The following is a 115,343-nucleotide window of genomic DNA, read 5'->3' on the forward strand; positions in this document are numbered from 1 at the left end:
GGAACGCGGACACTGTGGGAGGGGGCTTGCCCCCGATGACGGAGTGTCAGCAGCAGATGCACCGGCTGACCCACCGCCATCGGGGGCAAGCCCCCTCCCACATTACACAGTGCTGCCTTTTCCACCAGCGGTCGCCGACAGCCGTGCCTCTCAACCGCCACCGCCGAATCCAGGCCTTGAAACGCGGACACTGTGGGAGGGGGCTTGCCCCCGATGACGGAGTGTCAGCAGCAGCTGCATCAGCTGACACCGTCATCGGGGGCAAGCCCCTCCCACATTTTTGCAGTGCCGGCATTCTCAATGCCCTTGCGGAATAAACGCCACGCTCCCCCCCGACCGCCGCTGAAACAACCGCTCGCCATTGTCCGGCTGCGTCGTAACCACTTGATGATCAACCCCCAAAAATGCCAACGGCTGGGGATCTTCCCTGGAGTACTGCGCGACGATAATCGTGTGCTGCGGATCGAACCCCTGGCCGCTGGTTTTTTCCAGCCAGGCCATGAACGCGGCGCTGTCGCCCTGGCGCGGGAAGTCTTGGTTTTCGCTGACGTAGTAGAACGGCTTGCCGCCGTTTTGCAGGTACATCGGCAGCTTGTTGTCCACTTCCACCAGCACCAGTTGCCATTGGTTCCACGGTGCGCTTTTCACCGCTTGGGCTTTCACATCGTCGGCAAAGCGGGTGACGCCGCCGTTGCCGGTGGTCCAGGGGTAGATCACGCCCAGCACCAACAGCATCAAGGCTGCGGCAATACCGAAGCTTTTTTGCCAGCGCGGCCAGCGGTCCGGTTGTTGGCGCAGGCGTTCGCTCAGCCACCAGGCGCCGAGCAGTTGGGCAAATGGCACCAGGGGCAGTACGTAGTAGCTGCGTCGGCTGCCGCTGGCGGTGAAGAATACGAACAACAGGCCCAGGCTCCACACCAGCCAGCGCACGTTGGGCGGTGTACGGCGCCAATGACGGATGGCGAGCCACGCGCCGAGCATCCAGCACGGCGCCCACGGCAGGGTGTAGGCCGGTAGGTAGATCAGATAGGTGTAGATCGGGCCCATATGGTCGAAGGGGTCGAAAAAGCGCACCACGTTTTCGCGAAACACCAGTTGCAGGCCGCTCTCGCCGTAGGTGGGAGCGCCGTAGAGGTGGGACAGCAAGAAAGGAATCGCGTAGAAGCCGCCGGCGATCAGCAGCGCCAGCACCAGCCGCGCATTGAGATGGCGTTTGTAGCGCTGCTGGCTGAGCAGATGCGGCAGCAGCACCAACCCTGGCAGCACGAACCCGATCAAGCCCTTGAACAGCGACGTTGCCGCCAGCAACAGGAAGAAGACGCTATAGCGCCCCAGTCGGGTATCGTCCGGCCCGCGCCAATACCACCAGACCGCCGCCAGCACGCCGCACACGGTCAGCACATCGGCGGTGGCCACGCGGGCCCAGAACAGGAAGTAGAACGTGGTGGCGAGCATCCAGCCGGCGATCAGCCCGGTGCCTTTGCGAAACAGTTGCTCGCCGATCAGGTACACCAGCCAGATGCTCAGCCAGGCCGCGATCACCAATGACAGGCGCAGCGACCACGGGCCCAGACCTCCCATGAGGTTGGCCAGGCCGGTGATCAGCCAGTAGGAGGGCAGGGGTTTGTCGTAATAGGGTGCGCCCTTCAGATACGGATCGAAGTAGTCACCGCTTTGCAGCATCTGCAGGGCGATGTTCGCCCAGCGCGTTTCCGGCCCCCACAGGTCGCGACTGCCCAGGCCCAGCAGCAGGAGCAAGGCCGAGACACCGAGCAATAAAGCGAGGGCGCCGCGTTCGGTTTTGCACACGCGCATGGGGTGTTCCTGTGAGGGTGATCAAGGTTGTTGGGGATAAATCGTCAGTACCAGGTTGCCCTTGCGGTAGCGCTTGCCACCGGGCGGCAGTTGGCCCTCCTCAAGGTGTTCGCTGGTGCTTTTGACGCGCATCAGCACGCCGACCGAACCCTGGGTTCGTGCTTCGCTCAACCAGGACTGAACGTTGTCCAGGGTGACCTTGCGCGGTTGCGTATCCGGATAATCCAGGCCGTAGCGCAGCTCTCCCGCCGTGTTGTAGAACGCCACCTGCGGCCGGCGCAGGCGCCAGGCCAGGGCGGACGCCGAGCCCAGTTCGTTGCTCAGCAAAGCATGGGTGTGTTGCAGTTCATCCAGATGTTCAAGCACGAACTGGTCGGGCATTTCGTTATCGGCAATGATCTGCGGCATGCTCGCCGGCAGCAGCGCCACCAGCAGGCCGATACCCAGGGCCGGCGTTGCCCATAACGTCAGAGGCCGCATCGCTTGCAGCAGGTTGGCCAGGATCCAGCCGAGCAGCACGATAAAGGCCAGGGACAGGCTGAACATCTCGGCGTGGCTGTTGCTGTAGATCGGGCTGGCGATCTGCAGGTAAATCAGCGTCACCATGGCCGTCATGCCGAGGATGAAATTGAGCGCACCGTTGATGAAGATCGCACGGGTTTTGTGCTGGTTGAGCAGGTCGATCAAGGCATGGCCCATCAGCAACGCCAGGGGTAACAGGCACGGCATGATGTAGGTCGGCAGCTTGCCGCTGCTCAGGCTGAAAAAGCCCAGGGGCAGCAACAGCCACAGGGCCAGAAAGACAATGGCCGGCTCGCGTCTGTCTTTCCAGGCCCTGATCAGGGTGGCGGGCAACAGGGCAGACCAGGGCAGGCACGCCACCACCATGATCGGCAGGAAAAACCACCATGGCCGCGCATGCTGTGCAGTGTCCGAGGCGAAGCGGCGGATGTGTTCATGCCAGAAGAAGAAACGCCAGTAATCCGGCTCGCGCCCATGGATCGCCAGCGCCCACGGCAGGCAGACCAGCACCGCGACCAGGATCGCCAACGGGCCGTAGCGCAGCAACTCGCCGACGCGGCGCTGCCAGATCATGTAAGGCATGGCGATCAGCACCGGCAGCAGCCACGCCAGAAAGCCCTTGGTCATGAAGCCCACGCCGCAGGCCAGCCCCAGTAGGGCCCAGGCCCCCAGACGCGCGCGTGGCGTGGCGCTGCCGAGCGCAAACCAGAGGGCGACCAGGCTCAGGTTGACCCAGAACGTGAATTGCGGATCGAGGTTGGAATACCCGGCTTGCCCGGCCACCAGGCCGAAGCTCATGTAGAGCAATGCGCAGGCGCAGCTTTTACGCGGGTCGCTCCACAGACGGCGGGCAATCAGATAGGCCAGCAGCACGCTCAACGCCGAGGTCAGGACGGAGGCGATACGCACGCCGAACAGGTTTTCGCCAAACACTGCCTGGCCCAGGGCAATCAGCCAATAACCCGCGGCCGGTTTCTCGAAATAACGCACCCCCATGAAGTGCGGCGCTACCCAGTTGCCGCTCATCAGCATTTCCTGGCTGACCTGGGCGTAGCGGGTTTCATCCGGGGTCCACAGACCGTGCAGGCCCAATGGCAGCACCAGGAAAATGACCAGGCCAAGTACCAGCACTGGCAAGGGCTTCAATCGGCTCATGAAAAATTCGCTCCTTGACGTTCAGCCGCAGGCGCGAAGTTTGAATAATTAAAGGCGTCGAGCATTAAGAGAGTCACTGCTTCATCAGAAAGTTAGGGCGTCCTGAACTAACAGGCGCGCTTAAAATGGCAGACGCGGGCTGTCGTTTTGCTGAACGCGCTACGCGGCAATATGTAAAAGAGTGTATTTAAAGTTGCTTCAGTGCGGCTGCCCATTCCTGACGTTTCATAGTGCCCAAGGCTTTGAGTTTGCCGTCGGGCAATACCTGTACGAACAGGGCGCTGCCGTACTCGGCCGCCTGCGCGTGGGGGTAGCCGAGTGCCTCCTGGAAGTCACTCATGCAGGCGCTATGGGTGATCAGCATCAGGTTGCGATCCGCCTGTTTATGGCTGAGGATTTCTTCGCCCATGGCATCACCGCAGATGGCGAGGGGACCGGGGGAAAGTTCAGTCTTGCCGAACATGAACAGCGACGTCTGCGCGGTGCGCGTGGTGGGGCTGCTGAGCACGTCGGTGCGCTCCATGCCCAGGCTTTCAAAGGCGCTGCCCAGGTCGGCCGCGCGTTGTGTGCCATTGACCGTCAGGCCGTCAGCCGGCCCGTAGCAGGGGTTGCCAGAGCGATCACAACGCTCTTCATGCCGTACCAGCACGATCAGGTCGCCGTTGCGCCAACTGGCCAGTACCCCGGAAGTGACCAGGCGGTTGCCGATGCCCAGGTCCTGCGGTGACCTTGGCCAGAATATAAAAACGTTCAACAGCAGGGCGATTACGATGATGCCCGCCACCGGCACGCGGAATTTTCTCAGGCGCTTCAACCTGGCCCTACGGGGTTTGGTCAGGGTAATGTCTGCCACGTTGTTCACCATGGGCACAAGTGATTATTTGTTGTTAAAAGACCGGCGCAACTCATACGGCAGATGTTCCTGGTGGAGCAAAAGCCTGTCACAAGGCTGCTGTCTTTGAGCTGAACATGTGGATATTAAGAAACACCGTTTGGGGCAACTTAAAAGTTGTCGGTTAATGCTGCCTGGGTGGGGAATTTAAAGTGTTCCGGGTGGGCACGCGGTGAAATCAATGTGAAAAAATTGCGTGGGAACGTCCGGCAGCCGTTATTCTCGTTTGCAGTCCTTAACCCGAGCGTTCGTATGTTGCAGGTAGAAGGTGTTGTAAAAAACTACGCCACCCCCCAAGGCCCGCTGACCGTTCTGGCGGGTGTCGACCTGCACCTGGCGGCGCGCAGCAGCCTGGCATTGATGGGCGAGTCGGGCAGCGGCAAAAGCACGTTACTGCACCTGGTGGCGGGGCTCGACCGCATGGATGGCGGCAGTATTCTGATCGGTGACCAGCGCCTGGATCGCCTCAACGAAGGGCAACTGGCCCAGTGGCGGCGCACCGAAATCGGCCTGGTGTTCCAGCAGTTCAACCTGATTGGCAGTTTGCGTGTGGAGGACAACCTGGCGTTCCAGGCGCGCCTGGCCGGGCGGTTCGATGCGCAGTGGCAGGCGCAGTTGGTGGAGCGCCTGGGCCTGGGCGATTTGCTCAAGCGTTACCCGGAGCAGCTCTCCGGCGGCCAGCAACAGCGGGTGGCGGTGGGGCGTGCACTGGCGTCCCGCCCCGGCTTGCTGTTGGCCGATGAGCCCACCGGTAATCTTGACGAAACCACCAGCGATGAGGTGCTGCAACTGCTGCTCGACCTGTTGCGCGACAGTCCCACCAGCCTGTTGATGGTCACGCACAGCCCGCGCCTGGCCGCACGCCTGGATCAGCAGGTCGTGCTGCACCACGGCCGCGTCGTGCCGATGGAGCCGCGCTGAGATGGCGGTGTTCTATTGGGCGCTGCGTGCGCTGTTGAGCCATTGGCGGCGCCACCCGGTGCAGTTTTTCAGTGTGCTGACCGGCCTGTGGCTGGCCACCGCGTTATTGACCGGGGTGCAGGCCCTCAACAGCCAGGCGCGGGATGGCTACGCGCGTGCCAGCCAATTGATCGGCGGCGAACCGCAAGCCAGCCTGAGTGCGCCCGACGGTGCCGGATTCGCGCAAGCCGTGTTCGCCGAACTGCGCCGTGCCGGGTGGCCGGTGTCACCGGTGGTGCAGGGGCGGGTGGTGCTCAAGGGGCATGAAGAGCAGCGTCTGCAATTGATGGGCATCGAGCCGGTGTCGTTGCCCGGCAGCGGCAGCGTGGCGGGGCAACGCTTGAGCCAGGCGCAGGTACTGGCGTTTTTCGACGCGCCGGGGCGCACCTGGATAGCCGCGCAAACCTTGCAGGCGCTCGGCCTGCATGAAGGCGAGCAACCGCTGACGGCCAATGGGCAACCCTTGCCGCCGCTGCAGGTGCAGCCTGACATGGCCCCCGGCATGCTGCTCACCGATATCGGTTTCGCCCAACCGCTGCTCGACATGCAGGGCCGGCTGTCGCGCCTGCTGCTGGACAACACCTTCGCCGCCCGTCATCCGACGCCGCCTGCCGGGCTGCAACTCAAGCAGGGTGACGACAACACCCTTTCGCGCCTGACCGAAAGCTTCCACCTGAACCTCGACGCCCTGGGCTTTCTGTCCTTTGTGGTGGGGCTGTTTATCGTGCATGCGGCCATCGGCCTGGCCCTGGAGCAGCGCCGGGGCCTGCTGCGCACCTTGCGTGCCTGCGGGGTCAGCGCACGCCTGCTGATCCTGAGCCTGGGCGTAGAGCTGGGATTCCTCGCGCTGCTGGGCGGCGTGCTCGGCGTTGCCAGCGGTTACCTGCTCGCCAGCCTGTTGCTGCCGGATGTGGCGGCCAGCCTGCGCGGCCTCTACGGTGCTGAAGTCGCAGGCCAACTGAGCTTGAGCCCCTGGTGGTGGTTGGCGGGCCTGGGCTTGAGCTTGCTGGGTGCGTTGCTCGCCGGGGCCAGCAGCCTGTGGCGCGCGGCACGCCTGCCGTTGCTGGCGCTGGCCAACGCCCAGGCCTGGCACGAAGCCCACGGGCGTTGGCTGCGACGCCAGGGCTGGGTGGCGGGTGTGGCGCTGGTCGTTGCGCTGCTGGCACTGGTCTGGGGCAACAGCCTGGCCGCCGGGTTCGTACTGATGGCGAGCTTGCTGCTGGGCGCCGCACTCGGCTTGCCGGTGCTGCTCAATGGGATGTTGAAGGGCGTGCTGGGACGCAGCCGTTCGGTGCTGGGCCAATGGTTCCTTGCCGACTGCCGCCAGCAATTGCCGGCCTTGAGCCTGGCCCTGATGGCGCTGCTGTTGGCGCTGGCGGCGAATATCGGCGCGGGCTCCATGACCTCGGGGTTTCGCAGCACCTTCAATAACTGGCTGGAGCAGCGCCTCACCGCCGAGCTGTACCTCAATCCGCAAAATCCGGCCCAGGCACAGCACTTGCAGGCCTGGCTGGCGCAACAACCACGGGTGCGGGCGGTGCTGCCCGGCTGGCAAGTTGCGGTGCAATTGCAGGGCTGGCCGGCGGAGGTGTTCGGCGTGGTTGACGACCCCACCTATCGCCAGCACTGGCCGTTGCTGGAAGCGGCGAGCACGCCCTGGGACCGCCTGCTGCAGGACGATAGCGTGATGCTCAGCGAGCAATTGGCGCGACGCTTGAACGTGCGCCTGGGTGACACCGTTCAAGTCCCCACGCCCCAGGGCCCATGGGCACCGACAATCGTCGGTATCTATGCCGATTACGGCAACCCCAAGGGCCATCTGCTGGTCAACGCCAAGCACTTGCTGGCGCATTGGCCAACGTTGTCACCGGTGCGTTTCAACCTGCGTGTGGCAACCCAGGATGTGCCGCCGCTGGTGCGTGACGTGCAGCGTGAGTTCGACCTGGAAGACAGCCGCATCATCGATCAACAGCAACTCAAGGGCTGGTCCAGCCAGGTCTTCGAACGCACCTTCGCCGCTACCGCCGCGTTGAACAGCCTGACCCTTGGCGTAGCGGGTGTGGCGCTGTTCATCAGCCTGCTGACCCAGAGCCAGAGTCGCCTCGGCCAACTGGCGCCGTTGTGGGCACTGGGGGTCACGCGCCGCCAACTGATGCTGCTCAACCTGGGCCAGACCTGGCTGCTGGCGGTGCTCACCCTGGTGCTGGCGTTGCCCCTGGGGCTGCTGCTGGCGTGGTGCCTGGATGCGGTGATCAACGTGCAAGCCTTTGGCTGGCGCCTGCCGTTGCACGTGTTCCCCTGGCAGCTGGCGCAACTGATGGGGCTGGCGATGCTTGCCACGCTGCTGGCGTCGGCCTGGCCATTGTGGCAGCTGTACCGCAGCCGCCCGGCGGATTTGTTGAGGACGTTTGCCCATGAAGATTAAGGCGTTGGCGTGGGTAGTTCTGCTGCTGCTGAGCGCATGCGATAAAGCCCCCGCACCCCAGGAAAGTTTCGCCGGCCTTGGCAGCGATGCCGCCGACTTCGTCCAGGTGGTGCCCGGCAAAGTGTTCACCTTCCCCGAGGATCACGGCCCGCATCCAGGCTTTCGCATTGAATGGTGGTACGTCACCGCCAACCTCAAGGACGCTCAGGGCAATGTCTTCGGCGTGCAGTGGACCTTGTTTCGCAATGCCGTGAAAGCCGGACCGCCACAACCGGGCTGGCGCGATTCCACGATTTGGCTCGGCCATGCCGCCGTCACCTCCGCCACCCGCCATTACGCCGCCGAGCGCTTCGCCCGGGGCGGCGTCGGCCAGGCCGGGGCGCAGGCGCTGCCGTTCAATGCCTGGATCGATGACTGGAACTTCGCCACCCGCACTGGCGCCGCCCACACTCTGGCCGACATGCAACTCAAGGCCAGTGGCGCGCAATTCGCCTATGATCTGCAACTGACCTCCAGTCGCCCACTGGTGCTGCAGGGCGACAACGGCTACAGCCGCAAATCCGACCAGGGCCAGGCGTCCTACTACTACAGCCAGCCGTTCTTCAGCGCCAACGGCAGCGTCACTGTCGACGGTCAGACCTACCAGGTCAGCGGCAACGCCTGGCTCGACCGTGAATGGAGCAGCCAGCCCCTGGCCGCCAACCAGACCGGTTGGGACTGGTTCTCCCTGCACCTGGACCGAGGCGAACAACTGATGCTGTTTCGCGTGCGGCAAAAGGACGGCGGCGGCTATCTCACCGGCACCTGGATCGACGCCCAGGGACGCACCGAGACCCTGCACAACGCGGATATCCAACTGGCGCCGCTGACCACCACCGAGATTGACGGACGCAGCATTCCCACGCGCTGGTCGCTGAAGATCCCCGGCAAACACCTGGACATCACCCCCGAGGCCGTCAATTCGAAGGCGTGGATGAACCTGGGGATTCCCTATTGGGAAGGGCCGGTGAAGTTCGACGGTGGGGTGGGGTATCTGGAGATGACCGGGTATTAGGTGATTTGAAGCCCCCGTGGAGGTCGACAAAATCTCAAAAAAATCACTGTACATAAAAACAGTATTATCCTACAGTCCATCCCAGGTGACCGGATGTCGCCGATCACCTGAACTTCTATTTTTTAACTATGGATGGATAAAAAATGAAATCGAAAAAAGCCCTTATGCTAGGCGCGGCCATCATGGCCTCCTGCTTCGTCTCGGCCTGCGCCCTGGCTCAGCAAGCGCCTCAGAAACTCAGTGCCGACGCGGTCAAGCAGGCCGTGAACAAGGCGCTCAAGTCCGGCGGCAAGCTGGACGCGTCGAAGGTGTCGGCCGAGCTCAAGCAAAAACTCTCGGCGGCCAAGTCCGGCCAGTCCAAGGCGGTGACCAAGGCCCTCAAGTCCGCGCCGTTCGACAGCGTGGTCGGTGAGCTGAAGAAACCGGCGCAAAGCGCACTGAAAAGCGCGGCGGTTGCAGCGTTTGAACCACTGTTCCCCACCCTGGATATCAACACGCTCTACACCGTCGATGAGGTGCAGGCCGGTAACGAGTTTGCCTACCACTTCAACCTGCCTCAAAACGCGCGAGTGCAGGTGCAACTGGTCAACCAGAGTGCAGGCGCGGACATGTCGCTGACTCTGTTCCAGGATGATGGCCAGGGCAACCTGAGTGTGGTGGGTACGTCGGATGCCGCAGGCAATGCCGATGAATACCTCAACGGTGTGCTGCCGGCCGGTGACTACTACTGGTACATGGTGGCCAAGGCCGCCGATAACGCGCAGTTCAGTTTCGGCGTGGCGGTGGACAGCAACATCGACGCGTTCGAGCCCAACGACAGCGCGCAAACCGCGTTCGTGTTGCCCGACTCGATGAACAAGGTCAGCGGTAATCTCGACAATGCCGGCGATGTCGATTACTTCGACTTCCAGGCGGTACGTGGCCAAAGTGTGAGCATGTACCTGGCGGGCGACGAGAACGGCAGCCGTAACCAGTGGATCTTCGACCGCTTCGATGGCACCAACTGGGTCACCGTGCCGGCCGGTTCCACCTCGACCTATCCGAGCGTAACGCCGGGTACCACCGTGAAGGTGCGCGTGCGCGCCAACCCGGCGGTGGCGCAGGACCCGAGCAAGTATTACCAACTGAGCCTGGGCTCCACGCCGCGCCTGAACGCCAACAGTGTGAAAGGTGACAACATCGTGCGGGTGACCGAAGTGTGGTTGGCCACGCAAACCGCGCGGCTGTTGAATTGGTCGACCCAATGGTCGGACTCCACTGGCGCGCCGCTGCTGGGCGTCACCCCGGTGTTGCGCGTGGATAACCACTTCGTCGACTTGAACTACCGCTGGGTCGACTACAAGGCGACCACCAACAGCGCGGGTGTCTCCGAGGCCACGGCCAATATCGGTACCTGCTTCGGTGACTACACCACAGTGATCAACGACAGCAGCACCGGTGTGCCGTACAAGTGGAGAACCACCTACAACGAGGGCGGCTGGCGCATCGAGCTGGCCGAATTCCCCGGTGTGGGCGTCGGCGGTGACAACGTGCAATACGTCAGCCTGGGGCATATCTGCACCCAGGACATCATCCACTGACACAGTGATGTGAAACAGAAGGGGCAGCCTCCAAGGGGCTGCCCCTTTTTTGCTCCGTGTGCCGCAAATTTTTGCAGGCTGCAACCAATCGAATGTGGGAGGGGGCTTGCTCCCGATAACGGTAGATCAGTCAATGAATTTACTGACTGACCCGCCGCCATCGGGGGCAAGCCCCCTCACACATTTGGATCGAGTCTGACCAATGACCCCTTGCGCACCTCGCATTTCCTTGTTAGCTTCTGCCAAAATGTTAACGATAACATTTGCTCTAAAAATAAAAACAAAACAGAGACCCACGCCATGAAAATGCTCCCGAAAACCCTGTGTTTATTGGCTGCCAGTATCACTCTGGGCAGCGTTTCCCCTGTGTTTGCCGAAGCCGCCAAGCCGATCCGCATCGGCGCCTCGTTCCAGGAAATCAACAACCCCTATTTCGTCACCATGAAAAACGCCCTGGAAGAAGCCGGCGCGAGCATCGGGGCGACACTGATCATCACCGACGCCCGCCATGATGTGTCCAAGCAGGTCAGTGATGTCGAAGACATGCTGCAAAAAGGCATCGATATCCTGCTGATCAACCCGACCGACTCGGTCGGTGTGCAATCGGCGGTCAAGTCCGCCCATGCTGCCGGTGTGGTCGTAGTGGCGGTGGACGCCCAGGCGGAGGGCCCGCTGGATTCTTTCGTCGGCTCGAAAAACTTCGATGCCGGTTTCCAGGCCTGTGAGTACCTGGCCAAACACATCGGCGACAAAGGCAATATCGCCATCCTCGACGGCATTGCCGTGGTGCCGATCCTGGAGCGTGTGCGCGGTTGCAAGGAGGCGGTGGCCAAGCACCCGGACATCAAGATTGTCAGCATCCAGAACGGCAAGCAGGAACGTGACCAGGCGCTGACCGTCACCGAAAACATGTTGCAGGCCCAGCCCACCCTCAAGGGCATTTTCAGCGTGAACGACAACGGCTCCCTCGGCGCGCTGTCGGCCATCGAAGCCAGCGGCATGGACGTGAAGCTGGTCAGCGTCGACGGTGCGCCGGAAGCGATCAAGGCGATCCAGAAACCCGGCAGCAAGTTCATCGCCACCTCGGCCCAATACCCCCGTGACCAGATCCGCCTGGCCCTGGGCATAGCCCTGGCCAAAAAGTGGGGCTCGCAAGTGCCCGCCACGGTTCCGGTGGACATCACCCTGATCGACCAGGCCAAGGCCGGGGACTTCAGCTGGTAAACCCCGGCGCCCCACGTCCGCCGTGGGGCCCTGGTCTTCCTCCCGAGTGCGAGGCCTTCGGTATGAGCAGTCTTCTGAAGCTGGAAAATATCTGTAAGTGTTACCCGGGGGTGCAGGCCCTCAAGTCCATCAACCTGCAAGTGGAGCGCGGCGAAATACACGCGTTGCTCGGGGAGAATGGCGCGGGCAAATCCACCCTGATGAAGATCCTTGGCGGCGTCGAGCATCAGGATGAGGGGCAGATCCTGATCGACGGCCAGCCCCGGCAATTTGCGACTTACCGTGATGCGATCGCGGCCGGTATCGGCATCGTGTTCCAGGAATTCAGCCTGATTCCCTACCTCACGGCGGTGGACAATATCTTCCTCGGCCATGAGCTGAGCAACCGCTTCGGCCTGTTGCGCAAACGTCAAATGTTCGAGGCCTGCGAGGCCTTGTTCAAGCGTCTGGGCGTGTCGATCAACCTGGAATGCGCAGTCAGGCATCTGAGCGTGGCGGAGCAGCAGTTTGTCGAGATCGCCAAGGCCCTGGCCCTGGATGCGCGTTTGCTGGTGCTCGATGAACCCACCGCAACCCTTACGCCCAGCGAAGCCGAGCTGCTGTTCGAGATCATGCGCGAACTCAAGCGTCAGGGCGTGGCAGTGATTTTTATCTCGCACCATCTGGAGGAGATTTTCCAGGTGTGCGACCGCATCAGTGTGTTGCGCGATGGCGGCAATGCAGGCGTCACTGCTGTGGCCGACAGCGATATCGACCGTCTGGTCGAGATGATGGTCGGCCGCCGCCTGGAATGCAGTTTCCCGCCCAAGCCCACCACAGCACGCGGGCCTTTGCTGCTGGAGGTCAAGGACATCCAGCTGGTGCGCAACGGCCCGCATAACCGCTTCGACTTGCACAAGGGTGAAATCCTCGGCTTTGCCGGCCTGGTCGGTTCCGGTCGCACCGAACTGGCCCTGGGCATGCTGGGCGCGCTGCCCTCGGTGAGCAAAGACGTGTGGCTGCGCGGCGAAAAGGTCAGCCTCGACGACCCGGCCCAGGCCTTGGCGCACGGCATCGGCCTGTTGCCGGAGAGCCGCAAGAGCGAAGGGCTGATCACCGATTTCAGCATTCGCGAAAATATCTCGTTGAACAACCTGCCCAAATACCAGAACGCCACGGGCCTGATCGACAAGGCCAGAGAGTGCGCCAGCGTCGAAGCGCTGATGCGCCAGCTGTCGATCAAGGCGCCCAGCGCGGAAAGCCGGGTGTTCAACCTCAGCGGCGGCAACCAGCAAAAGGTCGTGATTGCCCGCTGGATCAACCACCACTGCGACGTGCTGGTGTTCGACGAACCCACCCGTGGCATCGATGTGGGCGCCAAGGCGCAGATCTACGCGCTGATGCGCAGTCTCACTGAGCAGGGCTACGCGATCATCATGATTTCCTCCGAACTGCCGGAAGTCATCGGCATGTGCGACCGCGTCGCGGTGTTCCACAAAGGCGCGATCGTCAAGGTACTGGAAGCGTCCGCCGTCAATCCTCAAGAGGTCATGCGCCATGCAACAGGGGGTTCAAGTGAATACGTCCATTAACACCGCAGGTACCGGCCGGTTACGCCTGAACCTGGCGCGGTTGCTGCGCTCGCCGGCGTTTTATCCCTTTGTCGGACTGGTGGTGGTGACCCTGGTGATGATCCTCGCCAGCGACACCTTCCTCACCGCCAGCAACCTGTCGAACATTGCGCGCCAGGTGTCGATCAACGCGATTATCGCGGTGGGCATGACGTGCGTGATTCTGACCGGCGGCATCGATCTGTCGGTGGGCCCGGTGATGGCACTGTCCGGCACGCTCACGGCCGGCTTGATGGTCGCGGGGCTGCCGCCAGGCCTGGCCATCGGCGCCGGGATGCTGGTGGGTGTGGCGTTCGGCATCGGCAACGGCCTGTTCGTGGCCTACCTGCATATGCCGCCGATCATCGTGACCCTGGCGACCATGGGCATCGCCCGGGGGTTGGGGCTGATGTACACCGACGGCTATCCGATTTCCGGGCTGCCGGAGTGGTTTGCGGTGTTCGGCCGCGCCAGCGTATTGGGCATCCAGGTGCCGATTCTGATCATGCTGCTCACTTACCTGGCGGCCTACGTGCTGCTGCAACACACGCGCATCGGCCGCTACATCTACGCCATCGGCGGCAATGAAGAAGCGGTGCGTTTGTCCGGTGTGCGCGCCGCGCGCTTCAAGTTGCTGGTGTACGGCATCAGCGGCTTCACCGCAGCGATTGCCGGGCTGGTGCTGACCTCACGCTTGATGAGCGGCCAGCCGAATGCCGGTGTGTCGTTCGAACTGGATGCGATTGCCGCCGTGGTACTGGGCGGTGCGTCGATTGCCGGCGGGCGCGGCGTGATCGTCGGCACCTTGCTCGGTGCCATGTTGCTCGGCGTCTTGAACAACGGCTTGAACATGCTCGGCGTATCGCCTTACGTGCAGAGCGTGATCAAGGGCGCAATCATTTTGCTGGCGATCTTTATCAGCCGTCAGCGCCATCGCTGAACCCCTATCCACACAGGAACGAACACCATGGACAAGCACACTGATATGCAAGCCGTCGTCTGCCACGGCCCCAAAGACTACCGCCTGGAACGCATCGGCAAACCCCAGGCGCGGCCCAATGAATTGGTGATCCGCATTGCCGCCTGCGGCATCTGCGCCAGCGACTGCAAGTGCCATTCCGGCGCGGCGATGTTCTGGGGCGGCGACAATCCCTGGGTCAAGGCGCCTGTCGTGCCGGGCCACGAGTTTTTCGGCTATGTGGTGGAGGCGGGCGAGGGCGCCGAGGAGCACTTCGACGTGGCGGTGGGCGACAAGGTGATCGCCGAGCAGATCGTGCCGTGCGGCAAGTGCCGATTCTGCAAGTCCGGCAAATACTGGATGTGCGAAGTGCACAACATCTTCGGTTTTCAGCGTGAGGTCGCCGAGGGTGGTATGGCCCAGTACATGCGCATTCCCAAGACCGCCATCGTGCACAGGATTCCCGAGTCGGTGTCCCTGGAAGACTCGGCGCTGGTGGAGCCCATGGCCTGTTCGATCCATACGGTCAACCGTGGCGATATCCAGCTTGACGATGTGGTGGTGATTGCCGGCGCCGGTACCCTGGGCCTGTGCATGGTGCAGGTGGCGGCGCTGAAGACGCCGAAGAAACTGGTGGTGATCGACATGGTCGACGAGCGTCTGGAGCTGGCGAAAAAGTTCGGCGCCGACGTGGTGATCAACCCGTCGCGCGACAACGCTCGCGCACTCATCAACGGCCTTACCGACCATTACGGCTGCGACGTGTACATCGAGACCACCGGCGTACCGGCCGGCGTCACCCAGGGCCTGGACCTGATCCGCAAGCTCGGGCGTTTTGTCGAATTCAGCGTGTTCGGCGCCGAGACCAGCGTGGACTGGTCGATCATCGGCGACCGCAAGGAGCTGGACGTGCGCGGCGCCCACCTCGGCCCCTATTGCTACCCGATTGCCATCGACCTGTTCGAGCGCGGCCTGGTCACGTCAAAAGGCATCGTCACCCATGACTTCCCCCTGGATGACTACGCCGAGGCCTTCGAACTGGCCAACTCGACCAAGTCGATCAAGGTGCTGTTGAAGCCGGTGCTCTGACGATGAACTACGTGATGGGTGTAGACATAGGGACCCAGAGCACCAAGGCGCTGCTGGTGGATGCCCACGGCACGATCATCGCCCAGCACAGCCAGGGCTATCGCGTGGATACGCCGAAAGTGCGCTGGGCCGAGCAATGGCCGCAGGTGTGGCTTGATGCGGTCGAGGCCTGTGTGGCGCAGTGCATGGCCAAGTCCGGCGTCGCGGCGCAACAGGTCAAGGCGTTGTGCATCAGCAGCCTGTATGGCGGCTCGGGGATCGCGGTGGATGCGCAGATCACACCGTTGCACCCGTGCCTTATCTGGATGGATCGGCGCGCCGGTGAACAGGTGCAGTGGGTACGTGAGCATGTGGACCTGGACCGGCTGTTCGCCGTCACCGGCAACTCGCTGGACAGCTACTACGGCTTCACCAAGATGCTCTGGCTCAAGCAGCATCGGCCCCAGGTGTGGGCCGACACGCGCTACCTGCTGCCGCCCAACAGCTATATCAACTGGTGCCTGACGGGCGAGCTGGCGGTGGACCACAGCAGCGCCGGCAATATCGGCGGTGTCTACGATGTGGCTGCGCGCGGCTGGTCGGGCGAGATGCTCGATGCACTGGGCATCCCGCCGGCGATGATGCCGCAGCGGTTGCTGTATTCCGGTGAGGTGGTGGGCGGTTTGCTCCAGGGCTGGGCCGCCCGCCTGGGCTTGCCGGCGGGCACGCCGGTGCTCGCCGGTGGCGTGGATGCGGCCATGGCGACCCTGGCTGCGGGCGTCACCCAACCGGGCAACCATGTGGCGATGATCGGTACCAGCATGTGTTGGGGCTACCTCAACCAGCGGGTGGACGCGCGGCACGGGTTGGTCAGCATGCCTCACGTCTATAACGGTCATCGCGACCTGTACATCTTTGGTGGCGCGATCACCGCCGGGGCGTCGGTCAGCTGGTTCCGCGAGCAGTTCTGCCAGGCCGAGGAGCAACAGGCCCAGGCCAGCGGCCAGGACAGCCTGGTGTTGCTGGAGCGCAGCGCGATGAATATCCCGGCGGGCAGCGAAGGCCTGTTGTTCCTGCCATACCTGATGGGCGAGCGCAGCCCGGTGTGGGACGACCGCGCCAGCGGCAGTTTTGTCGGGCTGAACCTGTATCACAGTCGCATCCATCTGTACCGCGCCGTGCTCGAAGGGGTGAGTTTTGCCCTGCGCCACAATATCGAAGCCGGCACCCGGGGCGCGCATTCCCTTGACCCGCGTTTGATCGTGGTAGGCGGTGCGAGCCATTCGGATGTGTGGATGCAGATCATCGCGGATGTGACGCGCTACCCGGTGTACACGATCGTCCAGGAAGTCGAAGCGGCGCTGGGGGCGGCGTTGCTGGCGGCGCACACGGTAGGGTTGGTCAGTGATGAGGCGATGGACAAGGGCTGGGTGCAGTTGGCGTTGCGGGCGCAGCCCAAGCGGGAGAATGTCGCGGTCTACGATCACGCGTTTGCCGAGTACCTGAAGCTGTATCCCGCGCTGAAGCCGATCATGCACACCCTGCAGGCCAACTGACCCAACAGGGTCAAAAATGTGGGAGGGGGCTTGCTCCCGATGGCGGTGTAACAGTCGCCGCCTGTGTTGAATGACACACCGCTATCGGGGGCAAGCCCCCTCCCACAGTGGATCTTCATTGTTCTTGAGATTTTGATCTATGAACGCAATTTTTGACTTCACTCACCACCGCATCCTCGTCACCGGCGCCAGCAGCGGGATTGGCCGCGAAATCGCACAGCAGCTCATTGCCAGTGGCGCCGAGGTCTTCGCCCTGGGCCGTGACGCCCGGGCACTGGCCGAACTGGGCTGCCACACCCTGAGCGTGGATATCGCCGACAGCGCCGCGCTCGACCACGCCTTGAATGAGCTGCCGGCGCTGCACGGTCTGGTCAACTGCGCCGGCATTTCACGCCTGGAGCCCGCCGCCGCCATCAGCGCCGAGGCGTTTGATCAGGTGATGAGCGTCAACGCTCGCGCTGCGGCGCACGTGGCCAGCCGCGTGGCGGCGAAAATGATCGAAGAGAACATCGCCGGTAGCATCGTCAACGTCTCCAGTCAGGCCTCGCTGGTGGCGCTGGATGATCATCTGAGCTACTGCGCCTCCAAGGCCGCCCTCGATGCGATCACCCGCGTGCAGTGCGCTGAATGGGGCCGCTTCGGCATTCGCGTCAACAGCGTCAACCCCACTGTCACGCTCACGCCGATGGCGACCATGGCCTGGTCCGATCCGGTCAAGCGCGACCCGGCGCTGGCCGCCATTCCCCTGGGCCGTTTTGCGCACACCGTGGAAGTCGCGTTGCCGGTGTTGTTCCTGCTCAGCGATGCGGCCAGCATGATCAGTGGCGTGAGCCTGCCCATCGATGGCGGCTATACCAGCCGTTAGCCGTTCTCCAACTGCCCGGCGATGACCACCTTGTCCCGTGGCTTGTACGGGTCTTGCAGGCGATCGAGCAGCAGGCGCACCGCGCTGCTGCCGGCCAGCGAGGCATCGTGGGCCACGCAGGCGATGGGCACGCCGAAAATATCGGCGAACGGCAGGCGGTCGATGCCGCAGATGGTCAGGCTGTCGTGGGCGATGTTGTGCATGCGTAACGCGCGCAGGGCGCCGAGGGTGATCAATTGGTTGAAGCCCATGATCGCGTCCGGCGCCGAGTGGGCGGCGAGGTAGTCGAGGGTGTGCAGGTAGGACGGCATCAGCGTGTAGTCCCCGGCCTGCACCTCGACCTGCACCTGAGGATGTTCGGCCAGCACTTCGCGCAGGCCCTTGAGGCGTTCGACGGTGATGCGCGAGTGCTCGGGGCCGGTCAGCACCAGCAGGCGCTTGAGGTCCGGGGTCTGGCGCAACAGGTAGTGCGCGGCCTGGATGCCGCTGTGGTAGTTGTCGAGCACCACGCGGCTGAACGGGCTGTCGTGGAGCGTGCGGTCAAGCAGCACCACCGGGGTCTTGCCGTTGCCCAGGCGCTCGAGATAGTCAGGCTGGTAGCTTGGCTCATCGGAGACCGGCGACAGGATGATCCCCGCCACGCGATAACCCAGCAGGGTATCGACGGCCTTGCTTTCCAGTTCTTCCAGCTCATCGGTGTCCACCAGCATGATGGTGTAGCCGTGCTTTTTTGCTTCGCGGGAGATCGCCTTGATCATCTCGCTGTAGAACGGGTTGTCCACCGACGCGGTGATCACACCGATGATCAGGCTTTCACTGCGCTTGAGCCCGCGCGCGAAGGCATTGGGCACGTAGTCGAGCTCGCGCGCCACTTCCAGAATGCGCGCCAGGGTGGCGGGTTTGACCAGATCAGGTTTGCTCAACGCCCGGGACACGGTAATGGTGGTCATGCCCACCCGTTTGGCGATGTCGCTGATGGTGACAGACTTTTTCTTGTTCATCGGTAAGGCTGCAAGAGGACACTCCCGCAGGCTAGCATGCGCGCAGGCCCAGGGTGACTCAAATCAGCGGGTCCCAGCGTTGCGACCAGTCACCTTCGGTCTTGACCACTTCACGCAACAGGGTCAACGCCTGCTGCAACACCGCAGAATCTCGTGCCCGCGAATACACCAGGTACGTCGGGAAACTGAATTCCGGCGCCTTGGCCACCCGCTGCATCACGCCGCTGTCCAGGTAGCTCTGCACCACGCGCGTGCGGAAATACCCGGCGCCGCCGTTCACCAGGATGTACTGCAGCGCCAGCGGCCCCAGATTGAAACCCACGGCGGCGCGCGCGCGGTCGGGCAAGGCGGCGTCGTGCTGTTGGCGAAAACCCTGGCCCCAGTCGATATACACATAGGGCTCGGGTTTGCTCGCCAGTTGCACCAGGATCAGTTTTTCTTCCAGGACTTGCTCGACCTGCAAGCCCGGCCAGTACTGCGGCTGGAACACCAGCGCGGCGTCAAGCACGCCCAACTCCAACTGACGCAACAGGTACTCGCCCTCGCGAATTTCGGTGCGCAGGGCATGCCCGGGGATATGCTCGCGCAGCGCCTTGGCCCAACCGAGCATCAGCGGATTGCACAGGCTGACCTCTGCGCCGATATGCAGCACATTGCGATAGCCATCGGGCAAGGGCAGGTCGCGGCGCGCCGCTTCCCAGGTTTGCAGCAACTGGTTGGCGTACACCACAAAGGCCTCGCCGTCGGCGGTCAGGCGTGCACCAGCGCGATTGCGCACGAACAGCGTACTGCCCAACTGGTTTTCCAGGTTCTTCACCCGTGCGGTGATGGCGGTCTGGGTGACGTGCAGTTTCTCCGCCGCTGCGGCGAGGCTGCCGCAGCGGGTGATTTCCAGAAAGGTGCGTGCCAGTTCGATGTCCATGAAGCCCCCGGGAGATGAGTGGAGGGCATTGTAGTGGAACGCGGTGAGCACTGTGGGAGGAGGCTTGCCCCGATAGCGGTGTGTCAGTCACAGAGGCATTCACTGACACTCAGTAATCGGGGGCAAACCCCCTCCCACATTTCAATTGAATTTCAGCTCGGGTTGTGTGGTGCTTGCAAGTGCTTGGTAGGGGATGCCTTTGCATAAGCGTGACTTGCGCACCTTCGTCCATGCCCGAACCCTGCGGTACGTTGTGACCCGCTTCGAGGGCAGGCATTTTTCAGTGATTGGAATGCAGTGCAAATGTGGGAGGGGGCTTGCCCCCGATAGCGGTAGATCAGTCACAGATGCAGTGACTGACACTCGGCAATCGGGTTGTGCGGTGAATCAAGAGTGATCGAACGCCAGTGGATCCAGTTTCAAAGGGTCGTAGACCTGCGGCTCACTCCCAGCCGCCACGGTCGAGACACCGGGTGCTCGTCGGTGGCTGTTTGCCGTAGGCCAGAAACTCCCCGAGCCAGCGGCTGACACAGCCGTCGGCAGTTGTCTGGGCGGGTTCCTTGAGCAGAAGCGACTCGACGCCGGATGCGCCCGGTTCGCCGTGCCCTGCGTTGACCAGCACCATGCGTGCGACGCGTTCGGGAAACCGCGTCGCGTAGCGGTTGCCCAGGCGCGCCGCGTCGGCATTGCCGACGTAGTTGAGCCGGGACTCGCCCAGTTGCCCGCGCACATACTCCATATCCTGTGCCGCCTGTTCGAGGGCGTCGCCCCCTGTGAGGTCGCGGCTGCTCAGTTCGATCATGTCGTAGCGGTCGACCAGCTTACGGTAAGCCGGGTTGGCGTAAGACTCCCAAAGGCTGGCCAGATGCAGGGCAAAGGTGGCGTTTTTAGCTGTATGCGGCTCGCCGGACTGGATAAACACCACGCCCTCGCGGTTGAGCGGGTCGCGCGCGCCGACGCGTGTCACGCTCAGGCGTATGCGGCCGCGTCCAGGAGCGGCATGGTCGCGGGGCACCGTCACCAGGCCACATTGGGTACGGTCGAGTACGTCGGGGGCGAGCCGCTCAAGCACCGGGAAAGGGCAATCGAGTAACCAATCAATGGCGGTGGGCGCGATCAGGGGGTCGGCCAGGGCCAGGTGTGCGATCAACCAGCCGCCGAGGCAGACCAGGCATTTTCCAACAACGCTGGGTTTCATTAAAAGGTCCCGGGAAGCCGTATGAAGTCGGCTTTTTTACCAAGGACCTTGGGTCTAATAATGTAAGGCGATTAAACGGATCGTGTACGAAACTGGAGTTTCGTTTATCAGGTGTCGCTATTCCAGCCACCGCCCAATGCTTTGTACAACGCGATGCTGGCTTGCAGGCGCGACAGCCGCAGCTGCACGTCCAAGTCCTGGGCCGCGTACAGGGTGCGTTGGGTCTCCAGCACTGTGAGCAGATCTTCGGCACCGGCCTGGTAGCGGCTTTCGGCGATCCGGAACGCGGTTTGGGCCTGTTGCAGTTCTTCAACTTGCCATTGGCGTTGCTGGTCGAGGCGGCTGATGCTGCTGAGGGCTTTTTCCACATCGGCAAAGCCGTTGATGATCGCCCCACGGTAGATTTGCAGAAGCTCATCCTGGCGCGCGCGGGCCTTGTCGCGTTCGGCGCTTAAACGACCGTTGTTGAAGATCGGCGCCACCAGGCCCGAGGTCAGGGTGTAGAACGGGCTGCGCAGGATATCGTCGGCCTTGTATGCGCCCGAGCCCAGGGTCGCGCCCAGGGTCACTGCAGGCAGCATCGCTGCGCGGGCTACGGTGACGTCTGCACTTGCCGCCGCCAGCTGTGCCTCGGCCTGGGCGAGGTCGGGGCGCCGGCTCAATAACTGGCTTGGCACGCCGGGCCCGATGGTTGGCCAGGTCAGTGCCGGGAACGCCTCGGTGCCCAGTTCCAGCGCCTGCACGGGCTGGCCGAGCAACGCGGCCAGGGTGATGCGCGCCTCTTCGGCCAGTTGCTCGACCAGCGGCAGTTGCCGCTGCTGGCTGGCCACCAGGCTTTTCTGTTGCGCCAGTTCCAGAGCCGTGGCGGAACCGGCGTCGTAGCGGGTTTGCACCAGGTTCAGCACCGCGCGCGCATTCGCCAGGTTCAGCTCGGCGATCTGCACGCGTTGGCGCGCCGCCAGGGTTTGCGCGTAACGATCGGCGACGTTACTGAGCAGGGTCAGTTCCACGTTGGCCTGGTCGAACTGGCTGGCCTGCAGGCTATGCAGCGCGCTGTCCCGCGCAGCGGCACGACCGCCCCAGAAGTCGAGTTCGTAGCTGGCCGTGAGGTTGGCGTCATAGCGGGTGACGGTTTTATTGCTCTCGGTGGCGTCCAGGTCCGAGTTGCCGCTGCCGCGCAACAGCTTTTCGCGGGTGGTGGTGAGGTTGAAGTTGATCTCGGGCAGCAGCGGCGCCCCGGCAATCACCGCCGTTGCCTGCGCCTGGCGCACGCGCGCCATGGCGGCGGCCACGTCGAAACTGTCACGCCGGGCCTGGTCGATCAGGCGGTTGAGCGATGGGCTGCCAAAGTGCGTCCACCAGCGCTGGTCGGTGGCTTGGCTGGCCGCGCGTTGGCCATAATGCCAGGCGGCGGGTGGCGCGATGCCGCTGTCGACGGCGGCGGGGTTGCCGGCGCAGGCGCTGAGCAGCAGGCACAGGCTTAGCACTGACAGTTGTGGTGCGATGGATCGTTTATTCACTGGTCAACGCCTTAACCGGATCGAGCCGGGCAGCTTTACGGGCCGGCATAAAGCCGAATACGACGCCGGTGACCAGCGCGCAGCCAAAGGCGCCGAGCATCGCCACCAGGGAAAACTGCACCGCCACGTCGGCCAGCACCAGCACGCCGCCCACCAGCAGCGCCAGGGCGATACCGAACAGCCCGCCGACCACCGAGAGCATCACCGCCTCAGTCAGGAATTGGCGCAGGATGTCGCGCTGGCGTGCGCCGGTGGCCATGCGGATGCCGATTTCACGGGTGCGTTCGCGCACGGTCATCAACATGATGTTCATCACGCCGATACCGCCCACCAGCAGGGAAATCGCGGCAATCGAGCCGAGCATCAGCGACAGGGTGTTTTGCGTGCGCGCTTCGGCCTGAATCATCGCTGCGTCGTTGGTCAGGTGGAAGTCGCGTTTGCCGCCGTGCAACTTTTGCATAAGCTGACCGATGGCTTGCTCGGCCTCTTGCACCTTGCGCGCATCGGCGGCGGCAATGACCACGTATTCGGGGTTATAGGTGCCGAACAGGCGCACGCTGGCGGCGGTGTAGGGAATGGCGACACGGTCGTCGCTGTCTTGCATGCCGGAGCTGGAGCCTTTTTCCGCCAACACGCCAATCACCTGGAAGGGCACGTTTTCGATCAGGATGTATTGGCCGATGGGGTCTAGCTGGCCTTTGAACAGTTTTTCGCGCACGCGATGACCGATCACCGCCACCGTGGCCCCGGCGCGCTCGTCGGCTTCGGTAAAGTAGCTACCTTCGGCCACCGGCCAGTTGAAGATGTCCGGGAAATTGGTGTCGTTACCGCCCACATAGGCCGTGTAGTCGACGTTGCCGAAGCGCACGCCGGCGTAGGTGCCGTTCACCGGCATGATGCGCTTGACCTGGGGCAATGTAGCCAATGCCGCCACATCATTGAGGGTCACGATACCTGGCGGCGTGCGCGGGTTAGGCGAAAAGCCACTCAGGTAGATGATGTTGGAGCCGAAGGCCGCCATCTGCGCCATGACCTGGCGCTTGCTGCCTTCGCCCACTGCCAGCATCACCACCACCGACGCCACGCCGATGATGATCCCCAGCAGCGTCAGCGCGGTGCGGAAGCGGTTGATCCACATCACCCGCCAGGCCGCCTGCACCGCGTCCAGCAGCTCGGCTTTCCAGGCACCATTGTGTTCGGCGCCGTCGGCCAGGCGCTGGCGCAGGTCCACGGCTTGCAATGCATTGCTGCCGGCCGTGATGGGCACGTGGATGTTACTCAACGCCGAATCGCTGATGATCAGGCCGTCGCTGATCTCGATGATGCGGTTGGCGTGCGCCGCGACTTCGCGGTCGTGGGTGATCAGGATCACCACGTGGCCCTGGCTCGCCAACTCATCCAGCAGCAGCATCACCTCGGCGCCGCTGTGGCTGTCGAGGGCTCCGGTGGGTTCGTCCGCAAGGATGATATGCCCGCCGTTCATCAACGCACGGGCAATCGAGACGCGTTGTTGCTGGCCACCGGAGAGCTGGTGCGGGCGGTTGTTGGTGCGGTCGGCCAGGCCCAGGCGGGTCAGCAGAGCCTTGGCGCGGGCATGGCGTTCGGCAGCGCTGATGCCGGCATAGATCGCCGGCATCTCGACGTTTTCCTGGGCCGAGCCGGACGGGATCAGGTGGTAGCCCTGGAACACGAAACCAAAGGCTTCGCGGCGCAGCCAGGCCAGTGCATCGCTGTCCAGGTGCGCGACGTTTTCCCCGGCGAACAGGTAGTCGCCCACGGTGGGGCGGTCGAGGCAGCCGAGGATGTTCATCAGTGTGGATTTTCCGGAGCCCGAGGCGCCGACGATGGCAACGAACTCTCCCGCATGGATAGACAGGTCGATCCCGCGCAATACGTCGACCTGCGGGCTGTCGCCGCCGCCGTAGGACTTGCGGATGTTCTTGAGTTCGATCAATGGCGTGGTCACATCAACCCCCGCCGCCGCTGGCTGGGCCGATCAACAGGTGATCGCCTTCGTTGAGGCCATCCAACACTTCAACGCGCAGGCGGTCACTGATACCCAGGTGTACTTCGCGCTCCTCGATGGCGCCATTTTCGGTGACGACCCGGGCGATCTGCTTGTCGGTGCCTTGGCCGCCGAGCAGCGCCGCGACCGGGACGGTGAGAGCGTCCTTGACCTGGCTGGCGACGAAAAACACCTGGGTGGTCATTTCGGCCATCAGCGCATTGTCAGTGTTGTCCACATCCAGCAGTACGGTGTACAGCACTACGCGGCCACTGCCGGTTTTGCTCGTGCTGGTGGGGCTGCCACTGCCCTGGCTGGTTTCATTCAGCGGCTTGGGCGGGATCGGCAGGATCTGGCGTACGGTGCTGGTCCAGCGCCGGTTGCCGCCGGCGAGGGTAGTGAAATAGGCGCTCATGCCCGGTTTGACGTGGCTGATATCGGCTTCGGACACTTCGGCCCATACGGTCATCGGCGACAATTTGGCGATGCGCAGGATCAACGGCGTTTGTTGCTGGGCGTTGAGGGTCTGGCCGACCCGTGCATCTACCGCCACTACGGTGCCGCTCATGGGCGCGTAAATCCGCGTATAGCCCAGTTCGGCCTCGTCACTGCGCAGGCTGGCCTGGGCCTGGCGGATCTGCGCCTGGAACATATCGACACGGGCTTGGGTGGCGCTCAGTTCGGCTTTGGCGGTTTGCACATCTTCTTCACGGGTGGCGTTGCCTGCAACCAAGCGTTGCTGGCGCTGGTATTTCTGGCGTGCGAGTTCGTGCTGGGCTTTCTGTTCCTGCAACTGCGCCTTGAGGTTTTCAATGGAGTAGCGACTGGCGTCGAGCTTGGCCTGTTGCGTGGCAGGGTCGATTTCCACCAGCAGCTCGCCTTCCTTGACTTGATCACCGGCCTCCACATGGATCTTGCGAATCTGTCCGGATGCCTGGGCACCCACGTCGACATACCGGCGCGGCTGCAGGGTGCCAAGTGAGGTGACGCTGTTTTCAATGTTGCCGCGGGTTACGGCGACCGTGGGCAGGCTGTCGCGGCCCGACGGCAGCACTTGCCAGGCAACCACTGCGAGGATGCAGAGCAGGCACGCCATCACCAGCAGGGCGCGTCGGGCAGGTCGAGGGCGTTTCATGTCTTGGTTCCAGCCGGGAGGTATTGACCGCAGGAGCGGGGAGTTGACAGTTATACGAGAAAATTGCCCGGAGATTTAGGCCCTTACACACGTGGTAACAGCTCGCCCGACGAAAAAAAAAGCACCGGTGATGCAAGACTTCTTTAAAAGTAGATGAGAATTACTATAAATTGCACACACTCAAACTGCCATCATCGATGGACGTGTTCCTAAAAAGGTTGGCATCGTCAGCACCACGGCCATGGGGCCAGGAGTCATGTTGGAAAACTACTATCGCGAGCTGGTGTGTTTCCTCAACGCCAAGCTGGGCAACCGTCAGGTGGCCGAGGATGTGGTGCATGACGCGTATGTGCGGGTGCTGGAGCGCTCCAGTGACACGCCGATCGAACAGCCGCGCGCGTTCCTGTACCGCACCGCGTTGAACCTGGTGATCGACGGCCATCGGCGCAACGCCCTGCGCCAGTTGGAACCGCTGGAGGTGCTGGACGCTGAAGAACGCTTCGCCCCCTGTTCACCGCACACCAGTCACGACCAGGGCCAGCGTCTGGAGATGCTCGAGCGCGCCCTGGCCGAGCTGCCGGCGGCCTGCCGCGACAGTTTCCTGTTGCGCAAGCTCGACGGCCTGTCCCACCTGCAAATCGCCGAGCGCCTGTGCATTTCCCGCGCGCTGGTGGAAAAGCACATCGTCAATGCCATGAAGCACTGCCGGTTGCGCATGCGTGAGTGGGAAGTGCACTGAAGCGCTGTTAGTTAAATTTTATTTCACTGTCCTCGTTTCCTATCAACACACGGCCTGTTGTTCAGGCCATGAAGGTATTCCCGCCCCAACCGCCAAGGGGCTTATCCAGAGGACACTGGAATGACACAGGCAATTGCTTCGCCCGCGGTTCACGACCTGATCGGCATCGGCTTCGGCCCTTCGAACCTGGCGCTGGCCATCGCCCTGCAGGAGCGTGAGAAGGCGCAGGGCAAACTGGACGTGCTGTTCCTCGACAAACAAGCCGACTACCGCTGGCACGGCAATACCCTGGTGACCCAGAGCGAATTGCAGATTTCGTTCCTCAAGGACCTGGTGACCCTGCGCAACCCCACCAGCCCGTATTCCTTCGTCAATTACCTCAAGGCCCACGACCGCCTGGTGGACTTCATCAACCTGGGCACCTTCTACCCGTGCCGCATGGAGTACAACGACTACCTGCGCTGGGTTGCCGGGCAATTCCAGGCCCAGGCCCGCTACGGCGAGGAAGTGCTGGCCATCGAGCCGATCCTGCACCAGCAACAGGTTGAAGCGCTGCGCGTGATTTCCCGCGATGCGCTGGGCGAACAGCATGTGCGCACCACACGCTCGGTGGTGGTCAGCGCCGGCGGCACGCCGCGTATTCCCGAAGCCTTCAAGGCGCTCAAGGGCGACAGCCGGGTGTTTCACCATTCCCAGTACCTGGACCGCATGGCCAGCCAGCCGTGTGTGGACGGCAAGCCCATGCGCATTGCGGTGATCGGCGGTGGTCAAAGCGCCGCCGAAGCCTTTATCGACCTCAACGACAGCTTTGCATCGGTGCAGGTCGACCTGATTCTGCGCGGTTCGGCGCTCAAACCGGCGGATGACAGCCCGTTCGTCAATGAAGTGTTCTCGCCGGCCTTTACCGACCTGGTGTTCCAGCAAGTCGGCGCCGAACGTGAGCGCCTGGTCGCCGAGTACCAGAACACCAACTACTCGGTGGTGGACCTGGACCTGATCGAGCGCATCTACGGCATCTTCTATCGGCAGAAAGTTTCCGGCATCGCGCGTCAGGCCTTCCGCACCATGACCGTGGTCGAAAAGGCCACCCCCGGCCCGCTGGGCATTGAACTGACGCTGCGCAACAACGCCACCGGCGAAACCAGTGTGAATCACTACGACGCGGTGATCCTCGCCACCGGTTACGAACGCCAGATGCACCGCGAACTGCTCGCGCCGCTCGAAGCCTACATGGGCGATTTCGAAGTGGCCCGCGACTACCGCATCGTCACCGACGAGCGCTGCAAGGCCGGTATTTACATCCAGGGGTTCAGCCAGGCCAGCCATGGTTTGAGCGATACGTTGCTGTCGGTGCTGCCGATTCGTGCCGATGAAATTGCCGCGTCGTTGTATGCCAATGACCGTAGCCGTGGCAGCGCGCGCTCGGTGCAGGACCTGCTGCTCGCCACTGCAAGCTGATCGGATTGTGTAGGAGCGAGGCGGGCGGCTAGCCCTTGCTCGCGAAAAACGTCAACGATAACGCGCCTGTTCTGAATCAACGCGGCGCTCTCGCGTTCTTCGCGAGCAAGGGCTAGCCGGCCGCCTCGCTCCTACAGGCGGTACTTGTGACATGGGGTTGCTGCTGATACTGTACAAAAAACCAGTATCGGTAGCTCTCCATGCAGTTGATCGAAAAGCTCAGCATTCTCGCCGACGCCGCCAAGTACGACGCTTCGTGCGCCAGCAGTGGCGCACCCAAGCGCAGCTCCGAAGGCAAGGCCGGGCTGGGTTCCACCGATGGCATGGGCATTTGCCACAGCTATACGCCCGACGGCCGTTGCGTGTCGCTGCTCAAGGTTTTGCTCACCAACTTCTGTCTCTACGACTGCCAGTATTGTGTCAACCGCCGTTCCAGCGATGTGCCGCGTGCGCGATTCAGCCCGGAAGAAGTGGTCACCCTGACCCTGGACTTCTACAAGCGCAATTGCGTCAGCGGGCTGTTTCTCAGTTCCGGCATCATCCGTTCAGCCGACTACACCATGGAGCAGTTGGTGCGGGTCGCCAAATTGCTGCGTGAAGAGCACGATTTTCGCGGCTATATCCACCTCAAGACCATTCCTGAAGCTGACCCTGCGTTGATCGCCGAGGCCGGGCGCTATGCCGACCGCCTGAGCGTGAATATTGAACTGCCCACCGATACCAGCCTGCAAACCCTGGCGCCCGAAAAGCAGATCGTCTCGATCAAACAGGCCATGCAGACCATCTACACCGGTGAACAGACGGTGCTCAACGAACCCCGTGCACCGCGCTTCGCCCCGGCCGGGCAGAGTACCCAGATGATCGTCGGCGCCGATGACACCGACGACAGCACCATCCTGCACGGTGCCGAAGCCTTGTATGGCAATTACAAGCTGCGCCGCGTGTATTATTCCGCGTTCAGCCCGATTCCCAACAGTCCGAAGAGCGTGCCCCTGGCCGCACCGCCGCTGATGCGCGAGCATCGTCTGTACCAGGCCGACTTTCTGTTGCGCAGCTACGGCTTCAGCGCCAATGAACTGTTCGAAGGCCCCGGCCACCTGGCCCTGGATATCGACCCCAAGCTGGCGTGGGCCCTGGAGCATCGCGAGGTGTTCCCCCTGGACCTGAACCGCGCCGAACCGACCTTGATCGCGCGCATCCCCGGCATTGGCCTGCGCACCACCCAGCGCCTGGTAGATCTGCGCCGCGAACGCAAGATCCGCTTTGAAGACCTGGCCCGCATGCGCTGCGTGCTGGCCAAGGCCAAGCCGTTTTTCATCACCAGCGATTACCACCCACAGCAGGCCGATAGCACCAGTGTGTTGCTGCGCGAACAGCTGCGTGATCGCCCGCAACCGCAACAGATGGGGTTGTGGGGATGATCAGCCTGGAATGCGACAACCTGTTCAGCACCTGGCGCGAACAGGCGCGCTGGCTGCTCAGCCATCAGGTCGACCCCAGCCAGGTGAGCTGGGGCGAAGCCGAGGTGGCGGATTTGTTTGCCACCGACGAACCCATTCCGTCCGGGCCGGGGCCTTTCCAGGCGCGCATTCCCAAGGCCTTGTTGCAACTGTTGGAGTCGGCCGCCTGCTACCAGGGCGATCAGCGTTGGAGTTTGCTGTACGAAGTGTTGTGGCGGGTCAGCCATGGCGATCGCACGGCAATGCTGGCAGGTGACAAGTTGGGCAGCGAGTTGCAGCGCCGCATCAAGCAGGTCAGCCGTGAAGCCCACCACTTGCATGCGTTTGTGCGGTTTATTGCATTGCCGGCCGAAGCCGGGCCCGAGCTGCCGGAGTACGTGGCCTGGCACGAGCCGGCCCACGATATTTTGCACAGTGCCAGCCAGCATTTCGTCGGGCGCATGGGCCGCCATCGCTGGATGATCGCGACGCCGCTGGATGGGGTGTATTACGACGGCGAGCAATTGATTCACCAACGCCAGTGCCCCGAGGCGTGGCAGCAGCTGGCGCAAAATGTCGAAGACCCGCACAGCGCCATGTGGTTGACCTATTACAGCCACATCTTCAACCCGGCGCGCTTGAACCCCAAGGTGATGGAAGGGCATCTGCCGAGCCGGTTCTGGAAGAACCTGCCGGAGGGCAAGTTGATTCCGGGGCTGATCAGCGAGGCGCGCACGGGCAAACAGAAGGATGGGCAGGCCAGGCTGGTGGGCACCAAACCCGGCAAACGCATTTCAAGCGGGCATAATTAGAAAATGTGGGAGGGGGCTTGGTATTGTGGTGTTTGTCAGAGCGTCCTCAGCCAGGAGCAATCATGTCTACCGCTGTTCGTCTTGCCCAAACCGCCGATGCCGAAGGGATCAGCCAGGTCATCCTGGCGGCTTTGCACAGCAGTAACGCACAGGATTACCCGGCCGATGTGATTGCCCGAGTGGCAAGTCATTTCACCCCCGATGCCGTGCTGGCGCTGCTCAAGCGCCGTGTCGTGCTGGTGGCCACCCAGGAGCAGGTGATCGTTGCCACCGCCGCCCTTGACGCCAACGTGGTGCGCTCGGTGTTCGTCAACCCGGCGCTGCAAGGGCAGGGCATTGGTCGCCTGTTGATGATCGAGATCGAACTGCGCGCCCGCGAAGCCGGGGTGACGGTGTTGAGCGTGCCATCCTCGCTGACCGCCGAGGCGTTCTACAGCAAGCTGGGGTTTCACACCGTGCGTGATGTCTATCATGGCAATGAGCGCACGCTGGTCATGGAAAAGGCCCTGCTGTCCCGGCATCCCATCGGCCCGTATCGCGACCGTCAGCACCGTGCACAAGTGGTTGAGTTGTGGCAGGAGGCGTTCGGCTATGACACCGCGCATAACCTGCCGAGCCTCGCGATCGATAAGAAGCTGGTGGTCAATGACGGGCTATTCTTTGTCGCGACCGATAAAAAAACCGTGATCGGTACGATTCTCGCCGGCTATGACGGCCATCGCGGTTGGCTGTACTCGGTGGCGGTGCATGCCGACTATCGTCGCCACGGCCTGGGATCATCGTTGGTGCGTCACGCCGAACAGGCCTTGACGGCGTTGGGTTGCATGAAGATCAACCTGCAGATCACCGGCGGCAATGACGCGGTGGTGGGGTTCTACGAGGCGTTGGGCTATGGAGTGGAGCCGAGGATCAGCATGGGCAAGAAGATTGCCGGGAATATTCCTCCCCAATCTTAAGAACACAGGAGGCAAATGTGGGAGGTGGCTTGCCCCCGATGGCAGGGTGTCAGTCACCGATGATGTTGACTGATTCACCGCCATCGGGGGCAAGCCACCTCCCACAGGTTTTGCAGTGTTGCTGAGGCAGTGGCTTAGACCTTGACGATCCAACCCGCTGGCGCTTCAACGTCACCGGTCTGCACGCCCGTCAGCTCTTTGTAGAGCTTCTGGGTAATCGGGCCCACTTCGGTTTCGCTGTGGAACACGTGCAGCTTGCCGTTGTACTGGATGCCGCCGATCGGCGAGATTACCGCAGCGGTACCACAGGCACCGGCTTCCTTGAATTGATCCAGCTTGTCGATGAACACTTCGCCCTCGACCACGGCAAGGCCCAGGCGGCTCTGGGCCAGTTCGATCAGCGACAGGCGGGTAATGCCCGGCAGCACCGAAGGCGACTTCGGCGTGATGAACTGGTTGTCATGGGTGATGCCGAAGAAGTTGGCCGAGCCGACTTCTTCGATTTTCGAATGGGTCATCGGGTCCAGGTAGATCGCGTCGGCGAAGCCGGATTTTTTCGCTTCCGAGCCCGGCATCAGGCTGGCGGCATAGTTACCGCCCACTTTGGCGGCACCGGTGCCTTGTGGCGCGGCGCGGTCGAAGGTGGAGATCTGGAAGTTGTGGGGCACCAGGCCGCCTTTGAAATAGGCGCCGACCGGGATGCAGAACACCGAGAAGATGAACTCCGGCGCGGTGCGCACGCCGATGTTGTCACCGGTGCCGATCACGAACGGGCGCAGGTACAGCGCGCCGCCGCTGCCGTAAGGCGGGATGAAGCGCTCGTTGGCCTTGACCACTTGTTTGCAGGCTTCGATGAAGTCTTCGGTCGACACATGCGGCATCAGCAGGCGGGCGCAGCTACGCTGCATGCGCGCGGCGTTCTGGTCCGGACGGAACAGGTTGATCGAGCCGTCCTTGCAGCGGTAGGCCTTGAGGCCTTCAAAGCACTGTTGGCCGTAGTGCAGGGCGGTAGAGCCCTCGCTGATGTGCAGCACATTGTCGTCGGTCAGGGTGCCTGCTTGCCATTCGCCGTTTTTCCAGACCTGGAGAAACCGCTTGTCGGTCTTGATGTAGTCAAAACCCAGCTTGTCCCAATTGATGCTTTCGTTACCCATGACACCCTCTAATCTCTGGTCAAGTCGGATTTTTTTCTGGATGGGCTCAACAATACTGCATTCTTGGCCGGTGTGGGAGCGGGCGGTTGGACCATTCAACCTCTCTATTGGATGATCCACTGCTATCGGGGGGCAAGCCCCCTCCCACATTTAGAATGCATTCCCCTGTAGGAGGGGGCTTGCCGCCGATGGCCTCGCCACGGTTCTACAGGTGCAACGCATGCCCCAAAGCCCGCAACGCCGCTTCCTGCACGGCTTCGCCCAAGGTCGGATGGGCGTGGATCGTTCCCGCCACATCCTCCAGGCGTGCACCCATTTCCAGGCTCAGGCCAAACGCAGTAGACAGTTCCGACACACCCACGCCCACGGCTTGCCAACCGACAATCAGGTGATTGTCACGCCGCGCCACCACCCGCACGAAGCCGGTTTTCGACTCCAGGGTCATGGCCCGTCCGTTGGCGGCGAACGGGAAGCTCGACACGATGCAGTCCAGGCCGGCTGCCTTGGCCTCGTCCGGAGTCTTGCCCACCACCACCAGTTCCGGGTCGGTAAAGCACACCGCCGGAATCGCCGCCGGGTTGAATTCGCGAGGTTTACCGCTGATCAGTTCGGCGACCATCTCGCCCTGGGCCATGGCCCGGTGCGCCAGCATGGGCTCGCCGCTCAGGTCGCCAATGGCATACACATTGCGCATGCTGGTCTGGCAACGGCTGTCGATCTTGATCGCGGCGCCGTTCATGTCCAGGTTCAGCGCTTCGAGGTTCCAGCCCTGGGTGTTGGGTTTGCGACCAACAGCCACCAGCACCTGATCGGTTTCCAGCGACAGGGTGTCGCCATTCGGGTCGCGCACTTGCAGGCAATGGTCGGCAAACCCGGTGACGCTGTGTCTGAGGTACAGCTTCACCCCCAGTTGCTTGAGGGATTCGCTCACCGGTTGAGTCAGTTCGGCGTCATAGGCCGGCAGGATGCGATCCTGGGCTTCGACCACACTGACGTCGGCCCCCAACTTGCGATAGGCGATGCCCAGTTCCAGGCCGATATAACCGCCACCCACCACGATCAGCCGCTTCGGTACGCGGCTCGGGGCCAGGGCTTCGGTGGATGAAATGATCGGCCCGCCAAGCGGCAGCATCGGCAGCTCGACACTCTTCGAACCGGTGGCCAGCAGCAGGTGTTCGCACTGGATGCGCTGCTCGCCCACGTCGACGGTCTTGCCGTCCACCACCTTGGCCCAGCCGTGGATCACCTGCACCTTGTGCTTCTTCAACAGCGCGGCGACGCCGGTGGTCAGGCGATCGACGATGCCGTCTTTCCATTCCACACTTTTGCGGATGTCCAGGGTGGGCACGTCCACCTCGATGCCCAACTGCGAGCCCTGGCTGTGGTGTACCGTCTGCTGGAATTGCTCGGCCACATGGATCAAGGCCTTGGACGGAATGCAGCCGATGTTCAGGCAGGTGCCGCCCAACGCCTGGCCTTCCACCAGGAGGGTCGGGATGCCCAGTTGGCCGGCGCGAATTGCGGCCACATAACCGCCCGGGCCGCCGCCGATAATCAGCAGCGTGGTGTGTAGTGTCTGAGTCATGCCCTTACTCCAGGAACAGGCTGGCGGGTTGTTCGAGCAGGCCGCGCACGGCCTGGATGAATTGCGCCGCGTCCATGCCATCGACCACACGGTGATCGAACGAGCTGGAGAGGTTCATCATTTTGCGCACCACGATCTGGCCCTTTATCACCATCGGCCGCTCGACGATGCGGTTGACGCCGACAATCGCCACTTCCGGCAGGTTCAGCACCGGCGTGCTGACGATGCCACCCAGCGCGCCGAGGCTGGTCAGGGTGATGGTCGAGCCCGACAGCTCTTCGCGGCTGGCCTTGCCGTTTCGGGCTGCTGTGGCCAAACTCGCGATTTCTTCGGCAGTGCCCCACAGGCTGCGGGCTTCGGCGTGGCGCACCACTGGCACCATCAGGCCGACATCGCTCTGGGTGGCGACGCCCACATGCACCGCACCGAGACGAGTGATGACCTGGGCTTCGTCGTCATAGCGTGCGTTGATCTGCGGAAAATCGCGCAGTGCCACCACCATGGCGCGCACGATGAAGGGCAGCAGGGTCAGCTTGCCGCGTGTGGCGCCGTGTTTTTCATTGAGGTGCACGCGCAGTTCGTCCAGCGCCGTGACGTCGATTTCTTCCACGTAGCTGAAATGCGCGGCGCGGCGGGTGGCATCCTGCATGCGCTGGGCGATCTTGCGGCGCATGCCGATCACCGGGATCTGGTGCTCGTCGTTGCGTTCGGCATAAGGGTTGGCGGCGGCCGAGGCTGGGCTGGCGCCTTGCTGAAGGTAAGCTTCGAGGTCTTCATGCAGGATCCGCCCGGCCGGGCCGGAGCCCTGTACCAGGCGCAACTGGATACCCGCATCCAGGGCATGCTTGCGCACGGCGGGGGAGGCCAGCGGGCGCTCATTGGCCTCCCGCGCCACGGGCGCCTGGACGTTGGCCGCGACAGGCGCGGGCTTGCCTGGAGCCGGTTGCGGCTGGCTCTCCACCACCGGTGCGGCTTTTTCCAGCGGTGCGGCCACGGCCGGCGCTTCCCTGGCGTTACCGGCGCCTTCCACTTCAATGCTGATCAAAATACTGCCCACCGCCATGACTTCACCCGGCTCGCCGCCCAGGGAAATCACCTTGCCGTGGACCGGCGAGGGAATGTCCACCATCGCCTTGTCGGTCATCACATCCGCCAGCACCTGGTCTTCGACGACCAGGTCGCCGACCTTCACATGCCACTGCGACAGTTCAACTTCCGCGATGCCTTCGCCAATGTCCGGCATCTTGATAACGTGCGTGCCCATTCAGACCTCCATGACCCGTTTCAACGCCGCGCCCACTCGGGACGGGCCTGGGAAATACGCCCACTCCTGCGCATGCGGGTAGGGCGTGTCCCAGCCGGTGACGCGCTCGATCGGCGCTTCCAGGTGGTGGAAGCAGTGCTCCTGCACCAGCGACACCAGCTCGGCACCAAAACCGCAGGTGCGCGTGGCTTCGTGCACCACCACGCAACGGCCGGTCTTTTTCACCGAGTTGACGATGGTGTCCAGGTCCAGCGGCCACAGGCTGCGCAGGTCGATGACTTCGGCGTCGATGCCGGTTTCTTCGGCGGCGACTTGCGACACATACACCGTGGTGCCGTAGGTCAGCACGGTCACCGCAGACCCCGGACGCACGATGGCGGCCACGTCCAGCGGTACGGTGTAGTAGCCGTCCGGCACCTGCGCCTGCGGGTGTTTCGACCACGGGGTTACCGGGCGGTCGTGATGGCCATCGAACGGGCCGTTATACAGGCGCTTGGGTTCAAGGAAGATCACCGGGTCATCGTTTTCGATGGAGGCGATCAGCAGGCCCTTGGCGTCGTAGGGGTTGGACGGCATCACCGTGCGCAGGCCGCAGACCTGGGTGAACACCGCTTCGATACTCTGGCTGTGGGTCTGGCCGCCATAGATGCCGCCGCCGCACGGCATGCGCATGGTCAAGGGCGCGGTGAACTGGCCGGCTGAGCGATAACGCAGGCGCGCGGCCTCGGAAATAATCTGGTCGGTGGCGGGGTAGACGTAGTCGGCAAACTGGATTTCCGCGACCGGACGCAGGCCGTAGGCGCCCATGCCCACCGCCACGCCGATGATGCCGCTTTCGGAAATCGGTGCGTCGAATACCCGCGAGCTGCCGTATTTGGTCTGCAAGCCTTCGGTGCAACGGAACACGCCGCCGAAGTAACCGACGTCCTGGCCGAACACCACCACGTTGTCGTCCCGTTCAAGCATCACATCCATGGCCGAGCGCAGGGCCTGGATCATGGTCATGGTGGTGGTGGTCATGGCGGTTTCCAGTTCGATGCTGTTGTTGTGATCGTTCATGTCACACCCCCAACGCTTGACGCTGGCGCTTCAAGTGCTCCGGCATCTCTTTATAGACGTCTTCGAACATGGTCGCGGCGCTTGGAATCTGGCCGCCGGCGAGGGTGCCGTACTGTTCGGCTTCTTTCTGCGCCTTGACCACTTCGGCTTCCAGTTCGGCGCTGACCGCCGCGTGTTCCTCTTCGGACCACTGGCCGATCCTGATCAGGTGCTGCTTGAGACGGGCAATCGGGTCGCCCAATGGGAAATGGCTCCAGTCGTCGGCGGGGCGGTATTTGGACGGATCATCGGAGGTGGAGTGCGGACCGGCGCGGTAGGTGACCCACTCGATCAGCGTCGGCCCCAGGTTGCGGCGGGCACGCTCGGCGGCCCAGGCGGAGGCGGCGTACACGGCGATAAAGTCGTTGCCGTCCACGCGCAGGGAGGCGATACCGCAACCGACGCCGCGTCCGGCGAAAGTCGTGGCTTCACCGCCGGCAATGGCCTGGAAGGTGGAAATGGCCCACTGGTTGTTGACCACGTTGAGGATCACCGGCGCACGGTACACGTGAGCAAAGGTGAGGGCAGTGTGGAAGTCCGATTCTGCGGTGGCGCCGTCGCCGATCCAGGCCGAGGCGATCTTGGTATCGCCCTTGATCGCCGAGGCCATGCCCCAGCCCACGCCCTGTACGAACTGGGTGGCAAGGTTGCCGGAAATCGTGAAGAAACCCGCGTCCTTGACCGAGTACATGATCGGCAACTGGCGGCCCTTGAGCGGGTCGCGCTCGTTGGACAGCAGTTGGCAGATCAGGTCCACCAGCGGCACGTCGCGGGCCATCAGGATGCTTTGCTGGCGGTAGGTGGGGAAGCACATGTCGTCGATGTTCAAGGCCAGGGCCTGGGCGCTGCCGATGGCTTCTTCGCCAAGGCTTTGCATGTAGAACGACATTTTTTTCTGGCGCTGGGCGACCACCATGCGGTTGTCGAAGATGCGCGTCTTGAGCATCGCGCGCATGCCTTTGCGCATGATGTCTGCCGAGACACCCTCGGCCCACGGCCCGAGCGCCTGGCCCTGGTCGTCGAGCACGCGGATCAGGCCTTTGGCCAGGTCGGCGGTGTCGGCGGGTTCCACGTCGATGGCGGGTTTGCGTACCAGGCCGGCGTCGGTCAGGCGCAGGTAGGTGAAGTCGGTCTTGCAGCCTGGGCGGCCCGAGGGTTCGGGAACGTGCAGGCGCAGCGGTGCATACGGCTGGTTCATGGCTTTCTACGCTCGATCTTGTGAATTTCTTGTAGTGGGCGCGCTAGCTGACAGTCAGTCTTCGGGTAGAAGAAATCTTGTCCTACAACAATCATAGGCGTGGCGTAGAAGAATATTTATCTGTGTTTCGTTGCGCTCAGGATCATTTGCGGATAAAAAATCTGCATAAACATAATAAACAGGTGACTTTGTCTCATGCGCAAACTGGACCGTACCGATATCGGCATTCTCAATGCCCTGCAGGAGAATGCACGCATCACCAACGCCGACCTGGCCCGCTCGGTCAACCTGTCGCCCACGCCGTGCTTCAACCGGGTCAAGGCGATGGAAGAACACGGCCTGATTCGCGAGCAGGTCACGTTGCTGGACGCCGATCTGCTGGGGCTGCATGTCAACGTGTTCATCCATGTGAGCCTGGAAAAGCAGAATGAACTGGCGTTGCAGCAATTCGAAGGTGCGATCTCGGACCGGCCGGAAGTGATGGAGTGTTACCTGATGGCTGGCGACCCGGATTACCTGATCCGGGTGCTGGTGCCGACGATCCAGTCGCTGGAGCGTTTCATGATGGATTTTTTGACCAAGGTGCCGGGGGTGGCGAATATCCGCTCCAGTTTTGCCTTGAAGCAAGTTCGCTATAAAACCGCGCTGCCATTGCCGGCCAACGGCATCAGCCTCGGTTCCTGATTCAACGGTGGACAAAATGTGGGAGGGGGCTTGCCCCCTCCCACATGTTTAAATGCATTTCAAAGTTGGTTGAGCGGGATCTTGAGGTAGGTGACGCCATTGTCTTCCGCTGGCGGCATATGCCCCGCCCGCACATTCACCTGGACCGCCGGCAACAGTAGCGTCGGCATGCCCAGCCCGGCATCGCGGGTGGTGCGCATCGCGACAAACGCCGCCTCATCCACCCCGTCATGCACATGGATATTCTGCGCGCGCTGTTCAGCCACCGTGGTCTGGCATTTCGCCTCGCGGCCCTCGGGTGGATAGTCATGACACACGTACAGCTGGGTCTCGGGCGGGAACGCCAGCAGCTTGCGCATCGACGCGTACAACTGCCGCGCATCGCCGCCGGGGAAGTCGCAGCGGGCGGTGCCGACGTCGGGCATGAACAGGGTATCGCCCACCAGGATCAGGCGGCCATCGATCAGGTAGGCCATGTCCGCCGGGGTGTGCCCGGGCACATGCAGCGCCTGGGCCTGCAAGCCACCGATATGAAAGATTTCATCCGGCGCAAACAGGTGATCGAACTGTGAGCCATCCACCCGAAACGCCGGCTCCAGATTGAACAGCTGCTTGAATACGCCCTGCACCTTGCTGATGGACTGGCCAATCGCAATCTTGCCGCCCAGGGTGCGGCGCAGGTACGGCGCGGCGGACAGGTGATCGGCGTGGGCGTGGGTTTCCAGCAGCCACTGCACGTGCAGGCCATGCTCGCGCACGAAGGCAATCACCTTGTCGGCCTGCGCGGTATCGGTGCGCCCGGAGGCCGGGTCGTAGTTGAGCACCGAATCGACGATGGCGCACGGGCCGCCGTCGGCTTCATAGACCACATAGGTGTAGGTCGACGATGCCTCGTCCAGAAAGGCTTGAATCAACGCTGGCATGGCGGCTATCCCCGATGAAGAAAAAAGTGGTTACAATCAGTTTACGTTTAAACATAATGTTTTGAGCTTAAGTGAGTTAAAGGAGCCGAGGCAAATGGAATCTACGTTGAGTGAGGGCGAGGTCGCCCAGTTGCGTGCATCGGCGTCCAAGGCCTGTTCCTTGCTCAAGGCCCTGGCCAATGAAGACCGCTTGTTGATCCTTTGCCAGTTGACCCTGGGCGAGCGCAACGTCGGCGAGCTGGAAGCCCAGACTGGCGTGCGCCAGCCCACGTTGTCACAACAGTTGGGCATCCTGCGGGACGAAGGGTTGGTCGCCACCCGTCGGGAAGGTAAATACATCTTCTACGGGCTGGCCAGCCATGAAGTGATTCAAGTGATGAAGACCCTGTCCGGCCTGTACTGCGGCGCGGTCATAAAAAGCTGGGCGTGACGCCATCCGGCAGCGACCCTTGTGTGCATTGACTCCAAAAAGGCAGTAGACAATGACCGAACAACACTGGGGACCCACCATCAGTGGCGATATCGTCGTCATCGGCGGCGGCTCGGCAGGCATCGGCCTGCTGGCCAGCCTGCTCAAGCGCGACCCGCAACTGAACCTCATCCTGATCGAACCCAACGACTTCCATTGCTATCAACCCGCCTGGACCCTGGTGGGCGGCGGCGCCTACGACCTGCAAAAAACCCGGCGCCCGCTGGCCGACGTACTGCCCAATGGTGTCACCTGGGTCCAGGCCGCCGTCAGCGAGTTATTGCCTGACGAGCAAACCCTTGTGCTCGACAGCGGCCAGCGCGTCACTTGGAAAAACCTGATTGTGTGCCCCGGCCTGCGCCTGGCGTGGGAAAAGATCGAGGGCCTGCAGGAGACCCTCGGTCGCCACGGCGTCACCTCCAACTATAGCTACGAACACGCGGCCTATACCTGGCAACTGGTGCAGCAGCTCAAGGGTGGCAAGGCGCTCTTCACCCAGCCGGCCATGCCGATCAAATGCGCCGGCGCGCCGCAGAAGGCCATGTACCTGTCCTGCGATCACTGGCTCAAGCAGGGCAGCCTGAAAAACATCGAGGTTGAATTCAACCTGGCCGGTGCCGCGCTGTTTGGTGTGCCAACGTTTGTGCCGCCGTTGATGAAGTACGTCGAGAAATACAACGCGCGCCTGGCGTTCAATGCCAACCTGATCAAGGTCGATGGCCCGGCAGGCAAGGCCTGGTTTGAAGTCAAGGACGCCGAAGGCAACGTCAACGTCGTCGAAAAAGTGTTTGACCTGCTGCATGTGGTCCCGCCGCAAGTCGCCCCGGATTTTATCCGGCATAGCCCGCTGGCCGACACCGCCGGCTGGTGCGAAGTGAACCCCCACAGCCTGCAGCACCTGCGCTATCCGAACATCTTCGGCCTGGGCGACGTGTGCGGCACCGCCAACGCCAAGACCGCTGCGGCGGTGCGCAAGCAGATCGTGGTGGTCGCTGAAAACCTGCTGGCCCTGCGCAAACAGGCACCGCTGCCGCTCAAGTACGACGGCTACGGCTCCTGCCCGCTGACGGTGGAGAAGGGCAAGGTAGTGCTGGCTGAGTTCGGTTACGGCGGCAAGCTGCTGCCGACCTTTCCCCTGGACCCCACCCAGGCACGTCGCTCGATGTGGTTCCTCAAGGCCACATTGCTGCCGTGGTTCTACTGGAACGGCATGCTCAAGGGCCGCGAGTGGCTGACCCGCCTGAGCAAGGTGGACTGAATGCTGCTGGCCAGTGTGTTGGGTGTATTGATGGGCCTGGTCATGGGCCTGACCGGCGCGGGCGGCGGCATTCTCGGAGTGCCGGCGCTGGTGTTGGGCCTGGGGTTGACGATGACTCAGGCCGCGCCGGTGTCATTGCTCGCGGTGGGCGCAGCCGCGGCGGTGGGCGCGATCGACGGCCTGCGCCATGGTTTGGTGCGTTACCGCGCGGCGTTATTGATCGCGTTGCTGGGCGCGCTGTTTTCGCCGTTGGGGGTGTTCGTCGCCCATCAACTGTCGGAGCCGGTGCTGATGGGCCTGTTCAGTGCATTGATGGTGCTGGTGGCCTGGCGCATGTTGCAGCGCGAAAAGGTCCAGGCTGGGCCGAGTGACCATGGCGCCGCCTCCTGGGGCCAGAAAAACTGCATGCTCAACCAGCAGACCGGGCGCCTGGCCTGGACCGCCAAATGCACTGTGACCCTGGCTGCATTGGGCGCGGTGACGGGCGCGGTCTCCGGGTTGCTCGGCGTGGGCGGCGGTTTTCTGATTGTGCCGGCGTTCAAGCAACTCACCGATGTGCAGATGCGCGGGATCGTCGCGACCTCGTTGATGGTGGTCAGCCTGCTGTCGCTGATCGGCGTGGCGGGGGCCTTTCATGCGGGGGTGAGCATCGAGCCGGTGGGCTGGGCGTTCATTGGCGCGAGTATCGTCGGAATGCTAGCGGGACGGCGTCTGTGTTCGGTGATTCCCGCCCGCAGCTTGCAGGTGGGGTTTGCCAGCCTGTGTGTAGTAGTGGCGATTGGAATGTTGTTCAACGCGTTGATCTGACTCTGTGCCGGCGACTCGTAAGATCGCCGTGCATTGCGGCAGTCACAAAATCTGGTAGGTGGGCAGGAACCTGCTGATTGGGTTTTAACACCCAGTGAGCACGGCAAACGCCAGGATGATTTTTTGACTACGGATAGACATCGCTCATGACCTCCATTCCCCCTGCACAGCGCTTTTCCTCACCGCCGGTACTGGCGCCCGGCAATCAGTCAGCGCCGGTCAACGAAGAACTCGATAGGTTGGCCACCCCCGTTATCCCAGGCCCTGCGCTGGGTAATCTGGGCGGGGCGCTGTCCTGGCCGATACCCTTGAGCGCAGACGAACAACGGCGCTTGCGTCTTATCACGATGAATCACGAACACCCTCTGGGCGACCAGCCTTTGGTGATGCAAACCAAGGGCGGTGTGCTGGAGTTCTTGCGGTATCGTCAGCCAGTGCCAGCGTCCGCGCAGAACGACCCTGCCAAAATAGTCGAGGCGCTAGTGCGCTCCCCCCAGGGGCAACGGATGGGCAAGGCGCTGCAGCAAAGAATGCAAGGCATCGACAACGAGAGTAGCGCAACGGACTACCTGTTGGCGGGGATCGCACTGCAGATGGATCCTGAGTCGATTACCGCCCCTGATCGCAACAAAATAGCCGGCTTCGATCTGGCCAGTGACAAACATTGGGGCCGCCACCCCTCTGCAGTTGGGGATGCCCTGGCCGAACACTTGAGCAGCTCAGGCAGAACCAGCGCTGCGCTTGCAAAGGTGGGGGCATACCTGTTGCTGGCCCGCTCGGCCCCGCAGTTTCTGATTAAAGACATTCCCCCGAGTGTGAAGATCGGTAGCCAGGCATGGGCCAGCTTGACGATTGCAGCCATGACGATCGAGGCGCAGACACCGGGCAAAGTCCTCGGCATGACGTTTGCCCAGGTCATGCGCGAGGCCGAAAAGGCGTGGCTGGTTGACCCTGCGATCACCCACACAGCACAAATGGCTGCTTTGCTGGACTGGGCAATCGCCAATGGAGTGCTCACCAAAAGAAGCAATGACAACTACCTCCCCGCACACCTCGAATCGGCAAGAACCGCCTTCAACGCGCAACTTGACACCCGGCTATCTGCCTCCCGGGCACTGGACAAAGCATTACCCACACGAAAAGAGATCGCACTGACCAAACTCAAGGAACGGTTTGGCGACCTGGGCGCGTTTTTCGAAGAAAAAGTATTCGCTGTTGATCAGCGTTACGTGGTGATTGAAGGGGGAGGGATTTCGCTACTGGATGTCGCCATGAACGACTGGCTCGAACCCAGACCCTTCAAGGCGCATGAGCCCAGCAGCTCGCTTGAGTCGGGTGACCTGCGCAGGGTGCTGACGATGTTGAACGCCAACCCGCAGTTTGGCGTGCTGGCTGAATTCGACAGGCAGTTCAACCGCGCAATCGAGGAAAAAAAGGCCGCCGTCAATACAACGGTCAGGCACATGATTTCGCAACTGCCATTGGCGGATCGAAAGAACTTCGAATTGGGGACAATCAGCTTTTTCCAGGAAGGCTCGTATGTCATGGATGGTCATTTCAATAATACATACGCTCAAAACAAACCGGGGCTGCTGGTCAAAACCGAGCTGCAGGGCACGTCCCAAGCCTATGTAATCGATTTCAATAAAGGCACGATTGAAAAGGCGTCCCTGTCCAAAGCGGTGGTCAAGGAGGTCAGGGACGGCAAAAACGTTTCTACAACCAAAGCGCTCACGCCCCGTTATTCAGCAGATGATCTGGGTCGTGAGCGCCCTTCGAATAATTCACTATTGAATAGTTTCACCAGCCATCGGTCCGAAGCGATTGCCAGGGCGTTTGTCCAGCACTTGGCACTCGACGATCCGGCTATCAAAGAACAAGCCCGCGGACAGACAAGCTTGGACAAGGCGAACGCACAGTTGAGCGAGTTTTTGCTGAACCTGATCCCCTTCAGGTCCGCCATTGTCAATTTTCAGAACGGCCAGTCCGGCGCGGGCACATTCGATCTCTTGCTGGATGTATTCGGGTTTCTTACCGCTGGCACTGCCACCGCAGGAAAACTACTCAAGATCGGCCGGACTGCGCTGTCCACCGGCGTCAAGGCGTTGCGGGCGGCCAAGGTCATCGGCGTGGCAACCATTGACGTGCTCAACCCCCTGGGGGGCTTGAGTGATCTGCCCAAGCTTGTGGGCAATGGCGGTCTTTATCTGCTGTCCAAAGGCGCCAAAGCTGTCAACCGGTTCAGGGGCGCCAGTGCCAGTTACGATGTGTTGAAGGCAGTGAGTAAACAGTACGACGCCGCAGCAACGGGCATCGTGAAGGGGGTCGACCAGACAGTGGAAGGGGCTGCAGTGCTCAAGAGCGGCCATTGGTATGCTTTTGATGCCGACACGATGCGGCCTTATGGCAGCCCGCTCGATGGTTTTGCGCCCACGACGCAGGCGGTCGCCGGCAAGGTGGGCGTTGCGCACGTCGATGAAGCGAACGCGCTGAGCCATGAGCTGTTCGGTCACTACAAGATGCCAGCCTCCACCATCGCCGGGCTCTCACGCAACAATCAGGGCGTGTATGTGGCAACCGATGGGCATCTTTCGCATATACGCCACACCGACAGCAACGGTGAAACAGCGGTGTACGAGGTCCGGCAGGTCACTCGCACGGAAGAGGGCGTTGTGCAGGCGCGGGTTTATCACAACAACCGGCAAACCGAGTTGGTGGTCCAGCACATACAGGGGGATCAATGGCAACGCCTGGGGGCAGCCGGTGGAGGGAGGCAGATTAGCGCTGAACATTTGCGGGCGTGGGAAGCATTGTCCCGCCAGGAACAAATAAGACTTACCCCCAGGGGCTTTGCCCGACAGCATCAACTGCCCTGGAGGGCGTTTGAGTACTGCGTGAAAGATGTTGACGGTCGACTCAGCGAAACCGGCTTGATCATACGTAACCGGCCCGCTGACACACCCTTCAATAAGGTGACCCAAGTGCATCTGCATAGCTGGCGAGGCATGACACAGCAGGAGCGTAGCGCGATGACCTTGGAGGGGTTTGCCGGTCATCATCACCTTAATAGCCATACGCTGAAAAATTACGTGCGGGCCGATGGCGGCCTGGGGCCACAGGGCAGGGAACTGTTGGGTAGGGTTGCCGCAGGTACGGCCTACGAGGTGATTACCGATGAGCATTTACAGCAGTGGCGCACGCTCTTCGCGCAACCGAACAACTCAGTGACACAAGAGCAGTTCATCAGCCAACACAGGCTCAGTCCAGCCAGTTGGAGTCGCTTCGTTAAAAAGGATGGTTCCTTGAAAGGCGCGGCCGTGGAACGTCTCAATCCAGTGGAGCAAAACGCTGCGCTTGCCCCCACGTTCCAGACGCAGCCACGCAAGCAGCTAATCACTGCCGAACATCTACGCGAGTGGGAAGCGTTGTCGCCCGCCCAACAGCAAAGCATTACCCGTGAGCACTTTGCCCAACAGAGGAACCTGCCGCCGAAAACCTTTGCCTACTACGTGCAAGCCGACGGCCAGTTGAGCGATACCGGCAAGATCGTGCGCGACCGCGCGGTCAACACACCTTTCAAGACGCTGACTGAAACACATATTCGTGATTGGCAAAGCAAGACACAGCAGGCGCGTGACGCCATGACCATGAACGGGTTTGCCGGTCATTATCACCTCAATCCGAGTACCTTCAAAAATTGTGCACGGCAGGATGGCGGCCTGGGGCCGCCCGGTGAAGCGTTGTTGAACAGGGCAGCTGGTCGCACCTATACCGCGCTGACCGATGACTATTTACGCCAGTGGCGCGAGCTGTTGGTTCAACCGAACAATTCAGTCACACAGTCGCAGTTCTTGAGCCAACATGGGCTCAACCCAAACACTTGGAGCCAGCACGTTAAGGTCGACGGTTCGTTAAAGGAGGCGACCGTGCAACGCCTCAATCGGGCAGGGCAAACCACCGCGCAACCCCCCGCGTCCGAGCAACCTGCTGCGGGTACGACACGCAAACGGCCTGCGCAAGACCCTCTGGATCCGCCGCCGCCGAAATCTTCGGACCTGGACAAGCCCACCGACACGCCACAGAGCGAACACACCTCTGGCTCATCGTCGGACGTCGTCGTTATAAAAGTTGAACCCAATGTTACTGCTCCACTGCCTCGTCATCAGATCGACAATACACTGCCGATTCTGCAGGACCCGGTGAACCCCAGGCTCAGCTTGACCCAAACACTTGAGGGCCCTGTCGATGACATCCGTATTGCCCATTGGAATGGCGTGCTGGACGGGCTTGATAGCCCGACAAAGGCACGCGTTTCAGCGCAAATCAAGGCGTCGATCAAGAACTGGCTGAGCACCGAAGGTCAACACCAGTCTCGGTTTGAGGAGGCTATGGAGGTGGTCACAGTGCTCGACGATGGCGGGCCGGCTCGCGGCGCTTCGGTGTGGGCGCGGCGTGACATTCCCCAGTTCGAAGTGCTTGGCCCGTATGCGGGCAAATACCATGCGGACGAGGCGTCGCTGTTCCAGGAGCAACGCAAGCAAGGCTCGCGAGCTGTGCTGACCTACCTGTTCGGTACACGTTCGGGCACGCGCACGGTCAGTGGGCTGCACACGGGTAACACCCTGAGCCTGATCAATACCTCGCAACTGCGTAACGGGCCGGTGTGGCAGTCCAACAATGTGGTGTCCATCGCAGTCGGGAAAAACCTGACGTTCTATGTGGCGCTCAAAGACATCAAGAAAGGTGATGAATTGCTGCTGGACTATGGCCCGTTCTATGAACCGGTGCCTGATATCGCGATCAAGCCGGATCCTGATAGCTGAGTTCAAGTGCTCGGTGCCCGTCTGAGGAGCAATTGCGCCCTTGGCATGGCAAGATAAACGCTGCTCAGGTTCACTGCGCCCTGAGTAGCGGCTTCACCGGCCTTGCACGTCGGTTCATCAAGGTCACCGAATGGATAAATACACCCCCCACACCTGGCAACCCCACGAGCGGCCGAGCCTGCCCGGTTCACCGTCGACGCCGTTGCACCCCACCCACAAACGCTGGCTGTTTGCGCTGGTGGGTGTGCTGGTGGCAATCACCGGTGGCTTGGGCAACGCCCTGGTCATCGCCAACCTGCAATACCTGCAAGGCGCCCTGGGCGCGACCACGGCGGAAATGGCCTGGCTGCCCGCCGCCTATGTGATGACCAACGTGTGCATGAACCTGCTGCTGGTGAAATTCCGTCAGCAGTTCGGCCTGCGGGCGTTTACCGAAGTGTTCCTGGTGCTGTATGCGCTGGTGACCTTCGGCCACTTGTTCGTCAACGACCTCAACTCGGCCATCGCCGTGCGGGCGGCCCACGGCATGGTGGGGGCGGCGCTGAGTTCGTTGGGCTTGTACTACATGATCCAGGCGTTCCCGGCCAAGTGGCGCCTCAAAGCCCTGGTGCTGGGGCTGGGCACCGCGCAGCTGGCGTTGCCGCTGGCGCGGCTGTTCTCCGAGGATTTGCTGCAAATCGCCGAGTGGCGTGGCTTGTACCTGTTCGAGCTGGGCCTGGCGCTGATCTGCCTGGGCTGTGTGTTTCTGCTGAAATTGCCGCCCGGCGACCGGTTCAAGACCTTCGAAAAACTCGACTTCCTCACCTTCGCGATCCTGGCCACCGGCGTCGCCCTGCTCTGCGCGGTGTTGTCCCTGGGGCGCATCGACTGGTGGCTGGAAGCGCCCTGGATCGGCATCGCCTCGGCCTGTTCGCTGGTGCTGATCATGGCCGGGTTGGCCATCGAGCATAACCGCGCCAACCCGCTGCTGATGACGCGCTGGCTGGGCAGCGGCACCATGATTCGCCTGGCATTGGCGGTGATCCTGATTCGGATGGTGCTGTCCGAACAATCCACGGGCGCAGTGGGTTTCATGCAGATGCTGAACATGAGTTACCAGCAGATGCACACCTTGTACGTGGTGATGCTGGCCGGAGCGATTGCCGGGCTGGTGGTCAGCGCCTTGACGATCAACCCGGCGCATCTGTTGATGCCGCTGATCATTTCCCTGGCGCTGATGGCGACCGGGTCGGTGATGGACAGTTTTTCCAGCAACCTGACGCGGCCGCAGAACCTGTATATCAGCCAGTTCCTGCTAGGCTTCGGCGGGACCTTCTTTCTCGGGCCGACCATGGTGCTGGGCACCAAGAACGTATTGACCAACCCGCGCAACCTGGTGAGTTTTTCGGTGATGTTCGGGATTTGCCAGAACCTCGGCGGCCTGATCGGGGCGGCATTGCTCGGCACTTTCCAGATCGTGCGCGAGAAGTACCACTCGAGCATGATCGTCGAGCACCTGACCTTGCTCGACCCGCGTGTGGCGGCGCGGGTACAGAGTGGCGGTTCGGCCTATGGCGGTATCGTCGCCGACCCGGAACTGCGCAACTTCATGGGCATTCGCAGCCTGGCCACGGCGGCCACCCGTGAGGCGAACGTCATGGCGTACAACGATGTCTTCATGCTGATTGCGATTATCGCGATCCTGACCATGATCTGGATCTTTATCCGTAGCCTGTGGCTGATGAGCACCACCAAAGCAGCAACCCCTCCCGTTCAACCTGTCGGCGCCTCTTCATGACCGAACCCACGACCACGACCACCAACGCCATCGCTTCCACGCCCGAGGGCGCCACGCCACCGGGCGCCGCCGTGACCGAACCGCGTTCATTGCGGGTACGCATCCTTTCGTCCCTGGGCTTTGCCGCCGTTGCCATCGTCGGCGTGCTGATCGTGCTGTATGCGTGGCAACTGCCGCCGTTCAGCAGCGCCGTGGAAACCACCGAAAACGCCTTGGTGCGTGGGCAGGTGACGATCATCGGCCCGCAGCTCAGCGGCTACGTATTCGAAGTGCCGGTGCAGGATTTCCAGTATGTGAAAGCCGGTGACCTGCTGGTGCGCCTCGATGATCGCATCTACAAGCAGCGCCTGGACCAGGCCCTGGCGCAACTGGCGGTGCAGAAGGCTTCGCTGGCCAATGTGGTGCAGCAACGCAACAGCGCCGAAGCGACCATCAAGCTGCGCCAGGCCGCCTTGGTCGACAGCCAGGCGCAGGCGCGCAAAAGCACCGCCGACCTGCGCCGCAATGAAGAATTGATCAGCGACGGCTCGGTGTCCAAGCGGGAGCTGGACGTGACCCGCGCCGCCAATGCCCAGACGGTGGCAGCCGTGGCCCAGGCCCAGGCCAGCCTGGAAATCGCGCGGCAGGACCTGCAAACGGTGATCGTCAATCGCGGCTCCCTGGAGGCGGCGGTGGCCAGTGCGGAGGCGGCGGTGGAATTGGCGCGGATCGACCTGTCCAACACCCGCATTACCGCACCCCGGGATGGCCAGTTGGGGCAGATTGGCGTGCGCCTGGGGGCCTACGTCAACTCCGGCGCGCAGTTGATGGCGCTGGTGCCCAAGCAGTTGTGGGTGATTGCCAATATGAAAGAAACCCAGATGGACAATGTGCAGGTCGGCCAGCCGGTGACCTTCACCGTGGATGCGCTGAACCACCGCAGGTTTCACGGCACGGTGCAGCATATTTCCCCGGCGACCGGCTCGGAGTTCAGCCTGTTGCAGGCGGACAACGCCACCGGCAACTTCGTCAAGATCGCCCAGCGCGTGCCGGTGCGAATCACCGTGGACCCTGACCAGACCGAGAGTGAACGGTTGCGGCCGGGGTTGTCGGTGGTGGTGAGTATTGACACGGCAGGGCGCCTTAAAAATTCACCCCCCTGACCCTGACACAACAGGGAGCAAAATGTGGGAGGGGGCTTGCCCCCGATGGCAATGGATCAGTCATATTTGCAGTGACTGTCACACCGCTATCGGGGGCAAGCCCCCTCCCACATGTGGAGTGTATTTCAGGTTGAAACTGAGTTGGGTTGACTGGCCTTGCTCCAGCAGTTTCAGGCCAGGCCTGCCCGGCAGGTGATGGGCATTTACCGGATGACTTACCGGCTCGATGCAGAAAAAACCCAACCCCGGCGGGCAGTACAGCAGGAAGTAATCGGCGCCGGTAGCCTGGCATTCAAGGGTATGACCAAGCTCTGGTTGCTCGATCAGGCAGTGCCCATCCCAGCCACAAAAGCCATTGTCCACCAGGCTTTGCGGCAGCGTTCCGGTTTGCCTGAAATCCCAATCCTCCGGTACCGCCGCCAATTGCGTCGGCAGTTTGGCCGCATCGCTCAACCACACCTGCGATGCCTTGGCCTGCAACCGCGTACCCTGACGTCGTGGAAAATACGGGTGCAATCCCAGCCCATGCCATGCTGCGTTTTTGCCCAGATGAGTCACGCGTAATTCAATCGTCAGCACACCGTCGCGCAACCGAAACCGTTGCTCGGCGCGGTACGCGAACGGTGCATCGCAGAGTACCTGCAACACCACTTCATCTGCGGTCTGGCGGCTCACCTGCCACGCCTGTTGCCAGGCCGAGCCGTGAATCGGCAGCGGGTCAGTGTGGCTGTTGGGCTTGAGGGCCAGCCAGCCGTCGGGGTTATCGAAGCCGCCGTGGGCGATTCGGTTGGACCAGGGTGCCAAGGGGTAGCAGCCCAGCTTGCCCGGCAGCCCGGTATTGATCGCCTGCTCATCGCTGTGGCGCAACAGCGGTTGGCCGGTGGCGCGTACCGTCCAGTTCACGAGACTGCCGCCGATGGCGGGCGCGAGTACCAGATGGGTGAATGGATCCCTAAGCTCAACGAAGTTCAAAGACACGATCGACCTGCCGCATGGAAATAGTAAAAACAGCGCTGCCCGACAGGTGGGAGGGGGCTTGCCCCCGATTGCGGTGTTTCAGTCAAAGATGCTCAGACTGACCCACTGCTATCGGGGGCAAGCCCCCTCCCACATTCAAGCACCTGTGTTCTTGAGATTGGTGTTACAGCACCACGCTGGGCAACCACAGCGACAGTGCCGGAATGTAAGTCACCGCCATCAGCACCAGGAACAGCACCGCATAAAACGGCAGCAGCGCCTTCACGGTCTTCTCGATGCTGACCTTGCCCACCGCCGCGCCCACGAACAGCACCGCGCCTACCGGCGGGGTGATCAGGCCAATCCCGAGGTTGACCAGCATGATCATGCCGAAGTGCACCGGGTCGACGCCGATGCCGAGCACCACCGGCAGCAGGATCGGCGTGAGAATCAGGATCAGCGGCGCCATGTCCATCACCGTGCCAAGCAACAGCAGCATGGCGTTGATGCACATCAGGATCACGTAGCGGTTGTCCGACAGGGTCAAAAACAGCGTGGTGATCTTCGCCGGGATCTGCATCAGGGTCATGATGTAGCCGAAGCTGGCGGCGAAGGCGATCAGGATCATCACGATGGAAATGGTGCGCACCGTGCGGTGCATCAGCTTGGGCAGCTCGCGCCATTTGTAGTCGCGGTAGATGAACATGGTCACGAAGAACGCCCACAGCACCGCAATCGCGGCCGACTCGGTGGCGGTGAAGATACCCGACAGGATGCCGCCGAGGATGATCACCATGGCCATCAGGCCCCAGAGCGCGTCGGCGGCGATCTTCAGCGCCTGCCTCAAGGGGATGACTTCGCCTTTGGGATAGTCGCGCTTTTTCGCGAAGATCAGGCACAGCACCATCAGGCACGCGCTCATCAACAAGCCCGGCACCACGCCGGCCATGAACAGCGAAGCGATGGACACCGTGCCGCCCGCCGCCAGGGAGTAGAGCACCGAGTTATGGCTGGGCGGCGTCAACAGCGCCTGCACCGAACCGCTGACCGTCACAGCTGTCGCAAACTCCCTGGGGTAGCCGCGGCGTTCCATCTCCGGAATCAGCACCGAACCCACCGACGCGGTATCGGCCACCGACGAGCCGGAGATCGCGCCGAAAAAGGTCGAGGCCATGATGTTGACCAGGGACAGACCGCCGCGCACAAAACCCACCAGCACCCCGGCAAACGCCACCAGCCGCCTCGACATGCCGCCCTCGGCCATGATCGCGCCGGCCAGCACGAAGAACGGGATCGCCATCAGCGAAAACTTGTTCACGCCGCCCGCCACCTGGATCATCAGGGCCTGGAACGGGATGTCGATCCACCAGGCGCCGATCAACGCCGACAAGCCCAGCGCGTAGGCCACCGGCATGCCGATCAGGATCAAGGCGATAAAACTGCCCAACAGAATCAATGCGTCCATATCAGGCGGCCCCTTCGCTTTCTTCTACCAGGTCCAAGCGCACCACGCGCCGCTTGCTCTGGTCGCCCAGCAGCAGTTTCTCCATCACGAAGATCAGGGTCAGCAAGCCGCCAATCGGGATCGGCATATAGGTGATGCCGACGCGCAGGGTGGGGATGGCGCTCATGAACTGGTTCCAGGTGGACAGGCACAGCTTGGTGCCCCAGATCGTCATGAACAGACAAATGGTGCCCATCAGCAGTTGCGAAACAATGCCGACGAGGCGGCGTTGGGCGGCAGGCAGGCGGTCGGTGACCATGGCCACCGACATATGTGCACCGGCGCGGTAGCTGGCGGCGGCGCCGACGAAGGTGAACACCAGCATCAGCAGGATGGCGGTGGGCTCCGGCCAGCTTGAGCCGGTGCCGAGGATGTAGCGGGCGAAAATGCCCCAGGGAATGATCAGTGCGACCCCGAGTACCGAGAGACCGGCGACCCAGATGCAGGTCATGTAAATGCGGTCATTGATGCGCAGCAGTAGATTCTTCATGGCGTTCACCGTAACCGGGCGCGGCTCGCTGAAGCAGCGGACCGCGCCGGGCCTTGTCTGGGAGGAGGGCGTTACTGAACGGCGTCGATACGCTTGATGATGTCGGCGTAAGGCGCGCCGTACTTGGCGCGAACCTGCGCGGTGGCGTCATAGAAGGGTTTTTTGTCGACAGTGATGAACTCGACCCCGGCCTTCTTGAGTTTCTCTTCACTGCTGGCGGACTTGGCGTCCCACAACACGCGCTCGTCGGCCTGGGCGGCCTTGGCGGCCTTCTTGACCATGTCCTGTTGCGCGGGGGTGAGCTTGTTCCAGGTGATTTTCGACATCACGATGGGTTCGGGCAGGATCAGGTGCTCGGTGAGGGTGTAGTACTTGGCGTTCTGGTAGTGGTTGTGCTCGAGCAGCGTCGGCGGGTTGTTTTCCGCGCCGTCGATCACACCGGTCTGCAAGGCGCTGAAAATCTCGCCGGTGTCCATGGCGATGCCGTTGGCGCCCATCGCGTTGAACGCATCGATGAACAGCGGGTTGCCCTGTACGCGAATCTTCATGCCCTTGAGGTCTTCGAGCTTGCGCACCGGTTTCTTGGTGTAGAGGTTGCGCGTGCCGCCGTCCATCCAGGCCAGGGCCACCAGGCCGAACTCGGAATTGGTGATCTTGGCAAGGATCTCGTCGCCAATTTCGCCATCGATGACCTTGCGCATGTGCGCCTGGTCACGGAACACGAAGGGCAGGTTGAACACGTTGACGTCGGGCACCACCGGGCCGACGATGCCGAGGCTGACGCGAGTCATCTGCACGGCGCCGACCTGGGCCTGTTCGACCACTTCCTTTTCAGAGCCCAGCACGCCGCCCGGGAAGTACTTGAAGGTCAGTTCGCCGTTACTTTCTTTGGTCAGGGCTTTGCCCATGTTTTCTTCGGCGACGACCGTGGGGTAGCCGGCGGGGTGGATGTCGGCAAATTTGATTTCCAGCGCGTGGGCAGCGCTGCTGAGGGCGACGAGTGTGGCGGCGAGCAAGGTGCGTTTGAAGTCCATGGGAAGTCATTCCTGTCTTGTTATTGTTGTATTCAAGGCACAGCGATGCAGCTAGAGGATAAAGCGCGGTTCGGGCAGTCCCTGGACGCCGGGGTTGAGGGCGAACACGCCGCCGGACAGTGACTGCTCACTCGGGTCGTCACGGATCGAGGTGACGTACAGGGTGTCCAGGCGACTGCCGCCGAAGGCGCACATGGTGGGTTTTTTTACCGGTACGTGATGCGACTGGTCGAGGCGACCGTCCGGGGTGAAGCGGTGCACCAAACCGGCATCGTTGGCGCAGATCCAGTAGCAGCCGTCCGCGTCCACCGCTGCACCGTCGGGCCGACCGAGGTGTCGATGCATGTCGACAAATACGCGGCGGTTGGACGGCGTGCCGGTGTCAATGTCGTAGTCGAAGGCCCAGATCTGCTGCACAAGGGGGTGTGAGTCCGAGGCGTACATCGTGCGACCATCGGGGCTGAAGGCCAGGCCGTTGAGGGTGGTGAAGCCGCCCAATTGTGCATGGGGCGCGCTGCCTGAGGCGTAGCGATAAAGGGTGCCCTCGGCGGCGTTCAAGCCCATGTCCATCACCATGCTGCCGGCCCAGAAGCGACCCTGGCGATCACAGCGGCCGTCGTTGAGGCGCATGCCCGCGCGTGGGTGCTCGACCTCGGCCAGGCATAGGGTGTCGAGGCTGCCATCGCTGTGCGGGGTCAGCTGGAAAAATCCGCACTCCATGCCGGCGACCCAGTTGCCTGAATCAGTACGGGCAATACAGGCGAGCACCTGCGGGGCTTGCCACGTTGCAACCTGGCCCGTGGCGGCGTTCCAGCGCTGCAGCCGACCGTTGGGGATATCCACCCAGTACAGGGCATTTTCCTCGGGTACCCACACCGGGCATTCGCCCACGGCGTTGCGGGCGTCGACAATCAATTCTGCACTCATAGCCACTCATTCCCTTGGGTTGCCGTGAACTCAGTCACCAAACGGGCCTGCCGCGCAGAACGCGCCGCCCTGATAGATTCTGGCCGGGTCATTGTCAGCCACCGGCGGCTGGGCCTCGACCTGGGCGCGGAACACTTCGGAGCTGTCCTTGGGGGCGAAGCCCAGGTGCGCGGCGTAGCGGTTGTCCCACCAGGTGTCGAGGTTGTCCGACATGCCGTAGACCACGGTGTGCCCGACATTTGGCGTGTACAGCGCGCGTTCGAGCAGTTGGGTCAGGTCGTCGAAGCTCAACCAGGTGTGCATCATCCGGCGGTTCTGCGGCTGCGGGAACGACGAGCCGATACGAATGCTCACGGTCTGGATGCCGTAGCGATCAAAGTAGAAACTCGCCATGTCTTCGCCGTAGGACTTGGACAGGCCGTAGTAGCTGTCCGGGCGGCGCGGTGAATGGGCATCGAGTTGTTCGCCCTGCTTGTAGAAGCCGATCACATGGTTGGAGCTGGCGAAGATCACACGCTTGACCCCATGACGCCGCGCGGCTTCGTAGATGTGGAAGACGCCACTGATATTGGCGCCGAGCACCTCTTCAAAGGGACGCTCCACCGACACGCCGCCAAAATGCAGGATCGCATCGACGCCTTCCACCAGATGGTGCACCGCTTGTTTGTCGGAAAGATCGCAGGGTTGCACTTCTTCATGGGCGGCGGCGGGGGCCATATCGGCGATGTCTGACAGGCGCAGAACGTTGGCGTAGGGGCGCATGCGTTCGCGCAAGACTTTACCCAGGCCACCGGCGGCGCCAGTGAGCAGGATGCGGTTGAAGGGAGCAGGGCTGGTGGTGGTCATGGGCATTCCAATTTTTGTTGTAGGTTGTCGTATGACTATGCCGAAATAGTGTTAGGGATTCCCCGTGTTGTCAACGCCCTTCCAGCCAGTGAGAGCAAATGTGGGAGGGTCGGTGCGACGATTCGACTTGCCCCCGATGAGGGACTGTCTGCCAATACATCTTTCACTGAGCCACCGCTGGCTTTCGTAGGAGCGAGCTTGCTCGCGAAAAATTCACAGGCACCGCGTTCATTCAGGAAGCACGCGTTATCGTTGACATTTTTCGCGAGCAAGCTCGCTCCTACAGCACAGTTTTTTGCGGTGGCTGACAGACGGCCTGCTGCCTTACAGCAGTGATATCGGATAGCTCACAAAGATCCGGTTCTCATCGAATTCGTTGTTGCTGAAATCCCGACGCATGGTCGAGTTCCTCCAGCGCACGTTCAGATTCTTCAACGCACCGCTCTGCACGGTGTAGGCCAACTCGGACTCGCGGCCCCATTCCTTGCCGTCGGTGATCGCCCCGGTGTGTACGTTACTGCCGCTGATGTAGCGGTTCATCATGGTCAGTCCGGGAATGCCGAGCACCACAAAATTGAAGTCGTGGCGCAGTTGCCAGGATTTCTCCCGTGCGTTGTCATAGCTGGCGTTATAGCTGTCGTTGGCCAGGGTGCCGCCGCTGGTGCCGTTGATGCGCATCCACGCACTGTCGCCGGTGAGTTTTTGCAGGCCGACATAGAAGGTGTTGGCGCCGTATCTGGCCGAAAGCAGGGCGAAGGCGGTCTTGTTATCGAGGTCGCCGGCCAGCGCGCTGCCATCTTCCTTGCCATTGAAGAAACCGAGGTTGGCGCCCAGGGTCCAGTCGCCCACCGGCTGGCTGTGGGTAAGGTTGAGGTACTGTTGCTGGTAGATATCGGTCAGTTCGGCGTACCACAGGCCGACCTGGGTGCGCTTGTCGTTGAACGTGTATTCGCCGCCGCCGAAGTTGAAGCGGTCGGACGTGAACGCGGCTCTGCCGTTCATGAACATGTCTTCCATGCTCGCGTCGTTGCGCGGGCTGTTGCCGCGGAACTGGCCACCGTAGAGGGTCAGGCCGGCAATCTCGTTGGATGTCACCTGGCCGCCGCGGAAGGTCTGGGGCAGGGAGCGGCCGTCATCGGAGCGCAGGATCGGCAGCACCGGCATCCATTCGCCAACCTTCAGTTCAGTCTTCGATAACTTGGTTTTCAGCGCCACGCCCAGGCGTCCGAAGTTATCGGCCGGGCGGCCATCATCGTGCACCGGCAGCAGTTGGGTGCCGGCGGTGCCTTTGCCGCCATCGAGCTTTTGCGAGTACAGGCCCAGCACGTCAATGCCCAAACCCAGGGTGCCACGGGTGTAGCCGGACTTGGCATCCAGAATGAAGTTCTGCGTCCATTCTTCGGCCTTGCCCTGGGGATTGGTGGGGTTAGTGAAGTTGCGGTTGAAGTAGGCATTGCGCAGGTTGAGCGTGGCTTTGGCGTCTTCGACAAACCCTTCGGCGTGGGCGGTGAGGGGCAGGGTGAACGCGAGGCTGGCGAGACCGAGGCGACAGGAGGAATTGCGGGCGAATTGACTCACAGTGAGGCTCCCTTTCTTTTGTTGTTTTTATTATTTGTCATACGTTGTCGTACAACATTGGACGCGATATTTGCGGGGTTTTCGGGGTGTGTCAAGCAGAAGTTATACGATGACGTGCCGTGCCTGAATAAAAAGTGGGCAGGGTCAACGGTGGGAGGGGGCTTGCCCCCGATCGCAGTGTGTCAGTCACATTAATGTCAACTGATACGACGCTATCGGGGGCAAGCCCCCTCCCACCGTTGACCGAGTTCGACTTGGTTTTCTTATCCCGCCAGGACCATCGGAGGCAGGGTGCCAAGAAGTGAAACGGCGGCTACTGCGCAGACTCCCAGCAGCCATTCCACCATCACGCTGGCCTTCAAGCTTCCCAGCCGTTGTTCGCAGCTCTCGAGGCGCAGCCGATTCAGCAGCGCCAGCGCCAACATGCCCAGCACCAGCATCACCTTGATCAACAGGATCAGGGCAAAACCACTGAACAACGGCGTGGGCCACAACTGCCCGGTGAGCACGCGCACGTTGATCAAGCCGGTTACCAGCAAGCCGGCGACCAAGCCATAACCGACGCTGCTGAAGCGCCGCAGCACAGGCTCCAGCCGGTAGTCCTGCGTACGCCCGAGGGTCAGCACCAACAACAGCAAACCACCCAGCCAGGCGCCTACGCACACTAGATGCACCACCTGATTAAGGATCAATAATTGCCCACTCAGCCCATTGAGCATGGCGCCATGGCCCACTGGTGCCAGGGTCACCAGCATCAGCACTGTCAGCGGCAGGCGCAGCGCCGGCCAGGGCTTGATCAGCGCGATCACCAGCAGCAGGTTCAGCAGCAGGTGCCAGGTCCACACCTGGCCGAAGAAGGTCTTGCCCAACACCCGCTGGACGGTCGCCGGTTGCAGCGCCGCGTCCCAACCGCCGGCCATGCTGGCGGTGATCAACAACAGCCACGCGATCCCGGAACCTAGCCCCACCCAGGCCAGGCCACGGGTGATGCGCAACAATTGCCGGTCAAGTGCCGGGAGCACGGCCGCGCCGAGCAGCAGGGGCCTGAACACACAGGTCCCGAACATCAGCAGCACGACGATGAAATGCAGGAAGCGGCACAGCACCAGCAGGGTTGCCATGGCTTATTGGCCAACCTTGAAGCTGTATTCGCCTTCGCTTTTGTGGGTATCGACGGACACCGCGTGCCATTCGACTTTGTAGGTGCCGGCCGCCAGCGGTGCGGCAGGGGTGACCACCAGGGTTTTCTTGTCGGTGTCCGGGGTTTCCAGGCCCTTGATCGCGATTTCCGTGCCGTCCTTGCTCAGGGACACCTTGGTGAAGGTTGCTTCGACGCCTTCGCTGAACGTCAGGCGCATATCTTTTGGCGCAGCCACACTGCTGTCTTTGGCTGGCGTGGCGCTTTCAAGGTGCGCATGGGCAAATGCCGCGGACGCGCCCAGCAGTGAGGCGAGCAGGGCGAGGGTTGTCAGGGAATTCTTGATCAACATTGTTCAATACCAATCAGAGGATAGAAGGCGCCAGTGTACGAAGTTTCGGTTCGGCGTGTCGCCCCGATCTAGAGCCGATGGTAGTCTCTAGGTCGTGTTGTTGTCAGGGAGCCCTTATGGGCAATCACAAGATCGGCATCCGACGGATCAACGTCGAGAAAATCCTGCTGGCGGCGGAGAAGGTCTTCGCTGAAAAAGGCTATGGCAGCACCGCCATGGCCGACATCGCCAAAGAGGCGCAACTGCCGCGCTCGAATCTGCATTACTACTTCACCACCAAGAGCGAGCTGTACAGCGCGGTGCTGTTCGACCTGCTGGAGGTGTGGAAACAGGACGCCCTGAGTTTCGAAACCTTCGATGACCCGCGCGTGGTGCTCAGCAGTTACATTCGCGCCAAGATGCAGCGCTCGCGCACACGGCCGTATGGCTCGAAAGTCTGGGCCAACGAAATCATCCACGGCGCGCCAACCCTCGGTGAGGCGCTGGATGAAAGCCTGTACGACTGGGCCAAGATGAAGGAAGCGAAAATTCGCCAGTGGGTGCAGGACAAACGCATCCTGCCGCTGGAGCCGTCGAGCCTGCTGTATATGATCTGGGCGTCGACCCAGCACTATGCGGACTTCGATCACCAGGTGAATATCTTGAATGATCACCAGCCGTTGTCGGATATGCAGTTTGAGCGGGCGATTCAGACGGTGACCGGGGTAATATTGCGCGGGATCGGGTTAGAGCCTTGAGTCTTGGAGGGAGGCTGAGGGCCTCATCGGGGGCAAGCCCCCTCCCACACTTGAATGTATTCCAAATCAAAATGTGGGAGGGGGGCTTGCCCCCGATAGCGGTCCGAAGGCCTACACCGCCTCCCGATAAGGATTGCGCGGGTCCTGGGTCCAGTTCAAAAACGGCTTGCCCGTGTCGATCGGCACCATCTCGATGCAGTCGGCCACCGGGCAGGTGATCTGGCACAGATTGCAGCCCACACACTCGTCATCGATCACCTCATATTTATGCGTGCCATCGGCCTGTTTCAAACTGGCGATGGCCTGGTGCGAGGTGTCCTCGCAGGCGATGTGGCAACGCCCGCAGCCAATGCAGGCGTGCTGGTCAATCTTCGCAATCACCTGGTAGTTGATATCCAGGTATTTCCAATCGGTGGTGTTGCCCACCGCGCGCCCGGAAAACGCCTGCAAGCTGGCGTAACCCCGACTGTCCATCCACCGCGACAAGCCATCCTTCATTTCTTCAACGATGCGAAACCCATGCAGCATCGCCGCCGTGCACACCTGCACCGCGCCGCAGCCCAAGGCGACGAATTCGGCGGCGTCACGCCAGTTGCCGATGCCGCCGATACCGCAGATCGGCAGGCCCTGGGTCTGCGGGTCACGGGCGATTTCGGCGACCATGTTCAAGGCAATCGGTTTGACCGCCGAGCCGCAGTAGCCGCCATGGGTACTTTGTGTGCCGACCACGGGCAGGGCGACCATGCGTTCCAGGTCGACGCTGGTGATGGAGTTGAGGGTGTTGATCAGCGACACTGCATCGGCGCCGCCACGATACGCCGCGCGCGCGGCCACGCGGATGTCGGTGATGTTGGGCGTGAGCTTGACGATCACCGGCAGTGAGCAATAGGTCTTGCACCAGCGCGTCACCTGTTCCACATACTCCGGCACCTGGCCGACCGCCGCGCCCATGCCGCGTTCGGGCATGCCATGGGGGCAGCCGAAATTCAGCTCGATGCCGTCGCAGCCGGTGGCTTCTACCAGCGGCAGGATGGTTTTCCAGGACTCCTCGACACAAGGCACCATCAGCGACACGATCAGTGCGCGGTCCGGCCAGTCCTTTTTCACCTGGGTGATTTCGCGCAGGTTGATCTCAAGGGAGCGGTCGGTGATCAGCTCGATATTGTTGATACCCAGCACTTCGCGATTCGCCCCGAAGTGGGCCGAGTAGCGCGACGACACATTGACTGCCGCCGGGTCTTCACCCAGGGTTTTCCACACCACGCCGCCCCAGCCGGCCTCGAACGCGCGCACCACGTTGTAGGCTTTGTCGGTGGGGGGAGCGGAGGCCAGCCAGAACGGGTTGGGGGCTTTGATACCGGCGAACACAATCGACAGATCGGCCATTACGCGGCCTCCACATTGAGCATGAGTTGGGCATGCATGGCCTCGGCGGCCAGCTTGCCGTGTTGCACCGCCTGCACGGTGAGGTCCTGGCCGAGGCTGACGCAATCACCGCCGGCATAGACCCCGGGAATGCTGGTGCGCAGGTGTTCGTCGACAAAGATGCGTTCGCCCACGCGGTGCAGCTGCTGGGCCAGTGGGTCGTGCAGCGCTGCATTGTCAAAACCCTGGCCGATGGCCTTGAAGATGGCGTCGGCGGCCAGCTCGAAGGTTTCGCCGGTGGGCTGCAGGCGACCGTTTTCCAGGTGTGTGCGGGCAAAGCGCATGCCGCGTACACAGCCCTTGTCGTCAAGCAAGACTTCTTCGGGCTGGGCCCAGGTCAACAGGCGTACCTGATTGGCCTTGGCGATGTCCTGTTCATGCTGGGTCGCGCCCATGTCGGCCACACCACGGCGGTACACGAGGTTGACGTCGCGGGCACCGAGGCGCGCCATTTGCACGGCCATGTCGATGGCGGTGTTGCCGGCGCCGAGCACGATGCAGCGGTCGGCCAACGGCAATTGGGTGAGGTCATCGGCTTGGCGCAGTTCGCGGATGTAGTCGGTGGCGGCGAGCAGGCCGGGGGCGTCCTCGTGGGGCAGGCCGAGGTGTTTGCTGGCCGCCAGGCCGAGGCCGAGGAACACCGAATCGAATTGCGTGTGCAGCTCGCTCAGGGTGAGGTTGTCACCCAGGCGCTGGCCGTGACGGAGCTCGATGCCGCCGATTTGCAGGAGAAAATCCAATTCCTTCTGAGCGAAGTCGTCCACCAGCTTGTACTTGGCGATTCCATACTCATTCAGACCGCCGGCTTTTTCCCGGGCTTCGAAGATCACCACGTCATGGCCATGCAAGGCGGCGCGGTGGGCGCAGGCCAGACCGGCGGGCCCTGCGCCGACTACGGCGATGCGTTTACCGGTGGGCGCGGCGCGTTGGAAAGGGTGTTCGCTGAAATGGGCGTTGTCTACCGCGTAGCGTTGCAGCAGGCCGATCAGCACCGGGGCGCATTCTTCGGCGTTATTGCGCACGCAGGCTTGCTGGCAGAGGATCTCCGTGGGGCAGACGCGCGCGCAACTGCCGCCAAGGATGTTGGCCGAGAGGATTTTCTGCGCGGCGCCTTGCACGTTCTCGGTGTGGATATGGCGGATGAACGATGGGATATCAATGTCGCTGGGGCACGCGTTCACGCAGGGCGCGTCGTAGCAATACAGGCAGCGCGAGGCTTCCAGTCGGGCCTGGCGGGCGTTGAGGGGCGGCGCCAGATCGCTGAAATGGTTGGCGAGGGTGGCCCCGTCTTCGCGGGGGTGGGGGAGGTGGGTCAGGGTCTGGATCACGGTAGTGGCCTCACGGTTTTTGGTTTGCCTCTAAGTGGGCATTTTTGTTGCCTTCACTGGCCTCATCGGGGGCAAGTCGAATCGTCGCACCGCCCCTCCCACATTGAAATGCATTCCAAGTGTGGGAGGGGGCTTGCCCCCGATAGCGGTCTCAGCGTTTCACAGCCACAGGCCTGGAATGCTCCGCCCGCTTGCTCAACTGTTCAAACACCGACGGGTACGCCGGCCGTTCCACATACCGCCCGGCACCCCGCTCGGCGCGCAGGTCGCCATCGGCCCAGACCAGCTTGCCCTGGCTGATGGTGTGGCTCGGCACGCCGCGCACGGTCTTGCCTTCGAAGATGTTGAAGTCGACTTGCTGATGATGGGTCTTGGCGGAAATGGTGCGCGTACCGTGCGGGTCCCACAGCACCAGGTCGGCATCGGCGCCCACGCGAATCGCGCCTTTACGCGGGTAGAGGTTGAAGATCTTCGCGGTGTTGGTGGAGGTCAGCGCAACGAATTCCTGCATCGACAGGCGCCCGGTGTTGACGCCTTCGTGCCACAGCAGCGCCATGCGGTCTTCGATGCCGGCGGTGCCGTTGGGGATCTTGCTGAAGTCGTCACGCCCGACAGCCTTCTGCTCGGCGCAGAAGCAGCAGTGGTCGGTGGCGGTGGTGTGCAGGTTGCCCGATTGCAAACCGCGCCAGAGTGCCTCCTGATGCCCGCGCGGACGGAACGGCGGGCTCATCACGTAGCCCGCGGCAGTCTGCCAGTCCGGGTGTTGATAGACGCTGTCGTCCAGCAACAAATGGCCGGCGAGCACTTCGCCGTAGACCGCCTGGCCCTTGCCCCGCGCATAGGTGATTTCGTCCAGTGCTTCCTGGGTGGAGACGTGCACCAGGTACAACGGCGTGCCGAGGGTCTCGGCGATGCGGATCGCCCGGCTGGCCGCTTCGCCTTCCACCTGGGAAGGGCGCGACAGCGGATGCGCTTCCGGCCCGGTGATGCCCTGGGCCATCAATTTGCGTTGCAGGTGGTAGACCAGCTCGCCATTTTCCGCATGGACCGTGGGTACCGCGCCCAATTCGAGGCAGCGCTCGAAACTGGCCACCAGGGTGTCATCCGCGGCCATGATCGCGTTCTTGTAGGCCATGAAATGCTTGAAGCTGTTGATGCCGTGGTGGCTGACCAGTTCGGCCATTTCCTCGCGTACCTGCTCGCTCCACCAGGTGATCGCCACATGAAAGCCGTAGTCGGACGCCGACTTCCCGGCCCAGCCGCGCCATTGGTGGAACGCCTCCATCAAGGACTGCTGCGGGTTGGGTATCACGAAGTCGATGATCGAGGTGGTACCGCCCGCCAGGCCCGCCGCCGTACCACTGAAAAAGTCTTCACTGGCCACCGTGCCCATGAACGGCAGTTGCATATGGGTATGGGGATCGATGCCGCCGGGCATCAAGTATCGACCGCTGCCATCGAGTGTTTCAGTGCCGGCGGGAATATCCAGGTCCGTGCCGATCGCACGTATCAGACCGCCTGCGCAAAATACATCGGCGCGGTAACTTTCATCATGGGTAATAACGGTGGCGCCACGGATCAACAGCGACATGTCGAGTTCCTCACAGGCTTGACCGGCTTGTGCCAGTTCTAAGTGTTGTAATACCGCTCGCCGATGGCGGGTTAATTCCTGTCATCGGTGACAGGAATAGAAACTAGCCCGAGTTTTTCGATTGGGCAAGAATATTTTTATTAGCCTTTTTGTTGTCTTAACCTAATGATTTTTAAGAATAAAAATATTAACTCACCAAAATGAAGCAGCGGCATACCCTTTTGACGCACTTGACAGGTTGCTCATTTGAGCAACATTTCTTATTGCAAATCAGCCGCTTGAGAGACGGCGCTTGACGAGGCCGGGAAATAAAAATAATTGTGGTGCACCAGATTGAGTCCTGAAGGTTCGGATAACTTTGGTGCTAGCGCGCCTGAGTCGCACGGCACGTTGTTAAGACACCCTCGGGCAATTGGATAAAGCTGATAAACATCAGCCAGTTATATAGGCAGTGTGGGTTGCGACGCGGTTGTCGGCACGGTAATTGAGTGCAGTGACGGCTGGCCGGGCCTGAGATGTCATGTTGTCTACGAGGTACTCCGGCCACCTGCCTCAACCGTGCAGGTGAGCAACAATAATTTTAAAAAAACCGTGGAGCGGCCATGCAACAGAACAGATCGCAAGTCATTGAACGCAACGGCCTGTACGAACTCGACGCTGGCCCCGACGTCCTCGACAGCCCTCGCTACAACCACGACATGGCACCGACCAAGGTGCACGAACGCACCTGGAACACGTGGCATATCACGGCGCTGTGGGTCGGTATGTCGATCTGTGTGCCCACCTACACCCTGGGCGGCGTGCTCACTGCGTACTTCGGGTTGTCGGTGGGCGAAGCGCTGATGGCGATTTTGCTGGCCAATATGGTGGTTCTCATCCCCCTGACGCTTAACGCATTTCCTGGTACGAAGTACGGCATTCCCTTTCCGGTACTGTTGCGCTCATCGTTCGGCATCCTGGGTTCCAATGTGCCGTGCCTGATCCGCGCGCTGGTGGCGTGCGGCTGGTTTGGCATCCAGACGATGTTCGGCGGGCTGGCGATCCATCTATTTCTCGGCTCGATTTTCGAGGGCTGGAAGTCCCTCGGCGGCACCGGCGAGGTGATCGGTTTCATGATGTTCTGGTGCCTGAATTTGTGGGTGGTGTTGCGTGGCGCCGAGTCGATCAAGCGCCTGGAAACCCTGTCGGCGCCGTTGCTGGTCGCCGTGGGTATTGGCTTGCTGGTGTGGGCGATGCCGAATGTATCGATCAGCGAACTGATGGCGATCCCGCCCAAGCGTCCCGAAGGTGCGAGCCTCACCGGTTACTTCATGGCAGGCCTCACCGCAATGGTGGGTTTCTGGGCCACGTTGTCGCTGAATATCCCTGACTTCAGCCGCTACGCCAAAAGTCAGAAGGATCAGATCCTCGGGCAGATTTTCGGCCTGCCGCTGACCATGTTCCTGTTCGCCGCCCTGGGCGTGATCATGACCGCTGCCTCGGTAAAGCTGGTGGGGGTCAGCGTGTCCGACCCGGTCACCCTGATCGGGCATATCCAGAGCCCGGTGTGGGTCGCCATCGCCATGGCGCTGATCATCATCGCCACCTTGTCGACCAACACGGCGGCGAACATCGTTTCGCCAACCAACGACTTTCAGAACATCGCGCCCAAGCTGATCAACCGCACCACGGCGGTGATTCTGACCGGTCTGGTGGGGTTGGTGCTGATGGCCCATGAGCTACTGAAAAAACTCGGACTGATCGTTTCCGATGTCAGCCTGGAGACGGTGTATTCCAACTGGTTGCTCGGTTACTCCAGCCTGCTGGGGCCGATCGCCGGGATCATGGTGGTGGACTACTTCATCACCCGCAGACAGCAGCTTGACCTGGCCGGACTCTACCGCGATGACGTGTATCCGGCCTGGAACTGGAGCGGGTTTATCGCGTTCGGTGTGCCGGTGGTGCTGACCTTGCTGTCCCTGGGCAGTGATGCATTCAGCTGGTTCTACAGCTATGGCTGGTTTACCGGTTCGGCGTTGGGCGGGGTGTTGTATTACGCGTTGAACGCCAGGCGCGCGATCACCCCGGTCGCAGCCAAATCATCTTTGTGAACACGGTCAACAATGTGGGAGGGGGCAAGCTCCCTCCCACATCTGGCCACTTTTTTGACTGTTGGAATCGTGTCAATTCATAAGAACCTGTAGCCTGAGGAGATCCCCCCATGAACGCTGCCCTCGACGTTCTGCAATCGACCCATCAGCACATCAACCGCGACCGTTTGTGGCAGTCGCTGATGGACCTGGCCAAGCTCGGCGCCACCCCCAAGGGCGGGGTGTGCCGCCTGGCGCTCACTGACCTCGACCGCAAGGCCCGCGACCTGTTTGTGCAGTGGTGCGAGGAAGCCGGCTGTACCGTGACCGTCGACGGCATCGGCAATATTTTCGCCCGGCGCCCGGGGCGCAACCCCGACCTGCCGCCGGTGATGACCGGCAGCCATATCGACACCCAGCCCACCGGCGGCAAGTTTGACGGTTGCTTCGGTGTGTTGGCCGGTGTGGAAGTGCTGCGTACCCTCAACGACCTCAAGCTCGAAACCGAAGCGCCGCTGGAGGTGGTGGTGTGGACCAACGAAGAAGGCTCGCGCTTTCCACCGTGCATGATGGGCTCCGGGGTGTTCGCCGAGAAGTTCAGCCTGGCCGATACGCTGGCCAAGGTGGATGTGGATGGCGTCTCGGTTGGCGAAGCGCTGAACGCCATCGGCTATGCGGGGACGCGTGCTGAGAGCGGGCACACAGTTGGTGCTTATTTCGAGGCGCATATCGAACAAGGACCGATTCTTGAGGATGAGAAAAAAACCATCGGCGTGGTACTCGGAGCCCTCGGGCAGAAGTGGTTCGACCTGAAGTTGCGGGGCGTTGAAGCACACGCGGGACCGACGCCGATGCACCTGCGCAAGGATGCTCTGGTAGGCGCGGCAGCGGTGGTGGCCGCCGTCAACGCCGCAGCATTGGAGCACCAGCCGCATGCCTGCGGGACCGTGGGTTGCCTGCAGGCGTATCCCGGTTCGCGCAATGTGATTCCCGGCGAGGTGCGCATGACTCTGGATTTTCGTCACTTGGAGCCGGCACGCCTGGATTCGATGATTGCCCAGGTGCGCAAGGTGATCGATGCAACCTGCGACAAACATGGCTTGAGCTTTGAACTGCAACCCACCGCCGACTTTCCGCCGCTGTACTTCGACCAAGGCTGCGTGGACGCCGTGCGCAACGCGGCCAATGGCCTGGGGTTGTCGCACATGGACATTGTCAGCGGGGCCGGGCACGACGCGATTTTCGTCGCCGAGCTGGGCCCTGCGGGAATGATTTTTGTGCCGTGCGAGGGTGGCATCAGCCATAACGAAATCGAGAATGCTGCGCCGGATGACCTGGCGGCGGGGTGTGCGGTGTTGTTGCGTGCCATGGTGGCGGCTTCAGCAGCCATTGCCAGCGGCAAGCTCGCCGCCTGAAATGTGGTAAAAAATGTGGGAGGGGGCTTGCCCCCGATGGCGGTGGGTCAGTCAATAAAGCTGGTGACTGATACACCGCCATCGGGAGCAAGCCCCCTCCCACATTTGAACTGTGTTTGACGTCAGATCCATATGGCATCCCACAAGGGGTAATCGCCAATCCGCTCGACCAACCCTGCGCGCAATGGATTGGCCACCACATACCGGGCCATTTTCACCAGGTCATCTTCTTTGCGCAGCGCGCGGTCGTGGAAGCTTTCCTGCCATAGCCGGCCCTTGCGTCCGGTGGCGCCGTTGACGGTTCGTGTGCTTCTGGATTTTACCTGGCACATCAGGTCTGCCAGTGAGCCTTTTTTCAACTCGATGATCCAGTGGAAATGGTCGGGCATGATCACCCATGCCAGGGAGTTCGCCAGCCCTTGGTGCTGAGCGGCCCGAAATTGCCGGACCACCAGGCGCCCCAGATGAAAGTCACTGAACAGGCGAATGCGTTCATGGGTATTGGTGGTGATCAAGTAGATGCGATTCGGTTCGCTCAATCGGCCGATGCGCAGGCGATGTGAAGCGGGTAGATCAGGCATTCCCTGGCCTCTCTGCTAAGTGGACTCTGAGAGGCTAGAAGGGGTGGGCTGACTGTGATGTGCAGGCTTTTGGCAGGATGTGTCTGGAAGGCCGCTATCGGGAGCAAGCCCCCTCCCACAGGGGGCCTGCAGTGTTCATACATTGTGTGTCTGGCGCGGAACCAGTGTGGGAGGGGGCTTGCTCCCGATGAGGCCGTAACAGGCGCCGCCGTCAGTGCGTCTGCCCCTCGCTTCCAGCTTGCCACCCACCCCCCAACGCCGTCACCAATCCCACGCTCGCCTGCAACTGCCGCGTCTGCACCGCCTGCAAGGTTCGCTGCGCCTGCAAGGCCGCCGTCTGCGCGGTGACCACATCCAGGTAACTCACGGCTCCGGCCTGATAGCTGTTCATCGCCAGCGCCTGGGTGTGCTGCGCCGCATCCGCCGCCGCCTGTTCATCCTGGGCCTGCTGCTGCAAGTCGCGCAGTTGTGCGAGGTTATCTTCCACCTCGCGCACGGCTTTCAAGACCTGGCTGCGGTACTGCGCCGACGCTTCCTCAAATTCGGCCCTGGCCTGGCGTTCGTTGGCACTCAAGCGTCCACCATCAAGGATGGGCAGGTTCATCAACGGCCCCAGCGCCCAATAGCGATTGCCCGCTGAAAGCAGATTGCCCACGCCCTGCGTCTGGCCGCCAATCAACCCGGTCAAACTGAAATCCGGATACCACGCCGCCTTGGCCACGCCGATAGAAGCATTGGCTGCAAACACTCGCCGTTCCGCCGCAGCAATATCCGGGCGACGTTGCAGCAGGTGGCTCGGCAGTTGCGCTGGAATCCCTGGCAAGGCCATTAACTGCGGGCTGGGTGGCAATGAAAAGTGGCTGGCCGCGACGCCGACCAATTCGCCGATGGCATGCTCGGTCAGGTTACGTTGCCCGCGCACGTCATCCAGCTGCGCCCTGGCCTCGGCCAGTTGATTTTGCGCACGGGTGAGGTCCAGTTCCGATGCGATCTGCCCCTCATAACGGCTACGGGTGAGTTGCAGCGCCTGGCTGAAATCCTCCAGCGAGTGGGTGAGAATGCGGCTCTGCGCATCCAGTCCATTGAGTTGCACATACAGCGTTGCCAACTGGCGTTGCAGGCTCAGGCGCGCCACGGCCAAATCATCCCCGGATGCTTGGGCCTGGGCGTCGCCGGCCGCGACCTGGTTGCGGATCTTGCCCCACAGGTCCAGCTCGTAACTCAACGAGAATCCGGCGGTGTCGCTGTTGTACACCGACGGTTGCGTGGTGCCGCGCAACGGCCTCGAATCCGATTGGCGCTGGCGCAGCGGCTGGGCGCTGGCGGTGAGCTGTGGGAACAGCCCCGCCTGCAGTTGACTGGCGTATGCCTGGGACGCATCGAAATGCGCCAGCGCTGCGGCCAGGTCCGGGTTGGCCGTGAGCAGTTGCTGTTGCAGCTCATCGAGCGTTGGATCTTTGTACAGCTTCCACCACTGAGGCGCCAATAGGTCGGACGGCTGCGCGCTGTGCCACGGGCCGTCGCTGGTCTGTTCGCGATAGCCCGCCGGCAGGTCAACCGACGGCACTTGGTAGGTGGGGGCCATAGAGCAGCCTTGCAAGGCCAGCAGCATCACTGCCGCAAGCGGGTTAAGCCTTGGGCGCATGGACACCCCCGGTGGCATCGGCCAGTTGTACCGCGTCGCCTTCGCGCAGGGCATCGGGCGGGTTGTCGATGATGCGGTCGGCAGGTTTCAGTCCGTGGTCGATCACCAGGCGTTCGCCCAGGTCCAGGCCGATATGAATAGCTTGCAGGTGCACATGGTTCTGCCGGTCCAGCAGCGCGACCTGGGTGCCCTGGGCACGGAAGATCAACGCGCTGGCCGGGATGCTCACGCCATGGGTGTCCGCCGGAATCGGCAAGGTCGCTTCGGCGTAGTCGCCGGGCAGCAGTTCACCGTTCGGATTGTCGGCGACGAACTGCGCGAGCAAGGTGCCGGAGCGTCGGTCGATGGCCGTGGAGTCGCCGATCAGACGCGCCTTGAAGTGTTCGCCCGGATGTTCGGGCACCGTCAGCTCGGCTTCCAGACCTGGGTGGATTACCGCCGCGTAGTTCTGTGGCACCGGCACGTACAGGCGCAACTGGTGGGTGTCGGCAAGGCTGAACAGTTCCGGATCGCTGTCGGTGTCGGCCTTGATCAACTGGCCGATGTCGGTGTTGCGCGCGGTGATCGTGCCGGCGAAGGGCGCGCGCAGGGTCTTGTAGCTTTCCAGTGCGCACAGCCGCGCGTAGTCGGCGGCGGCCGCCTGGGCATTGGCTTTGGCGGCGGCGGCATCCGAGGTTTTCTCATCGGCCTCCTGGCGTGACACGGAATGGCTGGCCAGCAGGTTTTGCCAGCGCGTTGCGGTGGTGGCGGCCAGGCGCGCGTTGGCCTGTTCCTGAACCAGGTGGGCGTGGGTTTGCGCCAACTGCTGGTCAAGGTCCGGGCTGTCGATTTGCGCGAGGATTTGCCCGGCCTTGACCTGGCTGCCGATATCGACTTTCCAGTCCTTCAAATAGCCGCTGACCCGGGCATGGATCGGCGCCTTGCTCCAGGCCTCCAGGTGCGCCGGCAAGCGCAGGGTGTCGCCACTGGCATTCTGTTCGGGCTGGAACACCCTCACCTGGGGGATGGCCGCGGTTTCAGTCCAGGCGGTCACTGATTGCTCATGCAGCGTGCGCGCGTGCAAGCCGTTGGCGACCAACAGGGCGGCCAGGGTCAGGCCGCCGACACCCATGAGCATCAGACGCTTGCGCGAGGGTTTTTGATCAGACGACATGGGACGTTTCTCCAGCAATTGCGCGAGTAGGATGACGACCGTGGACCAGGCTGAAGACCACGGGAACAAACAACAAAGTGGCGATAGTGGCGAAGATCAACCCACCGATCACGGCGCGGCCCAGCGGCGCGTTTTGTTCCTCGGACAGCGCCAGGGGCAGCATGCCGATGATCATCGCCAGGGCGGTCATGCACACCGGGCGAAAGCGCGTGTAACCGGCTTCCATCGCAGCTTTCAAGGCATCGCCATGTTCGGCCAGGCGTTCACGGCAGAAGCTCACCACCAGGATCGAGTTGGCGGTGGCCACGCCCATGCACAGAATCGCGCCGGTCAGGGCCGGCACCGATAACGAAGTGCCGCTGAGGAACAGCATCCACACGATCCCCGCCAATGCTGCGGGCAGCGCGGTGATGATCACAAAGGGGTCGGCCCAGGATTGGAAGTTGACCACGATCAGCAGGTAGATCAGCACCACAGCGCCGAGCAGGCCGAAGCTCAACCCGCTGAACGCCTCGTGCAGCGCATCGATCTGCCCGTGCAGGCTGATCGTCGCGCCTTTGGGACGCATGGACGCGGTGTCATCCAGGACTTTTTGCACATCACGGGCGACGCCACCGAGGTCGCGGCCCTGCACGTTGGCATACAGGTCCAGGGTGGGTTCGATGTTGTAGTGCGTCACCACCGCCGGGCTGTGTACCCGCGAAATAGTCGCCACGCCGCCGAGGATCTGGGACTGGCCATCGGCACCGGTCACCGGCAGGGCCTCCAGCGACGGCAGGCTGTCGAGGCGGTATTGCGGCGTCGCAGCCACGATCGAATAGGACACGCCATTGGCCGGATTCAGCCAGAACGTGGGCGCCACCTGGGAGCTGCCGGCGAGGGAGGCGACCATGCTGTTGGTCACGTCTTTTTCGGTGATACCCAGGCCATTGGCGCGCAGGCGGTCCACATTCACCTGCAGCGACGGGTAACCGGTGGACTGCTGGATACGCAGGTCGGCGATGCCCGGGACGTGTTGCAGGCGCCGTTCAAGCTCCACGGCATAGGCACGGTTTTCTGCATCGTTGCGCCCGGAAATCTTGACGTCCAGCGGTGCCGGCGCGCCGAAGTTGAGGATCTGGCTGCTGATGTCTGCCGGCAGGAACGCAAAGTGGCTGCCGGGGAAGCTGTGCGGCAGGGCTTCACGCAGCTTTTTCACGTAATCGGCGGTGGGCGCGTGGTCCTTTTTCAGCGTGACCTGGATATCGCCGTCCTGCGGGCCGATGGTGCCGCTGCTGCTGTAGGCCATGTCGATGCCGCTGAGCGGGATGCCGATGTTGTCGACGATCGTGTCCAGCTCCTGCGTCGGGATCACCTCGCGAATCCGCGCTTCGATGCGGTCGAACGCGGCGGCGCTCTCCTCGATACGCGTCCCCAGCGGCAGGCGCACATGCAGCGCCAGTGCGCCGGCATCGGTCGCCGGGAAAAAATCCTGGCCCAGGCTCGGCAGCAACACGAACGAGGCCAGCACGCAGGCGAGAAAACCCAGGATAAAGCGCTTGCGCGCGCCGAGTGCGAGCATCAGCAGGCCGTGGTAGGTGTCGCGGATATTCGAGAAATGTCGCTCGAACCCTTGCTGGAAATTCAGCACCGCTTGCAGCGCGGCATGGCGCGGCTTGCGGTGCTGCTCACCGTCGTGATGGTTGATGAATGGATCTTCCGGATGATGCCCCGGGCCTTGCTCCGGTACGTGGGGCTTGAGCAGAAACATCGCCAGGGTCGGCACCAGGGTGCGCGAGAGAATGAACGAACTGGCCATGGCAAAGATAACCGCCAGCGCCATCGGCCGGAACAGATACCCGGCGATGCCTTGCAGCAGGAACATCGGCACGAACACGATGCAGATGCACAGCAGCGAGACGAACGCCGGGCCGACGATTTGTGCGGCACCGTCGAGAATCGCCGTCTTCACCGCCTTGCCTTGTTCCAGGTGCCAGTTGATGTTTTCGATGGTCACCGTGGCGTCGTCCACCAGAATGCCCACCGCCAGGGCCAGGCCGCCCAGGGTCATCACATTGAGGGTTTGCCCGCTGACCGCCAGCAGCGCAATGGCCGACAGCACCGCCAGGGGGATCGACGCGGCGATGATCAGGGTCGAGCGCCAACTGCCGAGAAACAGCAGGATCATCGCACTGGTCAACAGGGCGGCGATGATGCCTTCCTGGGCCACGCTGCCCACCGACTGCTTGACGAACACCGAGGCGTCGCCCAGCAGTGAGGTCTTCAGCGAGGGTGGCAGGGTTTCGTTGATGCGCGGCAGCATCTGGCGGATGCCGTCGATGATCGAGAGCGTAGAGATACTGCCGTTCTTCAAGGCCGGCATCAGTACGGCGCGATGGCCGTCGACGCGCACGATATTGGTCTGTGGGGGCGAGCCGTCCCGCACGTGGGCCACTTGGCCGATGGTGATGATCGCGCCGTCGACGCTCTTGATCGGCAAGTCGTTGAGTTCATCGATGGCTTTGGGACTGTTGTTCAGCAGGATCGTGTATTCGTTGGGGCCGAGCTTGGCGGTGCCCACCGGGATGATCTGATTCTGCAGCGCCAGGGCGTTGCCCACGTCCTGTGCCGACAAACCCTTGGCCGCCAGGGCCTGGGGATCGAGGTCCAGGGTGATCTGGCGCTGCTTGCCGCCCATCGGCGTGGGCATCGCCAGGCCGGGCAGGGCGCTCAGCGGCAGGCGGATATTGTTCTGCACCAGGTCGCGGATTTTCGCCTCCGACAGGCTCGGGCTGGAAAACGCCATTTGCAGGATCGGCACCGTGGACGCGCTGTAGTTGAGGATCAGCGGTGGAGTGATACCCGGTGGCATCTGCTTGAGCACCGTCTGTGACACCGCGGTGACCTGGGCGTTGGCGGTGCGGATATCCACGCCGGGCTGGAAGAAGATCTTGACGATGCCCATGCCCGGCAGGGATTGCGATTCGATATGTTCGATGTCGTTGACGGTGGTGCTCAGGGAGCGTTCGTAGGTGTAGATCACCCGCCCGGCCATGGCGTCCGGCGACAGGCCGTTGTATTGCCAGACCACGGCGACCACCGGGATACCGATATCGGGGAACACGTCCGTGGGCGTACGCAGGGCCGCCATGGGCCCGATGATGCAGATGAATATGGCCAGCACGATAAACGTGTACGGCTTGTGCAGTGCGGTCTTTACCAGCCCGAGCATGCGTGAGTCTCCGAGAAAAGCAGGATTGCAAACCCCGGCAGTCTTGCCCGACCCACCTAACACGCACCTTTCAGCCAGGTGAAGGAAGATTTAGGTAACGGCTGAAGATCGTTTCATTTGTATTCATTTGTTCTACAAACGGCGGCTCTTCAAGCTTGTCAGCCATCGGACACGCTTTTTACTGATGCGCTTTGGAGCCCTGCCATGTCACCGAAAACACTGTTGTTGATTCCCACTTTTGCGGCTGTTGTATTGTTGTCGGCGTGTGCCGGCCCGATACCCAAGGCCGACCCGAGCCAGGCCTGGATCGGCTTGAAAGAAGAAGCACCGAATGACCTGTTGGCCGAGCGCCTCGACGGCAAGCGCGTGGATGACGGGCGCTACTTTGAAGTGAGCCCCGGGGACCATCGCCTGGACGTGACGTTGTTCGAGGAAGAGCCCGGCGACGATAACCAGCAGGACTGCCAGGGCCGGGTCGAGTACAAACATTTCAAGGCGGGTGAGCATTACACCCTGGAGGAGTCGAGCCTGGGGACTACTGTGCGCGCAGCGCTCAAGGATGGGCACGGCAAGGAAGTCGCCGCCACCCAGGACTTCAATTGCATGCCCGGCTAGGCATGGTGCGCCGTCGCCTTGCGCGGCTCGGCGGGCGCAGTGGGTTTGACATGGGGGGGATGATGCCGGCGAGTCACGCGCATGACCCCCCACAACATGGCGCCGGCCACCGCCAGCCAACCGCAGATCAACAGGAAAATCGTCGTTGCAAGGCTCATTCAGGCCTCCCTTCACCCCGTCCGGGGTACACACAGTCTTCTCAATGGACAGTCTAGCTACCCGGCGGTTGCCTGCTATTGACCAATGGTCGTGTCCTTCCAACTTGTTTGCTCTATGGCGAGCGCTTTATCGACACTTGAGGCTATACCCTTGCCCAAGAGCGTCCTATGATCGGGACCCTCACCGGCAGTTGATCAAGAGAGTCAAACATTGCGCTTACGGTCGAACCTCAGAACATCCATCCTGCTGGCCTGTGCCTTGGGGCTGATGGCCTGTTCCAGCCAGCCGTCGAAACTTCCCGGCCTGCCGGAGCGGGTTGAACTCAATGGCGTCCCCACCTTTCGCAGCGAGGCTTATCAGAGCGCTCCTGCGGCACTGGCCAGCATGCTGTCGCAACAAGGCATTGTCATGACACCGGGGCTGCTCGATAAGCCACTGCACCTGCCGGGCGCCGAGGCGGACCTTGAACGCAACATGCAAAAGCTGGCGCGTGAGTACGGGTTGATGGTGTATCCGCTGGATGAAAGGCTGACCGCGGTGCTGGCGCAGGTGGCGGCCGGTTATCCGGTGATGGCGCGCATCAACTCCAGTTTCTGGTCCGGCCCGCGTTACGTCGTGGTGGTGGGGTTCAATCAGCAGAAAAGCACGGTGCTCTTGCGTTCCGGCATGGAACGGCGATTGATGATGGGTTTCAGTGACTTTGAGTCGGCGTGGAAGAGCGCGGGTCATTGGGCGATCCTGACCCAGCGTCCAAGCCAGTTGCCGGCGAATGTGGACGCGCAGCGTTGGCGAGAGGCGGCGAATGCTACGGCTCAGGCCGGGCAGGAAGGGGCGGCGGCCCAGGCGCTCAAGGTCCTGGCGGAACGCAAGTAACAAATGTGGGAGGGGGCTTGCCCCCGATGAGGGTGTGTCAGTAGAAGTATCTGTAACTGACCCACCGCTATCGGGAGCAAGCCCCCTCCCACCTTTAATTTGCGTTGTGAGTGAGTCAGCGACGCACTTCCGTCACACCCGCACGGTTCTTCAGATTCTTGTCAGCCTTGTAGCGCAACGCCACATCCGGCACCGCGCCGCCCTTGCCGGTCTCGACCCAGCTGCGAATGCGGCTGGCATCGGCAAAGTGGGTGAACTTGCCAAAGGCATCCAGGATCACCAGCGACACCGGGCGGTTACCCATGCTCGTGACCAGCACCAGGCAATGCCCGGCCTGGTTGGTAAAGCCGGTCTTGGTCAGCTTGATGTCCCAGTTGGCACGATTGATCAGGTGATCGGTGTTGGAGAAACCCAGGGTGTAGTTGGGCTTGCGGAATGCCACGGTCTTTTCCTTGGTGGTGCTCAACTGGCTCAACATCGGGAACTTGCGCGCATAGGCCAGCAACTTGCTCAGGTCGCGGGCGGTCGACACGTTATGGATCGACAGGCCTGTAGGCTCCACGTAATGGGTGCTGGTCATGCCCAGCGCCTTGGCCTTGGCGTTCATTGCCGCAATAAACGCCGCGTAGCCGCCCGGATAATGGTGGGCCAGGCTCGCGGCGGCGCGGTTTTCCGAGGACATCAGTGCGATCAGCAGCATCTCCTTGCGCGGCATCTGGCTGCCGATCTTCACGCGCGAGAACACCCCTTTCATCTCCGGCGTGTCGGTGATGTTGATGTCGATGTATTCATCCATGTTCTGCTTGGCTTCCAGCACGATCAGGCCGGTCATCAGCTTGCTCACGGACGCGATGGGTACTACCACGTCGGGGTTGCTGGCATAGATAACTTTGTTGGTCTGCAAATCCACCAGCATGGCGCTGCCGGAGGCAATTTGCAGTTTGGAGGCGTCACGCGGGGCCAGGGTGGATTCGGCGGCGTGGGCGAACGTGCCTGTGAAAGCGAAAAACAGGCTGACAAGAGAAAGACGAATTTTCACGCGGATGAACTCGCTAAAAAGTAAGGAAATACCGTTTGGAAACGGGTTTTATGAAAAATGACGTTACATTTTAGGAGTATGGATCAGAAGCTGTCGAATGTTCTTCCAGAACCAGACGAAAGTGCTTAAAAACTAAGAAAAAACAGTTTTTTTTCGGGCAATAAAAAGCCCTGCGATAAGGCAGGGCTTTTTCAGTACGCCTGGTTATTAGCTGTGCAACGTTTCCGCCGCATACAGCGTGTTCTCCAGCAGGCACGCCCGTGTCATCGGGCCTACACCGCCTGGAACCGGCGTGATCCAGCCGGCGCGGGGCAGGGCGGTGTCGTAAACCACATCACCCACCAGCTTGCCGTCGTCCTGGCGGTTGATGCCCACGTCAATGACGATGGCGCCTTCCTTGATCCATTCACCTTTGACCAGGCCCGGCTTGCCGGCGGCGACCACGACCAGGTCGGCGCGGCCAACGTGGCCGGCCAGGTCCTTGGTGAAGCGGTGGGTGACGGTCACGGTGCAGCCGGCCAGCAACAGTTCCATGGCCATCGGGCGACCGACGATATTCGACGCGCCCACCACGACTGCATCGAGACCGTACAGATCGACCCCGGTGCTTTCCAGCAACGTCATGATCCCTTTGGGTGTGCACGGGCGCAGCAGCGGGATACGCTGGGCCAGTCGGCCAACGTTATAAGGGTGGAAACCATCGACGTCTTTGTCCGGGCGGATGCGTTCCAGCAGTTGGGAGGCGTCCAGGTGCTCGGGCAGCGGCAACTGGAGCAGGATGCCATCCATGTCCGGGTCATCGTTGAGGTTGTCAATCAGGTCGGTCAGGGCCTGTTGAGTGGTGTCCGAAGGCAAGTCGTAGGCTTTGGAGATAAAGCCCACCTCTTCACAGTCTTTACGCTTGTGCGAGACGTAAACCTGAGAGGCAGGATCGCTGCCGACCAGGATCACCGCGAGGCCAGGCGTGCGCAGGCCTTGCTGGCGACGCTCGGTGACGCGTTTGGCGATCTGCTGGCGCAGGCTGGCGGCGATTGATTTGCCGTCGATAAGTTGTGCAGTCATTACGCGTGATTAACCATCGAGAGGGGGAAGAAAAGTGCGCGCATTCTCGCACGCCAAGGCGCGAGGGCAAAGGCGCTTGGTCTGCAAATTGGCCTAACCCCTTAAATAAAATCAGTTTTTTTCAAAAAAGATTTGACGGGTTTCAGGCCTCTCTATACTATTCGTCGCACTTGTCGGGCACAGCCTAGCACTGGTTAGAAAGTCGAGCAGAATTGTTGTACTGCAAGGCTGGAAACACTTAGTTTGTAATCCTCCAAGAGTACAGATTAATCAGGCGCCCGTAGCTCAGCTGGATAGAGCATCCGCCTTCTAAGCGGATGGTCGCAGGTTCGAGTCCTGCCGGGTGCGCCATTAGGCAGCTTTGGCACAAGTAGCGCTATATGGTGGGCGTAGCTCAGTTGGTAGAGCACGGGATTGTGACTCCCGTTGTCGAGGGTTCGATCCCCTTCGTCCACCCCATATTTTGAAAGGCGCCAGATTAACCGTCTGGCGCCTTTGCTTTAAGAGCTTCAAGCGCGGATGTGGTGGAATTGGTAGACACACTGGATTTAGGTTCCAGCGCCGCGAGGCGTAAGAGTTCGAGTCTCTTCATCCGCACCAAATAAAACGTTGCTCGGCTGTCAGGCTGGGCAAGGTTCAACAAAGAAGTAGTTTGGTTTCTTTGTTAACGCAATATGGTGGGCGTAGCTCAGTTGGTAGAGCACGGGATTGTGACTCCCGTTGTCGAGGGTTCGATCCCCTTCGTCCACCCCATATTCGAAAGGCGCCAGATTTAACAGTCTGGCGCCTTTTTTGGTTTTGGCGGTTCGATATTTCGGCGGTCGCAGGTAGTGGGCCCCATCGGCAGCGCGTTTCGTCGTGTTTGTGTGTCTCGATGATGCCGTGTTGCCTGCTCGCGCCGTTCGCGGGGCGGGCCGTCAGGGAGATGAATGGCTGCTCGTTCTATATATAGAAGGGCGGCGCAGAGCCCTGGCGCAATTGGCTGTATTTGTCACCGGGGCGAGGTACTTCAGTGCCTTCGTACCGATAAATTGCCGGCTGTTTTCAGGTGTATTTTGAGTAGGGTGACTTCTTGAGTTTGACCCACTAGAATGCATGCCCTTGATTGGGGTCGGAAATGGCCGGCTAATGTCTGTGCAACGAGGAATATCCATGCAAGTTTCTGTTGAAAATACTACTGCTCTCGAGCGCCGCCTGAGCATCACCGTGCCGGCAGAGCGTATTGAGACTGCGGTCAACAAGCGTCTGCAGCAGACTGCCCAGAAGGCCAAGATCGCTGGTTTCCGTCCAGGCAAGGTGCCGATGAGCGAAATCAAGCGTCGTTTTGGTGCCGATGCGCGCCAGGAAGCTGTAGGTGACGTGATCCAGGCTTCCTTCTACGAAGCCGTTGTCGAGCAGAAGCTGAACCCGGCTGGCTCGCCTTCGATCGAACCCAAGTCCCTGGAAGCTGGCAAGGACCTGGAATACGTTGCTACTTTCGAAGTGTTCCCCGAGTTTGAAGTGGCCGGTTTTGAAGGCATCGAAATCGAGCGCCTGAGCGCCGACGTCGCTGATTCGGACCTGGACAACATGCTGGAAATCCTGCGCAAGCAGAACACCCGTTTCGAAGTGGCCGACCGTGCCGCCCAGAACGAAGACCAGCTGAACATCGATTTCGTTGGCAAGGTTGACGGCGAAGTATTCGCTGGTGGCTCCGCCAAGGGTACTCAGCTGGTGCTGGGTTCCAACCGCATGATCCCGGGCTTCGAAGACGGCCTGGTTGGCGCCAAGGCCGGTGAAGAACGCGTTCTGAACCTGGAATTCCCTGCTGACTACCAGAACCTGGACCTGGCCGGCAAAGCCGCCGAGTTCACCGTGACCGTCAACAGCGTTTCCGAGCCTAAGCTGCCAGAGCTGAACGAAGAGTTCTTCGCTCAATTCGGCATCAAGGAAACCGGCATCGAAGGTTTCCGCACCGAAGTGCGCAAGAACATGGAGCGCGAGCTGCGCCAGGCCATCAAGTCCAAGGTCAAGAACCAGGTCATGGACGGTCTGCTGGCCGCCAACCCGATCGAAGTGCCCAAGGCCTTGCTGTCCAATGAAGTGGATCGCCTGCGCGTACAAGCTGTTCAGCAGTTTGGTGGCAACATCAAGCCTGACCAACTGCCGGCCGAGCTGTTCGAAGAGCAAGCCAAGCGCCGTGTCGTGCTGGGCCTGATCGTGGCTGAAGTGGTCAAGCAGTTCGACCTCAAGCCGGACGAAGACCGTGTTCGCGAAATGATCCAGGAAATGGCGTCGGCCTACCAGGAGCCTGAGCAGGTCGTGGCTTGGTACTACAAGAACGACCAGCAACTGAACGAAGTACGTTCGGTTGTGCTGGAAGAACAAGTTGTGGATACTGTTCTGCAGAAGGCTAAGGTGACCGATAAAGCGGTCTCTTACGAAGAAGCAGTCAAACCGGCAGAAGCAGCACAAGCCGACTGATTGTCCAACTCGTTGGAAATTCAACCATAAGCCAGCCTCGCGCTGGCTTATGCGTTTTCAAGACATGACTATTTGGGAGTAACTGCAGAGCATGTTCCGTAATTCCTATATTCAGCAGAACTCTGATATCCAGGCCGCAGGCGGCCTGGTCCCGATGGTTGTCGAGCAGTCCGCTCGTGGCGAACGCGCCTACGACATCTACTCGCGCCTGCTCAAGGAGCGAGTGATCTTTCTGGTCGGCCCGGTAGAGGACTACATGGCTAACCTGATCTGTGCGCAGCTGCTGTTCCTTGAAGCGGAAAACCCGGACAAGGACATCCATCTCTACATCAACTCGCCGGGCGGTTCGGTGACGGCGGGGATGTCGATCTACGACACCATGCAGTTCATCAAGCCAAACGTATCGACTACCTGCATTGGCCAGGCCTGCAGCATGGGTGCCTTCCTGCTGACCGCCGGTGCCGAGGGCAAGCGTTACTGCCTGCCGAACTCACGTGTGATGATTCACCAGCCACTGGGCGGGTTCCAGGGCCAGGCATCGGACATTGAAATCCATGCCAAGGAAATCCTCTTCATTCGTGAGCGCCTTAACACACTGATGGCCAAGCACAGCGGGCACACACTTGAAGAAATCGAGCGTGATACCAACCGTGATAATTTCATGAGTGCTGAAGCGGCCCGTGAATACGGGTTGATCGACGCCGTGATCGAAAAGCGCCCCGCTTAATATAAGCCGCTCAAAATAGGGCTGGTCGGCATGTCCGACCACTGGCGGGCTTGAAAAAGCCCGCATAAGCCTTCATCTTGTGTTGCAAGCCTATCGGATTTGGATCGAACGAATGACTGACACCCGCAACGGCGAGGACAACGGCAAGCTGCTTTATTGCTCCTTCTGTGGCAAAAGCCAGCATGAAGTGCGCAAATTGATTGCCGGCCCCTCGGTGTTTATCTGCGACGAATGCGTCGACCTGTGCAATGACATCATCCGCGAGGAGGTGCAGGAAGCCCAGGCCGAGAGCAGTGCGCACAAACTCCCATCGCCTAAAGAAATCAGCGGCATCCTTGACCAGTACGTCATTGGTCAGGAGCGTGCAAAGAAGGTTCTGGCCGTAGCGGTGTACAACCACTACAAGCGCTTGAACCAGCGTGACAAGAAAGGCGACGAAGTCGAACTCGGCAAGAGTAATATCCTGCTGATCGGCCCAACAGGCTCGGGTAAGACCCTGCTTGCGGAAACCCTCGCTCGCCTGCTGAACGTTCCGTTCACCATCGCCGACGCCACCACCCTCACTGAGGCGGGTTATGTGGGCGAAGATGTCGAGAACATCATTCAGAAACTGCTGCAGAAGTGCGACTACGACGTAGAGAAGGCCCAGATGGGTATTGTCTACATCGACGAGATCGACAAGATTTCGCGCAAGTCGGACAATCCGTCGATCACTCGGGATGTTTCCGGTGAAGGCGTACAGCAGGCCCTGTTGAAGCTGATCGAAGGCACGGTCGCTTCGGTACCGCCCCAGGGTGGCCGCAAGCACCCGCAGCAGGAATTCCTGCAGGTCGATACGCGCAACATCCTGTTTATCTGTGGCGGTGCGTTCTCCGGGCTTGAAAAGGTCATCCAGCAGCGTTCCACCCGTGGCGGTATCGGTTTCGGCGCTGAAGTGCGCAGCAAGGAAGAAGGCAAGAAGGTGGGCGAGTCCCTGCGTGAAGTCGAACCTGACGATCTGGTCAAGTTCGGTCTGATCCCGGAATTCGTCGGTCGTCTGCCGGTCCTGGCGACGCTGGACGAGCTTGATGAGGCTGCGTTGATTCAGATCCTCACCGAGCCGAAAAACGCCCTGACCAAGCAGTACGCCAAGCTGTTCGAGATGGAAGGTGTGGACCTCGAGTTCCGTACCGATGCGCTCAAATCAGTGGCCAAGCGCGCACTGGAGCGCAAGACCGGTGCACGTGGTCTGCGCTCGATCCTCGAAGGCGTGTTGCTCGACACCATGTACGAAATCCCCTCGCAGTCCGAGGTGAGTAAAGTGGTGATCGACGAAAGCGTTATCGAAGGCAAGTCCAAGCCACTGTATATCTATGAAAACAGTGAGCCGGCTGCCAAGGCTGCACCTGACGCGTAAGCGTCTTTGCAGTGGCGGTACAAGCAAGGGGCCTTTTTGGGGCCCCTTGTTTTTTTGGGGTATTTTTGCAGGACGGCTGATTAAATCGCGTTTATTCATGCGTTTAAGTGCTGGCATTGAGCTTGTTTTTTTTGCATGCAACCCCCATCTTGGTTTCAAGCTTATTTTTCAACTGTCATAGAGGCGAAATCATGAAGACAACCATCGAATTGCCTCTCCTGCCGTTGCGTGATGTCGTCGTCTATCCGCACATGGTTATCCCGCTGTTCGTGGGGCGCGAGAAGTCTATCGAAGCCCTCGAGGCTGCGATGACGGGCGACAAGCAGATCCTGCTGCTGGCCCAGAAGAATCCTGCTGATGATGATCCGGGCGAAGACGCCCTGTATCGCGTCGGCACCGTTGCCACTGTCCTGCAATTGCTCAAGCTGCCCGACGGTACCGTCAAGGTGCTGGTGGAGGGCGAGCAGCGCGGCGCGGTCGAGCGTTTCATGGAGGTGGACGGCCACCTGCGCGCCGAAGTGGCGCTGATCGACGAAGTCGAAGCCCCTGAGCGTGAATCCGAAGTCTTCGTGCGCAGCCTGCTTTCGCAGTTCGAACAGTATGTGCAGCTGGGCAAGAAAGTCCCGGCGGAAGTCCTGTCGTCCCTCAACAGCATCGATGAGCCGAGCCGCCTGGTCGACACCATGGCTGCGCACATGGCGCTGAAAATCGAGCAGAAACAGGACATCCTCGAGATCATCGACCTGTCGGCCCGTGTCGAGCATGTACTGGCACTGCTGGACGGTGAAATCGACCTGCTGCAGGTCGAGAAACGCATTCGTGGCCGCGTGAAGAAACAGATGGAGCGCAGCCAGCGCGAGTACTACTTGAATGAGCAGATGAAGGCCATTCAAAAAGAACTCGGCGACGGCGAGGAAGGCCACAACGAGATCGAAGAGCTGAAAAAGCGTATCGATGCCGCCGGCCTGCCGAAGGACGCGCTGACCAAGGCGACGGCCGAGCTGAACAAACTCAAGCAAATGTCGCCGATGTCGGCCGAAGCCACCGTGGTTCGCTCCTACATCGACTGGCTGGTGCAAGTGCCGTGGAAGGCCCAGACCAAGGTCCGCCTGGACCTGACCCGCGCCGAAGAAATCCTCGATGCCGATCACTACGGCCTTGAAGAGGTCAAGGAACGCATCCTCGAATACCTCGCCGTGCAAAAGCGCGTGAAGAAAATTCGTGGTCCGGTGTTATGCCTGGTCGGGCCTCCCGGGGTGGGTAAAACCTCTCTGGCGGAGTCCATCGCCAGCGCGACCAACCGCAAATTTGTCCGCATGGCCCTGGGTGGTGTGCGTGACGAGGCGGAAATCCGCGGCCATCGCCGGACGTATATCGGTTCGATGCCAGGAAGATTGATTCAAAAAATGACCAAAGTGGGCGTGCGCAACCCGCTGTTCCTGCTCGATGAAATCGACAAGATGGGCAGCGATATGCGTGGCGATCCGGCGTCGGCGCTGCTTGAGGTGCTCGATCCCGAGCAGAACCACAACTTCAACGACCATTATCTGGAAGTCGATTACGACCTCTCCGACGTGATGTTCCTGTGCACCTCCAACTCCATGAACATTCCGCCGGCGTTGCTGGACCGGATGGAGGTGATTCGTCTACCGGGTTACACCGAAGACGAGAAGATCAACATCGCGATCAAATACCTCGCGCCCAAGCAGACGTCGGCCAATGGCCTGAAGAAAGGCGAGATCGAGTTTGACGTCGAAGCGATCCGAGACATCGTGCGCTATTACACCCGCGAGGCCGGTGTACGGGGCCTTGAGCGCCAGATCGCGAAGGTTTGCCGCAAAGCAGTCAAGGAACATGCACTGGAAAAACGCTTCTCGGTGAAGGTGACGGCCGATGCGCTGGAACATTTCCTCGGTGTGCGTAAATTCCGCTACGGCCTGGCCGAGCAGCAGGATCAGGTAGGGCAGGTGACGGGCCTGGCGTGGACCCAGGTGGGCGGCGAGTTGCTGACGATCGAAGCTGCCGTGATCCCGGGCAAGGGCCAGTTGATCAAGACCGGCTCCCTCGGCGATGTGATGGTCGAATCGATCACCGCCGCGCAGACCGTGGTGCGCAGCCGTGCCAAGAGCCTGGGTATCCCCCTGGACTTCCACCAGAAGCACGACACCCATATCCACATGCCGGAAGGGGCGACCCCGAAGGATGGCCCCAGCGCGGGTGTAGGCATGTGCACGGCCCTGGTGTCGGCATTGACGGGCATTCCGGTGCGTGCCGATGTGGCAATGACCGGTGAAATTACCCTGCGCGGCCAGGTATTGGCCATCGGCGGTCTGAAAGAGAAATTGCTCGCCGCGCACCGGGGTGGAATCAAGACCGTGATCATTCCCGAAGAGAATGTCCGCGACCTGAAGGAAATTCCAGACAATATTAAACAGGATCTTCAGATCAAACCGGTTAAATGGATTGACGAAGTCCTGCAAATTGCGCTGCAATACGCGCCGGAGCCCTTGCCGGATGTGGCTCCGGAGATTGTCGCGAAGGACGAAAAACGCGAGTCGGATTCCAAGGAAAGAATTAGCACGCATTAAAGTGCTGGAGCCTGGGGGGCTTCCTTGACAGCTTTTTAGAGCCCTTGTTATAAAGCGGCTCTTAAGTGTCTGTTGGCCATCCAGCACTGGTTTTTGCTTTTTACCAAAAAACTTAGAATCATACTCATAGATATATAAGGGGACTTAGAGTGAACAAGTCGGAACTGATTGATGCTATCGCTGCATCCGCTGATATCCCGAAAGCTGCTGCCGGCCGTGCGCTGGACGCAGTAATCGAATCCGTCACTGGCGCTCTGAAGGCCGGCGACTCCGTGGTACTGGTAGGCTTCGGTACTTTCTCTGTGACTGACCGCCCAGCTCGCACTGGCCGTAACCCACAGACCGGCAAAGCACTGCAAATCGCTGCTGCCAAGAAACCAGGTTTCAAAGCCGGTAAAGCCCTGAAAGAAGCCGTTAACTAAGCTTCGATCAAGCCTTTGCTTACCCGGGTCGGACGCAGGTCTGGCCTGGCAGCGGAGCGGTAGCCGGCCCGAGTATCCATCGGGTCGCCACGCCGGGGGTCAGCGTTAAAACTCCCGTCCGCTCCGCCAGTTACGAGAAGGCGCATCCTCGGATGCGCCTTTCTTCTATCCGGATTCTACCCACGCTCCACGGTTGCCTATTTTGATGTTCAACCGTTTCTGGGGGACGCATGCTGCAAAATATCAGGGACAATTCACAAGGCTGGATTGCCAAGACCATTATCGGGATCATCGTCGCATTGATGGCGTTCACCGGTATCGAGGCTATTTTCCAGGCTTCGGGTAATAACAAGCAGGACGTGGCCAAGGTCAACGGTGAGGAAATCACCCAGACCGAACTGAGCCAGGCCGTTGATATGCAACGGCGCCAGCTGATGCAACAACTGGGCAAGGATTTCGATGCTTCCCTGTTGGACGAGAAACTGCTGCGCGACGCGGCCCTCAAGGGCCTGATCGATCGCAAGCTGCTGCTGCAAGGCGCTGCGGATTCCAAGTTCGGCTTCTCGGAAGCGGCTTTGGACCAGGTGATCCTGCAGACGCCGGAGTTCCAGGTGGATGGCCAGTTCAACGCCGAGCGCTTTGACCAGGTGATTCGTCAACTGGGCTATAGCCGCCTGCAATTCCGTCAGATGATGACCCAGGAAATGCTGATCGGCCAGGTTCGCGCAGGCATCGCCGGCAGTGGTTTCGTGACCGATGCCGAGGTGCTGGCATTCGCCCGTCTGGAAAAACAGACGCGCGATTTTGCCACCGTCAACATCAAGGCTGACCCGGCAGCGGTGAAACTCACCGACGACGAAGTCAAGGCGTACTACGACCAGCATGCCAAGGAGTTCATGACCCCGGATCAGGTCGTCATCGACTACCTGGAGCTGAAGAAGTCGTCCTTCTTCGACCAGGTCACCGTCAAGGACGATGAGCTGCAGGCCGCCTATGAGAAAGAAACCGCCAACCTCGCTGAACAGCGTCGTGCCGCGCACATTCTGATCGAGGTCAACGACAAGGTCACCGAGGCGCAAGCCAAGGCCAAGATCGAAGACATCCAGGCGCGCCTGGCCAAGGGCGAACAGTTTGACGCCCTGGCCAAAGAGTTCTCTCAGGACCCGGGTTCGGCCAACAATGGCGGCGATCTCGGCTTTGCCGGTCCCGGTGTCTACGATCCGGACTTCGAGACGGCGCTGTACGGCCTCAAGCAAGACCAGGTGTCCGCGCCGGTGCGCAGCGCCTTCGGTTGGCACTTGATCAAGCTGCTGGGCGTTGAAGCGCCAGAAGTGCCGACGTTCGCCAGCCTGAAAGACAAGCTGACCCGCGAGCTCAAGACCCAGCAGGTTGAACAGCGCTTTGTCGAAGCGACCAAGCAGTTGGAAGATGCGGCATTCGAGGCTTCCGACCTGGCCCAGCCGGCGTCCGATCTGAAATTGACCGTACACACGTCGGCGCCGTTCGGCCGTGAAGGTGGCGAAGGCGTCGCGGCCAACCGTGCCGTGGTCACCGCTGCGTTCAGTCCGGAAGTGCTGGATGAGGGTGCCAACAGCAGCGCCATCGAGCTGGACCCGGAAACCATCATCGTCCTGCGCGCCAAAGAGCACCTCAAGCCTGCCCAGCTGCCGCTGGAAAAGGTTGAGGCGGCGATCCGCACGCAGATGACCAAGGAGCGTGCGAGCGCTGCCGCCAAAACCCGTGCCGACGAGTTGATCGCCAGCCTGCGTGATGGCAAGACTGCGCTGGACCAGCCGATTGACGGCCAGGCCTGGAAGGTGACTGAAGCGGCGACCCGTGGCCAGGAAGGCGTCGACCCTGCTGTGCTGCAAGCGCTGTTCCGCATGCCCAAGCCAGCGGCCAAGGACAAGCCGACCTTCACCACCGTCACTCTGCGCGACGGCAGCCTGGTGATCGCGCGCTTGAACGGTGTCAACGAAGCGGCAGCCCCTACGGACGAAGAAAAAGCGCAATACCGCCGCTTCCTCGCTTCCCGTATCGGCCAGCAGGACTTCGCGGCGTACCGCAAGCAGCTGGAAACCCAGGCAGACATCAAGAAGTTCTGATGTTGGCTTGACTAAAAAGACCCCGTCCTGAAAAGGCCGGGGTCTTTTTTTGCGTGCGTTAAAGCCTGCGACTTCTGCTTCTCACGTCTTCTTGCCCGAGAACCTGAGTTTGCCCCAGGTCAGCCCGATGACTGCGGCCAGGGTCGAGGCCGTCAATACGCTCAGCTTGGCCGCCGAGAGCAAGGCCGGGTCGGAGAACGCCAGGGACGAGATGAAGATCGACATGGTGAAACCGATCCCCGCCAGCAGGCCGACCAGGCCGACACCTGCCCAGCTGACGCCGTCCGGCAGCCTGCAGAGGTTGAGCTTGACCAGGGTGACACTGGCCAGCATCACGCCCAGGGGTTTGCCGAGCACCAGGGCGAAGATAACGCCCATGAACACGCCGTGGGGCAGGGGATCGTCCAGGTTGAAGCCGCTCAGGCTGACGCCGGCGTTGGCCAGCGCGAACAGCGGCATCACGCCGAACGCCACCCACGGGTGCAACGCCGATTGCACCCGCTGCACGGGCGGTAACAGCTCGCGCTGTGCGTGGCGCAATTGCTTGAGTGGCTGGGCAACCTGTCCGGGGCCTTCCGGCGACTGCGAGAAGCGCTCCATCAATTCGGCGAACGTACGGCCGATGGTGTCCAGCGGACGCTCGGTGGTGGGCTTGGAGTTGACCGGGGTCATCAGTCCCAGGATCACGCCGGCGAGCGTCGGGTGAACGCCGGTCTTGAGCAGGCCGAACCACACAATTGCTCCGGGCAGCAGGTAGATAGCGGCTTTGCCGATGCCCATGCGCTGGAAAACCACCACCAGCGCAAGCCCGGCGGCGGCAATCACCAGCCCCATGTAGTCGAGGCTGGCGGTGAAGAAAACGGCGATGATCAGGATCGCCACGATGTCATCGATGATTGCCAGGGCCAGCAGCAAAACACGCACGCCACTGGGAATCGACTTGCCCAACAGTGCCAGCACGCCGACAGCAAAGGCGATGTCTGTCGCGGTGGGCACGGCCCAGCCACTGGCGGCGGCGGTGCCGTGGTTGAGCAGGGTGTAAATGATCGCCGGCATCAGTACGCCGCCCAGCGCGGCACCCAATGGCAAGGTGGCCAGCTTCAGGTTGGCGAGCGCGCCGTCCTTGATTTCCTGACGAATCTCGGCGCCCGCCACCAGGAAGAAGATGGTCATCAGGCCGTCATTGACCAGGAAATGCAGGGAGCGCGACACGCTGTAGTCGCCCAGCCCAAGGGTGACCGGCGTGTTCCAGAAGTGCTCATAGGTGTCGGCCGCTGCACTGTTGGCCCAGATCAAGGCCACGATGGCGGCCAATAGCAGGACGATGCCGCTGACGGCCTCAATATGTGAAAAGCGCTCAAGGGCAGACAGCGCGCCCTCGGTAAAACGCTGGGGGCGGGAGATAGCGGGGTGTTTATCAGGCACGACAAAGCTCCATTGGCGGCCCGACCAACGCTTAACGTTTAACCTGCGCTGTGCCCTATGCAGCAACGCACCCAGGACGATAATAGGAAGTTGTGGAATAAGTTGTAAACAAACTTGTCATAGTCATTGGCGCCGTTCAAAAAACCTGTGACGTTTTACCGACAGGAATGCGCGCGCCAACCCCTCGTTCTGTTGCACAATACCGCCCGGACTGTTTTTCTCAGGATTTTCGATGTCGACATCATTTCACTTGCGAAACCTCGGGTTGGCGCTGGTGCTGGCGGGCGCGGCGGGTTGCTCGTCACCCAAGACCGCTATTTACGAACATGAGAATTTCGACGACTCCGGTACGTTTTCCCGCGATTACCCGGTGAGCGATATAGCGGCCTGTGAAGCGGCGCGCCGTGCCCTGCTGAGCCAGGGCTATATCATCACCAGCAGCGATCCGAAGCTGGTGGCCGGCAACAAGAGTTTCCAGCAGACCGGCGAGACCCACCTGCAGATCAGCTTCAACGTGGTGTGTGCCGCCGATGGCAAAGGCAGCAACCATTCGACGATGTTTGCCAACGCCTTGCTGGACCGCTATGCGCTGAAGAAGGTCAACAACTCCGCAAGCCTTGGGGTTGGGGTGCTGGGTTCGGTGTCGATGCCGATCGGCTCCACCGATGACTCGATGGTCAAGGTGGCGAGCGAGACCGTCTCGGCGCCCAAGTTCTATGAGCGTTACTTTGCCTTGGTGGATGTGTTCCTGCCCCAGGAAGTAAAGCAGGCTGAGCATATACCCGAGAAGCCCAAGGATGAGCTTGGCATGCCTGAACCGAAAGCCGCGCCGGCCGCCGAGAAGCTTGAAACACCTCAAGAAGCGCCCACAACCCCTGCCGGTGCGCAGCCACTGGCACCGCCACCGGAGGCCGAACCCATCGCGCCGAGCGTAGAGCCAGTGCCGCAGACGACACCAGAGACCCCAGCCATAGAGTCCGCGCCCGCGCCGACCAACCCCAGCCTGCCGGCGCCGACAGAGGCGATTCCAGCCCTGCCAACGCCAGCGCAATGACTCAGACCGTTACGGGGTCAGTCTTGTCGACGTTGATCCCGTAGCGGTTGATTGCCTCCGCGATTTTGTCACGACCGATCACACCGTCATCCGCCAGTGCCTTCAACGTCGCCAGCACGATGAAGTGGCGGTCCACTTCAAAAAACTCGCGCAAGGCTTCCCGGGTATCCGACTGCCCGAAACCGTCGGTTCCCAGCGCCACAAAGCGGCGGCCGTGTACGAAGGGGCGAATCTGATCGGCGAATAATTTCATGTAGTCCGTCGCTGCCACCACCGGCCCGGCTTTGCCGACAAGGCACTGCTCCACGTAGCTCAGACGCGGTTCACTTTCCGGATGCAGCAGGTTCCAGCGCTCTACGGCGTGCCCGTTACGGCGCAGCTCGGTCAGGCTGGTGACGCTCCAGACATCGCTGTATAGACCGAAGTCTTCCTCGAGCAGTGCCGCTGCAGCGATGACTTCGCGCAGGATCGAACCGCTTCCCATGAGTTGCACCCGCGCATCCGGGTGTGTGCTCAGCGGATACATCCCTTTGAGGATCCCATCTTCCACGCCTTCGGGCATTGCCGGGTGCGGGTAGTTTTCGTTGAGCAGGGTGATGTAGTAGTAAATGTCTTCCTGTTCGACATACATGCGCCGCATGCCCTCGCGAATAATCACCGCCAGCTCGTAGGCAAAGGTCGGATCGTAGGCCACGCAGCAAGGCACTACCGAGGCCAGGATATGGCTGTGCCCGTCGTCATGCTGCAACCCTTCGCCCATCAAGGTAGTGCGCCCGGCCGTGGCACCCAGCAGAAAGCCGCGGGCTCGTGCGTCGCCCGCTGCCCAGGCCAGGTCGCCGACGCGCTGGAAGCCGAACATCGAATAGAAAATATAGAACGGTAGCGTCATCAGGCCATGGTTGCTGTAGGACGTACTCGCCGCGATCCAGGAAGAAATGGCACCTGATTCATTCAGGCCTTCCTGCATGATCTGTCCGTCCTTGCTCTCTTTGTAGTAGCTCAGTTGCCCGGCGTCCTGCGGGGTGTAAAGCTGGCCGACGGCGGAGTGGATGCCGATCTGCCGGAACAGGCTTTCCATGCCGAAGGTGCGCGACTCGTCCGGCACGATGGGGACGATCAGCTTGCCCAGATGCGGGTCTTTGAGCAGCGTGCCGAGAATGCGGACAAACGCCATGGTGGTGGAAATAGCGCGCTCGCCGGTGTCCTTGAGTTGAGTGGCGAATACGGACAGGGGTGGGATAGTCAACGGGGCCACATCAGTGTGCCGGGCGGGCACATACCCGCCCAGCGCCTGGCGTCTGGCATTGAAGTAGCGGGCTTCTGCGCTGTCGGCCGCCGGCTTGAGGTAAGGGATTTCGTCGAGCTGGTCATCGGCCACGTCCAGCCCGAAGCGGTCGCGGAAGGCTTTTACCGCGTCGGCACCCATCTTCTTCAATTGATGATTGATGTTCTGGCCTTCGCCAGCTTCGCCCATGCCGAAGCCCTTGACGGTCTTGGCCAGGATCACCGTGGGCTGGCCCTTGTGGCGCACTGCGGCGGCGTAGGCGTTGTAGACTTTGAGCGGGTCATGGCCGCCCCGTGAGAGTTTCCAGATATCGTCGTCGGACATGTCCGCAACCAGTGCGAGCAACTCCGGGTATTTGCCGAAGAAATGCTCGCGCACGTAGGCGCCATTCTGGGATTTGTAATTCTGGTAATCGCCGTCCACGCATTCCATCATGCGCTGGCGCAGCAAGCCGCTGCGGTCCTTTTCCAGCAGCGCATCCCAGCCACCGCCCCAGATGACCTTGATCACATTCCACCCGGCGGCGCGGTACACACTCTCGAACTCCTGAATCACCTTGGCATTACCGCGCACCGGGCCGTCCAGGCGCTGCAGGTTGCAGTTGACGACGAAGATCAGGTTGTCGAGTTTTTCGCGACCGGCCAGGGAAATGGCGGCCAGCGATTCCGGCTGGTCCATCTCGCCGTCACCGAGGAACGCCCATACCTTGCGACCCTGGTGTTGCTTGAGGTCGCGAAACTCCAGGTAACGCATGAAGCGCGCCTGATAAGCCGCAGTGATCGGCCCCAGGCCCATGGACACTGTAGGGAATTGCCAGAAGTCCGGCATCAGCCGTGGGTGAGGGTAGGAAGACAGCCCTTCGCCACCGGCCTCGCGGCGAAAGTTATCCAGTTGGGCCTCGTTAAGGCGGCCTTCCAGATACGCGCGGCCGTAGATGCCAGGGGAGGAGTGGCCCTGGATGTACACGAGGTCGCCGTCAAAGGTGTCGGTTCGGCCACGAAAGAAATGGTCAAAGCCTACGTCGTACAGCACTGCGGCTGACGCATAGGTCGCAATATGCCCACCCACGCCTGAGTGTTTGCCAGCACGCAATACCATCGCCATGGCATTCCAGCGGATAAACGCATTGGTCCGCCGTTCAATGTCCAGGTCGCCGGGGTAGGGCAGTTGGCGTTCGACAGCAATGGTATTGACGTAAGGGGTGGTTACGCGCCCGTAGAAGTCGCCATGGCGCGCGACGTCGAAATCCAGCAGTTGGTCGATCAGGTAATGGGCGCGAGGGCGGCCTTCGGCAGACAGCACCGATTCGATGGAGTCCAGCCACTCGCGGGTTTCCTGCGGATCGTTGTCCAGGGATGCTGCGTTATTGGGATTCATATGAGGCTCCAGGGTAGGCGGATTCCGGGCGGCGAACACCTTGTGGGCGTGCTGCGATGTAGTTGCAATTGCAACGATATGCCGGAATTTAGCCCGGGATGAGCTACTATTGCAACCTTCTTGAAATTTCCCGGATGGTGTTGCATGTCGTCGAAAGAGCCTGATGTATGGTTCCGTTTTGTCAGGGCCCACAGGACGGTCATCCGTGAGATCGAGCGCCGTCTGGGTGAAGCGCAACTGCCGCCGTATGCCTGGTACGACGCGCTGTGGGGCTTGGAAAGCGGTCCTGAAGGCACCCGCCGCATGCATGAATTGGCCGATGTGCTGGCCATTGAGCGTTACAACCTCACGCGCCTGGTCGACCGCCTTGAAAAGGACGGCCTGGTGGTGCGTTCGCGTTCCGACGGTGATGGCCGCGCGGCGTTTGCCTCGATCACCGAGGCGGGTCGTACGCTGCGCAAAAAGATGTGGAAAATCTACGAAAGCACCGTGGATGAGCTGTTTTTGTCGCAAATCGAGCCTGAGCATCGCCAGGCGTTTGCCGATGCGCTACAGCGTACGGCGGGGTTGGCGATGGAGGCCGGCGTGCAAACCCGTAGCCGGCGCAAGGCATGAATGTGATCAAACGTGGCCGGGTCATTTCAGGTCATACCGTTGCAGGGCTTCTTCCACTGTTTGTGTATCGACATGCCCTTCATCGGCCAACGCCTTCAAGGCCAGCACTGCAATCCAGTAGCGGTTCGGCGCGCCTGCCTGCACCGAGCCTGCGCCCAGCGCTACGAAGCGTGTGTCCACATGCGCGGCCAACGGGTCGACAACCGCCTGCGGGTAGCCAGTGACGGCAATCACCGGTGTTCGGCTCCCCGCCAGGCAGTCGCGCAGATGGCTGCTGCGTCTGGGCGCGCATGGATGCAGGCGGTTCCAGCGCTCAGCCGCCGCCGCCTCGCGGGCCAGTCGGGTGTAGCTGGGGCAACTCCATACGTGCGCCGTGATACCCCATTGCTGCTCCAGCAATAGCGCGGCGTGCAGGACCTCTTCCAAGGCTCGACCGGCACCCAGCAAGCGCACGTGCTCCACGCCGGCAGTTCGCCGGACGGGGTACATGCCCTTGATCGCACCTTCGCGGTCCAGCGTCTGCGGTGCGAGGGTGCTGTGCTGATCATGCAGCGCCAGGTAATAAAACCCTGGCTGGCCATCCACGTACAGCGTACGTAACCCGCCCAGCACGATGGCCCGTGCCTCTTCGCCCGAGGCCGGGTCATAGGGCGTACAGCGTGGATGGCTCGCCAGCCACAATGGCAGCGACGGTTGCGCGCCCTTCGGCCACGGGGATGGCTGGGTTTCACTGTCATTGCACAAAATGCCGCGCTGGGCGGTCTGGTGTGACAGTGCACACAGCTGTGCAGACGACGTGGCGCTGTGCAGGTAGAGCATCGGTTTTTCTCCGGTATTGCACGCAAACCAGGTGGGCCAGTTACCCGGGCGCCGACTGCGCGACTGGCCGCGAATCACCCAGGCCTGGCGGCTGGATTCCAGCGCGCCGGCCATGCTCAGGACCGTGTACAGCGGTGAGCTGCGCGAGTAGGCGCGCGTGTCAAGTGCGTCGATGCACAGCTGCGCAGCGAGTGCGGTAGAGGCGGGCATGGGGCGTGGCTCCTGGCGACAGAGGTGCCTACCCTAATGGAATTGGTCAGTTGATTGCAATTGCAATGATTGCAATAGTGCCTCGGTCTTCCGACTAAATCAGTCCGCCGCTGCCGCGTTTAATCTTCACGTGCGGGAACATCAAGGCGCAGACATTTTTTCGTCATGACGGCACTTTAGTCTGGTCGTGCAGGTCATTAATTGCGCTGGCGCTTTTATCTCAACAAGGAGTCCACCATGGACGATTACCAGGAAGAACTGCTGGAGTACCAGGCATTCGAACTCGACCCACTGGATCCGGTCGACGATGCCACCGAGCTGTAAGCCCGACTTCAGGCGGAATGCCGCTGACTGCGGCGAAATTCCCCTGGGGTCTGGTTGTTCCAGCGCCTGAAGGCGCGTTGGAAGGCTTGGGCTGAGGCAAAACCGAGCAAGTAGGCGATCTCGCCAAAGGCCAGTTCCGTGTCGCGAATGTAGGTCATGGCCAGATCGCGGCGGGTATCGTTGAGAATCGCGCGAAATTGCGTGCCTTCGTCGGCCAGTTTACGGCGCAGCGTCCAGGTGGGCAGCTTCAGGCGTGCCGCCACTTCTTCCAGGTCGGGTTCCCGGCCACCATTGAGCATCGGCCCCAGCAGCCGAGTAATGCGCTCGCGCAGGCTGCGGGTGCGGGTCAGTTGCTCCAGTTCCCTTTCACACAGCTGTAACAACAGGTGCCAAGTACTCGGGCAGTGCTGTGGGTTGCGCAGGGCCAGGGTGGCCTGGTTAAGGCGTAGTTGATTGCTGTCGGCGCCGAACTGCACCGGACTGTCTCCCAGCACGCCATACAACGAGCTGTATTCGGGGACCTGGAATTCGATTTCGATACGCTGCGCCTGCACCGGCTGTTGCGCCAGGCTCGACAGTTGATGCAGCCAGCCGGCGATGATCGAGTCCACCACAAAGCGGTTATAGGCATTGTAGGGGCTGATGGAATAGAACCGCAGCCAGGCGCCTTCGGCGTCCTCATGAAAGCTCGATTGCCCACGGTAGTTGGAGCCATACAGCGGTTCGAAGCGGGTCATCGTGCGCGCGGCCTCGCGTACGGTCGGTGCCTGGGCGGCGGTCACACCGGCGAGCCCGGCCTGGCTCAGGCGACTGAGCTGACCCATGCGCAGGCCCAGCCCCGGATCACCGGTCAGTTGGATGGCCGCATGCCCCAGGCGCATATAGCGCGGGATCGACAAGCGCGCACCCGCTTCGGCCAGGCGTGCCGGGTCCAGGCCGTATTGCAGCAACAAAGGCTGCGGGTCCAGGCCGTGGCTCTGGATGGCATCGGCCAGGGTGTGCACGAAGCCCACCGACAGATCCCCCAGGCGCACCGGCTTCACGCGGTTACAGCCAGATATTGAGCAGGCGCGCGCCACGGGCTTCGCCGTCGGCGAACAGTTGCCCGTTGCGGCTCAGAAAGCTCTGCCCGGCGCTGCCCAGGTCCCAGAACTGGCCACGCAAAAACACGCTCATGCCCGCTGTGGCCTGGCTGATCGGTGGTTGGCTGATCAGGGTCAGGCGGCGCCAGGCTTCGCCCTCGCTGGTTTCTTCGGGCTTGAGGCTGACTTCCGAGGGGGTCGATACGCTCTTGAAGCCGCGCCACGGGCGGTCCCAGGTGTCACGTCCGGTCACATAGGCCGGCACGGCAATCAGTTGGGCGCCTTGTTCATTGAGCTTGCGGTAGTTATCCGGGTACCAGCTGTCGCTGCCGATCAGCACGCCCAGGCGCCCGGCCGGGGTGTCGACCACGCTGACGATGTTTTCATCGCCGGGTTCGATGAAGCCGCGCTCGTCGTAAATCGGATAAAGCTGACGCTGCGGCTGGCCCAGGGGCAAACCATCGGCGGCAAATACCACGCTGACGTTGTACAGCGCGCCATGGCCGACCTGCAGTTGCCCCAGGGTCACACTGGGGTTGGGCAGGGCGATGGAACCGGCCACCAGGGTCACGCCGAATTCCTTGGCCAGGCCGCCGAACAGCACTTGGTAATCGCGCGCCATGCCGGGGGCTTTCATGCGCAGGTACGCATCATCCATGCGGTTGTCGCCGGTGGCGCTGATCCAGGCGCGCAGGAACGGCAACGGGTTGCTGATCGACAGCCAGTTCATCGCGTCCTTGAGGTGAGTGGCCTGGTACAGCTCGTTTTTCTCGCCGGCCAGCATCAGCCAGGTGCCGACATGTTCCGGCAGCACGACGACGGTCTTGTCGTTGATCAAACCCTGTTCGCGGGCCTTTTGCAGGTAGGCCGAGAGCTTCAGGTGCAGGCGCTCCAGGCTCTGGTAATCGGCGGGGAACAGCTCCGGCTGGATGCCCAGCAGGTTGCCACGCTCGGCCGGCTGGCCTTCATTGACCGCGAGGGTGATGCGCAGGTCCGACAGGTAATGCGCCACAGGGCGCTCCTGGGTCCAGACCAGATACGCGGCGAGGGCGGCAACCAGGGCCATGGTGACGATGAATATGAGTAATTTGCGCATGGGGCAACAGACAACAGACCGGGGGCAGGGTTCGCGACTAGGGTAGGTCCCCTGGCCCGGCTTGCCAAGGGTTGCTGTGCATTTGGATCAATAAGTTGTGAGTTTCAGTCATTGAGCGGTAGGTGAACGCCTCTTAGTCTGTGGGACATAAACCGATGGGGTGCCATTCGAGCCCTCCACGTCCCGTGATGATCCGTTGTGGAGCTGTACCATGACCGCTGCTGCCTACCCGCACCTGCTGGCCCCGTTGGACCTGGGTTTTACCACCCTGCGCAACCGTACCCTGATGGGTTCGATGCACACTGGCCTGGAAGAAAAACCCGGCGGTTTCGAGCGCATGGCGGCTTATTTCGCCGAGCGCGCCCGTGGCGGCGTCGGCCTGATGGTGACCGGTGGCATAGGCCCGAACGATGAGGGCGGCGTGTATGCCGGTGCGGCCAAGCTGACCACCGACGAAGAGGCGCAAAAGCACCGGATTGTCACCCGGGCCGTCCACGACGCCGGTGGCAAGATCTGCATGCAGATCCTGCATGCCGGGCGTTATGCCTACAGTCCCAAGCAGGTGGCGCCGAGTGCGATCCAGGCACCGATCAACCCGTTCAAGCCCAGGGAACTGGACGAGGAGGGCATCGAGAAGCAGATTCAGGATTTCGTCACCTGCTCGCTGCTGGCCCAGGTCGCCGAGTACGACGGCGTGGAAATCATGGGTTCCGAAGGTTACTTCATCAACCAGTTCCTGGCCGCCCACACCAACCATCGCACCGACCGCTGGGGCGGCAGCTTTGAAAACCGTATGCGCCTGGCCGTGGAAATCGTGCGCCGGGTGCGTGAAGCGGTCGGCCCGAATTTCATCATCATTTTCCGCCTGTCGATGCTCGACCTGGTCGAGGGCGGCAGCGTCTGGGGAGAAGTCGTGCAGTTGGCCAAGGCCATCGAGCAGGCCGGCGCGACCCTCATCAATACCGGTATCGGCTGGCACGAAGCGCGTATCCCGACCATTGCCACCAAAGTGCCGCGCGCCGCGTTCAGCAAGGTCACCGCCAAGTTGCGGGGCGCGGTGCAGATTCCGCTGATCACCACCAACCGCATCAACACTCCGGAAATCGCCGAGCAGATTCTCGCCGAGGGCGATGCCGATATGGTCTCGATGGCGCGGCCGTTTCTCGCCGATCCGGAGTTCGTCAACAAGGCCGCGGCCGGGCGCGCCGACGAGATCAATACTTGCATCGGCTGCAATCAGGCGTGCCTGGACCACACCTTCGGCGGCAAGCTGACGACCTGCCTGGTCAACCCGCGGGCGTGCTATGAGACCGAGCTCAACTACCTGCCCGTGCAGCAGATCAAGAAAATTGCGGTCGTCGGTGCAGGCCCTGCCGGGCTGGCTGCTGCTACCGTGGCTGCCGAGCGCGGGCACCAGGTGACCTTGTTCGATTCGGCCAGCGAAATCGGCGGTCAGTTCAACATCGCCAAGCGCATACCGGGCAAGGAAGAGTTTTTCGAAACCCTGCGCTACTTCAAACGCAAAGTGCAGACCACCCACGTCGAGCTGTGCCTCAACACCCGTGTTGATGTGGCGCAACTGGTGGCGGGCGGTTATGACGACGTGATCCTGGCCACCGGTATCGCACCGCGTACGCCGGCGATCCCGGGTGTGGAGAACGCCAAGGTGCTCAATTACCTGGACGTGATCCTGGAGCGCAAACCGGTCGGCAAGCGCGTGGCGGTGATTGGCGCGGGCGGTATCGGTTTTGACGTGTCGGAATTCCTGGTGCACCAGGGCGTGTCCACCAGTCTGGATCGCGAAGCGTTCTGGAAAGAGTGGGGCATCGACACCCAGCTCGAGGCCCGTGGCGGCGTGGCCGGGATCAAGCCCGAGCGCCATGCACCGGCGCGTGACGTGTTCCTGCTGCAACGCAAGACCTCCAAGGTCGGCGACGGCCTGGGCAAGACCACTGGCTGGATCCACCGTACCGGCCTGAAAAACAAACAGGTGCAGATGCTTAACAGCGTCGAATACCTGAAGATCGATGACGAAGGCCTGCATATCCGCATCGGCGCCGAGGGCGAGCCCCAGCTGCTGGCGGTGGACAATATCGTCATCTGCGCCGGCCAGGACCCGCTGCGCGAATTGCACGACGGCCTGGTCGCCGCCGGGCAGAACGTGCACCTGATCGGCGGTGCCGATGTGGCGGCAGAGCTGGACGCCAAGCGCGCCATCAACCAGGGCTCGCGCTTGGCCGCCGAGCTGTAAGTCGACGAAAGGGGGCGGTGGTAGACTGCCGCTCCTTTTTATTCAGATAACTTCCCGATGGGCCCTTTCGACTGGCTGCCTCTCGCGCCCCTTGAACCTGTGCAGCTCGACTGGCTGAACGGGGTCGAGTTGGCGGTGCTGCGCCTGGACCGTATCGACCCGCTGATCAGCGGCAACAAGTGGTTCAAGCTCACCGAGCACCTGAACCAGGCCCGCGACGCGGGGGCTAACGGCATCATCAGCCTCGGCGGGGCGTACTCCAACCATCTGCACGCACTGGCGGCGGCCGGCAAGCGCTTTGGCTTTCCCACGGTCGGCCTGTTGCGCGGCCATCCTCAAGACACACCCACCGTGCTCGACCTCAGGGCGTTTGGCATGCAATTGCATTGGCTCGGTTACGGCGGCTATCGCGCACGCCATGAGCTGGGCTTCTGGTTGCCCTGGCGCGAACAGTATCCGCATCTTCATCCGGTACCGGAGGGCGGCGGCGGGCTGGCCGGAGCGCTGGGCTGCGGGGTGCTGGTCGAGCAGGCGCAGGCGCAGTTGAGCCAGCTCGGTTGGGCGGATTACGACGGCTGGTGGCTGGCAGCGGGCACCGGTACGACGTTGGCCGGGTTGGTCTTGGCCGAGGCCGGCAGGCGTACGGTCTACGGCGCATTGGCAGTGCCGGACGATCACGGTGTAGCGCAGAACGTAAGTGCCATGGTGCACAACGGTTACGCACTGATCGACGCCAGCCGAGGCGGCTTTGCCAAGGTCGATCCGCTGCTGCTCGATTTTATCGAACGCACCGAACAGGCCAGCGGTGTGCCGCTGGAGCCGCTCTACACCGGCAAGGCACTGCTCGCGTTGAAGCAACAGATCGAGGCCGGACGCTTCGCCGCCGGTACGCGCCTGATCTTCATCCACACCGGCGGCCTGCAAGGCCGCCGAGGTTTCAACGTATAGAGCGGTCCCGTTGTGGGAGGGGGCTTGCCCGCAAAGACGTCGGCCCAGCAAACACTGGTGTCGGTTGACCCACCGCTATCGGGGGCAAGCCCCCTCCCACAGGGGATCTGCGCTAACTGACTGGCATCAGGGCTTGCCCTCGCTGAGGTGTATCAGTCGATGGATGTGTTGGCTGACTCAACGCGATCGGAAGCAAGCCCCCTCCCACCCGGCATCATTCGCAACGCCGTATTGTCGCGCAGCACGTAGTGATGAAAGATTCCCGCCAGCGCATGCAGCCCGATCAGCCAGTAACCGATCTGGCCGAACAGCACATGCCAGCCTTCGATCTCCTTGGCCAGTGCCTTGTTTTCAGCGATCAGCGGCGGCAACTCCATCCCGTAGAACATCACCGAATGCCCCTCGGCACTGACGATCAGCCAGCCGGCAATCGGCATGCCGATCATCAACGCATACAGCGCGACGTGGGTCAGCGTCGCCAACAGGCGCTGCCAGGGCGGCGGCGCCGGCACGATCTGCGGCGCCACGCCCAGGCTGCGGGCGAACAGGCGCAGCCACACCAGCACAAACACGGTGAGGCCGAACATAAAGTGCATTTCGACGATCAGCGTGCGCGCACCGCTGCCTTTGGGGAACTGGCCGCGTAACTCAATGCAGGCGTAGACCACCGCCAGGAGCACCACCATCAACCAGTGCAATGCAATCGACATGGTGCTGTAGCGCGTATCGGAATTTTTCCACGGCATCGTTGGGTCCTCACTCATCAGGGCATACCTCCGTTCTTTGACGGAGTGGGTTAACTGTATGCCTGTTTGAAGCGCTTCGCCTGTTGTGAATGCCGGTGCATTGACCTTCGTCAGTTGCTTTGCGGCATTTCCCCGCGAGCCAGGCGTGCGTTGATATCGACGATAACCTGCGGCAGATCGGTAATGGTGTCCACGAGATAATGCGGGCGCGAGCCTTCGAACATCGCTTCGATACGCTGGCGCTCGCTGGCCAGTGTGGCGCTGTCCAGCGCCCGGAACTGCTCATAAGTCAGGCCCAGGGCGTTGCCGGAACAGGTCAGGGCCACGGTCCACATCCCGGCGCGTCGGCCTTCGAGGATACCCGGCACGGTGTCGTCGACTTTCACGCACGCCGCCACATCGTCAATGCCCAGCGCAATCACGTTAGCCAGTGCCTGGGCCGGCCATGGGCGGCCATTGGGCACCTCGTCGGTGGCGACCACATGGTCGGCCACGTAGCCGTTGCTGGCTGCCAGGGCGACCACCTTGTCCATCACTTGTTTGGGATAGCCGGAACAGGAGCCGATCTTGATGCCCTGGGCGCGCACGCCGGCAAGGGTGTCCAGGGCTCCGGGGATCAGGGCCGAGTGTTCGGCGATTTTCTCGATCTGCAGTGGCATGAAGCGTTGGTAGAGGGCAGTCACGTCTGCGTCGGTGGGCGTGCGGCCGAAGGCCTTGCGATAACGTTCCGCGACCTGCGGCTGGTCGCAGAGGGTGCGGATATGGTCCCACTTGCCCATGCCCATCGGGCCACGGGCTTCTTCGATGGACACCTGCACGCCGAATTCGGCGAAGGCCTCGACAAAAATCTGCGTGGGGGCAAAGGAGCCGAAGTCGACCACGGTGCCGGCCCAGTCGAGGATGACGGCCTGGAGGGAGGTGGGGTTTTGATAGTTCATGGTGCGGGTCCTGTGTAAGGGGGCAATCAAATGTCCAGCACATCCATTTCCTGCAGCGCCTCGGCGATGGCCTTGACCGCCGCGCGCATGCCGGCCGCGTCGACATGGCCAATGCAGCCCACACGGAAGGTGTCCACCTGGGTCAATTTGCCCGGATAGAGGATGAAACCCTTGGCCTTGACCCGTTCGTAAAAGTCCGTGAACTGGTAGCGCGGGTCTTTCGGTGCGTGGAAGGTGACGATGATCGGTGCCTGGATCGCCGCCGGCAGAAAGCTGCGCAGGCGCAGTTCGGCCATGCCGTCCAGGAGTGCCCGGCAGTTATTGGCGTAGCGTTGATGGCGGGCGGGCAGGCCGCCTTCTTCATGGTATTGCACAAGCGCTTCGTGCAGCGCGGCGACCACGTGGGTGGGCGGGGTGAAGCGCCACTGGCCGGTGCGGGCCATGTAGCTGTGCTGGTCGAACAGGTCCATCGCCAGGGAATGAGAGTTGCCTCCGGCCGCAGCCAGCGCGGTCTTTTCGGCGAAGACGAAGCCCATGCCCGGCACGCCTTCCAGGCATTTGCCGGACGCGGCGATCAACGCGTCGAAGGGCACTTGCCGCGCATCGATCGGCAGCGCGCCGAAGGAACTCATGGCGTCGATGATCAGGCGCTTGCCGTGGCGTTTGACCACCTCGGCGATCTGCGCCAGCGGGTTGAGGATGCCGGTGCTGGTTTCACAGTGGATCAGCGCGACATGGGTGATCGCGGCGTCGGCGCGCAGCAGGCGGTCCACATCGGCGGCGGTGGTGGGCTCGTCTTCCGGGGTTTCGAAGCTGCTGTACGCGCGGCCAATGATTTCACAGATCTTCGCCAGACGTTTGCCGTAGGCGCCGTTGATCAGCACCAGCACCTTGCCGTCACGCGGCACGAGGGTGCCGATGGCGGCTTCGACGGCGAAGGTGCCGCTGCCCTGCAACGGCACGCAATGGTGACTGTCAGCGCCATGGATGATCGCCAGCAAGTGCTCGCACACACGGGCGGTGAGGTGGTTGAAAGGCTCATCCCATGAACCCCAGTCCACCATCATCGCCTGGCGCGTGCGGTCGGAAGTGCTCAGGGGGCCTGGGGTCAGCAGGAGCGGCGCAGCAGGGGTCATCTCGGGTCCTCGTAAAACAACGGGTCGACTCTACGGCGCCTAAATTGCAGTTTGGCTTGTCATCAATCAAATTGTTTGTTGTTATGCGAGCTATCAGTGAGGCCGATAGCCATGAACCTGTTTCAACTGCGCGCATTCGATGCGGTGGCCCGCGAGGGCAGTTTTACCCGTGCAGCCGCCCGGCTGTTCATCAGCCAGCCGGCGGTGACCGGACACATCAAGGCCCTGGAAGAGCACTACCAGATCCCGTTGCTGCGCCGCACTGCGCGGCGGGTCGAGTTGACCGAGGAGGGCGCACGCCTGGCGGCGATCACCCGGGCGATCTTCGGCCTGGTGGATGAGGCGCAGGCCATGCTCGAAGCCAACCGCCAATTGCTCACCGGGCGCCTGGAAGTGGCGGCGGACGGACCGCATCTGGTGATGCCGATGATCGCCCGGCTGCGCGTCCTTTATCCGGGCGTCACGGTGAATCTGCGCCTGGGCAATGCCCAGGAAACCCTGGCGGCGTTGTTGTCCGAGCATGCAGATGTGGCGGTGTTGACCGAAGTGGAGCCGCGCAATGGCCTGCACCTGCACCCCTTGGGCGAGTCACGTATTTGCGCGCTGGTGCCGGCCATGCATGCGTGGGCGGGGCAGGCCGAGGGCATTGCACTGTCAGCGTTGAACGAAGAGATCATGGTGCTGCGCGAGCCCGGTTCCATCACCCGGCGTACCTTTGACGACGCGTGCAGGGTTGCCAATGTGCGGCCCAGGGTGCTGCTGGAACTGGACAGTCGGGAGGCGGTGACCGAGGCCGTTGCGGCCGAGTTGGGCGTCGGGGTGGTGTCGTCGATGGAGGTCAGCCCGGACCCGCGTGTACGCGCTGTGCCGATCCGGGGCGATGGCCTGCTGAACCGGCATTGGCTTGGCTGCCTGGAGCGGCGCCGGTCGTTGCGCCTGATTCAGGCCTTTTTCGAGTTGGCGCCTTGAGGGTTTTTTGGTGGAACGATGCGTTGCTGCGCTATAAACTCTGCCCCCAAAGCGCCGGCCAGTAGACGTTTCGGCGCCATGGAAAGTAGAGAGTGAGTCATGGGCGCACAGTGGAAAGTCAAACATAAAGAAGCGGCAGCCAATGCCAAGGGCAAGATTTTCGGCAAGCTGGTGAAAGAAATCACCATCGCCGCCCGCAATGGTGCAGACACCTCGACCAACGCTCACTTGCGTCTGGTGGTGGAGCAGGCCAAGAAGGCCTCGATGCCCAAGGAAACCCTGGACCGCGCGATCAAGAAGGGTGCCGGTCTGCTCGGTGAGACCGTGCAGTACCACCGCGTCACCTACGAAGGTTTCGCGCCGCACCAGGTGCCGTTGATCGTCGAGTGCGTCACCGACAACATCAACCGCACCGTGGCGGAAATCCGCGTGGCGTTCCGTAAGGGCCAACTGGGGGCTTCCGGCTCGGTGGCCTGGGACTTCAACCACGTCGGCCTGATCGAGGCATCGCCGGACACCCCGGACGCTGATCCGGAAATGGCCGCCATCGAAGCCGGCGCCCAGGACTTTGAAGACGGCGAAGAAGCAGGCACCACCTTGTTCATCACCGAAACCACCGACCTGGACGCGGTGCAGAAAGCCTTGCCGGAACAGGGCTTCACCGTGCTGTCGGCCAAGCTGGGCTACCTCTCGAAGAACCCGGTCAGTGGGTTGACCGACGAGCAGATGGCCGAAGTCGAGGCGTTCCTGGAAGGCCTGGACAACCATGATGATGTGCAGGATATGTTTGTCGGCCTGGCTGGCTGATCATCACTGAATAAATGAGCTCAAATGTGGGAGGGGGCTTGCCCCCGATAGCATTGGGTCAGGCATAGACAATGTGGCTGATCCACCGCCATCGGGGGCAAGCCCCCTCCCACATTTGTTCCAGTGGTGTCAGAGCGCGCTCAGCACGACTTCGATCTCGTCGAAACTTGGTCGCGCCAGCACCTGTGGCTGACAGCAACTGAGTTGCAGTTCAACCAGCTCGTCTGCCGCTGCCCCCTCGACCCGCGCCAGCAACTCCCCCAGCAGCACGCCGAATGCGCGCACTTCAATGCGCTGCAGCGCCTTGGTTTCCAAGGTGTCCGCCGTGGCATGGAATGACGCCGCGCCAAAATCCCCCAGCAAACAATCACCCGCCGCATTCCACAAAATATTGTGGCCATACAGGTCGCCGTGGGTAATGCCGTGCCGGTGCAGGTGCGCGGCGACCGAGGCGATACCGCGCGCCATGCGCAGTGCCACGTCCAGGCTGAAACGGGTGCCGGGTGCGTAGACATCCCGCGTGCACGACGCCAGGCTCGGCAGCGCCGCGAGGTTGCGATAACTCGGGTCGATCAGGTCCATCACCAATGCAGCCTGGTGATCGGGGTGACCGCTGACGCGGCCTTGGACCTTGATCAGGTTGGGATGCAGCCCGGCGGCGATGCAGGCCTGCATTTCATGCAGCGGTGAACCGTCGCTGGTGATGGTGCCTTTGTACAGCTTGACCGCGACCGGCAACGCCCGAGGTTTCCATAGCGCCTTGCGAATAATCCCCGAAGCGCCTTCGCCCAGCACCTCGCCCAGTTGCAGGTCGGTCCAGGGAATGTCCGGCGTGGTATCAGCAGTCACCGTCACGGCCATTTCCACCGGATTGCCGGCATACGCCAGCCACGTCAGGCTGGGCATGCTCAGCAGCCACTGCGGCAGGTGGGTCAGGCGGTTGGAAGCGATGCGGATCAATTCAAGGTTTTCGCACTGGGCCAGGCTGGGCGGCAGCTGCGTCAGTTGGTTGCCGGCCAGCATCAGCTTTTGCAGCAGCGGGCGCTGGCCGAGTTCGTCGGGCAACCGGCTGATGCAGTTGTCGGTGAGGATCAGCCAGCGCAACTGGGGCGGCAGAGCGGCCGCCGGCACAGTGTCGATCCGGTTGGCCTTGAAGCCGATCATGCTCAGCTGGGCGCAGCGGCCCAGGCATTCGGGCAGTTCGGTGAAGGCATTGTCCGAGCAGAACAGCACGCGCAGGTGCCGCAGGCGGTGCAGGTCGTCCGGCAGGCTGCTCAAGGCGTTGCCCGTGAGGTTGAGGATTTCCAGCGAGTCGGCCAGTTCGAAGATTTCCCGGGGGAATTCGGTCAGCCCGCAGGCCAGGTCCAGGCGGGTGGCGCCGGCCAATTGGCCGGCCTTGAGTTGGGCGAGGGTATTGATCAACGGCGCGGTCACTCGGCAAGGGGGCGTGAAAAGGCGCTCATGATACCGGGTCGCGCGCAACTTGCGTGCCGCACTGGCGTAATTGCCCCAGGCGGCTGGCGGTACGCGCAAGGTCGATGGCCTTGCCGCCCAGGGCGTGCTCCAGTGGCTGCGCGCCGATCAGGATCAGCTGTTTGTCGCGGTCGTAAAGCACGTCCACCAGGTTGATAAAACGTTGTTGCACGGCAATCGGGCAGTCGGCGAGGTGAGGCAGGCCGTCGATGATCCAGTGGTCGAAGTCCTGGCACAGCAGCAGATAATCCATCACGGCGGTGAGCTGTTCGCACAGATCGTTGAACGTAAAGGCGATGCTGCGCGCTTCACGGCGGCGGCACTGCAACGGCCGGTTGCCCACGGTCAAGGGCAGCGCCGGGCAATCCGCAGCCGGCAGCCCGAGCGCCTCACGTTGCGCCACGCTGCCTGGCCAGATGTACCTGCCGGTGCTGAAGCGCTGCTCGGCATGGGCCTGCGGCAGGCGGCGAAAGTCCTCGGGGGCACTGACTTCCAGCACGTCCATGCGCGCCGCGATCAGGTCGATCACCGGCTTGAAGCGCTGGTGATACAACGGGTTGGGCAGCAGGCCCTCGGGCGCATAGTTGGACGTCACCAGCACCAGCACACCGCGTTGGAACAAGGCCTTGAACAGACGGCTGATGAGCATCGCATCGCCGATATCGTGCACGTGGAATTCGTCGAAACACAGTACGCGGCAGCCCGCCAGCCGTTCGTCCAGGGCGACGGCCAACGCGTCGTCCTGCGCGCGATGTTCGAACATGCCCCGGTGCAGGTCGGCGAAGAAGTCGTGAAAGTGCACGCGCTGTTTCTGGGCAATCGGCAGTGCCTGGAAAAAACCATCGAGCAGCCAGCTCTTGCCGCGTCCGACCGGGCCGTGCAGGTACAGGCTGCGGGCGGGCCGGCCGCCGAGCAGGTGTTCGGTTTCGCGGGCCAGCGCGGCAATGGCGCGGGTCTGTCCGGCGCTGAGGGTATAGCCCTGCTGCTCAGCCTTGTGCCGGAAAAATGCAGTGATGGGCGATGCGCCCGCCTGTTGGGGGGGAGTGCCCAGCAGGCGGCGGATCAGGGAAAGCACGGTCAAGGCGCGTCACTCTTGTTTCGGTGGTCGCTCACTTTAGGACGCTCGCCACGATTTGACCAACACCCAGGCGGCAGCCAGCCCCCCCGGAACAGCCAGACGCGGGGTATTCCTGACCAGACTGGCAGATTTGCGCCAAGTGGCTACCCTTATACGCAGGAGCCACCCCTGTATAAGGATTTTGGGGCAGTGAAGGAACGGACAGTACTGGCAGTCATGGGCACGATGCTCTGCAACACGGTGTTCGCGGCGCAGCTGCAAGTGGTGGTGCGCATCGATGTGCAGCGCGGTTGCCAGTTGGTGGGTACCACGCGCACTGCGGGCATCGAACAGCTTGGCGTGTTGGATTTTGGCAGCGGCCCGCGTCTGGATGACCCGGCCGGGCCGTTGAGTGCCGCGCTGATCAGCCAGCGCCAGCCACGCCTGGAATGCAATCCCGATACACCCTATCAAGTGCGCGTCGACGGTGGCCTGCATGGCGGCGTCGGTGAAGTGCGCTATCTGGCCAATGGCGCGCCGGCGAGCAAACCCATCCCCTATCGCATCTATGCCGACGCCGCGCGGTTGATCCCGTTGCCGGTGGATGTGCCGGTCAGCGGTCGCGTGCCGGACAGCGGCTCCGTCGACCTGCCGCTGTTCGGCCGTATCGAGCCGCTCAAAGACATTCCCGCCGTCGGCCGTTATTCCGACCTGCTCAAGGTTACGGTCACATGGTAAGTCGCTTTCTGGCCGTGATCGCGCTGGGCAGCCTGCTGTTGCTGGCCGAAGACGCGCAGGCGGCCGCCGCCAGCGGGCAGATTCAGGCGCGGCTGGTGATCACCGCCAGCTGCGAGGTCAACAAGAGCGTCGAAACGGCGCCCGTGACGCCCGAGGGCGGTTCCGCGATGCTGGATTTCGGCAGCCAGGGACCGACCTGGAACGACACCCTGGGCGCGGCCGTTTCCGCCGGCGACAAAACTCCGCTGTCGGTGTCCTGCAGCCCGTCTGTGGCCAGCAGCTTCACGGTGACCATCGACGGTGGCACCAATGGCGACGGCATCACGCGGCGCCTGAGCAATGGTCGCCAGTCCATTCCCTATCAGCTGTGGGCAGACCCTCTGGGTCGCACCGCCTACAGCATCGGCGAGCAACGAAACTTCGCCATGACCCACGACACCCAGGTACCGATCCCGGTATTCGGCTCCGTGGTGGCGAATACCAGGGCCTTACCGGCCGGCATTTACACAGACACCCTGACGGTGACTCTGGATTGGTAAACCATGAGGATGACGATCATGCATGTACTCGTATCTCGATTAGGCGCCTGTGCCCTGGGCCTGACGATGGCTTCCAGCCTCAACGCGGCGACCACCGTGACCGGGCAGATCAGCTCCAGCCTGACCTTGATTGCAAGTTGCCAGGTCAACGGCTCCGGTGCGGCGACCGGGTTGAACTTCGGTAGCCTCAACTTCGGTACCACCAATAGCTTGTTTACCAACGCTGACGCCCAGTTGCTGGGGGGCACCGGCACCGGTGGTGCGTTGTCGATCGTGTGCTCGGCCGGCACTACGCCCGCTGTCAAAGTGCGCGCCGGTGCCCATGACGGTGCCTCGCCGGGCGGCACTCGCGCATTGGCCGATGGCGCGGGCAATTTCGTGCCCTATGACTTCTACACCGACAGCGGTTTCTCCTCGCTGCTGGCGATCGATGGCGTGATTACCCTCGCCGCCAGTACCGGTGTGGCGCAAACCGTAGGCCTGTATGGACGCGCGGTGGGCAAGCCGGGCCTGCCGGCGGGCGTCTACACCGACACCGTGGCCGTGGAACTGACGTTCTGACGATGTGGCTCAGAGTGTGGTTGGCCTGTGGGTTGGCGTTGCCACTGCCGTTGTCGGCGGTGACCAGCCAGAGCTTCCAGGTCAGCGCAACCGTCACGCCGGGGTGCCTGATCGTGGGCGGTGGCAGCAACTACGGCGCGCTGACCTATGGCAGCTATTCGGCCCTGGCCACCAGCACGGTGACGGCGGCCCTGACAGGCGGCGTGACCCTGCAATGTACGCCGGGGGTAGCGCTGAGCATGAGCGTCGACGGCGGGTTGCACAGCGGCAGTGGGCGCAATTTGCAGCTCAACAGCGGCAGCGCGCGGGTGCCTTATCAATTGTTTCGCGATGCGGCGTTCAGCCAGAGCCTGGGGATCAGCCAGAGCGTCAGCGTGAGTTACAGCGATGCCAACACCATCCGCCTGCCGATCTACGGGCGGGTGGTACTGCCGGGCAATCAGCCGGGGGGGACGTACAGCGACACGTTGCAGGTGCAACTGTCGTGGTAGGACTATGGGAATAAGGAGTGGTTTTATGCGTTTACCTTCCCGGCGGTTGTGCGCCGCGGGTGTTGTCTTGAGTGCCCTGTGCACGAGCGGGCTTGTGCAGGCGGCCAGCTCGGTGTTGATCTGGCCCATCGACCCGGTGCTGGAGGCCGACCAACAGGCCAGTGCGCTGTGGCTGGAGAACCGTGGCAGCGAGGCCGCCAACCTGCAGGTGCGCGTGTTTGCCTGGACCCAGAACGGCTTCGACGAGCAGTACCAGAACCAGCGCGACGTGATCGGCAGCCCGCCGGTGGCCAGGATCGAACCCGGTCAGAAACAACTGGTGCGCCTGACCCGCACCCGTGAAGTACCGCCAGGCCGGGAGTTGGCCTATCGCATCATCATCGATGAAATACCCTCGGCGCTGCAGGTGCCCGCGCCACCGGAGGGCAAGAATACGGCGGCGGCGATACGTTTCCAGATGCGCTATTCGGTGCCGTTGTTTGCCTACGGCGCCGGCCTGTGGAGCAAGGACGACGCCACCCGCCAGCGCGACCCCAAGAGCGCCGGCCAGCCGCAATTGAGCTGGAAGAAGGTCAACGTGGCCGGGCGCAGCTATATCGAGGTGCGTAACCAGGGCGCCGTGCATGCGCGGTTGACCGATGCCTCGTTCAAACAGGGCGGCCAGACCCGGCCGCTGGTGGAAGGGCTGCTCGGCTACGTATTGCCGGGGGCGACCATGCGCTGGCCGATGCCGGGCGATGTGCCGGGCGACCAGCCGTTGCAGGTCAGGATCAACGGCGCGACGCAAGTGGAGAGCCTTGCGCCGACACGGTAAACAGTGTGTCGCGGGACGGGTGCACGCCCGGGTTTTAACAGGATGGAGATGTCCATGGAAGGACGCGGTGCCACAGTGAGTCGTGGTTGGGCTCGTGGTATATGGCCGTCGGTGGCAGTGGTAAGCGGGCTGTGGGGCGCTGCGGTAGCGGGCGATCTACCGCCGCCGCCGAGCAGCATGGAGGCGGTCGCCGACGCACAGCTGTTTCTGCAATTGGTGGTCAACCAGATGGACACCGGCCGCGTCATCGCGGTCGACCAACGCGCCGGGCGGCTGTTCGTGCCGGCCAGCGCCTTGCAGGACGTGGGCATGAAGCTGCCGGGTGACCCCGACGGCAGCGTGGCCCTGGACACGGTGCCTGGCCTGCACAGCGATTACGACAGCAATGGCCAGCGCCTGCTGCTGGATGTACCACCGTCCTGGTTGCAGGAGCAGTTCATCGGCAACCGCAACACCTACCCGCGCACCCAAGCCATGAGCAGCTTCGGCGCCTTGCTCAACTATGACGTGTATTTCAACGACACCGACGAAGGCGGCAGCTACCTTGCGGCCTGGAACGAGGTGCGTCTGTTCGATAACTGGGGCACCTTGTCCAACACCGGGCAGCTGCGCCAGACCCTGTCCAACGGCATCGGCAACAGCACGCTCAACAACGGTTACCGCCGCTACGACACCACCTGGCGCTTTTCCGATGATGAGCGCCTGCTCACTTACGAGGCCGGCGATGTGATCAGCGCTGCGTTGCCCTGGAGCAGTTCGGTGCGTCTGGGCGGGGTACAACTGTCGCGCGATTTTGCCGTGCGTCCGGACCTGGTGACGTACCCCTTGCCGCAATTTGCCGGTGAGGCGGCGGTGCCCTCGTCGGTCGACCTGTTCATCAATGGCTACAAGACCGACAGCGCGCAGTTGCAACCCGGGCCTTATACGCTGACCAACATTCCGTTCATCAATGGCGCCGGCGAGGCTGTGGTCGTCACCACCGACGCCCTCGGTCGTCAGGTGTCGACCACCGTACCCTTTTATGTCACCAGCACCTTGCTGCAACACGGCCTGACGGATTTTTCCGTAGCCGCCGGGACCTTGCGCCGTGACTACACCTTGCGCGACTTCGGCTACGGACCGGGCGTGGCCAGCGGCACATTCCGCTACGGCTATTCCGACAACCTGACCCTGGAAAGCCACGCCGAGGCGTCCAGCGACCTGACCCTCGGCGGGCTCGGCGGCAACCTGCGCCTGGGCAATGTCGGCGTGCTCAATACGGCCGTCAGCCAGAGCCGGCTCGACAGCCACAGCGGTCGGCAATTGAGCCTCGGCTATCAGTACAACGGTACGCGCTACAGCCTGATGTACCAACGTGTCGAACGGCGCGACGGGTATGCCGACCTGACCCTGGTCGACACGCCCTACGCCCGCCTCAGCAAGCGCAGCGAGCAAGTCACCCTGAGCCTCAACCTCGAGCGGTTCGGCAGCCTCGGCCTGGGTTATTTCGACGTGCAGGCGGCGGACGATTCGCGCACGCGCCTGCTCAACCTGAGCTGGAGCAAACCGCTGTGGCGCAACTCCAGCGTGTACCTGTCGGCCAACCGCGAAATCGGCGACCGCAACTGGGCGATGCAGGCGCAACTGGTGATTCCGTTCGACCTCAACGCCAGCCTGTCCTTGAGCACCGAGCGCGGCAAGGACGGTGCCAGCCGCCAACGCATCAACTACAGCCGCGCGGTGCCCAGCGAAGGCGGGGTGGGCTATAACCTCGGCTACGCCCAGGGCGATACCCCCACTTATCGCCAGGCCGACCTGACCTGGCGCCTGCAGTCGGTGCAGTTGCAGGCCGGTGTGTACGGCAGCAGCGATGCCCAGACGCGCTGGGCGGATGCCAGCGGCTCGCTGGTGTGGATGGGCGGTAACACCTTCGCCGCCAACCGGATCAACGATGCCTTTGTAGTGGTGAGCACCCAAGGGTTCGCCGGCATTCCGGTGCGCTATGAAAACCAGTGGGTCGGCGAGACCGACAACAAGGGCCACTTACTGGTGCCCTGGAGCAGTGCGTATTACCGCGCCAAATATGAAATCGACCCGCTGAACCTGCCACCGAATGTGCAGAGCCCGAATGTGGAGCAGCGCGTGTCGGTGCGCCGTGGCAGCGGCTACCTGTTGGAGTTTCCGTTGCGCCGGGTGCTCGCCGCGAGCATCACGCTGGTCGACGGTCAGCACCAGGAGTTGCCGCTGGGCAGCCTGGTGGTGCATGAACAGAGCAACACCCAGGCGGTGGTGGGCTGGGACGGCCTGGTCTATCTGGAAAACCTCAGCGCCCACAACACGCTGCAGGTCACGCTCGGAGAAGGTCGCACCTGCCAGGCGAGATTCGATATCGATGCGCACCAACAGGACGTGCCGTTGATCGGTCCGTTGGTCTGCCAATGAAGGATTGAACAGGGAGTGTTCGGGTGAGGGGCAAGGGATGGCTGTTTGGGGTAGGGCTGTTGTGTTCGGGCAAGGCGTTGGCCGTGTGCTCGGTGGTGTCCACGGTCCCGGCCAGTTTCGGCTCGATCAGTTCGATGACCGTGCGTACTGCTGCGCAAACCAGCTCTACCACCAACGCCGGCTTGAGCTGCACCTCGGCCCTGGTGTCGCTGCTGGCGTCGACCGACCATTTCTACGCCACGATTACGTCGACTCAGGGCGGCATGCGCGGGCCGACCGGGGATGTGATCGGCTACACGATTTATGGCAATAACAGCACCAGTTATCCGATCACCCGTGGGGCGCAGTTCGATTTTGGCGGCGCCGGCGGTATCGCCCAGATCATCGGCCTGATCGCGGGGCCGGGTGCGAAAACCGTGCCGTTCTACCTGGGCAGCATCACCGGCAGCAATGTCGCCGCCGGCTTGTATACCGAGACGTTGAACATCGCCTGGAACTGGAACTACTGCTCGGGGATCGGTCTTGGCGGCATCTGCCTGGGGCGTGACATTGGCAGCGGCACGGCATCACTGACCGTGAGCATGAACGTTACCAATGACTGCCAGATTAGCGCCCCCACTATCAGCTTCGGCAGCGCGCCGGTGGTCAGCGGATTCACTGCCGTGACCGGGCAGACCATCAGCATTGCCTGTACCAAGGGCAGCGCCTACACCGTGGGCTTGAGCGACGGCCAGAACGCGGTCAGCGTCGGTGGCCGGCGGCGCATGATTTCCGGCGGCAACTACTTGGCCTACGATATCTTCAAGAGTGCCGGCACCACGCGTTGGGGCAGCGTTGGCGCGGCGCGGCGCGCCAGTTCCACGGCCGAGGTCAACCCCGGCAATGGCTTGGGCACGGGCAGCCAAGTCTACAACTATAACGCCAGGATCTACCCCGACCAGCCCACGCCACCGGCCGGTACCTATCTGGACAACGTGGTGCTGGACGTGGGCTTCTAGAACTTCATTTGCCCGGCGCTGGCCTGATCCACTGGACTGACCATCGCGTAGTTGTACCCGCCGCCCGACCAATAGTCGGCCTGCAATCCGTCGGCGCTGCGACTGCCGCGCGGCAGGAAGCCGTTGTTCGGACCCGGTGGGCGGATATAGAAACTGATGCGCCGACCCCGCGCATCTTCGTACAGCACCATGGCCGCTGCGCCTTGTTCGGTGGTGAGCAGGCGCCCGCTGACCGGCTTGAACCCCGCCTGGCTCAAGTCGGGCAAGCGATGGGCCTGGTTGAAGTAGCGATCGAGCCAGGCCTGCATCGTGTTGCGGTCCTGAGCGTTGTAGTCGGCGGGCATGATGCCGTCCTGGGCAAACAAACGGTATGCCTGCATCGCATCGGCCATCGGCAACAGCACAGGCTGGGTGGCCTCGCGGGCGTGCCAGCCGCCCAGTCCGCCGAGGCTGACAGCGATCAGCAGCAGCGCGGCGGTGGCGAGATGGCGGCGGGACCGATGCTTGACGCGCTGGCGAATCAGCGCTGGGTCCAATGCCGGGTTACCCGGTTGCTGCAGGGCACCGCTCAAAGACGCGCGCAGCAACTGGGCATCCTGTTGCCAGGCATGCACCTGGGCGGCCACGTCGGGGTGGCTCGCCAGCCAGGTTTCAAGGACACGGCGATCACTGTCCGGCAACTGGTGATCGACGTAGGCGTGTAAGTCACGTTCACTGGGAGGCAGGCTGATCATTTGAGTATCCGCAGGGAAGGGCTGGCAATTTCGCCATCGCTGAGTTGACGCAAGGCCTGGCGGGCGCGTGAGAGACGCGACATCACCGTACCGATGGGCACGTCGAGTATTTCGGCGACTTCCTTGTAGCTCAAGCCTTCGACCGACACCCACAGCAGCAGGGCGCGCTGCTCGGCAGTGAGTTGGTCGAAGGCTTGCAGGGTGGATTGGGCCATTACCGTACGCTCCACCGAGGGCTGAGCATCGTCGCGGCCGGTGAAGAATTCGAGCATGCGCGCGTAGCGCCGGTTGCGCCGATGGGCATCGAGGAATTGTCGGTACAGGATCGAAAACAGCCACGCACGCAGGTCGCCTTCGATGCGCTTGTCGGCCCAGGCGATGATCGCCCGTTCCAGGGTTGACTGCACCAGGTCGTCGGCGCTGCTGGCGTTACGGGTCAGGGACACGGCAAAGCGCCGCAGCCTGGGGATGAGTTCACGTAACTGTTCGTCGAGTTCATGCATGGGTGTCTGGCTGTTTACTACGCTGCTGGGACTAGGGAGACGTCCGGCGCTGAAGGTTATTCCATGGGCTGGAAAATAAAACGCAGCCAGGGAATAGAGTTTATCGGCGTGCGTCTCAATGCTCCGACCTTATGTTTCACCCCCTAAGGCCTCTGGCCCTGGAGTTCATACATGGTAGATCACTCATCACCGCCTCGTCCTCCGTTGAGCACTGCGAGCCTGATCGCGCGACTCGCCGGTATCGGTGCCGTGGTTGCCGTTGTTGCCGGGGCATTCGCCTACGTCAACGGCACCCTCGACCCACAGCGCCTGCGTCCAAAAACCCTGGTCAATGCCCTGGAAACCAATAACGGTGTGCACCCGGGGTTTCGGCGTAACCATGCCAAGGGTGTGTGCGTGGCCGGGTACTTCGAGAGCAATCCCCAGGTACGCACCTACTCCAGCGCCCAGTTGTTCAACGAAGCGAAAACCCCAGTGATCGGGCGGTTCGCCTTGCCCAGCGGCAACCCTTATGCGCCGGACAGCAGTGTGCCGATCCGCAGTTTTGCCGTGCAATTGAGCCAGGCCAACGGCCAGCAGTGGCGCACCGGGATGAACAGCATGCCGGTGTTCCCGGTGGGCACGCCCGAGGCGTTCTACCAGTTGCTCAAGGCCGGCGCGCCGGACCCGGCCACCGGCAAGCCGAACCCGGCGAGCATGCCGGCGTTTTTTGCCGCACACCCGGAGACCGCGCCGTTTCTGGCCTGGGTCAAAACCGCCAAACCATCGGCCAGTTACGCGACCGAAACCTATAACGGCATCAACACGTTTTACCTGGTGAATGCCGACGGCAAACGCCAGGCTGTGCGCTGGACCGTGGTGCCGCAGAGCCGCGACGCAGCGGGCGATACCGCGCCTGAAGGCGGCGACTTCCTGGAAAAAGACCTGGTGCAGCGCCTGGCTGCGGGGCCGCTGCATTGGCAGTTGAACATGACGCTGGCCAACCCCCGCGACCCGCTCGATGACGCCAGCAAGACCTGGACCGGTGAGCACAAGGTGCTCAACGCCGGCACCCTGGTGTTGCAGAGCAGCCAGCCACAAGCCGATGGCGATTGCCGCGATATCAACTTCGACCCGCTGATTCTGCCCAGTGGTATCGAGGCGTCCAATGACCCGCTGCTGGCGGCTCGCTCGGCGGCCTATGCCAGTTCATACCTGCGCCGTGCCGGTGAAGTCAGCCCGTTGCACAGTGTCCCCCAGGAGTCGAAGCCATGAAGGTTGAACCACGATTTTTTGCCCCGCTGGCGCGTTTGCTGCACTGGGTGATGGCGTTGATGATCATCGCCATGCTGTTTATCGGCGCGGGCCTGGCGGCGTCAGTGTCTGAGCGCCACGAGTGGCTGATTCACCTGCACAAGCCATTGGGGATCGCCATTCTGGCGCTGGTCATCGTGCGCCTGGTGGTGCGTTTTTCCACGCGCCAACCGCCGCTG

Annotated in this window: 95 protein-coding genes and 4 tRNA genes (1 of these 99 only partly in view); 53 read left to right on the forward strand and 46 right to left on the reverse strand. The window is 61.9% G+C overall.

The genetic code is table 11. The annotated features are described in order from the left end of the window. Positions 1 to 297 precede the first annotated feature (297 nt). From CIB54_RS13435 to CIB54_RS13445, 3 genes are all read right to left on the reverse strand, one after another. Complete coding sequence (locus tag CIB54_RS13435) at positions 298 to 1,815, reverse strand: ArnT family glycosyltransferase (protein ID WP_101220021.1); 1,518 nt, start codon at positions 1,813 to 1,815, stop codon at positions 298 to 300. A gap of 21 nt (positions 1,816 to 1,836) precedes the next feature. Beyond that, entirely contained in the window at positions 1,837 to 3,492 is a 1,656-nt protein-coding gene (gene arnT, locus CIB54_RS13440) for a lipid IV(A) 4-amino-4-deoxy-L-arabinosyltransferase (protein ID WP_101220022.1), read from the reverse strand. 187 nt (positions 3,493 to 3,679) lie between these two features. Continuing rightward, the gene (locus CIB54_RS13445; protein WP_065953206.1) at positions 3,680 to 4,357 is read right to left on the reverse strand and encodes a lipopolysaccharide core heptose(II)-phosphate phosphatase PmrG; all 678 of its coding nucleotides are present in this window, start codon (positions 4,355 to 4,357) and stop codon (positions 3,680 to 3,682) included. A 279-nt stretch (positions 4,358 to 4,636) separates the two neighbouring features. On the opposite strand from CIB54_RS13445, the gene CIB54_RS13450 reads away from it, so the two are divergent. The 10 genes from CIB54_RS13450 to CIB54_RS13495 all read left to right on the forward strand — a co-directional run bounded on the left by CIB54_RS13450 (position 4,637) and on the right by CIB54_RS13495 (position 17,663). Then, positions 4,637 to 5,305 carry an ABC transporter ATP-binding protein gene (locus tag CIB54_RS13450; RefSeq protein ID WP_101220023.1) on the forward strand — a complete coding sequence of 223 codons (669 nt, stop codon included), beginning with the start codon at positions 4,637 to 4,639 and terminating at the stop codon, positions 5,303 to 5,305. A 1-nt stretch (position 5,306) separates the two neighbouring features. Beyond that, complete coding sequence (locus CIB54_RS13455; RefSeq protein WP_101220024.1) at positions 5,307 to 7,769, forward strand: ABC transporter permease; 2,463 nt, start codon at positions 5,307 to 5,309, stop codon at positions 7,767 to 7,769. Continuing rightward, positions 7,759 to 8,823: a lipocalin-like domain-containing protein gene (locus CIB54_RS13460; protein WP_101220025.1), complete on the forward strand. Its 1,065-nt coding sequence runs from the start codon at positions 7,759 to 7,761 to the stop codon at positions 8,821 to 8,823. The genes CIB54_RS13455 and CIB54_RS13460 overlap by 11 nt, the downstream gene beginning before the upstream one ends. A gap of 143 nt (positions 8,824 to 8,966) precedes the next feature. Beyond that, a complete protein-coding gene (locus CIB54_RS13465) occupies positions 8,967 to 10,403 on the forward strand; it encodes a pre-peptidase C-terminal domain-containing protein (RefSeq protein WP_101220026.1) in 1,437 nt (478 codons plus the stop codon). A gap of 300 nt (positions 10,404 to 10,703) precedes the next feature. Next, entirely contained in the window at positions 10,704 to 11,627 is a 924-nt protein-coding gene (locus tag CIB54_RS13470) for a substrate-binding domain-containing protein (protein WP_065952999.1), read from the forward strand. Between the two features lie 62 nt (positions 11,628 to 11,689). Next, positions 11,690 to 13,198 carry a sugar ABC transporter ATP-binding protein gene (locus CIB54_RS13475; RefSeq protein WP_101220027.1) on the forward strand — a complete coding sequence of 503 codons (1,509 nt, stop codon included), beginning with the start codon at positions 11,690 to 11,692 and terminating at the stop codon, positions 13,196 to 13,198. Further along, a complete protein-coding gene (locus CIB54_RS13480; protein WP_101220085.1) occupies positions 13,164 to 14,156 on the forward strand; it encodes an ABC transporter permease in 993 nt (330 codons plus the stop codon). Before CIB54_RS13475 ends, CIB54_RS13480 begins: the two co-directional genes overlap by 35 nt. A gap of 27 nt (positions 14,157 to 14,183) precedes the next feature. Further along, entirely contained in the window at positions 14,184 to 15,263 is a 1,080-nt protein-coding gene (locus CIB54_RS13485) for an alcohol dehydrogenase catalytic domain-containing protein (RefSeq protein ID WP_065953001.1), read from the forward strand. A 2-nt stretch (positions 15,264 to 15,265) separates the two neighbouring features. Further along, entirely contained in the window at positions 15,266 to 16,798 is a 1,533-nt protein-coding gene (locus CIB54_RS13490; protein ID WP_101220028.1) for an FGGY-family carbohydrate kinase, read from the forward strand. A gap of 139 nt (positions 16,799 to 16,937) precedes the next feature. After that, entirely contained in the window at positions 16,938 to 17,663 is a 726-nt protein-coding gene (locus tag CIB54_RS13495; RefSeq protein ID WP_101220029.1) for an SDR family oxidoreductase, read from the forward strand. Here CIB54_RS13495 and CIB54_RS13500 read toward each other — a convergent pair. The 6 genes from CIB54_RS13500 to CIB54_RS13525 form a co-directional block, all read right to left on the reverse strand. Continuing rightward, entirely contained in the window at positions 17,660 to 18,664 is a 1,005-nt protein-coding gene (locus tag CIB54_RS13500) for a LacI family DNA-binding transcriptional regulator (RefSeq protein ID WP_065953004.1), read from the reverse strand. The genes CIB54_RS13495 and CIB54_RS13500 overlap by 4 nt on opposite strands. Positions 18,665 to 18,722: 58 nt before the next feature. Continuing rightward, positions 18,723 to 19,586, reverse strand: coding sequence for a LysR family transcriptional regulator (locus tag CIB54_RS13505; RefSeq protein WP_065953005.1), 864 nt, complete (start codon positions 19,584 to 19,586; stop codon positions 18,723 to 18,725). A gap of 442 nt (positions 19,587 to 20,028) precedes the next feature. Beyond that, positions 20,029 to 20,784, reverse strand: coding sequence for a proteinase (locus CIB54_RS13510; protein WP_065953006.1), 756 nt, complete (start codon positions 20,782 to 20,784; stop codon positions 20,029 to 20,031). A gap of 107 nt (positions 20,785 to 20,891) precedes the next feature. Continuing rightward, on the reverse strand, positions 20,892 to 22,304 hold the full coding sequence (locus CIB54_RS13515; RefSeq protein ID WP_101220030.1) for an efflux transporter outer membrane subunit: 1,413 nt from the start codon (positions 22,302 to 22,304) through the stop codon (positions 20,892 to 20,894). Then, positions 22,297 to 24,270 carry a MacB family efflux pump subunit gene (locus tag CIB54_RS13520; protein ID WP_101220031.1) on the reverse strand — a complete coding sequence of 658 codons (1,974 nt, stop codon included), beginning with the start codon at positions 24,268 to 24,270 and terminating at the stop codon, positions 22,297 to 22,299. The genes CIB54_RS13515 and CIB54_RS13520 overlap by 8 nt, the downstream gene beginning before the upstream one ends. 1 nt (position 24,271) lies before the next feature. Further along, entirely contained in the window at positions 24,272 to 25,444 is a 1,173-nt protein-coding gene (locus CIB54_RS13525) for an efflux RND transporter periplasmic adaptor subunit (protein ID WP_101220032.1), read from the reverse strand. Positions 25,445 to 25,700: 256 nt separating this feature from the next. On the opposite strand from CIB54_RS13525, the gene CIB54_RS13530 reads away from it, so the two are divergent. From CIB54_RS13530 to CIB54_RS13550, 5 genes are all read left to right on the forward strand, one after another. Beyond that, positions 25,701 to 26,183, forward strand: coding sequence for a sigma-70 family RNA polymerase sigma factor (locus CIB54_RS13530; protein WP_065953010.1), 483 nt, complete (start codon positions 25,701 to 25,703; stop codon positions 26,181 to 26,183). A 120-nt stretch (positions 26,184 to 26,303) separates the two neighbouring features. Continuing rightward, positions 26,304 to 27,641, forward strand: a complete 1,338-nt coding sequence (locus CIB54_RS13535; RefSeq protein ID WP_101220033.1) for a lysine N(6)-hydroxylase/L-ornithine N(5)-oxygenase family protein — start codon at positions 26,304 to 26,306, stop codon at positions 27,639 to 27,641. Positions 27,642 to 27,841: 200 nt separating this feature from the next. Beyond that, positions 27,842 to 29,062, forward strand: a complete 1,221-nt coding sequence (locus CIB54_RS13540; protein ID WP_065953012.1) for a putative DNA modification/repair radical SAM protein — start codon at positions 27,842 to 27,844, stop codon at positions 29,060 to 29,062. Beyond that, a complete protein-coding gene (locus tag CIB54_RS13545) occupies positions 29,059 to 29,892 on the forward strand; it encodes a TIGR03915 family putative DNA repair protein (RefSeq protein ID WP_065953013.1) in 834 nt (277 codons plus the stop codon). The genes CIB54_RS13540 and CIB54_RS13545 overlap by 4 nt, the downstream gene beginning before the upstream one ends. Positions 29,893 to 29,954: 62 nt before the next feature. Further along, positions 29,955 to 30,848, forward strand: a complete 894-nt coding sequence (locus CIB54_RS13550; protein ID WP_083218066.1) for a GNAT family acetyltransferase — start codon at positions 29,955 to 29,957, stop codon at positions 30,846 to 30,848. Between the two features lie 134 nt (positions 30,849 to 30,982). Here CIB54_RS13550 and CIB54_RS13555 read toward each other — a convergent pair whose 3' ends face one another. From CIB54_RS13555 to CIB54_RS13575, 5 genes are all read right to left on the reverse strand, one after another. Further along, positions 30,983 to 32,002, reverse strand: coding sequence for a branched-chain amino acid aminotransferase (locus tag CIB54_RS13555; protein WP_065953014.1), 1,020 nt, complete (start codon positions 32,000 to 32,002; stop codon positions 30,983 to 30,985). A gap of 205 nt (positions 32,003 to 32,207) precedes the next feature. Continuing rightward, positions 32,208 to 33,587, reverse strand: coding sequence for a dihydrolipoyl dehydrogenase (gene lpdA / locus CIB54_RS13560; protein ID WP_101220034.1), 1,380 nt, complete (start codon positions 33,585 to 33,587; stop codon positions 32,208 to 32,210). A 4-nt stretch (positions 33,588 to 33,591) separates the two neighbouring features. After that, positions 33,592 to 34,851, reverse strand: a complete 1,260-nt coding sequence (locus CIB54_RS13565; RefSeq protein ID WP_101220035.1) for a dihydrolipoamide acetyltransferase family protein — start codon at positions 34,849 to 34,851, stop codon at positions 33,592 to 33,594. Then, complete coding sequence (locus tag CIB54_RS13570; RefSeq protein WP_065953017.1) at positions 34,852 to 35,910, reverse strand: alpha-ketoacid dehydrogenase subunit beta; 1,059 nt, start codon at positions 35,908 to 35,910, stop codon at positions 34,852 to 34,854. It lies immediately after the preceding gene. 1 nt (position 35,911) lies between these two features. Further along, a complete protein-coding gene (locus CIB54_RS13575; protein ID WP_101220036.1) occupies positions 35,912 to 37,147 on the reverse strand; it encodes a 3-methyl-2-oxobutanoate dehydrogenase (2-methylpropanoyl-transferring) subunit alpha in 1,236 nt (411 codons plus the stop codon). Positions 37,148 to 37,342: 195 nt separating this feature from the next. Here CIB54_RS13575 and bkdR point away from each other — a divergent pair, with 195 nt between their 5' ends. After that, positions 37,343 to 37,831: a Bkd operon transcriptional regulator BkdR gene (gene bkdR, locus CIB54_RS13580; protein WP_065953019.1), complete on the forward strand. Its 489-nt coding sequence runs from the start codon at positions 37,343 to 37,345 to the stop codon at positions 37,829 to 37,831. A gap of 59 nt (positions 37,832 to 37,890) precedes the next feature. Here bkdR and CIB54_RS13585 read toward each other — a convergent pair whose 3' ends face one another. Beyond that, entirely contained in the window at positions 37,891 to 38,754 is an 864-nt protein-coding gene (locus CIB54_RS13585; protein WP_101220037.1) for an MBL fold metallo-hydrolase, read from the reverse strand. A 94-nt stretch (positions 38,755 to 38,848) separates the two neighbouring features. Between CIB54_RS13585 and CIB54_RS13590 the strand changes: the two genes are divergently transcribed. The 6 genes from CIB54_RS13590 to CIB54_RS13615 all read left to right on the forward strand — a co-directional run bounded on the left by CIB54_RS13590 (position 38,849) and on the right by CIB54_RS13615 (position 49,030). Beyond that, positions 38,849 to 39,184: an ArsR/SmtB family transcription factor gene (locus tag CIB54_RS13590; protein ID WP_057007617.1), complete on the forward strand. Its 336-nt coding sequence runs from the start codon at positions 38,849 to 38,851 to the stop codon at positions 39,182 to 39,184. A 52-nt stretch (positions 39,185 to 39,236) separates the two neighbouring features. After that, entirely contained in the window at positions 39,237 to 40,481 is a 1,245-nt protein-coding gene (locus tag CIB54_RS13595) for an NAD(P)/FAD-dependent oxidoreductase (protein ID WP_101220038.1), read from the forward strand. Further along, a complete protein-coding gene (locus tag CIB54_RS13600) occupies positions 40,482 to 41,288 on the forward strand; it encodes a sulfite exporter TauE/SafE family protein (RefSeq protein ID WP_065953022.1) in 807 nt (268 codons plus the stop codon). Between the two features lie 146 nt (positions 41,289 to 41,434). Further along, positions 41,435 to 46,111, forward strand: coding sequence for an SET domain-containing protein-lysine N-methyltransferase (locus tag CIB54_RS13605; RefSeq protein WP_101220039.1), 4,677 nt, complete (start codon positions 41,435 to 41,437; stop codon positions 46,109 to 46,111). Between the two features lie 130 nt (positions 46,112 to 46,241). Further along, positions 46,242 to 47,888: an MFS transporter gene (locus tag CIB54_RS13610; RefSeq protein ID WP_101220040.1), complete on the forward strand. Its 1,647-nt coding sequence runs from the start codon at positions 46,242 to 46,244 to the stop codon at positions 47,886 to 47,888. After that, positions 47,885 to 49,030: an HlyD family secretion protein gene (locus CIB54_RS13615; RefSeq protein ID WP_101220041.1), complete on the forward strand. Its 1,146-nt coding sequence runs from the start codon at positions 47,885 to 47,887 to the stop codon at positions 49,028 to 49,030. Before CIB54_RS13610 ends, CIB54_RS13615 begins: the two co-directional genes overlap by 4 nt. A 78-nt stretch (positions 49,031 to 49,108) precedes the next feature. Here the strand turns inward: CIB54_RS13615 and CIB54_RS13620 are convergent, their stop codons facing one another. From CIB54_RS13620 to copC, 9 genes are all read right to left on the reverse strand, one after another. Then, the gene (locus CIB54_RS13620; RefSeq protein WP_232790548.1) at positions 49,109 to 50,008 is read right to left on the reverse strand and encodes an aldose 1-epimerase; all 900 of its coding nucleotides are present in this window, start codon (positions 50,006 to 50,008) and stop codon (positions 49,109 to 49,111) included. Between the two features lie 163 nt (positions 50,009 to 50,171). Further along, positions 50,172 to 51,452, reverse strand: a complete 1,281-nt coding sequence (locus tag CIB54_RS13625; RefSeq protein ID WP_065953027.1) for a TRAP transporter large permease — start codon at positions 51,450 to 51,452, stop codon at positions 50,172 to 50,174. Position 51,453: 1 nt separating this feature from the next. Beyond that, on the reverse strand, positions 51,454 to 51,981 hold the full coding sequence (locus tag CIB54_RS13630; RefSeq protein WP_101220043.1) for a TRAP transporter small permease: 528 nt from the start codon (positions 51,979 to 51,981) through the stop codon (positions 51,454 to 51,456). Positions 51,982 to 52,052: 71 nt separating this feature from the next. Next, positions 52,053 to 53,015, reverse strand: a complete 963-nt coding sequence (locus CIB54_RS13635; RefSeq protein ID WP_101220044.1) for a TRAP transporter substrate-binding protein — start codon at positions 53,013 to 53,015, stop codon at positions 52,053 to 52,055. A gap of 51 nt (positions 53,016 to 53,066) precedes the next feature. Next, positions 53,067 to 53,942: an SMP-30/gluconolactonase/LRE family protein gene (locus CIB54_RS13640; RefSeq protein WP_101220045.1), complete on the reverse strand. Its 876-nt coding sequence runs from the start codon at positions 53,940 to 53,942 to the stop codon at positions 53,067 to 53,069. Between the two features lie 30 nt (positions 53,943 to 53,972). Beyond that, complete coding sequence (locus CIB54_RS13645; RefSeq protein ID WP_065953031.1) at positions 53,973 to 54,788, reverse strand: NAD-dependent epimerase/dehydratase family protein; 816 nt, start codon at positions 54,786 to 54,788, stop codon at positions 53,973 to 53,975. Positions 54,789 to 55,112: 324 nt separating this feature from the next. Continuing rightward, positions 55,113 to 56,366, reverse strand: coding sequence for an OprD family porin (locus CIB54_RS13655; protein ID WP_101220047.1), 1,254 nt, complete (start codon positions 56,364 to 56,366; stop codon positions 55,113 to 55,115). 263 nt (positions 56,367 to 56,629) lie between these two features. Beyond that, complete coding sequence (copD, locus tag CIB54_RS13660; RefSeq protein ID WP_065953033.1) at positions 56,630 to 57,487, reverse strand: copper homeostasis membrane protein CopD; 858 nt, start codon at positions 57,485 to 57,487, stop codon at positions 56,630 to 56,632. A gap of 3 nt (positions 57,488 to 57,490) precedes the next feature. Next, a complete protein-coding gene (gene copC, locus CIB54_RS13665) occupies positions 57,491 to 57,856 on the reverse strand; it encodes a copper homeostasis periplasmic binding protein CopC (RefSeq protein WP_101220048.1) in 366 nt (121 codons plus the stop codon). A 116-nt stretch (positions 57,857 to 57,972) separates the two neighbouring features. Between copC and CIB54_RS13670 the strand changes: the two genes are divergently transcribed. After that, positions 57,973 to 58,593, forward strand: coding sequence for a TetR/AcrR family transcriptional regulator (locus tag CIB54_RS13670; RefSeq protein WP_065953035.1), 621 nt, complete (start codon positions 57,973 to 57,975; stop codon positions 58,591 to 58,593). A gap of 111 nt (positions 58,594 to 58,704) precedes the next feature. On the opposite strand, the gene preA is transcribed toward CIB54_RS13670, so the two are convergent. From preA to hydA, 3 genes are all read right to left on the reverse strand, one after another. Continuing rightward, complete coding sequence (gene preA, locus CIB54_RS13675) at positions 58,705 to 59,979, reverse strand: NAD-dependent dihydropyrimidine dehydrogenase subunit PreA (RefSeq protein ID WP_101220049.1); 1,275 nt, start codon at positions 59,977 to 59,979, stop codon at positions 58,705 to 58,707. After that, positions 59,979 to 61,346 carry an NAD(P)-dependent oxidoreductase gene (locus CIB54_RS13680; protein WP_101220050.1) on the reverse strand — a complete coding sequence of 456 codons (1,368 nt, stop codon included), beginning with the start codon at positions 61,344 to 61,346 and terminating at the stop codon, positions 59,979 to 59,981. Before CIB54_RS13680 ends, preA begins: the two co-directional genes overlap by 1 nt. Positions 61,347 to 61,497: 151 nt before the next feature. Continuing rightward, positions 61,498 to 62,937 carry a dihydropyrimidinase gene (gene hydA / locus CIB54_RS13685; protein WP_101220051.1) on the reverse strand — a complete coding sequence of 480 codons (1,440 nt, stop codon included), beginning with the start codon at positions 62,935 to 62,937 and terminating at the stop codon, positions 61,498 to 61,500. 602 nt (positions 62,938 to 63,539) lie between these two features. Here hydA and CIB54_RS13690 point away from each other — a divergent pair. Together CIB54_RS13690 and CIB54_RS13695 are read left to right on the forward strand one after the other, a co-directional pair. Then, complete coding sequence (locus CIB54_RS13690) at positions 63,540 to 65,027, forward strand: NCS1 family nucleobase:cation symporter-1 (RefSeq protein WP_065953039.1); 1,488 nt, start codon at positions 63,540 to 63,542, stop codon at positions 65,025 to 65,027. 110 nt (positions 65,028 to 65,137) lie between these two features. Beyond that, entirely contained in the window at positions 65,138 to 66,421 is a 1,284-nt protein-coding gene (locus CIB54_RS13695; RefSeq protein ID WP_101220052.1) for a Zn-dependent hydrolase, read from the forward strand. A gap of 122 nt (positions 66,422 to 66,543) precedes the next feature. Here the strand turns inward: CIB54_RS13695 and CIB54_RS13700 are convergent, their stop codons facing one another. From CIB54_RS13700 to CIB54_RS13715, 4 genes are all read right to left on the reverse strand, one after another. Beyond that, on the reverse strand, positions 66,544 to 67,002 hold the full coding sequence (locus CIB54_RS13700) for an REP-associated tyrosine transposase (RefSeq protein ID WP_101220053.1): 459 nt from the start codon (positions 67,000 to 67,002) through the stop codon (positions 66,544 to 66,546). 211 nt (positions 67,003 to 67,213) lie between these two features. Next, positions 67,214 to 68,647, reverse strand: coding sequence for an efflux transporter outer membrane subunit (locus CIB54_RS13705; protein ID WP_101220054.1), 1,434 nt, complete (start codon positions 68,645 to 68,647; stop codon positions 67,214 to 67,216). After that, positions 68,631 to 69,800 (reverse strand): efflux RND transporter periplasmic adaptor subunit, encoded by a 1,170-nt coding sequence (locus tag CIB54_RS13710; RefSeq protein WP_101220055.1) that lies wholly within the window; start codon positions 69,798 to 69,800, stop codon positions 68,631 to 68,633. Before CIB54_RS13710 ends, CIB54_RS13705 begins: the two co-directional genes overlap by 17 nt. Then, positions 69,790 to 73,011, reverse strand: coding sequence for an efflux RND transporter permease subunit (locus tag CIB54_RS13715; RefSeq protein ID WP_101220056.1), 3,222 nt, complete (start codon positions 73,009 to 73,011; stop codon positions 69,790 to 69,792). Before CIB54_RS13715 ends, CIB54_RS13710 begins: the two co-directional genes overlap by 11 nt. A 204-nt stretch (positions 73,012 to 73,215) precedes the next feature. On the opposite strand from CIB54_RS13715, the gene CIB54_RS13720 reads away from it, so the two are divergent. After that, positions 73,216 to 73,626, forward strand: a complete 411-nt coding sequence (locus tag CIB54_RS13720; protein WP_101220057.1) for a PA0061/PA0062 family lipoprotein — start codon at positions 73,216 to 73,218, stop codon at positions 73,624 to 73,626. Here the strand turns inward: CIB54_RS13720 and CIB54_RS27465 are convergent. Next, a complete protein-coding gene (locus tag CIB54_RS27465; protein ID WP_175413318.1) occupies positions 73,623 to 73,784 on the reverse strand; it encodes a hypothetical protein in 162 nt (53 codons plus the stop codon). The two genes, CIB54_RS13720 and CIB54_RS27465, sit on opposite strands and share 4 nt — an antisense overlap. A 211-nt stretch (positions 73,785 to 73,995) precedes the next feature. Between CIB54_RS27465 and CIB54_RS13725 the strand changes: the two genes are divergently transcribed. Next, complete coding sequence (locus CIB54_RS13725; protein WP_065953045.1) at positions 73,996 to 74,658, forward strand: peptidase C39 family protein; 663 nt, start codon at positions 73,996 to 73,998, stop codon at positions 74,656 to 74,658. Positions 74,659 to 74,773: 115 nt separating this feature from the next. On the opposite strand, the gene pbpG is transcribed toward CIB54_RS13725, so the two are convergent. Next, positions 74,774 to 75,697, reverse strand: a complete 924-nt coding sequence (pbpG, locus tag CIB54_RS13730) for a D-alanyl-D-alanine endopeptidase (protein WP_065892548.1) — start codon at positions 75,695 to 75,697, stop codon at positions 74,774 to 74,776. 207 nt (positions 75,698 to 75,904) lie between these two features. Continuing rightward, a complete protein-coding gene (gene folD, locus CIB54_RS13735) occupies positions 75,905 to 76,759 on the reverse strand; it encodes a bifunctional methylenetetrahydrofolate dehydrogenase/methenyltetrahydrofolate cyclohydrolase FolD (protein WP_065953047.1) in 855 nt (284 codons plus the stop codon). Positions 76,760 to 77,033: 274 nt separating this feature from the next. Between folD and CIB54_RS13740 the strand changes: the two genes are divergently transcribed. From CIB54_RS13740 to CIB54_RS13785, 10 genes are all read left to right on the forward strand, one after another. Further along, a tRNA-Arg gene (locus tag CIB54_RS13740) sits at positions 77,034 to 77,110 on the forward strand. 32 nt (positions 77,111 to 77,142) lie between these two features. Continuing rightward, positions 77,143 to 77,218 (forward strand) — tRNA-His (locus tag CIB54_RS13745). Between the two features lie 56 nt (positions 77,219 to 77,274). Next, positions 77,275 to 77,359, forward strand: a tRNA-Leu gene (locus CIB54_RS13750). A 77-nt stretch (positions 77,360 to 77,436) separates the two neighbouring features. Next, a tRNA-His gene (locus tag CIB54_RS13755) sits at positions 77,437 to 77,512 on the forward strand. 399 nt (positions 77,513 to 77,911) lie between these two features. Then, positions 77,912 to 79,222 (forward strand): trigger factor, encoded by a 1,311-nt coding sequence (gene tig / locus CIB54_RS13760; RefSeq protein WP_065953048.1) that lies wholly within the window; start codon positions 77,912 to 77,914, stop codon positions 79,220 to 79,222. A 91-nt stretch (positions 79,223 to 79,313) separates the two neighbouring features. After that, positions 79,314 to 79,949: an ATP-dependent Clp endopeptidase proteolytic subunit ClpP gene (gene clpP / locus CIB54_RS13765; protein WP_003174822.1), complete on the forward strand. Its 636-nt coding sequence runs from the start codon at positions 79,314 to 79,316 to the stop codon at positions 79,947 to 79,949. 112 nt (positions 79,950 to 80,061) lie between these two features. Beyond that, on the forward strand, positions 80,062 to 81,345 hold the full coding sequence (gene clpX / locus CIB54_RS13770; protein WP_017136464.1) for an ATP-dependent Clp protease ATP-binding subunit ClpX: 1,284 nt from the start codon (positions 80,062 to 80,064) through the stop codon (positions 81,343 to 81,345). Positions 81,346 to 81,536: 191 nt separating this feature from the next. After that, positions 81,537 to 83,933 carry an endopeptidase La gene (gene lon, locus CIB54_RS13775; protein WP_065953049.1) on the forward strand — a complete coding sequence of 799 codons (2,397 nt, stop codon included), beginning with the start codon at positions 81,537 to 81,539 and terminating at the stop codon, positions 83,931 to 83,933. A gap of 149 nt (positions 83,934 to 84,082) precedes the next feature. Next, entirely contained in the window at positions 84,083 to 84,355 is a 273-nt protein-coding gene (locus tag CIB54_RS13780) for an HU family DNA-binding protein (protein ID WP_003174819.1), read from the forward strand. A gap of 230 nt (positions 84,356 to 84,585) precedes the next feature. Further along, positions 84,586 to 86,460 carry a SurA N-terminal domain-containing protein gene (locus CIB54_RS13785; RefSeq protein ID WP_101220058.1) on the forward strand — a complete coding sequence of 625 codons (1,875 nt, stop codon included), beginning with the start codon at positions 84,586 to 84,588 and terminating at the stop codon, positions 86,458 to 86,460. An 81-nt stretch (positions 86,461 to 86,541) separates the two neighbouring features. Here CIB54_RS13785 and nhaA read toward each other — a convergent pair whose 3' ends face one another. Further along, a complete protein-coding gene (gene nhaA, locus CIB54_RS13790; RefSeq protein WP_101220059.1) occupies positions 86,542 to 87,885 on the reverse strand; it encodes a Na+/H+ antiporter NhaA in 1,344 nt (447 codons plus the stop codon). A 232-nt stretch (positions 87,886 to 88,117) separates the two neighbouring features. Between nhaA and CIB54_RS13795 the strand changes: the two genes are divergently transcribed. Continuing rightward, positions 88,118 to 88,939 (forward strand): DUF2242 domain-containing protein, encoded by an 822-nt coding sequence (locus CIB54_RS13795; protein WP_101220060.1) that lies wholly within the window; start codon positions 88,118 to 88,120, stop codon positions 88,937 to 88,939. Position 88,940: 1 nt separating this feature from the next. On the opposite strand, the gene aceE is transcribed toward CIB54_RS13795, so the two are convergent. Then, on the reverse strand, positions 88,941 to 91,601 hold the full coding sequence (gene aceE, locus CIB54_RS13800; protein ID WP_101220061.1) for a pyruvate dehydrogenase (acetyl-transferring), homodimeric type: 2,661 nt from the start codon (positions 91,599 to 91,601) through the stop codon (positions 88,941 to 88,943). A gap of 144 nt (positions 91,602 to 91,745) precedes the next feature. Here aceE and CIB54_RS13805 point away from each other — a divergent pair, with 144 nt between their 5' ends. Continuing rightward, positions 91,746 to 92,216 (forward strand): MarR family winged helix-turn-helix transcriptional regulator, encoded by a 471-nt coding sequence (locus tag CIB54_RS13805; protein ID WP_065953054.1) that lies wholly within the window; start codon positions 91,746 to 91,748, stop codon positions 92,214 to 92,216. A gap of 21 nt (positions 92,217 to 92,237) precedes the next feature. Here the strand turns inward: CIB54_RS13805 and CIB54_RS13810 are convergent, their stop codons facing one another. Beyond that, positions 92,238 to 93,245, reverse strand: a complete 1,008-nt coding sequence (locus tag CIB54_RS13810) for a transketolase-like TK C-terminal-containing protein (protein ID WP_101220062.1) — start codon at positions 93,243 to 93,245, stop codon at positions 92,238 to 92,240. Between the two features lie 201 nt (positions 93,246 to 93,446). Between CIB54_RS13810 and CIB54_RS27825 the strand changes: the two genes are divergently transcribed. Continuing rightward, complete coding sequence (locus tag CIB54_RS27825) at positions 93,447 to 93,569, forward strand: hypothetical protein (protein ID WP_256544619.1); 123 nt, start codon at positions 93,447 to 93,449, stop codon at positions 93,567 to 93,569. 8 nt (positions 93,570 to 93,577) lie between these two features. Here CIB54_RS27825 and CIB54_RS13815 read toward each other — a convergent pair whose 3' ends face one another. Both CIB54_RS13815 and CIB54_RS13820 read right to left on the reverse strand, forming a co-directional pair. Beyond that, positions 93,578 to 94,612, reverse strand: a complete 1,035-nt coding sequence (locus tag CIB54_RS13815; protein WP_101220063.1) for an AraC family transcriptional regulator — start codon at positions 94,610 to 94,612, stop codon at positions 93,578 to 93,580. A 4-nt stretch (positions 94,613 to 94,616) separates the two neighbouring features. Beyond that, positions 94,617 to 95,747, reverse strand: coding sequence for a carbon-nitrogen hydrolase family protein (locus CIB54_RS13820; protein ID WP_101220064.1), 1,131 nt, complete (start codon positions 95,745 to 95,747; stop codon positions 94,617 to 94,619). 211 nt (positions 95,748 to 95,958) lie between these two features. On the opposite strand from CIB54_RS13820, the gene CIB54_RS13825 reads away from it, so the two are divergent. Together CIB54_RS13825 and CIB54_RS13830 are read left to right on the forward strand one after the other, a co-directional pair. After that, entirely contained in the window at positions 95,959 to 97,998 is a 2,040-nt protein-coding gene (locus CIB54_RS13825; RefSeq protein ID WP_101220065.1) for an NADPH-dependent 2,4-dienoyl-CoA reductase, read from the forward strand. Between the two features lie 57 nt (positions 97,999 to 98,055). Further along, positions 98,056 to 98,946 (forward strand): 1-aminocyclopropane-1-carboxylate deaminase/D-cysteine desulfhydrase, encoded by an 891-nt coding sequence (locus tag CIB54_RS13830; protein ID WP_101220066.1) that lies wholly within the window; start codon positions 98,056 to 98,058, stop codon positions 98,944 to 98,946. Between the two features lie 152 nt (positions 98,947 to 99,098). On the opposite strand, the gene CIB54_RS13835 is transcribed toward CIB54_RS13830, so the two are convergent. From CIB54_RS13835 to CIB54_RS13845, 3 genes are all read right to left on the reverse strand, one after another. Next, positions 99,099 to 99,692: a cytochrome b gene (locus tag CIB54_RS13835; protein WP_065953060.1), complete on the reverse strand. Its 594-nt coding sequence runs from the start codon at positions 99,690 to 99,692 to the stop codon at positions 99,099 to 99,101. A gap of 110 nt (positions 99,693 to 99,802) precedes the next feature. Then, the gene (phnX, locus tag CIB54_RS13840) at positions 99,803 to 100,630 is read right to left on the reverse strand and encodes a phosphonoacetaldehyde hydrolase (protein ID WP_101220067.1); all 828 of its coding nucleotides are present in this window, start codon (positions 100,628 to 100,630) and stop codon (positions 99,803 to 99,805) included. 26 nt (positions 100,631 to 100,656) lie between these two features. Then, positions 100,657 to 101,766, reverse strand: coding sequence for a 2-aminoethylphosphonate--pyruvate transaminase (locus tag CIB54_RS13845; RefSeq protein ID WP_101220068.1), 1,110 nt, complete (start codon positions 101,764 to 101,766; stop codon positions 100,657 to 100,659). Positions 101,767 to 101,877: 111 nt separating this feature from the next. Here CIB54_RS13845 and CIB54_RS13850 point away from each other — a divergent pair, with 111 nt between their 5' ends. Then, entirely contained in the window at positions 101,878 to 102,735 is an 858-nt protein-coding gene (locus CIB54_RS13850; protein WP_101220069.1) for a LysR substrate-binding domain-containing protein, read from the forward strand. Positions 102,736 to 102,834: 99 nt separating this feature from the next. Then, positions 102,835 to 103,542, forward strand: a complete 708-nt coding sequence (locus CIB54_RS13855; protein ID WP_065884874.1) for a YebC/PmpR family DNA-binding transcriptional regulator — start codon at positions 102,835 to 102,837, stop codon at positions 103,540 to 103,542. Positions 103,543 to 103,671: 129 nt separating this feature from the next. Here CIB54_RS13855 and CIB54_RS13860 read toward each other — a convergent pair whose 3' ends face one another. Then, a complete protein-coding gene (locus CIB54_RS13860) occupies positions 103,672 to 104,961 on the reverse strand; it encodes a protein kinase (RefSeq protein ID WP_101220086.1) in 1,290 nt (429 codons plus the stop codon). Between the two features lie 40 nt (positions 104,962 to 105,001). Then, positions 105,002 to 106,096 (reverse strand): cell division protein ZapE, encoded by a 1,095-nt coding sequence (zapE, locus tag CIB54_RS13865; protein WP_101220070.1) that lies wholly within the window; start codon positions 106,094 to 106,096, stop codon positions 105,002 to 105,004. 222 nt (positions 106,097 to 106,318) lie between these two features. On the opposite strand from zapE, the gene CIB54_RS13870 reads away from it, so the two are divergent. From CIB54_RS13870 to CIB54_RS13900, 7 genes are read left to right on the forward strand one after another with little or no spacing between them, the layout of a single operon-like run. Further along, the gene (locus tag CIB54_RS13870; RefSeq protein ID WP_101220087.1) at positions 106,319 to 106,810 is read left to right on the forward strand and encodes a Csu type fimbrial protein; all 492 of its coding nucleotides are present in this window, start codon (positions 106,319 to 106,321) and stop codon (positions 106,808 to 106,810) included. Continuing rightward, positions 106,804 to 107,349 (forward strand): Csu type fimbrial protein, encoded by a 546-nt coding sequence (locus CIB54_RS13875; protein WP_101220071.1) that lies wholly within the window; start codon positions 106,804 to 106,806, stop codon positions 107,347 to 107,349. The genes CIB54_RS13870 and CIB54_RS13875 overlap by 7 nt, the downstream gene beginning before the upstream one ends. An 18-nt stretch (positions 107,350 to 107,367) precedes the next feature. Next, positions 107,368 to 107,910: a Csu type fimbrial protein gene (locus CIB54_RS13880; protein ID WP_065953067.1), complete on the forward strand. Its 543-nt coding sequence runs from the start codon at positions 107,368 to 107,370 to the stop codon at positions 107,908 to 107,910. 2 nt (positions 107,911 to 107,912) lie between these two features. Further along, a complete protein-coding gene (locus tag CIB54_RS13885; protein WP_065953068.1) occupies positions 107,913 to 108,401 on the forward strand; it encodes a Csu type fimbrial protein in 489 nt (162 codons plus the stop codon). 25 nt (positions 108,402 to 108,426) lie between these two features. Continuing rightward, positions 108,427 to 109,215, forward strand: a complete 789-nt coding sequence (locus CIB54_RS13890; protein ID WP_101220072.1) for a fimbrial biogenesis chaperone — start codon at positions 108,427 to 108,429, stop codon at positions 109,213 to 109,215. A gap of 42 nt (positions 109,216 to 109,257) precedes the next feature. Beyond that, positions 109,258 to 111,636: a fimbria/pilus outer membrane usher protein gene (locus CIB54_RS13895; RefSeq protein ID WP_101220073.1), complete on the forward strand. Its 2,379-nt coding sequence runs from the start codon at positions 109,258 to 109,260 to the stop codon at positions 111,634 to 111,636. A 23-nt stretch (positions 111,637 to 111,659) separates the two neighbouring features. Further along, positions 111,660 to 112,634, forward strand: coding sequence for a Csu type fimbrial protein (locus CIB54_RS13900; protein WP_191950062.1), 975 nt, complete (start codon positions 111,660 to 111,662; stop codon positions 112,632 to 112,634). Here CIB54_RS13900 and CIB54_RS13905 read toward each other — a convergent pair. Both CIB54_RS13905 and CIB54_RS13910 read right to left on the reverse strand, forming a co-directional pair. Then, a complete protein-coding gene (locus tag CIB54_RS13905; protein ID WP_101220074.1) occupies positions 112,631 to 113,368 on the reverse strand; it encodes an anti-sigma factor family protein in 738 nt (245 codons plus the stop codon). The two genes, CIB54_RS13900 and CIB54_RS13905, sit on opposite strands and share 4 nt — an antisense overlap. Then, positions 113,365 to 113,871: an RNA polymerase sigma factor gene (locus CIB54_RS13910; protein ID WP_065953073.1), complete on the reverse strand. Its 507-nt coding sequence runs from the start codon at positions 113,869 to 113,871 to the stop codon at positions 113,365 to 113,367. The genes CIB54_RS13905 and CIB54_RS13910 overlap by 4 nt, the downstream gene beginning before the upstream one ends. A 171-nt stretch (positions 113,872 to 114,042) precedes the next feature. Here CIB54_RS13910 and CIB54_RS13915 point away from each other — a divergent pair, with 171 nt between their 5' ends. Both CIB54_RS13915 and CIB54_RS13920 read left to right on the forward strand, forming a co-directional pair. Beyond that, positions 114,043 to 115,125, forward strand: a complete 1,083-nt coding sequence (locus CIB54_RS13915) for a catalase family peroxidase (RefSeq protein ID WP_101220075.1) — start codon at positions 114,043 to 114,045, stop codon at positions 115,123 to 115,125. Further along, a protein-coding gene (locus tag CIB54_RS13920) for a cytochrome b (RefSeq protein ID WP_065953075.1) crosses the window boundary here: on the forward strand, positions 115,122 to 115,343 show its start. It continues 318 nt past the right edge of the window; the window shows 222 of its 540 coding nt (coding positions 1-222); its start codon is at positions 115,122 to 115,124; its stop codon lies off the right edge, out of view. Before CIB54_RS13915 ends, CIB54_RS13920 begins: the two co-directional genes overlap by 4 nt.

This window comes from Pseudomonas fluorescens (assembly GCF_002837185.1).
Taxonomy (GTDB): Bacteria; Pseudomonadota; Gammaproteobacteria; order Pseudomonadales; family Pseudomonadaceae; genus Aquipseudomonas; species Aquipseudomonas fluorescens_AM.

What these genes read in the sequence shown, in the direction of transcription:
- CIB54_RS13435 (WP_101220021.1), bottom strand. Translation starts at nt 1,815, where the DNA reads ATGCGCGTGTGCAAAACCGAACGCGGCGCCCTCGCTTTATTGCTCGGT.
- arnT (WP_101220022.1), bottom strand. Translation starts at nt 3,492, where the DNA reads ATGAGCCGATTGAAGCCCTTGCCAGTGCTGGTACTTGGCCTGGTCATT.
- CIB54_RS13445 (WP_065953206.1), bottom strand. Translation starts at nt 4,357, where the DNA reads ATGGTGAACAACGTGGCAGACATTACCCTGACCAAACCCCGTAGGGCC.
- CIB54_RS13450 (WP_101220023.1), top strand. Translation starts at nt 4,637, where the DNA reads ATGTTGCAGGTAGAAGGTGTTGTAAAAAACTACGCCACCCCCCAAGGC.
- CIB54_RS13455 (WP_101220024.1), top strand. Translation starts at nt 5,307, where the DNA reads ATGGCGGTGTTCTATTGGGCGCTGCGTGCGCTGTTGAGCCATTGGCGG.
- CIB54_RS13460 (WP_101220025.1), top strand. Translation starts at nt 7,759, where the DNA reads ATGAAGATTAAGGCGTTGGCGTGGGTAGTTCTGCTGCTGCTGAGCGCA.
- CIB54_RS13465 (WP_101220026.1), top strand. Translation starts at nt 8,967, where the DNA reads ATGAAATCGAAAAAAGCCCTTATGCTAGGCGCGGCCATCATGGCCTCC.
- CIB54_RS13470 (WP_065952999.1), top strand. Translation starts at nt 10,704, where the DNA reads ATGAAAATGCTCCCGAAAACCCTGTGTTTATTGGCTGCCAGTATCACT.
- CIB54_RS13475 (WP_101220027.1), top strand. Translation starts at nt 11,690, where the DNA reads ATGAGCAGTCTTCTGAAGCTGGAAAATATCTGTAAGTGTTACCCGGGG.
- CIB54_RS13480 (WP_101220085.1), top strand. Translation starts at nt 13,164, where the DNA reads ATGCAACAGGGGGTTCAAGTGAATACGTCCATTAACACCGCAGGTACC.
- CIB54_RS13485 (WP_065953001.1), top strand. Translation starts at nt 14,184, where the DNA reads ATGGACAAGCACACTGATATGCAAGCCGTCGTCTGCCACGGCCCCAAA.
- CIB54_RS13490 (WP_101220028.1), top strand. Translation starts at nt 15,266, where the DNA reads ATGAACTACGTGATGGGTGTAGACATAGGGACCCAGAGCACCAAGGCG.
- CIB54_RS13495 (WP_101220029.1), top strand. Translation starts at nt 16,938, where the DNA reads ATGAACGCAATTTTTGACTTCACTCACCACCGCATCCTCGTCACCGGC.
- CIB54_RS13500 (WP_065953004.1), bottom strand. Translation starts at nt 18,664, where the DNA reads ATGAACAAGAAAAAGTCTGTCACCATCAGCGACATCGCCAAACGGGTG.
- CIB54_RS13505 (WP_065953005.1), bottom strand. Translation starts at nt 19,586, where the DNA reads ATGGACATCGAACTGGCACGCACCTTTCTGGAAATCACCCGCTGCGGC.
- CIB54_RS13510 (WP_065953006.1), bottom strand. Translation starts at nt 20,784, where the DNA reads ATGAAACCCAGCGTTGTTGGAAAATGCCTGGTCTGCCTCGGCGGCTGG.
- CIB54_RS13525 (WP_101220032.1), bottom strand. Translation starts at nt 25,444, where the DNA reads ATGAAACGCCCTCGACCTGCCCGACGCGCCCTGCTGGTGATGGCGTGC.
- CIB54_RS13530 (WP_065953010.1), top strand. Translation starts at nt 25,701, where the DNA reads ATGTTGGAAAACTACTATCGCGAGCTGGTGTGTTTCCTCAACGCCAAG.
- CIB54_RS13535 (WP_101220033.1), top strand. Translation starts at nt 26,304, where the DNA reads ATGACACAGGCAATTGCTTCGCCCGCGGTTCACGACCTGATCGGCATC.
- CIB54_RS13540 (WP_065953012.1), top strand. Translation starts at nt 27,842, where the DNA reads ATGCAGTTGATCGAAAAGCTCAGCATTCTCGCCGACGCCGCCAAGTAC.
- CIB54_RS13545 (WP_065953013.1), top strand. Translation starts at nt 29,059, where the DNA reads ATGATCAGCCTGGAATGCGACAACCTGTTCAGCACCTGGCGCGAACAG.
- CIB54_RS13550 (WP_083218066.1), top strand. Translation starts at nt 29,955, where the DNA reads ATGTCTACCGCTGTTCGTCTTGCCCAAACCGCCGATGCCGAAGGGATC.
- CIB54_RS13555 (WP_065953014.1), bottom strand. Translation starts at nt 32,002, where the DNA reads ATGGGTAACGAAAGCATCAATTGGGACAAGCTGGGTTTTGACTACATC.
- lpdA (WP_101220034.1), bottom strand. Translation starts at nt 33,587, where the DNA reads ATGACTCAGACACTACACACCACGCTGCTGATTATCGGCGGCGGCCCG.
- CIB54_RS13565 (WP_101220035.1), bottom strand. Translation starts at nt 34,851, where the DNA reads ATGGGCACGCACGTTATCAAGATGCCGGACATTGGCGAAGGCATCGCG.
- CIB54_RS13570 (WP_065953017.1), bottom strand. Translation starts at nt 35,910, where the DNA reads ATGAACGATCACAACAACAGCATCGAACTGGAAACCGCCATGACCACC.
- CIB54_RS13575 (WP_101220036.1), bottom strand. Translation starts at nt 37,147, where the DNA reads ATGAACCAGCCGTATGCACCGCTGCGCCTGCACGTTCCCGAACCCTCG.
- bkdR (WP_065953019.1), top strand. Translation starts at nt 37,343, where the DNA reads ATGCGCAAACTGGACCGTACCGATATCGGCATTCTCAATGCCCTGCAG.
- CIB54_RS13585 (WP_101220037.1), bottom strand. Translation starts at nt 38,754, where the DNA reads ATGCCAGCGTTGATTCAAGCCTTTCTGGACGAGGCATCGTCGACCTAC.
- CIB54_RS13590 (WP_057007617.1), top strand. Translation starts at nt 38,849, where the DNA reads ATGGAATCTACGTTGAGTGAGGGCGAGGTCGCCCAGTTGCGTGCATCG.
- CIB54_RS13595 (WP_101220038.1), top strand. Translation starts at nt 39,237, where the DNA reads ATGACCGAACAACACTGGGGACCCACCATCAGTGGCGATATCGTCGTC.
- CIB54_RS13600 (WP_065953022.1), top strand. Translation starts at nt 40,482, where the DNA reads ATGCTGCTGGCCAGTGTGTTGGGTGTATTGATGGGCCTGGTCATGGGC.
- CIB54_RS13605 (WP_101220039.1), top strand. Translation starts at nt 41,435, where the DNA reads ATGACCTCCATTCCCCCTGCACAGCGCTTTTCCTCACCGCCGGTACTG.
- CIB54_RS13610 (WP_101220040.1), top strand. Translation starts at nt 46,242, where the DNA reads ATGGATAAATACACCCCCCACACCTGGCAACCCCACGAGCGGCCGAGC.
- CIB54_RS13615 (WP_101220041.1), top strand. Translation starts at nt 47,885, where the DNA reads ATGACCGAACCCACGACCACGACCACCAACGCCATCGCTTCCACGCCC.
- CIB54_RS13625 (WP_065953027.1), bottom strand. Translation starts at nt 51,452, where the DNA reads ATGGACGCATTGATTCTGTTGGGCAGTTTTATCGCCTTGATCCTGATC.
- CIB54_RS13630 (WP_101220043.1), bottom strand. Translation starts at nt 51,981, where the DNA reads ATGAAGAATCTACTGCTGCGCATCAATGACCGCATTTACATGACCTGC.
- CIB54_RS13635 (WP_101220044.1), bottom strand. Translation starts at nt 53,015, where the DNA reads ATGGACTTCAAACGCACCTTGCTCGCCGCCACACTCGTCGCCCTCAGC.
- CIB54_RS13640 (WP_101220045.1), bottom strand. Translation starts at nt 53,942, where the DNA reads ATGAGTGCAGAATTGATTGTCGACGCCCGCAACGCCGTGGGCGAATGC.
- CIB54_RS13645 (WP_065953031.1), bottom strand. Translation starts at nt 54,788, where the DNA reads ATGACCACCACCAGCCCTGCTCCCTTCAACCGCATCCTGCTCACTGGC.
- copD (WP_065953033.1), bottom strand. Translation starts at nt 57,487, where the DNA reads ATGGCAACCCTGCTGGTGCTGTGCCGCTTCCTGCATTTCATCGTCGTG.
- copC (WP_101220048.1), bottom strand. Translation starts at nt 57,856, where the DNA reads ATGTTGATCAAGAATTCCCTGACAACCCTCGCCCTGCTCGCCTCACTG.
- CIB54_RS13670 (WP_065953035.1), top strand. Translation starts at nt 57,973, where the DNA reads ATGGGCAATCACAAGATCGGCATCCGACGGATCAACGTCGAGAAAATC.
- preA (WP_101220049.1), bottom strand. Translation starts at nt 59,979, where the DNA reads ATGGCCGATCTGTCGATTGTGTTCGCCGGTATCAAAGCCCCCAACCCG.
- hydA (WP_101220051.1), bottom strand. Translation starts at nt 62,937, where the DNA reads ATGTCGCTGTTGATCCGTGGCGCCACCGTTATTACCCATGATGAAAGT.
- CIB54_RS13690 (WP_065953039.1), top strand. Translation starts at nt 63,540, where the DNA reads ATGCAACAGAACAGATCGCAAGTCATTGAACGCAACGGCCTGTACGAA.
- CIB54_RS13695 (WP_101220052.1), top strand. Translation starts at nt 65,138, where the DNA reads ATGAACGCTGCCCTCGACGTTCTGCAATCGACCCATCAGCACATCAAC.
- CIB54_RS13700 (WP_101220053.1), bottom strand. Translation starts at nt 67,002, where the DNA reads ATGCCTGATCTACCCGCTTCACATCGCCTGCGCATCGGCCGATTGAGC.
- CIB54_RS13705 (WP_101220054.1), bottom strand. Translation starts at nt 68,647, where the DNA reads ATGCGCCCAAGGCTTAACCCGCTTGCGGCAGTGATGCTGCTGGCCTTG.
- CIB54_RS13710 (WP_101220055.1), bottom strand. Translation starts at nt 69,800, where the DNA reads ATGTCGTCTGATCAAAAACCCTCGCGCAAGCGTCTGATGCTCATGGGT.
- CIB54_RS13715 (WP_101220056.1), bottom strand. Translation starts at nt 73,011, where the DNA reads ATGCTCGGGCTGGTAAAGACCGCACTGCACAAGCCGTACACGTTTATC.
- CIB54_RS13720 (WP_101220057.1), top strand. Translation starts at nt 73,216, where the DNA reads ATGTCACCGAAAACACTGTTGTTGATTCCCACTTTTGCGGCTGTTGTA.
- CIB54_RS27465 (WP_175413318.1), bottom strand. Translation starts at nt 73,784, where the DNA reads ATGAGCCTTGCAACGACGATTTTCCTGTTGATCTGCGGTTGGCTGGCG.
- folD (WP_065953047.1), bottom strand. Translation starts at nt 76,759, where the DNA reads ATGACTGCACAACTTATCGACGGCAAATCAATCGCCGCCAGCCTGCGC.
- tig (WP_065953048.1), top strand. Translation starts at nt 77,912, where the DNA reads ATGCAAGTTTCTGTTGAAAATACTACTGCTCTCGAGCGCCGCCTGAGC.
- clpP (WP_003174822.1), top strand. Translation starts at nt 79,314, where the DNA reads ATGTTCCGTAATTCCTATATTCAGCAGAACTCTGATATCCAGGCCGCA.
- clpX (WP_017136464.1), top strand. Translation starts at nt 80,062, where the DNA reads ATGACTGACACCCGCAACGGCGAGGACAACGGCAAGCTGCTTTATTGC.
- lon (WP_065953049.1), top strand. Translation starts at nt 81,537, where the DNA reads ATGAAGACAACCATCGAATTGCCTCTCCTGCCGTTGCGTGATGTCGTC.
- CIB54_RS13785 (WP_101220058.1), top strand. Translation starts at nt 84,586, where the DNA reads ATGCTGCAAAATATCAGGGACAATTCACAAGGCTGGATTGCCAAGACC.
- CIB54_RS13795 (WP_101220060.1), top strand. Translation starts at nt 88,118, where the DNA reads ATGTCGACATCATTTCACTTGCGAAACCTCGGGTTGGCGCTGGTGCTG.
- aceE (WP_101220061.1), bottom strand. Translation starts at nt 91,601, where the DNA reads ATGAATCCCAATAACGCAGCATCCCTGGACAACGATCCGCAGGAAACC.
- CIB54_RS13805 (WP_065953054.1), top strand. Translation starts at nt 91,746, where the DNA reads ATGTCGTCGAAAGAGCCTGATGTATGGTTCCGTTTTGTCAGGGCCCAC.
- CIB54_RS13810 (WP_101220062.1), bottom strand. Translation starts at nt 93,245, where the DNA reads ATGCCCGCCTCTACCGCACTCGCTGCGCAGCTGTGCATCGACGCACTT.
- CIB54_RS13820 (WP_101220064.1), bottom strand. Translation starts at nt 95,747, where the DNA reads ATGCGCAAATTACTCATATTCATCGTCACCATGGCCCTGGTTGCCGCC.
- CIB54_RS13825 (WP_101220065.1), top strand. Translation starts at nt 95,959, where the DNA reads ATGACCGCTGCTGCCTACCCGCACCTGCTGGCCCCGTTGGACCTGGGT.
- CIB54_RS13830 (WP_101220066.1), top strand. Translation starts at nt 98,056, where the DNA reads ATGGGCCCTTTCGACTGGCTGCCTCTCGCGCCCCTTGAACCTGTGCAG.
- CIB54_RS13835 (WP_065953060.1), bottom strand. Translation starts at nt 99,692, where the DNA reads ATGCCGTGGAAAAATTCCGATACGCGCTACAGCACCATGTCGATTGCA.
- phnX (WP_101220067.1), bottom strand. Translation starts at nt 100,630, where the DNA reads ATGAACTATCAAAACCCCACCTCCCTCCAGGCCGTCATCCTCGACTGG.
- CIB54_RS13845 (WP_101220068.1), bottom strand. Translation starts at nt 101,766, where the DNA reads ATGACCCCTGCTGCGCCGCTCCTGCTGACCCCAGGCCCCCTGAGCACT.
- CIB54_RS13850 (WP_101220069.1), top strand. Translation starts at nt 101,878, where the DNA reads ATGAACCTGTTTCAACTGCGCGCATTCGATGCGGTGGCCCGCGAGGGC.
- CIB54_RS13855 (WP_065884874.1), top strand. Translation starts at nt 102,835, where the DNA reads ATGGGCGCACAGTGGAAAGTCAAACATAAAGAAGCGGCAGCCAATGCC.
- CIB54_RS13870 (WP_101220087.1), top strand. Translation starts at nt 106,319, where the DNA reads ATGCTCTGCAACACGGTGTTCGCGGCGCAGCTGCAAGTGGTGGTGCGC.
- CIB54_RS13875 (WP_101220071.1), top strand. Translation starts at nt 106,804, where the DNA reads ATGGTAAGTCGCTTTCTGGCCGTGATCGCGCTGGGCAGCCTGCTGTTG.
- CIB54_RS13880 (WP_065953067.1), top strand. Translation starts at nt 107,368, where the DNA reads ATGCATGTACTCGTATCTCGATTAGGCGCCTGTGCCCTGGGCCTGACG.
- CIB54_RS13885 (WP_065953068.1), top strand. Translation starts at nt 107,913, where the DNA reads ATGTGGCTCAGAGTGTGGTTGGCCTGTGGGTTGGCGTTGCCACTGCCG.
- CIB54_RS13890 (WP_101220072.1), top strand. Translation starts at nt 108,427, where the DNA reads ATGCGTTTACCTTCCCGGCGGTTGTGCGCCGCGGGTGTTGTCTTGAGT.
- CIB54_RS13895 (WP_101220073.1), top strand. Translation starts at nt 109,258, where the DNA reads ATGGAGATGTCCATGGAAGGACGCGGTGCCACAGTGAGTCGTGGTTGG.
- CIB54_RS13905 (WP_101220074.1), bottom strand. Translation starts at nt 113,368, where the DNA reads ATGATCAGCCTGCCTCCCAGTGAACGTGACTTACACGCCTACGTCGAT.
- CIB54_RS13910 (WP_065953073.1), bottom strand. Translation starts at nt 113,871, where the DNA reads ATGCATGAACTCGACGAACAGTTACGTGAACTCATCCCCAGGCTGCGG.
- CIB54_RS13915 (WP_101220075.1), top strand. Translation starts at nt 114,043, where the DNA reads ATGGTAGATCACTCATCACCGCCTCGTCCTCCGTTGAGCACTGCGAGC.